83 protein-coding genes, 1 tRNA gene and 1 riboswitch (2 of these 85 cut by a window edge) are annotated in these 115,343 nt (G+C 60.0%); of the genes, 59 read left to right on the forward strand and 25 right to left on the reverse strand.

Annotated elements, in window-relative coordinates; all coding sequences use genetic code 11:
- From ISN74_RS02670 to ISN74_RS02680, 3 genes are all read right to left on the reverse strand, one after another.
- Positions 1-1,011: the 5' portion of a bifunctional aspartate transaminase/aspartate 4-decarboxylase gene (locus ISN74_RS02670; RefSeq protein WP_188797151.1), read on the reverse strand. It extends 582 nt beyond the left edge of the window; only the first 1,011 of its 1,593 coding nucleotides appear in the window; the start codon lies at positions 1,009-1,011; the stop codon falls past the left edge of the window.
- A gap of 57 nt (positions 1,012-1,068) precedes the next feature.
- Positions 1,069-2,757, reverse strand: a complete 1,689-nt coding sequence (gene aspT / locus ISN74_RS02675) for an aspartate-alanine antiporter (protein ID WP_188797153.1) — start codon at positions 2,755-2,757, stop codon at positions 1,069-1,071.
- A 680-nt stretch (positions 2,758-3,437) separates the two neighbouring features.
- On the reverse strand, positions 3,438-5,411 hold the full coding sequence (locus ISN74_RS02680; RefSeq protein WP_308420740.1) for an esterase/lipase family protein: 1,974 nt from the start codon (positions 5,409-5,411) through the stop codon (positions 3,438-3,440).
- A 133-nt stretch (positions 5,412-5,544) separates the two neighbouring features.
- On the opposite strand from ISN74_RS02680, the gene ISN74_RS02685 reads away from it, so the two are divergent.
- On the forward strand, positions 5,545-6,531 hold the full coding sequence (locus ISN74_RS02685) for an Lnb N-terminal periplasmic domain-containing protein (protein ID WP_188797155.1): 987 nt from the start codon (positions 5,545-5,547) through the stop codon (positions 6,529-6,531).
- Positions 6,532-6,604: 73 nt separating this feature from the next.
- Here the strand turns inward: ISN74_RS02685 and ISN74_RS02690 are convergent, their stop codons facing one another.
- The gene (locus ISN74_RS02690) at positions 6,605-8,584 is read right to left on the reverse strand and encodes a M1 family aminopeptidase (protein WP_188797157.1); all 1,980 of its coding nucleotides are present in this window, start codon (positions 8,582-8,584) and stop codon (positions 6,605-6,607) included.
- A 685-nt stretch (positions 8,585-9,269) separates the two neighbouring features.
- On the opposite strand from ISN74_RS02690, the gene ISN74_RS02695 reads away from it, so the two are divergent.
- The 5 genes from ISN74_RS02695 (at position 9,270) to ISN74_RS02715 (ending at position 23,596) form a co-directional block, all read left to right on the forward strand.
- Entirely contained in the window at positions 9,270-10,922 is a 1,653-nt protein-coding gene (locus ISN74_RS02695) for a ShlB/FhaC/HecB family hemolysin secretion/activation protein (protein ID WP_188797159.1), read from the forward strand.
- Between the two features lie 38 nt (positions 10,923-10,960).
- On the forward strand, positions 10,961-19,384 hold the full coding sequence (locus tag ISN74_RS02700; RefSeq protein ID WP_188797161.1) for a hemagglutinin repeat-containing protein: 8,424 nt from the start codon (positions 10,961-10,963) through the stop codon (positions 19,382-19,384).
- Positions 19,385-19,461: 77 nt separating this feature from the next.
- On the forward strand, positions 19,462-19,995 hold the full coding sequence (locus ISN74_RS02705) for a hypothetical protein (protein ID WP_188797163.1): 534 nt from the start codon (positions 19,462-19,464) through the stop codon (positions 19,993-19,995).
- 8 nt (positions 19,996-20,003) lie between these two features.
- Positions 20,004-23,384, forward strand: a complete 3,381-nt coding sequence (locus ISN74_RS02710) for a hemagglutinin repeat-containing protein (protein ID WP_188797164.1) — start codon at positions 20,004-20,006, stop codon at positions 23,382-23,384.
- Complete coding sequence (locus ISN74_RS02715; protein WP_188797166.1) at positions 23,381-23,596, forward strand: hypothetical protein; 216 nt, start codon at positions 23,381-23,383, stop codon at positions 23,594-23,596. Before ISN74_RS02710 ends, ISN74_RS02715 begins: the two co-directional genes overlap by 4 nt.
- Positions 23,597-23,987: 391 nt before the next feature.
- On the opposite strand, the gene ISN74_RS02720 is transcribed toward ISN74_RS02715, so the two are convergent.
- The 4 genes from ISN74_RS02720 to ISN74_RS02735 all read right to left on the reverse strand — a co-directional run bounded on the left by ISN74_RS02720 (position 23,988) and on the right by ISN74_RS02735 (position 28,647).
- The gene (locus tag ISN74_RS02720) at positions 23,988-25,205 is read right to left on the reverse strand and encodes an AGE family epimerase/isomerase (protein ID WP_188797168.1); all 1,218 of its coding nucleotides are present in this window, start codon (positions 25,203-25,205) and stop codon (positions 23,988-23,990) included.
- Positions 25,202-26,179, reverse strand: a complete 978-nt coding sequence (locus tag ISN74_RS02725; protein ID WP_188797170.1) for a carbohydrate kinase family protein — start codon at positions 26,177-26,179, stop codon at positions 25,202-25,204. The genes ISN74_RS02720 and ISN74_RS02725 overlap by 4 nt, the downstream gene beginning before the upstream one ends.
- A gap of 85 nt (positions 26,180-26,264) precedes the next feature.
- Positions 26,265-27,494 (reverse strand): sugar MFS transporter, encoded by a 1,230-nt coding sequence (locus tag ISN74_RS02730; protein WP_229679196.1) that lies wholly within the window; start codon positions 27,492-27,494, stop codon positions 26,265-26,267.
- 106 nt (positions 27,495-27,600) lie between these two features.
- Positions 27,601-28,647, reverse strand: a complete 1,047-nt coding sequence (locus ISN74_RS02735) for a LacI family DNA-binding transcriptional regulator (RefSeq protein ID WP_188797174.1) — start codon at positions 28,645-28,647, stop codon at positions 27,601-27,603.
- A 336-nt stretch (positions 28,648-28,983) separates the two neighbouring features.
- Here ISN74_RS02735 and ISN74_RS02740 point away from each other — a divergent pair, with 336 nt between their 5' ends.
- The 4 genes from ISN74_RS02740 to ISN74_RS02755 all read left to right on the forward strand — a co-directional run bounded on the left by ISN74_RS02740 (position 28,984) and on the right by ISN74_RS02755 (position 35,428).
- On the forward strand, positions 28,984-31,320 hold the full coding sequence (locus ISN74_RS02740; RefSeq protein ID WP_425488827.1) for a GH92 family glycosyl hydrolase: 2,337 nt from the start codon (positions 28,984-28,986) through the stop codon (positions 31,318-31,320).
- Between the two features lie 125 nt (positions 31,321-31,445).
- The gene (locus ISN74_RS02745; RefSeq protein WP_229678962.1) at positions 31,446-33,293 is read left to right on the forward strand and encodes a sensor histidine kinase; all 1,848 of its coding nucleotides are present in this window, start codon (positions 31,446-31,448) and stop codon (positions 33,291-33,293) included.
- Positions 33,290-33,736 carry a response regulator gene (locus tag ISN74_RS02750; protein WP_188797178.1) on the forward strand — a complete coding sequence of 149 codons (447 nt, stop codon included), beginning with the start codon at positions 33,290-33,292 and terminating at the stop codon, positions 33,734-33,736. Before ISN74_RS02745 ends, ISN74_RS02750 begins: the two co-directional genes overlap by 4 nt.
- Before the next feature lie 123 nt (positions 33,737-33,859).
- Positions 33,860-35,428 (forward strand): response regulator, encoded by a 1,569-nt coding sequence (locus tag ISN74_RS02755; protein WP_188797180.1) that lies wholly within the window; start codon positions 33,860-33,862, stop codon positions 35,426-35,428.
- 52 nt (positions 35,429-35,480) lie between these two features.
- Here ISN74_RS02755 and ISN74_RS02760 read toward each other — a convergent pair whose 3' ends face one another.
- The 9 genes from ISN74_RS02760 to pgmB all read right to left on the reverse strand — a co-directional run bounded on the left by ISN74_RS02760 (position 35,481) and on the right by pgmB (position 53,527).
- Entirely contained in the window at positions 35,481-36,911 is a 1,431-nt protein-coding gene (locus ISN74_RS02760; protein ID WP_188797181.1) for a sigma-54-dependent transcriptional regulator, read from the reverse strand.
- Between the two features lie 140 nt (positions 36,912-37,051).
- Complete coding sequence (locus ISN74_RS02765; protein ID WP_188797184.1) at positions 37,052-38,113, reverse strand: alpha/beta hydrolase; 1,062 nt, start codon at positions 38,111-38,113, stop codon at positions 37,052-37,054.
- 91 nt (positions 38,114-38,204) lie between these two features.
- The gene (locus tag ISN74_RS02770; protein ID WP_188797185.1) at positions 38,205-39,860 is read right to left on the reverse strand and encodes a trehalase family glycosidase; all 1,656 of its coding nucleotides are present in this window, start codon (positions 39,858-39,860) and stop codon (positions 38,205-38,207) included.
- A gap of 65 nt (positions 39,861-39,925) precedes the next feature.
- Positions 39,926-42,178, reverse strand: a complete 2,253-nt coding sequence (locus tag ISN74_RS02775) for a glycoside hydrolase family 65 protein (RefSeq protein ID WP_188797187.1) — start codon at positions 42,176-42,178, stop codon at positions 39,926-39,928.
- Positions 42,175-43,995 (reverse strand): tetratricopeptide repeat protein, encoded by a 1,821-nt coding sequence (locus tag ISN74_RS02780; protein ID WP_188797188.1) that lies wholly within the window; start codon positions 43,993-43,995, stop codon positions 42,175-42,177. Before ISN74_RS02780 ends, ISN74_RS02775 begins: the two co-directional genes overlap by 4 nt.
- Before the next feature lie 18 nt (positions 43,996-44,013).
- The gene (locus ISN74_RS02785; RefSeq protein ID WP_188797192.1) at positions 44,014-46,260 is read right to left on the reverse strand and encodes a glycoside hydrolase family 65 protein; all 2,247 of its coding nucleotides are present in this window, start codon (positions 46,258-46,260) and stop codon (positions 44,014-44,016) included.
- Positions 46,261-46,305: 45 nt separating this feature from the next.
- Positions 46,306-47,568, reverse strand: coding sequence for an MFS transporter (locus ISN74_RS02790; protein ID WP_229678964.1), 1,263 nt, complete (start codon positions 47,566-47,568; stop codon positions 46,306-46,308).
- Between the two features lie 301 nt (positions 47,569-47,869).
- On the reverse strand, positions 47,870-50,443 hold the full coding sequence (locus ISN74_RS02795; RefSeq protein ID WP_188797193.1) for a TonB-dependent receptor: 2,574 nt from the start codon (positions 50,441-50,443) through the stop codon (positions 47,870-47,872).
- Positions 50,444-50,503: 60 nt separating this feature from the next.
- Complete coding sequence (gene pgmB, locus ISN74_RS02800; protein WP_229678966.1) at positions 50,504-53,527, reverse strand: beta-phosphoglucomutase; 3,024 nt, start codon at positions 53,525-53,527, stop codon at positions 50,504-50,506.
- A 292-nt stretch (positions 53,528-53,819) separates the two neighbouring features.
- On the opposite strand from pgmB, the gene ISN74_RS02805 reads away from it, so the two are divergent.
- Positions 53,820-54,782, forward strand: a complete 963-nt coding sequence (locus ISN74_RS02805) for a LacI family DNA-binding transcriptional regulator (protein ID WP_188799472.1) — start codon at positions 53,820-53,822, stop codon at positions 54,780-54,782.
- A gap of 160 nt (positions 54,783-54,942) precedes the next feature.
- Here ISN74_RS02805 and ISN74_RS02810 read toward each other — a convergent pair whose 3' ends face one another.
- Positions 54,943-55,749 carry a class I SAM-dependent methyltransferase gene (locus ISN74_RS02810; RefSeq protein WP_188797197.1) on the reverse strand — a complete coding sequence of 269 codons (807 nt, stop codon included), beginning with the start codon at positions 55,747-55,749 and terminating at the stop codon, positions 54,943-54,945.
- 145 nt (positions 55,750-55,894) lie between these two features.
- A complete protein-coding gene (locus ISN74_RS02815) occupies positions 55,895-57,499 on the reverse strand; it encodes a sensor histidine kinase (protein ID WP_188797198.1) in 1,605 nt (534 codons plus the stop codon).
- 382 nt (positions 57,500-57,881) lie between these two features.
- Here ISN74_RS02815 and sucC point away from each other — a divergent pair, with 382 nt between their 5' ends.
- The 4 genes from sucC (at position 57,882) to ISN74_RS02835 (ending at position 63,258) form a co-directional block, all read left to right on the forward strand.
- Positions 57,882-59,042, forward strand: coding sequence for an ADP-forming succinate--CoA ligase subunit beta (sucC, locus tag ISN74_RS02820; RefSeq protein WP_188797200.1), 1,161 nt, complete (start codon positions 57,882-57,884; stop codon positions 59,040-59,042).
- Between the two features lie 14 nt (positions 59,043-59,056).
- Positions 59,057-59,932, forward strand: a complete 876-nt coding sequence (sucD, locus tag ISN74_RS02825; protein WP_188797202.1) for a succinate--CoA ligase subunit alpha — start codon at positions 59,057-59,059, stop codon at positions 59,930-59,932.
- A 180-nt stretch (positions 59,933-60,112) separates the two neighbouring features.
- Positions 60,113-61,090, forward strand: a complete 978-nt coding sequence (locus ISN74_RS02830; protein WP_203546692.1) for an acetoacetate decarboxylase family protein — start codon at positions 60,113-60,115, stop codon at positions 61,088-61,090.
- A complete protein-coding gene (locus ISN74_RS02835; protein ID WP_203546693.1) occupies positions 61,090-63,258 on the forward strand; it encodes an NAD(P)-binding protein in 2,169 nt (722 codons plus the stop codon). Before ISN74_RS02830 ends, ISN74_RS02835 begins: the two co-directional genes overlap by 1 nt.
- 4 nt (positions 63,259-63,262) lie before the next feature.
- Here ISN74_RS02835 and ISN74_RS02840 read toward each other — a convergent pair whose 3' ends face one another.
- Complete coding sequence (locus ISN74_RS02840; protein ID WP_188797204.1) at positions 63,263-65,023, reverse strand: sensor domain-containing diguanylate cyclase; 1,761 nt, start codon at positions 65,021-65,023, stop codon at positions 63,263-63,265.
- Between the two features lie 284 nt (positions 65,024-65,307).
- On the opposite strand from ISN74_RS02840, the gene ISN74_RS02845 reads away from it, so the two are divergent.
- A complete protein-coding gene (locus ISN74_RS02845) occupies positions 65,308-66,948 on the forward strand; it encodes an NAD+ synthase (protein WP_188797206.1) in 1,641 nt (546 codons plus the stop codon).
- A 215-nt stretch (positions 66,949-67,163) separates the two neighbouring features.
- On the opposite strand, the gene ISN74_RS02850 is transcribed toward ISN74_RS02845, so the two are convergent.
- A complete protein-coding gene (locus ISN74_RS02850; RefSeq protein ID WP_188797208.1) occupies positions 67,164-68,024 on the reverse strand; it encodes an outer membrane protein assembly factor BamD in 861 nt (286 codons plus the stop codon).
- A gap of 71 nt (positions 68,025-68,095) precedes the next feature.
- On the opposite strand from ISN74_RS02850, the gene rluD reads away from it, so the two are divergent.
- The 3 genes from rluD to clpB all read left to right on the forward strand — a co-directional run bounded on the left by rluD (position 68,096) and on the right by clpB (position 72,647).
- Positions 68,096-69,070 carry a 23S rRNA pseudouridine(1911/1915/1917) synthase RluD gene (gene rluD, locus ISN74_RS02855; protein WP_188797210.1) on the forward strand — a complete coding sequence of 325 codons (975 nt, stop codon included), beginning with the start codon at positions 68,096-68,098 and terminating at the stop codon, positions 69,068-69,070.
- Between the two features lie 12 nt (positions 69,071-69,082).
- On the forward strand, positions 69,083-69,829 hold the full coding sequence (gene pgeF, locus ISN74_RS02860; RefSeq protein WP_188797212.1) for a peptidoglycan editing factor PgeF: 747 nt from the start codon (positions 69,083-69,085) through the stop codon (positions 69,827-69,829).
- Positions 69,830-70,064: 235 nt separating this feature from the next.
- Positions 70,065-72,647 carry an ATP-dependent chaperone ClpB gene (gene clpB / locus ISN74_RS02865; protein ID WP_188797214.1) on the forward strand — a complete coding sequence of 861 codons (2,583 nt, stop codon included), beginning with the start codon at positions 70,065-70,067 and terminating at the stop codon, positions 72,645-72,647.
- A gap of 58 nt (positions 72,648-72,705) precedes the next feature.
- On the opposite strand, the gene ISN74_RS02870 is transcribed toward clpB, so the two are convergent.
- The 3 genes from ISN74_RS02870 to ISN74_RS02880 form a co-directional block, all read right to left on the reverse strand.
- Positions 72,706-74,856: a phosphocholine-specific phospholipase C gene (locus ISN74_RS02870; RefSeq protein ID WP_188797216.1), complete on the reverse strand. Its 2,151-nt coding sequence runs from the start codon at positions 74,854-74,856 to the stop codon at positions 72,706-72,708.
- Positions 74,857-75,158: 302 nt separating this feature from the next.
- A complete protein-coding gene (locus ISN74_RS02875) occupies positions 75,159-75,704 on the reverse strand; it encodes a cysteine peptidase family C39 domain-containing protein (protein ID WP_188797218.1) in 546 nt (181 codons plus the stop codon).
- A 129-nt stretch (positions 75,705-75,833) separates the two neighbouring features.
- Positions 75,834-78,305 (reverse strand): TonB-dependent receptor plug domain-containing protein, encoded by a 2,472-nt coding sequence (locus ISN74_RS02880; RefSeq protein WP_188797220.1) that lies wholly within the window; start codon positions 78,303-78,305, stop codon positions 75,834-75,836.
- Positions 78,306-78,597: 292 nt separating this feature from the next.
- Positions 78,598-78,826, forward strand: a riboswitch (cobalamin riboswitch).
- Positions 78,827-78,926: 100 nt separating this feature from the next.
- On the opposite strand from ISN74_RS02880, the gene ISN74_RS02885 reads away from it, so the two are divergent.
- The 28 genes from ISN74_RS02885 to ISN74_RS03020 all read left to right on the forward strand — a co-directional run bounded on the left by ISN74_RS02885 (position 78,927) and on the right by ISN74_RS03020 (position 103,297).
- Positions 78,927-79,505 (forward strand): hypothetical protein, encoded by a 579-nt coding sequence (locus ISN74_RS02885; RefSeq protein WP_188797222.1) that lies wholly within the window; start codon positions 78,927-78,929, stop codon positions 79,503-79,505.
- 23 nt (positions 79,506-79,528) lie between these two features.
- Entirely contained in the window at positions 79,529-80,131 is a 603-nt protein-coding gene (gene cobO / locus ISN74_RS02890; protein WP_203546751.1) for a cob(I)yrinic acid a,c-diamide adenosyltransferase, read from the forward strand.
- Between the two features lie 76 nt (positions 80,132-80,207).
- Positions 80,208-81,509: a cobyrinic acid a,c-diamide synthase CobB gene (locus tag ISN74_RS02895; protein WP_188797225.1), complete on the forward strand. Its 1,302-nt coding sequence runs from the start codon at positions 80,208-80,210 to the stop codon at positions 81,507-81,509.
- On the forward strand, positions 81,506-82,426 hold the full coding sequence (gene cbiB / locus ISN74_RS02900) for an adenosylcobinamide-phosphate synthase CbiB (RefSeq protein WP_188797227.1): 921 nt from the start codon (positions 81,506-81,508) through the stop codon (positions 82,424-82,426). Before ISN74_RS02895 ends, cbiB begins: the two co-directional genes overlap by 4 nt.
- Positions 82,419-83,402: a threonine-phosphate decarboxylase CobD gene (gene cobD, locus ISN74_RS02905; RefSeq protein ID WP_188797229.1), complete on the forward strand. Its 984-nt coding sequence runs from the start codon at positions 82,419-82,421 to the stop codon at positions 83,400-83,402. The genes cbiB and cobD overlap by 8 nt, the downstream gene beginning before the upstream one ends.
- Positions 83,399-84,871, forward strand: coding sequence for a cobyric acid synthase (locus ISN74_RS02910; RefSeq protein WP_188797231.1), 1,473 nt, complete (start codon positions 83,399-83,401; stop codon positions 84,869-84,871). The genes cobD and ISN74_RS02910 overlap by 4 nt, the downstream gene beginning before the upstream one ends.
- Positions 84,859-85,380: a bifunctional adenosylcobinamide kinase/adenosylcobinamide-phosphate guanylyltransferase gene (gene cobU, locus ISN74_RS02915; protein WP_188797233.1), complete on the forward strand. Its 522-nt coding sequence runs from the start codon at positions 84,859-84,861 to the stop codon at positions 85,378-85,380. The genes ISN74_RS02910 and cobU overlap by 13 nt, the downstream gene beginning before the upstream one ends.
- Positions 85,377-86,423: a nicotinate-nucleotide--dimethylbenzimidazole phosphoribosyltransferase gene (gene cobT / locus ISN74_RS02920; RefSeq protein WP_188797235.1), complete on the forward strand. Its 1,047-nt coding sequence runs from the start codon at positions 85,377-85,379 to the stop codon at positions 86,421-86,423. Before cobU ends, cobT begins: the two co-directional genes overlap by 4 nt.
- On the forward strand, positions 86,420-86,977 hold the full coding sequence (locus ISN74_RS02925; protein ID WP_188797237.1) for a histidine phosphatase family protein: 558 nt from the start codon (positions 86,420-86,422) through the stop codon (positions 86,975-86,977). Before cobT ends, ISN74_RS02925 begins: the two co-directional genes overlap by 4 nt.
- On the forward strand, positions 86,974-87,699 hold the full coding sequence (locus ISN74_RS02930; RefSeq protein ID WP_188799473.1) for an adenosylcobinamide-GDP ribazoletransferase: 726 nt from the start codon (positions 86,974-86,976) through the stop codon (positions 87,697-87,699). Before ISN74_RS02925 ends, ISN74_RS02930 begins: the two co-directional genes overlap by 4 nt.
- Before the next feature lie 97 nt (positions 87,700-87,796).
- Complete coding sequence (locus ISN74_RS02935; protein WP_188797239.1) at positions 87,797-88,093, forward strand: FmdB family zinc ribbon protein; 297 nt, start codon at positions 87,797-87,799, stop codon at positions 88,091-88,093.
- A 246-nt stretch (positions 88,094-88,339) separates the two neighbouring features.
- Positions 88,340-90,112 carry an aspartate--tRNA ligase gene (gene aspS / locus ISN74_RS02940; protein WP_188797241.1) on the forward strand — a complete coding sequence of 591 codons (1,773 nt, stop codon included), beginning with the start codon at positions 88,340-88,342 and terminating at the stop codon, positions 90,110-90,112.
- Positions 90,113-90,181: 69 nt separating this feature from the next.
- Entirely contained in the window at positions 90,182-90,814 is a 633-nt protein-coding gene (locus tag ISN74_RS02945; protein WP_188797243.1) for an esterase/lipase family protein, read from the forward strand.
- Positions 90,815-90,899: 85 nt separating this feature from the next.
- Complete coding sequence (locus ISN74_RS02950; RefSeq protein ID WP_188797245.1) at positions 90,900-91,631, forward strand: YebC/PmpR family DNA-binding transcriptional regulator; 732 nt, start codon at positions 90,900-90,902, stop codon at positions 91,629-91,631.
- 30 nt (positions 91,632-91,661) lie between these two features.
- Positions 91,662-92,183 carry a crossover junction endodeoxyribonuclease RuvC gene (gene ruvC / locus ISN74_RS02955; RefSeq protein ID WP_188797247.1) on the forward strand — a complete coding sequence of 174 codons (522 nt, stop codon included), beginning with the start codon at positions 91,662-91,664 and terminating at the stop codon, positions 92,181-92,183.
- Entirely contained in the window at positions 92,180-92,776 is a 597-nt protein-coding gene (ruvA, locus tag ISN74_RS02960; protein WP_188797249.1) for a Holliday junction branch migration protein RuvA, read from the forward strand. Before ruvC ends, ruvA begins: the two co-directional genes overlap by 4 nt.
- Before the next feature lie 54 nt (positions 92,777-92,830).
- Positions 92,831-94,681 carry a potassium transporter Kup gene (locus ISN74_RS02965; protein WP_425488844.1) on the forward strand — a complete coding sequence of 617 codons (1,851 nt, stop codon included), beginning with the start codon at positions 92,831-92,833 and terminating at the stop codon, positions 94,679-94,681.
- A gap of 113 nt (positions 94,682-94,794) precedes the next feature.
- Positions 94,795-95,844, forward strand: a complete 1,050-nt coding sequence (ruvB, locus tag ISN74_RS02970) for a Holliday junction branch migration DNA helicase RuvB (RefSeq protein WP_188797251.1) — start codon at positions 94,795-94,797, stop codon at positions 95,842-95,844.
- On the forward strand, positions 95,837-96,250 hold the full coding sequence (ybgC, locus tag ISN74_RS02975; RefSeq protein ID WP_229678967.1) for a tol-pal system-associated acyl-CoA thioesterase: 414 nt from the start codon (positions 95,837-95,839) through the stop codon (positions 96,248-96,250). The genes ruvB and ybgC overlap by 8 nt, the downstream gene beginning before the upstream one ends.
- A gap of 67 nt (positions 96,251-96,317) precedes the next feature.
- Entirely contained in the window at positions 96,318-97,004 is a 687-nt protein-coding gene (tolQ, locus tag ISN74_RS02980) for a protein TolQ (protein ID WP_188797254.1), read from the forward strand.
- Between the two features lie 14 nt (positions 97,005-97,018).
- Positions 97,019-97,465 (forward strand): protein TolR, encoded by a 447-nt coding sequence (tolR, locus tag ISN74_RS02985; RefSeq protein WP_188797256.1) that lies wholly within the window; start codon positions 97,019-97,021, stop codon positions 97,463-97,465.
- Between the two features lie 255 nt (positions 97,466-97,720).
- A complete protein-coding gene (locus ISN74_RS02990) occupies positions 97,721-98,659 on the forward strand; it encodes a cell envelope integrity TolA family protein (RefSeq protein WP_188797257.1) in 939 nt (312 codons plus the stop codon).
- A gap of 8 nt (positions 98,660-98,667) precedes the next feature.
- Positions 98,668-99,990: a Tol-Pal system beta propeller repeat protein TolB gene (tolB, locus tag ISN74_RS02995; RefSeq protein ID WP_188797259.1), complete on the forward strand. Its 1,323-nt coding sequence runs from the start codon at positions 98,668-98,670 to the stop codon at positions 99,988-99,990.
- 255 nt (positions 99,991-100,245) lie between these two features.
- A complete protein-coding gene (gene pal, locus ISN74_RS03000; RefSeq protein ID WP_188797261.1) occupies positions 100,246-100,755 on the forward strand; it encodes a peptidoglycan-associated lipoprotein Pal in 510 nt (169 codons plus the stop codon).
- Positions 100,756-100,859: 104 nt separating this feature from the next.
- Complete coding sequence (gene ybgF, locus ISN74_RS03005) at positions 100,860-101,600, forward strand: tol-pal system protein YbgF (protein ID WP_425488828.1); 741 nt, start codon at positions 100,860-100,862, stop codon at positions 101,598-101,600.
- 10 nt (positions 101,601-101,610) lie between these two features.
- A complete protein-coding gene (gene queE, locus ISN74_RS03010; RefSeq protein WP_188797265.1) occupies positions 101,611-102,306 on the forward strand; it encodes a 7-carboxy-7-deazaguanine synthase QueE in 696 nt (231 codons plus the stop codon).
- A gap of 182 nt (positions 102,307-102,488) precedes the next feature.
- Positions 102,489-103,169, forward strand: a complete 681-nt coding sequence (gene queC, locus ISN74_RS03015; RefSeq protein WP_188797267.1) for a 7-cyano-7-deazaguanine synthase QueC — start codon at positions 102,489-102,491, stop codon at positions 103,167-103,169.
- A gap of 52 nt (positions 103,170-103,221) precedes the next feature.
- A tRNA-Lys gene (locus ISN74_RS03020) sits at positions 103,222-103,297 on the forward strand.
- Between the two features lie 228 nt (positions 103,298-103,525).
- Here the strand turns inward: ISN74_RS03020 and ISN74_RS03025 are convergent.
- On the reverse strand, positions 103,526-104,530 hold the full coding sequence (locus ISN74_RS03025) for an OmpA family protein (RefSeq protein ID WP_188797269.1): 1,005 nt from the start codon (positions 104,528-104,530) through the stop codon (positions 103,526-103,528).
- A gap of 431 nt (positions 104,531-104,961) precedes the next feature.
- Here ISN74_RS03025 and ISN74_RS03030 point away from each other — a divergent pair, with 431 nt between their 5' ends.
- From ISN74_RS03030 to ISN74_RS03085, 12 genes are all read left to right on the forward strand, one after another.
- On the forward strand, positions 104,962-105,249 hold the full coding sequence (locus ISN74_RS03030) for a pilus assembly protein (RefSeq protein WP_188797272.1): 288 nt from the start codon (positions 104,962-104,964) through the stop codon (positions 105,247-105,249).
- 208 nt (positions 105,250-105,457) lie between these two features.
- Entirely contained in the window at positions 105,458-106,996 is a 1,539-nt protein-coding gene (locus ISN74_RS03035) for a pilus assembly protein TadG-related protein (RefSeq protein WP_188797274.1), read from the forward strand.
- Positions 106,997-107,055: 59 nt separating this feature from the next.
- Positions 107,056-107,577, forward strand: coding sequence for a hypothetical protein (locus ISN74_RS03040; RefSeq protein WP_188797276.1), 522 nt, complete (start codon positions 107,056-107,058; stop codon positions 107,575-107,577).
- 114 nt (positions 107,578-107,691) lie between these two features.
- Positions 107,692-108,612: a TadE/TadG family type IV pilus assembly protein gene (locus ISN74_RS03045; RefSeq protein ID WP_188797278.1), complete on the forward strand. Its 921-nt coding sequence runs from the start codon at positions 107,692-107,694 to the stop codon at positions 108,610-108,612.
- Entirely contained in the window at positions 108,602-109,288 is a 687-nt protein-coding gene (locus tag ISN74_RS03050) for a hypothetical protein (RefSeq protein ID WP_229678968.1), read from the forward strand. The genes ISN74_RS03045 and ISN74_RS03050 overlap by 11 nt, the downstream gene beginning before the upstream one ends.
- Positions 109,285-109,500, forward strand: a complete 216-nt coding sequence (locus ISN74_RS03055; RefSeq protein ID WP_188797280.1) for a hypothetical protein — start codon at positions 109,285-109,287, stop codon at positions 109,498-109,500. The genes ISN74_RS03050 and ISN74_RS03055 overlap by 4 nt, the downstream gene beginning before the upstream one ends.
- Before the next feature lie 24 nt (positions 109,501-109,524).
- The gene (cpaB, locus tag ISN74_RS03060) at positions 109,525-110,310 is read left to right on the forward strand and encodes a Flp pilus assembly protein CpaB (protein WP_188797282.1); all 786 of its coding nucleotides are present in this window, start codon (positions 109,525-109,527) and stop codon (positions 110,308-110,310) included.
- 3 nt (positions 110,311-110,313) lie between these two features.
- Positions 110,314-111,669 (forward strand): type II and III secretion system protein family protein, encoded by a 1,356-nt coding sequence (locus ISN74_RS03065; protein WP_188797284.1) that lies wholly within the window; start codon positions 110,314-110,316, stop codon positions 111,667-111,669.
- 8 nt (positions 111,670-111,677) lie between these two features.
- Positions 111,678-113,408, forward strand: a complete 1,731-nt coding sequence (locus ISN74_RS03070; protein WP_188797286.1) for a TadA family conjugal transfer-associated ATPase — start codon at positions 111,678-111,680, stop codon at positions 113,406-113,408.
- A complete protein-coding gene (locus ISN74_RS03075) occupies positions 113,401-114,255 on the forward strand; it encodes a type II secretion system F family protein (protein WP_188797295.1) in 855 nt (284 codons plus the stop codon). The genes ISN74_RS03070 and ISN74_RS03075 overlap by 8 nt, the downstream gene beginning before the upstream one ends.
- Positions 114,252-115,142, forward strand: coding sequence for a type II secretion system F family protein (locus tag ISN74_RS03080; RefSeq protein ID WP_188797297.1), 891 nt, complete (start codon positions 114,252-114,254; stop codon positions 115,140-115,142). The genes ISN74_RS03075 and ISN74_RS03080 overlap by 4 nt, the downstream gene beginning before the upstream one ends.
- Positions 115,142-115,343 carry the 5' portion of a DUF192 domain-containing protein gene (locus ISN74_RS03085; RefSeq protein WP_188797299.1) on the forward strand. Its footprint extends 152 nt past the window's final position, so the window shows 202 of its 354 coding nt (coding positions 1-202); its start codon is at positions 115,142-115,144; its stop codon lies off the right edge, out of view. The genes ISN74_RS03080 and ISN74_RS03085 overlap by 1 nt, the downstream gene beginning before the upstream one ends.

The following is a 115,343-nucleotide window of genomic DNA, read 5'->3' on the forward strand; positions in this document are numbered from 1 at the left end:
AGCCTGGTCGATAATGTTGTCGCGCGTCATGGCAATGACGCCGAGGCGCCAGCCGGTAGCGCCGAAATATTTGGAGAACGAATAGACAAGAATCGTATTCTTCGGGCAGATCGCAAAGAGCGAGCGGAAGTCGTCTGCGAAGGTGCCATATACGTCGTCGGTAAGAATGATCAGGTCCGGGCGCTTCTTGACCACCTTGGCGATGGCTTCCAGTCCTGCGTCGTCGATTTTGACCGAGGGAGGATTGCTCGGGTTGACCAGAAAGAACGCTTTGATCGCAGGATCTTCCAGCTTCTTGATCTCTGAGGCGGGATATTGCCAGCCAGCCTTGGGGTCGGCCTCGATGATCACTTTGCTGAGTTGATAGTCGTTGAGCTCGGGAATTTCCAGATAAGGTGTGAATATCGGTGAGCCGATGGCGATCTTGTCGCCAGGCGCTATGAGTTTGTTTTCCCGCATCGAATTGAAGATATAGGCCATCGCCGCGGTGCCACCTTCAACAGCGAAGAGATCGACCTCTTCGGTGGCCATGCCCTGTACGCCCATTTCGCGAACGATGTATTCACGAACGATCTTCTCGCTTATCCGCAACATGCGATCCGGTTCCGGATAATTCGCGCCGAGGGTGGCGGCGACTATCTCGAGCAGAAATTGGTCGCCGTCAAGACCTAACTGATCCCGCACATAGGAAAGGGTCTTTCCCAGGAAAACTGCACCGGGCTTGTCGCGGTTCTGACTGACAAAGGTATGGAACCGCGCGCTCAGTCCTTCATGGCGCACGAGGCCGCCGACGCCCTCCGACATGTAAGAGAAGGACAGTTCGGCCTCCGACACCGCAAACAGGCCAAGCTGGAAGAACGCTCTGCGCGGGAGTGTCGCGAGAAAGTTCGGGTTTCCGCGGCCTGCGTTGAGCATCAAGCGATCGGTATGACTCAATGCCAGCGCGATGAGATTGTCCTTCAGTTCGAACGGGCTCAGCTTGGAATATTTGGAGTGCTTCGTATCGGCCATCGGAATTCTCCTGATTCTCATGACATGCTGTGATGTGTGGCGGCGTCACGTGTAGCCTCACGCGAATGCGACGATCAATGGACCAAGCAAGGTGAGGAAGACATTTGCCAAGGCATAAGTGATCGCGAACGGCGCCGTTGGAATCGAATTGCCGGCCTTGTCGAGTACCTCGCCGAACGCCGGATTGGCACTGCGAGCGCCGGAAAGCGCGCCGGCAAATATCGCCGCGTTGTCGTAGCGCAACACGTAGCGGCCAAACAACATGGTCAACAGTAAAGGCACCACGGTAACGACCACGCCGATCAGGAATAGCGAAAGGCCGCTGCTGGCAATCGTATGAATGGCTTGTGAGCCCGACTGGAGGCCGACGGCGGCGACAAATCCGGCAAGGCCCAGATCTTTGAGAAGCTGACAGGCCGATACCGGAAGATTGCCCACGGTCTGATGTCTGCTACGCAACCATCCGAACAACAGTCCTGATAGCAGTGCACCGCCGCCCGCGCCTAGCGTCAAGGGAATGGAGCCCACGCGTAGCACCAGTAGACCAATCAGCAAGCCGACAACCAGGCCTGCACCATGAAAAACAAAGTCTGTCTTTGTGTCGCTGGTGAGCTGCGCCCCAGCTTCCTTCACAAGACGCTTCAGATCTTCATCGACCCCGTACGCAGTGATAACGTCACCGGTTTTCAATACCGTGTTATCAGCCAGAGCGAGCGGTTCACCATCGCGCTTGATATCGATAATGTAAATGCCGTGCTTGAGCGCGGTTTCGGCTGAACGTTTGATATCGCTGAAGGATTTGTTTGCATAGGCTGTGTTTTGCAGGATCACCTCCTGCGTATTCATGACGAGCTCCATGCCGGCGGAGCTCTGAATCTCTCGGCCGAGCCCGCTGGCCGTTTCGATTATGCCTGCCCGTCGTCCGACTACCAGGACGATATCGCCCTGCTCAAGCACAAGATCGGGTGTGATCGGAATGAATTGGCCGCCCCGTTTGACGCGCTCGATGGTCATGGTGGATGTTCCCGCAGATCGCTCGATCGCTGCGGTGGATTTGCCCGCACCACCATCTACTTCGTAAAGACGGCCGACAATCTCCGGCATGGCGGGTCCCTCGCCGGGTCCAAAGATGATCGCACCCTTCAGGCGTTCGGCCTCGGCCTTGAGGGCGTCGTCGTGAATGTCCCGCTTCATGATGCGTGGAAGGATGTTGATGCAAATGATGATGGCGCCGAGCGAGCCGAAGATGTAGGACACCGCATAGCCGATGGCGACGTTGGCCTGGAGTTTTTGCACGTCGGCTGGCGAGAGTCCGAGGCGGGACAGCGCATCGCCGGCTGTTCCTATGATCGCCGATTGCGTCATGCCGCCCGCGGCAAGGCCAGCGGCCATGCCCTTGTCGAGTGAAAACAGCTTGGCCATGACGACGACCGTAACGAGTCCTGAAATCGCCATGAAAACCGCAAGAAGAATTTCGCGTAGCGATTGTCGTCCCAGCGATTTGAAGAACTGTGGGCCGCTTTCAAAGCCTACTGCGTAGATAAACAGTGTGAAGAGCAGCGACTTCACCCCGTTGTCGACAGAAATGCCAACGAGGCTTAGCGCCACCGCAGCAAGCAGCGATCCGGCTACACCGCCAAGCTGGAACTTGCCGTAGCGAAATTTTCCTACCCAATAGCCGATGGCAAGTGAAAGGAACAGCAATATCTCGGGCGCATGCTTCAAGTTATCCCGTACCCACTCCATCACATTCTCCTATTGCGGCAAATCTGGATTGTCAGATCGGCAATGCGGTATCCGATGCGGTTTCAATGCCAAACAACGTGGTTCGCACTGCTTGCGAGATGGACCCTGAAAAGTAACGGCGCTACATCACGCCTGCGGGGTGATATGGATGATATGGATATGGACGATGCACGTAGTGACGTGACCGCATGCCCTCATGCGGGCTCTGGAGCGAAATGTTCGATGTGACGAGAGGCCAGCCCAATCCAGAAAGTGTTGCATTGCTCGTTCCCTTGAGGTCGTCACGTGCCTGGTCAAGGCATTCGATCAGCTACTGACGGAAACGCCATGATTTCCCCTCTACTCATGGTCGCAAGAAATAACTATCTGATGTTGACATGCATTGCAAGTGACTTTCTTATGAATCTTCGTATGTCACAAATAGTTTCCCTGGATGAACATGTTCTCCATGGCTCAAGAAATACGCCACGAACTTCGCTGCGCGATCTGTCGCTCAGGTTGTGTCGTTGAGAAAGGACTTTCTTTTTCTCGACGTGAAAATCACGATCTCTGAACAATCGTCATAGGCGAGTCGTGCACGTCGATTTCTTTCAAACTGCCAGAGAATTTCAACGTCTTACTCTGTGGACGATCGCTCAACAAATGCTCAGGAGGAGGTTGCGTCCGCGAAGATGGTGTTGTTATGGGTGGGCACAGGGGATTTGAGCGCCGCTCTCTGGTTGCAGGCAATGCAATGCAGCAGCGTGCACACGAAGGATGCGTCGCAGTTCGATAATCGCTTGCGGCGTTTCCTGGACATCGTGCCAGGAAGGCACGGCCAGCTCCGAGTCGGCGCCATCGAGATGCGAGCTGGTGTAGGGCACCACGCCATCGTCGGAATCGGACAGCGGACCCTTGGACTTATACACGCCAACGATGGTGTGGTAGCGCACCTGGGGCGAGATGGGCAGGGTGCTGGAAGCCTTGATGAAAGGATCGGTATCGCTGAGGTTATCGATGCTGTTGGGTAGCTGTGCCGGCGTACCGGGCGTGGCGCTCTTGCCCTGCATGGCATCGGTAATGTTCTTGCCTTCTTCCAGCAAGGTGAGTGGCAGACGGATCAGGCCGCCGATCCAGCGGGCCAGTTTCCAGCGTGCGACCGGTGTGCCGCGATGGGGAGCGGCGAGGAATACGGCGCGCGTGACCTGCGGCATCGGCGAGAACTGCAGATATGGCGCAAGGCGCTCACGCAACCGCAGCTTGTCGGCATCGGAAAGGCCAGGACGGGCAGGGATGACGCTCCACAGTTTGTCATCGCTGGAAGACACAAGCAGTCGGGCGATGACGCCGCCCATGCTGTGGCCAATCAGCACGATGTTGTTGGAGGCAACCGCTTTACCGGATGGATCGAAGTGCTTGAGCGTTTCATCCAGAGCCTGTCGGATCTGCCGGAGATTCACCGCTACCGGCACATTGGTCGGGTAATACACCTCCCACACCTGATAGGTGCGGCGCAGTTGTTCGTCACCCATCACTTCGTTGACGACATTGATCCATGCTTCAGGGCTGCTGGCCAATCCATGCAGCATGATCACTGTGAGGCGGTTGGGATCGTAGGGCTGCATCAGCAGCACTTCCGGCTTGCTCAGGCCGCCGCGCCCTAGCAGCGAGCGGATGGATTGCTTTGCGAATCCTGAGCGCGCCAGCCATACGCCATAGGGCGCCGTGAAGTTGGCAGCGAGCGGGATGGTTTGTCCATCGAGCTGGATGGTGCTGTCCAAATAAGGGTTCTTGGCATACAAGCGCACCTCGTCGGTCCTCAGCACGCTGGCCAAGTCGTCGCCGGGAAATTCCAGTACCGCGGTGAGCGGCACGTAATTGGATTCGCGCCATGGCTGGCCGGTATCTGCCGGCGCGGAACCTACGGCCACAAACTCCGAGCCGAAACCATCGCGCTGGTAGATGTTGCGCAAACCGCTGAAACGTAATCCCGCCGAGGGAATCAACTCCGTAGGGACATAGTTGCTCGAACCAAGATAGACATCCGTGTTCGGCCGCAGCAGGCTCCATCCGGCCACCTGTTTCCTGCTCCAGTCCGTGCCGAGTTCGGGAAGCCGCTGAAAGAAGCTGTTCACCGCCTGGCTGACGGCGTAGTTGTAGAAATCCAGCACCTGCGATTGGCGGGTTTCGAAGGCACGTTCCCCCGGATCGCGCGCTGTATAGAACAGGTATGCGTAGGCATAGCGTGCAGATTGGAGGTAATCGTTCAGTGCCTGGTCGTCGACCGTTTTATTCTGGTCCGTCTGCTGCAGGGCATAGGCCAGCCAGAGCTCGGACAGCGCCGACAAGCGTCGCTCATCGTCGAGTCCATCGGAGTAGAGCAGGGTGTTGGTGCAACGGGGAAAGTTCGCAGCGCAATCGTCACGGCTGAGCGCGATGACGTTGAGTGTCTGGACCGTGCTGTCGCTGAGCGTGCGCGTGTTCAGTACATCGCTGCGGCGTTGGTTGGCGTATTCCTTGAGCGTGATGTGCTTGACGCCCACCATGCTGCAGCCGGCGGTCAGCAGCAAGGCCGCCAGCGTAACGACGCGAATGATCCCTATTGGCTTGCGGCCCTTCATCGATTCTTCATCTGGCAGGAAAGCAGTGGCTGATGCACGCTGAGCTTCATCCATCCAGGAACCTGTTCCGCCATTCTGGACGGTCCGGGTGATGGAGTGTGAAGCACTGTGTTGAACAGGAAGCAGGATGAGCGGTCGTTACCGTTCTATTATCCATGTTGCAACGATTCTTGGGAGATGCCCGGTGATGCTGCGATGGATGCTATACGCCCTGATAGTCCTGGCCATTGTGCTGTCAGGTGGATGGGGTGCCCTGGCGCTGTGGTACCAGTTCCCGGGTGGGGCGGCGGCGCGCTGGATCGCTAGCCTGGTCTGGACGCTGGGTGTGCTGCTGGCGCTGGTATGGGCCTGGCACCGACACAGCGGTTTGCCGATCGGTGCTTATGGGCTGGCATTTCTGATTCTGCTGGCGTGGTGGAGCACCATCACGCCGTCCAATCATCGGGACTGGGCTGATGATGTGTCGCGGCAGCTGACCGGCCGTGTCGATGGCGACCTGGTCACCCTGGACAACGTGCGCAACTTCCATTGGCGCTCCAATGAGGATTACGACGCAAGTTGGGAGACGCGTCATTACGATCTGAATCAGCTTGCATCGGCCGATCTGATTCTTTCCTCGTGGGGCATGCCGGGTATTGTCCATGCGCTGATTTCGTTCGGTTTCGAGGATGGCTCGCATGTGGTGTTTTCGGTGGAGATCCGCCGACAGCGCCACCAAACCTTTTCGTCGATTGGCGGATTCTTCAAGGATTTTGAGCGCGCCATCGTGGCAGCGGACGAAAACGATATCGTTCGTTTGCGCACCAACGTGCGCGGCGAAGATGATCACCTGTACCGATTACAGATGAGCAAGCCGGCGATGCGTGCCCTATTCCTGTCTTACGTGAAGGAGGCCAATGAACTGACCGTGCAGCCTGCGTTCTACAACACGGTGACGTCGAATTGCGTAACCATCGTGTATGGCATGGCCAAACAGATCGATCCGGGCTTGCCGTATGACTATCGACTGCTGCTAACGGCGTATTTGCCTGGTTATCTCTACAAGGCTGGGGCGCTGGATACCCACTATCCGTTGGAGGTGCTAACCCAGCAGGGTGATATCACGGCGCGTGCGCGGGCGGTGAAGCCGGGTGAGGATTTTTCCAAGGCGATCCGTACGCCGCCGGAGCCGTGATGTTCGTGGCCGTCATTCCCGCGAAAGCGGGAATGACGGCGAGGCGTGATTTGTCATCACGCCAGCCCATGTTTTACCTCACCGTAAACGTATTGTTGCTCCGATCCACATCCGGAATCGCGTGCTGCGGATCAATCGTGGCCGACTTCACCGGCTTGTTGCCGTCGACGCGGATCACATAGCTACGGTGCTGCATCCAGGTTTCCACCGGCACGCGGATGTCCTGCTTGCTGCCATCGGTGTAGACGACTTCCAGCGTGGATGGCATCACCAGCTTGTCGAGGTTGGCCACCGTGACCTGTGCACCTTTGCGCCAGTCGCCATCGATGGGTGTGACGTTCTGAATGGCGAGGTCCAATTTCCAGTTGTATTCATACCATCCGCGCCAGAACCAGCTGAGGTCTTCGCCGGTTTCGCTTTCCATGAAGCGGAAGAAATCCGAGGGGCTGGGGTGCTTGTAAGCCCAAGTTTGGATGTATTTGCGGAAAGCCGGGTCGAAGCGTTCTGGTCCGATGATCTGCTCGCGCAGCAACACCAGGCCATAGGCTGATTTGAAGTACGTCACCGGATGGCGGTATTTCTCCTGGATTTCGTCCGCACGCGTGAGCAGAGGCGGCGCGTCCGGATCGGTCAGTACCTTGACGATTTCATCGGCGGGATTGCCGTGGCCCGGCGCGTATTCGGGATCGCGCTTGGGTGCGTATTCGCCGTGATTGAAGTTGTCCGCTTCGTACACGTCGATAAAGGTGTTAAAGCCTTCATCCATCCACGCGTTGCGGCGCTCGTCCGTGCCGACGATCATCGGGAACCAGGTATGTCCAATTTCATGCGCAATCAGCGCGTGCAGATCGCTGCCTTTCGCTTCCTTCGAATCGAACGTGATGCTCGGATATTCCATGCCGCCGGCCGAACCGGCTTCGTTGATCGCAACCGGATAAGGGTATGGATACCACTGCTTGGAGAAGTACTCGGTGGCCGCCTTCACGTACTCGGTGGCGCGTCCCCAGGCTTCCTTGCCGGCGCTTTCCACCGGATAGGCCGATTCAGCCAGCGCAGTCTTACCGTTGCCCAGATTGATGCGCGCGGCATCCCAGATGTAGGCCTTGGAAGCGCCGAATACCGCGTCGCGGCTGTTCTGGATACGGAAGTGCCAGGTCAGCGTGCCACTTTGTTTTGGGCGCGTGTTCGGATCATTCACTTCATCGGCCGAACGGATCATCACCGTGGTATCGCTGTGACGGGCCTGATCCAGGCGCTGCATCTCGGTCTTGGTGAGCACGTCCTGCGGATTGAGCAGTTCACCGGCGCCAACCACAATCATGTTCCACGGCACGGTGACCGAATAATCGTAGTCGCCGTATTCCAGATAGAACTCGTTATTGAGGTACGGATCGGTGGTCCAGCCACGCAGATCGTCATACACGCACATGCGCGGATACCACTGCGCAATCTCGAAAATGTCACCATTCTTGGTCGGGTTGACGTCAGTGCGGCCGCCAAACTCACCGGGAACGGTGTAGCTGTAGCTGATATGCACGCGCAATTTGCCATCGCGAGCCTTTAGCGGCTGCGGCAGGCGGATCTGCATACGGGTGTCGGAAATCACCCAGTCGGCTTTCTGCAGTTTGCCGTCAGTGCCTTCTACCGCGATGGACGTGATGTGCTCGCCGTCGGTGAATTCAGTCGGGAATTTGCCGTCGTCAAAGGCGCCGCGCGCATCCTTCAAATAACGATTTTGTTCCACTTGCAACCAAAGCACATCCAGATCGTCGGGGCTGTGGTTGGTATAAGTAATGACTTCGTCGGCTGTCAGCTTGCGCGTGTCCGGATCCAGCGCAGCCTTGATCTGATAGTCCGCGCGATTCTGCCAAAACAGCGGCCCAGGCTTTCCACTGCCGGAGCGATAGCCGTTCGAGGGTTGCGGGTAGACAAACGGTGCGAAGGTTTCGAATGGGTTGTAGCCCGATGGGGGAGCATCGGCGGCCACGACCAGGCTGGCGGAAAGGGATAGGGCGGCGAGCACAGCGCCGCAAAGCGTCGGAATGGTCTTCATGAGGGCCCTGTAGCGTTGGGGAACGCGCCGTCCTGGCACCGAACGGCTGACGATACTGCAACGCTGCAAAACGATACCAGTGCCAGAGGGCGCATAGAACATAGCAGGTGACCACCGCTCCATTTATTACGGAGAAGGGGCCGGGTAAGGGCGCGATTGGCGTGCGATATCCATCGTTGGCTCGTTTTCGCCTCGCATGTCGCCCGAGCCGCATCCTGTCGCAGTAAGAACGTCAACAAGGCGCGCATTTGGCAAGCGGGAAGCGCGCATCCTTTGCGCTGCTTCATCACACTTTCGCGTGTGCCACCTGCTGCAGTAGGTCATGAAGAAGAATTCGGGTCGATTTGTCACGTTAGCCTCGTTTGCGCAATGTCTTCTTTGCAAGGCGACATCGTGATCATCCCTGCACATGAGGTTTTAGGGGATTTCGTAATCGTCCTATATGGAGGGAAAAAAATAAGCGGCTAGCGCTATCTATTGCCTATTTTTTCCGTGTTTGTGCGTAGGTGATCACTGATTTTTGTTAAAGGAGATGAGTCGTATGGCTGGCTTGTAATCGTCTCGTTATGGTCCGCACTCGAGGGATATGCGTAAGAGTACGGAAGCTGTGAATTGCAAGAAAAATACATTCGTTCGTCGTAATGCATCGTGGAAACGCTGGCTTGCACTAGCGAGTGCGGCTGTCATGTCGCCGCTCGTCCCAGCCCAGGATCGTCTCCCTCAGTCGGCCATCACGCCTGACGAGCAACAACAACGCGAACGTACACAGCGACAGGCGCAAGAGCGTCAGGTACGTGATGGGGCGCCCGATGTTCGTCTGGATCGCGAAGTTTCCACCGCCTTCCACAACCTTGCCTTGCCTGAGGAGGCTGACTGCTTTGCTTTGCAAAGTGTTCGCCTGGTGGGCGAGCGCGTTGCCGATTTCTGGTTTGTACAGCGTTACCTCAGCCAATACGCAGCCCGTTGCGTCGGGCACGAAGGTATAAGCCTGATCGTGCGTCGCGCCGGCGACCTGATCATCGATCGCGGCTATGTCACCACGCGCGTCGGCCTGCAGGCGCAGGATCTTTCCAAAGGCGTGCTGACCATCACCTTGGTGCCTGGTGTGATTCACGGCATCTGCATGGCAGACGGCTCTTCCTCCAACGATTGGCGCTGGGCTTTGCCGATGCGACCCGGTGATCTACTCAATCTGCGTGACATTGAGCAGGGCATGGAGCAAATGAAGCGCCTGCCGTCGCAGGATGTGAAGATCGACATTGCGCCGGCGGAGGGTTCCGGTCAATCCGATCTTGTCGTCACTGTTCAACACAGTAAGCCCTGGCGCGTGGTCGCGACACTGGATGATTCCGGCGCTGCGGCAACGGGTCTGTACCAGGCCGGCCTGAATATCGGCATCGATAACCCGCTCCACGCGGCCGACATGTTGTCGCTTGGTGTCACGCACGATGTGTTCAATGGCACGGGACGCGGTACGCAGGGCTTTAACGGCAATTATTCGATCCCGCGCGGCGACTGGTTGTTCACCATCAGCATCTACGGTTACCGCTATCACCAGACGGTGGAAGGCTCAGCGCAGACCTTTGTCAGCAGTGGTACGTCCAAGGCCATCGATCTGGTGGCGCAGCGCCTTCTTTATCGCGACCAACATAGCAAGACTACGGCCGAGCTGCATGTTGGCAAGCGTTTGGCACACAGCTATATCGAAGATGTGGAGTTGGATTCACAGCGGCGCAACATGAGCACGCTGGAGGCCGCCATCGCCCAGCGTCGTTATATCGGCAACGCGCAGTTGGATCTGCGCCTGGCGGAACGCTTCGGCGTGCCGTGGTTCGGGGGAGAGCACGATCCGGCCGATCACCGGCCTGACGATCCCACCTTCCGTTATCACCTCACCACCCTGGATGCGTCACTCACTCAGCCCTTTACGCTGGGCAAGCAGCCTGTGCAATGGACCAGTGAGTTCCACGGCCAATACACCGACAACCATCTTTACGGCTCCGAATACATCGGCATCGGCGGGCGCTACACCGTGCGTGGTTTCGATGGTGACCAGACGCTTGCCGCGGCCAAAGGCTGGTATTGGCGCAACACCTTGTCCTTGCCGGTGGGCCATTGGCCATTCGTGTTCTATGCCGGTATCGATGCTGGCCGCGTGAGTGGCCCGGGTACGGACTACATCCCCGGCAACACCGCCCTGAGCGGTGGTTTCTTCGGTCTGCGCGGTATCTATCGCCAGCTCAGTTGGGATGCCTTTATCGGCAAGGCCTTGCATGGCGGTGATCTGGTGCCAAACGCACGGCCAGCGAGTGGCTTCCAGCTCGTTTACTCGTTCTGATCGCAATCACGACACGTTACCCGTCAAGGACAGACATTATGGCTTTCCGTCGTCATCTATCGGTTTCTGGAGCATCCCTTTCACGGCGTGCGTTGAGCGCGGCGGTACTCTCCGCCTTGTTGGGAACACCCGTACTGGCGACCGCTCAGGTAACGCCGGATCCGAATGCGAGTGTGCATCGTCCAGGCACCAATGCCGCGGGCAATGGCGTGCCGGTGGTAAACATCGTGGCGCCTTCGGCGGCAGGTGTGTCGCACAATCAGTACCAACAGTTCAACGTCGACAAGCAGGGTCTGATCCTCAACAACAGTGCGGGCGTTTCGCAAACCCAGTTAGGTGGCTACATCGTGGGGAACCCCAACTACCAGGCGGGGCAGTCGGCGAAACTCATCGTCAACGAAGTTACATCAACCAATCCCACGTACTTGCGCGGCTATACGGAAGTGGCTGGCAACGCAGCTGATGTGATCATCGCCAATCCGAACGGCATTTCGGTCGATGGCGCCGGCTTTATCAATACCAATCGGGCCACCTTGACCACCGGTACGCCCACCTTCGGAGCGGATGGTTCGTTGAGCGGGCTGCGCACGAGCGGCGGCGCGATCAGCGTCGATGGCGATGGTATGGATGCGTCGAACATCGATCGGCTCGACCTGATATCGCGCAGTCTCACTGTCAACGGCAAGGTGTGGGCCAATAACCTCAACGTTGTCACTGGCGCCAACCAGGTTGGCTATAGCGATCTATCCATGCAGGCCATCGCTGGCACGGGCGATACGCCGACGGTAAGTATCGACGTGGCATCGCTGGGCGGCATGTACGCCAACGCGGCGCACCTCATAGCCAGCGAGGCGGGTGTGGGTGTGCGAAATGCGGGTCAATTGGCGTCGCAAGGCGGCGACTTCACCATCGACGCCGTCGGTCAGCTGCAATTGACCGGTGCCACATCATCCGCCGCCAATCTCACCATTAGCGGAGCGTCGCTCAGCAATAGCGGCACACTGCAATCCAATGGTGCGATGAGCGTCCAGGCGACAGCTGGTGTCGACAACAGCGGTACGCTTTATAGCGGCGATGCCTTGTCAATGCAGGCTGATTCGTTGAGCAATAGCGGTGCGCTGCAATCGACTGCCGACATGAGTCTGCGGAGCGCACGGGGTATCACCAACATCGGCACCATCTACAGCGGCGGCAACCTTGCTCTCAATGCCGGCGATACGCTGATCAACAGTAATGTCATCGCAGCAGCCAGCAACACCAGCATGCGTGCGCGGCAACTCGCATCCTCCGGCACGTTGGGCGCAGGTGTGGCTAGTGATGGGAGCCTGCAGGGTAATAGCACGCTTAGCATCAGTACGACAGATGCACTCGCAGCCAACGGCGTGAATCTTGCCAGCGGCGCGATCACGATTGTGGGTAGCGCGCTGGATCTTTCCGGCGCACAAACGCGTGCGGGTGGTGACGTGTCCCTCACCAGTACCGCTGGTGATATCGACCATGCCAACGCCAGCCTGGTCACCAGCGGCACGCTTACCATTCGCAGCGCGGGCACCGTGGACAACACCAACGGCGCGATGCAGGTTGGCCAGCTCGACGCCCAGGCAGCTAACTGGCGCAACGCCTACGGCAGCGTGATGCAAACCGGCAACGGCCCGATGAGCGTGCGGATCGGCGGCTTGCTGGACAACACCCACGGTATCTGGGTAGCCAATGCCAATACCATGGCGCTAAGTGCCGATACCATCGACAACACCGGTGGTGCGATCGAGCAAGCCGGTACCGGCACACTCACCCTTAGTGCCAGTGCGCTCACCAACGATCAAGGGCAGATCCTGGGCAATGGCGATCTTGTGCTTGCTAGCCAAGTCGTCAGTAACCAGGCTGGTGCGCTGAGTGTGGCAGGCAGCGCCACACTTGCCGGCGGTGATCTCGACAATACTGATGGCACCATTGTGGCGCAGAACCTGCAGGCACAACTCGCTGGCACGCTCAGCAATCAGGGTGGTCTGTTGCTGGCCGGCAGTGCTCAGCTCGTCACCAACACGCTCAACAACGACAGCGGCCAGATCAAGGCGATCGATGGCAACCTTGATATCACTGCACAAACGCTTAGCAATAACGCGGCTGGTTTTCTCGGCAGCAATAGCGCCGTCGCGCTGAGTGTGAACACGGTCAACAACGCTGGCCAGATCTATGCCGGTATCGATCTCACGCTGACTGCACAAGGCGGCGTTACCAACAGTGGCGCACTGCAAGCCCAGGGCAACGTCAACGTGGGCATTGGCGGTGCTTTCACCAACGACAATGGCCAATTGGAAGCAGGTGCCGGACAGGGTCAGGCGCAACTGGCGCTCAACGCCGCCGCGATCAGCAACCAGGGTGGCCGCATTGCCAATGCGGATGGTGGCACCACCACGATCAACGGTGGCACGCTCGACAACACGGGCGGCACTTTGGGTGGGAATGGCGACGTCACGCTTAACGTTGCGCAGATCACTAACAACGCCGGTACCCTTGTTTCAGCTGGTTATCTTGCGCTGCAAAGCAGTGATCTCAGCAATCGGAACGGTAAGCTTTACAGCGCCGGCAATCTCGCGTGGAACAACAGCGAGGCAACGCTGGATAACACCGGTGGTTCGATCGGTTCAGGCGGCGATATCGCGCTCATGCTCGATGTGGTCCATAACGACGGGGGCAATATCGCCTCGAACAACAATGTGATTGCTCAGTTCAGCGGCTTTGATGGCGCCGGCGGTCTGCGTGCAGGCAACAACCTGACTCTGGCGCTTGCAGGCGACTATACGAATCAGGTTGGCAACAGCCTGTTCGCCAATAACGATTTCACCTTCAACCTCGGCGGTGCGTTCACCAACGCCGCGGGTGCCACTCTGCAAACCGTGGGCGCACTGACGCTGAATGCCGCCAGTCTCGACAACCAGGCTGGCGCCGATATCAACAGCGCCAACACGACGCTCAACGCTGGCACACAAACCAACGAAGGCCGTATCGAAGGCGACACGATCACCTTGAACGCCGGTGACGTGACCAACACCGGCACGGTGATCGGCAACGCCATCACCGTCAACGCGAATAACCTTATCAATGGTGCGGATCTTGGTACGGCAACGGATAATAATCCGTATCAAAGCGCGCTGATCGCCGCGGTCAACCAGCTGAACCTGTACATCACCGGCGATTTGCTCAACCGCGACGCCATGCTCTATACCCTGGGTGACCTCACCATCGCTGCCGATGCCAGCGGCGCTCGCAGCAACAGCGTCACCAACCTGTCCGGCGACATGGAAGCAGGCGGCAATATCGCTATTTCCACGCAGCAATTCACCAATCAGCGTCGTGTTTTCGAGACCGAGGTTTATAACCTCAGTGCTGCCGAGCAGGCGCAAAACACCACGACGCTGGATCCTCTGCCGATCTATCGCTACGACGATCCCAATCCGCTGCATCACCCACCTTACGTGGACGCCAGCCAAATCCTGAGTCCGGCGCAAGTGGCTGCGCTGGAGGGGTACTGCGGCACGCTAGGTACGCCCGGCAAAGACGGCGACACCTGGTGCAACGGCGTCACGATGCCGGGTCAAAGCGATGTGCACAACATTTTGCACAACGACCTGCGGGCCATCGTTACGGAAACTCTGGTATCCGTCGAGCGACTCAAGGCAGCCAGTGCCGAAAGCCGTGTGCTGGCCGGTGGCAACATCACGTTGAACGGCTCCGTGCTCAACGATAAATCCACTATCGCCGCCGGCACCAACCTCATCATCAACGGTCAGGACGGTAACGCGGGTGGTGGCAACGCCGGCGCCGATGCCGTGGAGAACATCGCCTGGACACCCACCGGCACGGTGCAGGAAACCTTCAAACAACAGACCGGCATCGATTTCGTCAACTTCAACCCGGATCGCCACGGGGATTTCCTGGGTTATCAAACCTGGGGCACGTATCAAGACACTGCATCGCTGGGCCTGGGTGCGGGGCAGCCGAGCTGGATCACCTTCAATGCAGGTCCGGGACTCTCCGCCACCATGAGTGCTGGTCAAGCGGTAGACATCACCGGCACGACCATCGATAACAACGTGGTCGGCAGCGATGGCAAGCCTGTCGCCGGCGTGAGCCTGGGCAGCAACGGCGGCAGTCAAACGTTGCGTGGTCAGGTCGGCGGCGGTGCGCAAACCATTGGCGATGGCACCAACCCGCTGGGGCCCATCCAGTTGCCCAGCAACGGCCTCTATTCCATTCATCCGGGCAGCGGCAGTCCTTATCTCGTAGAAACCGATCCACGCTTCGCCAGCTACACCGGTTTCCTCGGCAGCGATTACCTGCTCAACCAACTCGGTCTGGATGGTGATCTCACGCTCAAGCGCCTGGGCGACGCCTTCTACGAAACCCAACTGGTGATGGATCAAATCACCAGCCTCACCGGCCGTCGCTATCTGAGCAATGACACCGACGCGCTCGATCAATACAAAGCGCTGATGGACGCCGGCGCGCAAGAGGCGCAGCAGTTCAATCTTGCCGTGGGTGTGGCGCTTACGCCGGAGCAAATGGCCAGCCTTACCCAAGACATGGTGTGGCTGGTCAACGAAACCGTCGACGGCGAACAAGTGCTGGTGCCGGTGGTGTATCTGAGCCAGCAAACTGCCAACAACGTGGCGAGCGGCGCGGTGATCCAGGGCAACACCGTGACCCTCAACGCGAGCAGTAATCTCACCAACACGGGCACTATTGCGGCCAACCAGGACGCGAGTATCAAGGCTAACAACCTGCTCAACGCCGGCACGCTCAATGCCGGTGGCAACCTGAGCGTGCAAGCCGCACAAGATCTGCTCAACGTCGGCAGTATCCAGGGCGGCAACGTTGCGCTGGTCGCCGGCAACAACATCAGCAGCAACGCCGGTGCCAGTGGCGTCAGCCTCGGCAACGTCGATGTCAATCTCAGTGATCTCTCGCTCAACCAGGCACAGCGCCTGGGCGTTGCCACCGCCGGCGCGATCAGTGCTACGGGCAACCCCACCGCGCAAGCCGGCAACAACCTCACCCTTGATCACGCCACCGTCAGTGCTGGACAAAGCCTTGGCCTTGCTGCCGGTAACGATCTCAATGCCACCGCCGGCCAGATCCACGCGGGCAATGATGTACAGCTGATCGCCGGCAACAACATCAACCTCAACGCGCAAGGCAGCACTAACCAGCAAGGCACGCAGCGTAACGGCGTGGAAACCACCACCTACGCCGTCACCACCGTGCAAGCGGGTGGCAATCTTGTGGCGGTCGCCGGCAACGACCTCACCAGCCAGGGCGCGCAGCTCAGCGCCGGTGACCAGATCGCACTTGCCGCCGGCCACGACATCAACCTCAATGCCGTCACCGACGAGCGTGCTCAGAACACCATGGGCTACGTCGGCAAAACCTTTGTCAGCACGAGCCAAACCGATCAAACCTTGCGCGGCACATCCATTGATGCTGCCAACGGCGTAGCCATCAGTGCCGGCCACGACCTCACTACGGTCGCGGCCGGCGTCACTAGTGCCAACGGCGGCATCGCGTTGACTGCCGGCAACGATGTAAACCTCAACGCCGGCAACGAAAGGCACACCGCATCACGCGACACCGTTACCAAGAGCGGTGGTTTCCTCAGTAGCACTACTACCGACACCCACGATGCCGTGCAAGACAACTACGCCGTGGGCACCTTGCTCAGTGGTAACACTGTCACGGTAGCTGCCGGCCACGACATCAACACCCGAGCCGCACAAATCGTGGCAACCGATGACATAGTCATGGCTGCCGGCAACGACCTGAATATCGGCACCGCCACCAGCACGCATAGCGAGCAGCACGACACCACGACCAAGACCAATGGTGTATTCACCAGCGGCCTGAACCTGATGATTGGCACCAGCAAGACAACGCACAGCTACACCGAAACCGACACCACCCCGCAAGGTAGCCTGATCGGTAGCTTGAACGGTAGCGTCACGCTGACCGCAGGCAACACCGTGCACATCACTGGCAGTGACGTCATCAGCCAGACGGGCACGGCTATCGTCGGCAAGAACGTGACCATCGATGCAGCGGTAGGCACGCAAGACATCTCGCAGACCTATAAGCAACAGCAATCGGGTCTCACGCTTGGACTCGGCGGCGCTGTCGCCGACGCCATCAACAGCGCCTACGCCAGCGCCCAGCGCGGCAGCCAGGTGCAGGACAGCCGCCTGCAAGCGCTGTATGCCGCCCAGGCCGCGTACAGCGCCAGCGATGCCCTGGGTTTTGCGCAGGATGGATTACTCAACGGTGCCACCCAAGGCACGCCAAAATCCCAGCAAGGGGTCACCCTGCAAATCGGCCTCGGTGGCAGCAGCGCCAGCAGCACCACCACCACCCACGATGACACCACCTATGGCAGCACGATCCGCAGCGCGGGCGATGTCACCATCGCCGCCACCGGAGGCGATCTGAACCTCATCGGCAGCCAAGTGGCGGGACAGAACGTCACCCTCGCCGCAGCCGATAATCTCAGCCTCCTCAGCCAACAGGAAAACCATACTCTTCAAAGCAGCAACAAGAACGCCAGTGGCGGTGTGGGCCTCCAGATCGGCAGCGACGGCGTGGGCTTCTATGCCCAAGCCTCCGTCGGCCAGGGCAGTGCTCATGGCAACGGCACCAGCCATGCCATCAGCACAGTCGATGCCAATGGCACCCTCACCCTCATCAGCGGCAACGACACCACCCTCAAGGGCGCGCAGCTCACCGGCGACACCGTGCTCGCCGCCATTGGCGGCAACCTGCTGATCCAGAGCGAACAGGACACCGACGACTACGCCAGCAAGCAACAGCAACTCGGCGCCAAGGTCGTGATCGGCTACGGCAGCGGGGGGAGTGTCAGCTATTACCAGAGCAAGGTGAACAGCCATTATCAGAGCGTCACCGACGTCAGTGGCATCAGCGCAGGCAGCGGTGGCTTCGACATCACCGTCGGCGGCAACACGCACCTGATCGGCGGCGTGATCGCCAGCGCGGCCGACCCAGGCAAGAACGTGCTCGACACCGGCAGCCTCACGTTTGAGTCCCTGCACAACGAAGCCAACTACAGCGCCAGCGGCATCGGCGTGAGTGCAGGCTATGGCAGTGGCGGCTTCAGTGGCTCGCCCATGCTGGGTGTGCCACAGAAGGGCAACAGCAGCAGCGAGACGAATGCAGGCATCGCGCAAGGCACGATCATCGTGCGCGACAACCCCAATCAAGATCTGAGTGGTCTTGATCGGACTCCCACGCTCGACAACCAGGCGCTCGCGCCGATCTTCAACGCACAGAAGGTGCAGGAGAACATGGAGCTGGGGCAAGTGGCCGGACAAGTGGGTATGCGTGCAGCGGGTGATCTGGCCGGGCAAATGGGCTGGGCCGAAGGCAGTGCGGAGCGGACGATTCTGCACGGTGTCGTGGGTGCTGGTATCGCGGCACTTGGTGGTGGCGATGCCCTCAGCGGCGCACTCGGTGCGGCGGCGAACCAACTCGTCGTCCAGCAAATGGCCAGTTACCTGCAAAGCCAGGGCTACGAGCCGGGCACGCCGGAATTTGCCACGATGCTCAAGCTAGCCAGCACGGCCGTAGGTGCGGCCGTGGGCGGCGGCACCGGCGCGGCGACGGCACTGGATGGGACGACGTATAACTATCTAACGCATCAGCAGATGGATGCGTTCAAGAAAGCATTAAAATCATGCGGCACCCAAGACGAGTGCCAACATGTTGTCGATACATACATGGCGCTCTCAGGACAGAATGACGAGGCGTTGAAACAAGCTTGCGCCGCCGCGCCACTCGGTGGTGCTTGTCAGGATGGTATTCGTGATGCACTGAGCTATGCCAATACGCCTGTAAACAGCTATCCGATACCTGCGTACGCATCCATGATTGGTAATGTCATTGATGATGTTAACCAGTCACGTGGCAATGTGTTGAATATCGTCATGACGAATCAGCCTGCGTACGGCGCTATCAACACCATTGATGCGCGTGCTGACTTCTTTGGTTCTATGTACCAACAAACGAGTGCGCCGTGGTTTGGTGCGGCGGCGGAGACGTCAACAGAGGACTTGATGGGGGTTAAGTTCAATACAGGCAACTTCGTTACCGTTGGTGGTTTGGCTGACTGGCGGAGTCAGGCTGGTAATTTGATCATGCAGAATGGCTACAGTAGCTTCGTTAACGTCTATCAAAACTACCAAAACCCATCATTTGACCTAAATGTATGGAGCTTGAGTCAGCTCGTTAACGAGCAAAATATTTTGCAGCCGGTCTACGATGGGCAGGGTGGGTTTACGCATTTTACGATTTGGGCTGGAGGTTGGCTTGATCACTGGATTGATGCAACGGATGTAAATCAAAGAATTGAATTTGGGTGCGATCGAATGGGTCGTTTTGGTTATCAGGGTGGGTGTCAGTGATGACGAACTCTTCGTGCGCGAGAGACATTGGTTTGTTTTTTATCTATTGCCTGGCTAGCATGCCATGCGGTGTGTTTATGGCGCATTATTTGCCTCCTGTTGTGAATGCGTTTATGAATACGTGGTATGTGGTTGTGAACGCGCGGATGGAAATATTGTATGGTCTTTGTGGTTTTTTATTTTTTTCCTTGCCTTTCGTGATCATGGGTTTTTTATTGCCACTTGCCATGAAAAAAATGATTGAAAAATTCAAAATTAATAAACGTCGTATGTTGATATATATATTAATATATCTGTTGTTTCTTATGGTTTCATTCTTTTTTATACAGGTTATTCATGTGCATCCCGAGGATAGTTTTCCAGAGTGGGTTTTGATTTTAATGTCACCATTGATGCCGGCGTACACCATCGCCTTTGCCGGTAATTTGTTTTTATTTATGCGATGGAATAGGGCGCTAGGCGCGCATTTGCTTGTGTTTTTACTTTCTTTTGGGCTCCCGAGTTTAGGGCTGATGGCTCTTGTACTATGTCTGCCTATCAACATGATCTATTACGCTGCGATGATCTATTGGAGCCGAAAGTCGCTCTACCCCACTGCGGAGGGGTGGTAGCTGTTCAATTGAACGCCTTCTACGAAACTCAACTGGTGATGGACCAGATCACTGGCCTCACGGGGCTGCGTTACCTCGACGGCGCCACCGACGCGTTCGATCAATGCAAAGCCTTGATGGATGCCGGTGCGCAGGAAGTGCAGCAGTTCAGCAGCACAGCCACCACCACCCATGATGCCGTCAGCGACACCTACGCCGTGGGCACCTACCTCGGCGGCAACAATGTGAGCCTCGCCGCCGGCAACAACCTCAACGCACAAGCCGCCTACCTCAATGCCGATAACGCGTTGACACTCGCCGCCGGGCACGATATCAACCTCACCGACGCCCAGGACCTGCACACCGAACAACACGACACCGAAACCAAGAGCTTCAGCTTCTTCAGCACGAGCAGCAAGCGTTTTGGCTCAGTCGATCCGGAATGGCGCAGCAACAGCAGCAGTGTACAGATCGACCAAAGCACCAGTGTGGGCAGCTTGCTCAGTGGTGACAGCGTCACGCTGGCCGCTGGCAACAACCTCACTGCCACGAATGCACAAATCGTTGGCACCAACAACGTGCTCCTGGCCGCTGGTAACAACCTCACTCTCAATGCTGGCCAGAACACCTATGACTACGAACAAGCCAGCGGCAGCAGCCACACTGGCCTGATGAACAACGGTGGCCTGAGTGTGCTGATCGGCAATCGCAGCGCCAAGGACACCACGAGCGTGCAGGAGGTGAGCTACAGCGGCAGCACGGTGGGCAGCTTGAATGGATCGGTTACGCTCAGCGCCGGCAACGACGTCCATATCACCGGCAGCGATGTGCTGAGCAACACCGCTACCACCATCGTGGGCAAGAACGTCACCATTGATGCGGCAGTCGGCACGACGGATATCACGCAGACGCAGAAAGTAAGCCAAGGCGGTATTAATGTCGGTATCGGTGGCACCGCCGCCAGCGTCGCCAACAGCGTCTACTACAGTGCACAACGCGGCAGTCAAGTTCAGGATGATCGTCTCAAGGCACTTTACGCTGCCCAGGCTGCGCAAACCTTGTTCTCCCCTGGTGCCGGCCAAGGCATGAATCTCGACCCTGGCCAGACCGGCGCCGACGCCATTGCCGATGCCGCCCAGGGTAAGGCCGGCATCGACTTCAAGATCGGCATCGGCGGCAGCAGTGCAAGCAGCAGCACCACCAGCCACGACGACACCACCTACGGCAGCACCATCCGCAGCAACGGCAATGTCACCATCGCTGCCACCGGTGGCGACCTCAACATCATCGGTAGCCAGATCGCCGGACAGGATGTGGCCTTGGCGGCAGCCAACAACCTCAACCTCCTCAGCCAAGTCGAAAACCACACGCTCCAAAGCAATAATCAAAACGTCAGTGCCGGCGTCGGCGTACTGATCGGCAGCAGTGGCTTTGGTATCTATGCCCAAGCCGCTGGAGGTGAAGGCAACGTGCACGGCAACGGCACCACTCATGCCGACAGCGCCGTCAACGCAAGCGGTACACTCACGTTGATCAGCGGCAACGACACCACCATCCAGGGGGCGCAGCTCGCGGGCCACCAGGTGATCGCCAACATCGGCAACAACCTCTTGATCCAGAGCGAGCAAGACACCGACGACTACGCCAGCAAGCAATGGCAAGCCAGCGGGCAAGTCGTGATCGGCTTCGGCGGCATGAGCAGCGGCGGTGGCCTGAACTACAACCAAAGCAAGATCAACAGCCATTACGCCAGCGTCACCGACGTTAGCGGCATCGAAGCTGGTAATGGCGGCTTCGACATCACCGTGGGTGGCAACACGCATCTCGTGGGTGGTGTCATCGCCAGCGGCGCCGATCCTAGCAACAACGTACTCAACACCGGCAGCCTTACGTACGAGAGCATCCACAATGAAGCCAACTACAGCGCCAGCAGCGTTGGCGTCGGTGGCGGCTACAGCACAGGAGGCGGCGGATATGGAGGCAGTGGCTTCAGTGGTGCGCCGAGCCTGGGTGTGCCGCAGAAGGGAAGCGGCAGCAGCGACACTCAGTCGGGCATTGCACAAGGCACGATCATCGTGCGCGATAACCCGGATCAAGACCTGAGCGGACTCAATCGGAATCCGACACTCGATAACCAGGCACTCGCGCCGATCTTCGATGCGCAGAAGGTCCAAGAGAAACTCGAAATGGGGCAGGTCGCCGGTCAAGTCGGGATGACCGCCGCCGGTGACTTGGCGAGCAACATGGGTTGGGCCGAAGGCAGCACCGAACGCACTATTCTTCATGGTGTCGTGGGCGTAGGCATTGCGGCACTCGGTGGCGGCGACGCACTGCAAGGCGCACTCGGCGCGGCGGCCAATCAGCTGGTGATCCAGAAGATGGCCGATTACCTGGAGAGCCAGGGCTACCAAAAGGGCACGCCGGAATTTGCCACGATGCTTAAGCTCGCCAGCATCGCCGTGGGTGCAGCCGTCGGTGGTGGCGCCGGTGCGGCAACGGCGTTGGATGGGACGACGTACAACTATCTGAAGCATCAGCAGTTGGTGGATCTACAAAAGGAGATCGGCCGATGCAACGGCGATCGCGTCTGCATTGAAACCGCCAAGAGCAATGCGGAGATTCTGTCGGCCCAGCAGGACAAGCAACTCATTGATGGTTGCAACGCAAGTGGCGTTAATTGCGCTAACAACTATCGAGATGGTATCAGCGACGCACTGAATTACCTCTCTGATCCCCTGGCTGCCAAGTTGGGACTGTATGTGGATCAGACCATCACTGCGCAGAACTATCTGAATTATCGATCTCAGTGGGGATTGGTTGCAGCGGATAATGCGATCAGCAGAGACGGCAACATGTTGCTTGGTATAGCGGCGGCGGGAGCGACGTCGGGGCTATTAGCGGGGCCAGGGATGCTTGCAGCAGGAGCGTCGGGAGGTATCCAGAGCGGAACACTACTGGAAATCGTCCTCGTCTCGCGTGGAGGCGTGGCTGTTACAACAGGTGGAGTCAATCTGGGGGCGCAGCTGTTTAAGAATGGCGGCGACTTCAGTCAGGTGAACCCTATTGATGTGGGAGCCGCTGCATTGGGTGGCTATTTAGGATATGGCGGCAACATGGCTTGGAATGGCTTGGTCGGTATGGGTGTTGGTATGGTGCAAACCGAAGCGAACAACTTGTACTTAAACCAGAACAACAATCTCTTTATGGGCGGTTTGACGTCAAGTCTTACCACGATGGCGGGTTACAAGATTGGCGATGGTTATGCCAATTGGGTCGGAACGCCGGGCTATATCACCTCGCTGACTCCTGTTGTGTGGGGTAATGGAATCGGTGCGAGTGCTACAGAGTTAGGTAATTATATTATTGATAAACTGAATAGTCCCAAAGATACTCAGAAGGCCACACAATGAGAGTGATATATGCTTTGTTGGCGGGATTCATTGCTTCCTTTGCAGTTTTTGCGATGGCAATAGCAATTTCCTATGTTAAGTGTCTGGTTGCAGGTGTTAGCTATAATTTTTCAATTGCCCTGCCAATAGCAATGAAAGGTGGTGTGGTGATTGGAAGTTTTATTTTTGTCTTAGCATTGGTCGGAGGGCCTCGCCGAAGGCCTCCGTTTTGATGGCTGCTAGGATCAGCATAGGCCGGAAGAAGAAATGCTTAGGCAATCAAAAAAAATAAGGAAGCGAAGCTGGCTTTGCCTTATGAGGTAAAGCCGTTAAAACCGCGGCCCTACTTGTTGATCCTGCCGTTGTGGGGTGTGTTGTGCATTCTTGGGATTTATGTTGCGGGGTACATGCTGGCATTTCTTAACGTGTCCGCTTTGGATTATGTTTTTAGATGGTTGGGATTGAGTGGTAAGTAGACGAAAACAGGTGTTGGTCATTTATGCAGGATGACCTCCACCCCAGCTTCCAGTGACCCGGTTTTCAGCGGGCACATAAAACGAGCATATAAAAAAAGCGAAGACGATCAGTTTCGTCTTCGCCTTTTTGTTGCAGCCGTTGTCGCGTTTAAGGCGTTCCACCATCCCGAATCAGCGCCATCACTTCGTAGCACGCGCCCATGGTGTGGTAATCGACCTTGCCGGCCGGACTTTTTTCGTTGTCGTACTTCTTGTTGTCCTGGGTAAGGATGCGGTACCAGGCGCCGTACTGGTGGTCGACGAAGTGTTCCCAGGAGTAGGCCCAGAGCTTTTCGTACCACTCGTCGTATTTCGCTTGTCCGGTGCGTGCATGCAGCAGCGCGGCGGCGGCCAGGGATTCGGCCTGCACCCAGAAATATTTGTCGCCGTCGCAGACGCTGCCATCGGGTGCGAAGCCGTAGCAGATGCCGCCATGCACCGGGTCCCAGGCATGTGCCAAGGCGGTATCGAACAGATGCTGTGCGGTGGGCACCAGCCACTTTTCTTCGCGATTGCGTTCCAGCAGCAGTGATTCGAGGATCAGCAGTAGCTTGGCCCATTCGGTCTGGTGGCCGGGCTGGAAGCCCCAGGGGCGGAACAGGTGCTTGGGATTGTCGCGGTTGTAATCCCAGTCGACGCTCCAATCGATTTTGTAGTGTTCCCACACCAGGCCATCAGCGAGTTTGGCCTGGCGTTGCGTCATGGTGTGGGCGAGGGTGAGCGCGCGGTCGAGATAACGCGGCTCGTCACTGGCCTGGTATGCGGCCAGCATCGCTTCGCACATGTGCATGTTCGCGTTCTGGCCGCGATAATTGCTGAACTGCCACTGCGCATCGGCCTCGTCGCGATAGAGGCTGGCGTCCGCGTCCCAGAAGCGAAGTTCCAGCAGCTCCCAGGTTTCATCCATCCATGCTCTGGCTTCGTGGATGCCGGCTTTGAGCGCGGTGGAATAGGCGAGCAGCACGAAGGCCACGCCGTACGCGTGATTCATGCGGTCTTCCGGCTTGCCATCGCGGATGGTCCAGGCGTAACCGCCGGTGTTCGCATCGCGATGCACTTCGCGCAGGTAGCGCAGACCGTGGTGAGCTGCCTTGAGGTAATCCTCGTGGCCGAATTCGATCGCAGCCATCGCGTAGTTGAAAACAAAACGCGTGCTGCTTACCAGGTGGCGATGGCTCGTGTCGTAGATCGTGCCGTCATCGAGAAAGTAGTGGAAGAAACCACCAGCCGGATCGATGGCGCGCGGGTGATAGAACGCCATGGTCTTGGCGATGTGTTCGCGCAGGAACGGTTCGGAGCGGAAATCGGGGGATGTGGGCGTGCTCATGCATGTGTCTCCATAAACTGTTCCGCCTCGGTCGTATTCGGCATTGCGGTGAACGAGCCATGCCGAGTCACGGCGACGGCGCCGCACGCACTGGCGAAGCGCAGCGCCGCGTGCAGGTGCGGCAGGGTGCCGACCCAGGCGTCGATGTTGTTGCGGGTGACTTGCTGCTGTGCGAGTTGGTGCAGCAAGCCGCCGACGAAGGCATCACCGGCACCGGTGCTGTCGATCATCGGCACGTTGTAGCAGGGCAGTTCACCTTCGGCGTCAGGGTGATACCAGCGCAGCGGGTGTGCGCCGTCGGTCACCACGACAAGACGCGTGCTGCCGGTCCAGAAGCGCTCAAGCAACGCCTGTTCGCCGTCGGTGGCAAGCCAGTCGAATTCTTCTGCGCTGAGTTTCACCACATCGGCCAGCAAGAGTGCGGGCCATACCTGTGTGCGCGGCTCGCTGCCACGCGACCACAAGGCGGGACGCAGGTTGAGATCGAAGCTGGTCAGGGCGCCAGCGTTGCGTGCGCGCTGCATGCCTTCCAGCGTCGCTGCAGCAAGGCCATCGTCGGTGAGGCTGTTTGAGCAGATGTGGAAAATAGCCGTGTTGTCGAAGCTTTCCGCGCGGAAATGTTCGGCACGAAACAGCAGGTCGGCCGAGGGCGGACGGTAGAAGCTGAAACTGCGTTCGCCGCGTGTGTCCAGGGTCACGAAGGCCAGCGCCGTGTTTGCTTCACCGGTGCGCACGACATCGGTGGTATCCACGCCCGTTTGTTGCAGGCTGTTGAGCAGGAAATCGCCGAAACGATCGAGTCCGAGCATGCCGGCAAAGCGTGCATGACATCCCAGCTTGGCCAGCGCTACGGCCACATTGGCGGGCGCCCCGCCGGCGAAAGGAACGAAGTGTCGCGCAAAGCCGTGACCATCGTTGCCTTCGCCGTGCATGTCGATCAGAGCCTCGCCGAAGCAGAGGATGGAGCGTGTCATCAAGAAACCCCTGGATTAAATGGGAATAAAAAGAGTGTCGGGCTGTTTTCCCCTCTTGCAGTGCGGAGGGGAAAAGGGGCTTGCGTCATGCGGCGTGGACCGGCGCGCTGCGGATCCGCGATCCGCTCAAGCCGTAGAAGACGATGTACGCATAACACAGCAGCGGCAGCACGAAGGCATGTTGGATGCCGATGTTGTCCGCCAGCATGCCTTGCAGGTACGGCACCAGCGCGCCGCCGACGATCGCCATGATCAGCAGGCTTGAGGCCTTGCCCGTGAGCGGTCCCATGCGCTCGATGCCGAGCGCGAAAATGGTCGGGAACATGATCGAGTTGAACAGGCCAATGGCAACGATGCTGTACATCGCGGTCATGCCGCTGGTCGACATGGTGGTCAGCAACAGCAGCATGTTGACGGTTGCGAACAAGGCCAGCAGCTTTCGTGGCGAGAACATTGCCAGCAGCGCGGAGCCGAGGAAACGGCCCACCATTGCACCGCCCCAGTAGAGTGATACGTAATGCGCCGCCTGCTGTTCGCTCATGTGGCCGATGCTGGGCTGGGACAGGTAATTCACCATGAAGCTGCCGATCGATACCTCGGCACCCACGTAGAAGAAGATGCCCAGCACACCGAACAGCACGTGCGGATAACGGATCGCGTCGAGTAAGGTATGCGCGCTGCTGTCGGCCTTTTCGGTGCTTTCTTCCAGCGAGGGCATGCGGAACAGCCACACGAATATCGCAAGCAGCACCAGCACGACCGCCAGGCCGATATAAGGCAACTGCACAGCCTGCGCTTCCTGCGTGCGATAAAGCATTTGTTGGGTGGCGGAGAGATCCGCCACTTCCGCCGCGCTCTTCACCTGAGTGGAAAGAATCAGCAGGCTGCCGAACCACGGGGCGAGAAAGGTGCCGAACGAATTCAATGCCTGCGCCAGCGTAAGGCGGCTGGAGCTGGTTTTTTCCGGACCCAGCAAAGCAACGTACGCATTGGCGGCGACTTGCAGCAACGTGATGCCAGTGGCCAGCACAAACAGTGCGCCGAGAAACGCCGGATACAAACGCAAACCTGCGGCCGGCCAGAAACCCACCGCGCCGATGCCTGCGACGATCAATCCCGCCACGATGCTTTTCTTGTAACCGAGGTGCGCCACCACGCGTCCGGCGGGTAGCGACATCAGGAAATACGCGCCGAAGAAGGTGAACTGCACCAGCATGGCTTGCGCATAGTTCAGTTCGAACACGGCCTTCAGATGCGGAATCAGGATGTCATTCAAGCAGGTCAGAAAACCCCACATGAAGAACACCGCCGTCATCACGCTGAGTGCAAGCGGGTAATAGGTGTAGCGATGATCGGAGCTCGTCGTCGATCCTGAAGACGGCGCGGTAGGTACAGTAAAAGCCATGATGATTTCCAGTAAATCAGGCGGGCGGGCAGCTGCTTTCGCGTATCAGCAATTGCACGGGAACGATGGTTTGTCGCGGCGACGATGAAGGATCCTGCAGTCGCTGCAGAATCAATTCCGCTGCCTGGCGTCCGCGTGCGCGGGGTGTCACCGCCAGGGTGGTCAGCGGCGGTGCGCTGACGGCAGCTTCGGCGATGTCGTCAAAGCCGGTGAGGGCGAAATCGCGGCCGGGTTGCAGTCCGCGCTGATGCAGGCCGAGCATCAAGCCAAGCGCTACCGCATCGTTGTAGCAAACGGCGGCTGTCGGTGCGGCGCTGCCGTTGAACAGTTGATCGCATTGCGCCACCGCATCCAAACGGTTGGGAATGCACTCCACGATCCGCTGCGATTCCACCGATAGACCTGCCGCCTTCATCGCTTCGGCATAGCCGGCGCGGCGTTGCTTGCACGAACTGGAACTGCCGTGGCCGCCGTAGAACGCGATGCGTTGATGGCCTTGCGCAATCAGATGCTCGGTGGCGAGCCGTGCGCCGTGCTGGTTGTCCAGGAACAGGCGATCCCAGTGATCGCAGGCGCTGATATCGCCGCTGACTTCGCGGTTGAACAGCAGCAAAGGTGTTTGCGCACCGACGGCAGCAAGCACTTGTTGCGCGTCGCTGCCTTCGGCGGGCGAGAGAATAATGCCCGCCGGCCCATGCTCTATCAGCGAGCCGAGTACGGCCAGTTCCCGCTGGGTGGATTCGCTGGTGCTGCCGAGCAAGGTGACGTAGCCGGTGTTGCCCAATATTTCGTCCACGCCCGCGGCGAATTCCGCGAAGAACGGGTTGGCCAGATCGTTGAGCACCAGCGCGATGCTCGAAGACGTACGGCGGCGCAGATTGGCAGCGGCACGGTTATAGACATAGCCTTGCCTGCGCAGCTCTTCTTCGACGCGAGCGCGGGTGTGCTTGTTGACCAGCGGACTGCCCCGCAAAACAAGCGAAACAGTGGCGCGGGAAACGTCGCAGCCCGCGGCGATGTCGCTGAGTGTGACCTTGCGGCCGACCGGCGGTGTGTTCGCCATTAGGAGTCCGCCCTGAAAGAGCCCACCCTCATCGTCCACGGCGCAACAACCCTAAGGGCTGAGTTTGTTTGCCCGTATGACAGCGTCATTTTTCGCTTATGTATCGACATACACTTCGCTCGCTCTTCCTTGCCCTGCGCGCGGACGGATCCGGCGCGGGCCGCGTGGACTATGAGGACGGGCTTTTAGCCCGATCCTGGCTTTTGGAACGATCCAAATTTACCTGAATCGGCGAAAATGGGATCACGCAGTGCAACATGCCAACGGCCGCAGCCAGTGCTAGCTTGTTGGGTTTAGAACGATCCAAATCTCCACCTCCCTCCCGGATCTATGCCTATGAATCGCCGCTGCCTGCTTTTTTCCTGTCTCGCCGTGCTGATGACGACGCCACTAGGGGCGATGGCCGCGGCCCAGGCTGGGGGGCAGCATGCGGCAGAAGTTGATCCTCGCATAGGTACTGGCGGCGATGGGCACCTCTTTCCAGGCGCCACGGTGCCGTTCGGCATGATCCAGCTATCGCCTGACACGGCCATGCCGGATTTCAAGCATGCCTATAAATGGGCCGCGGGCTACCAGTACAACGACCCTACCATCATGGGTTTTTCGCACACGCACTTTTCCGGGTCCGGGCACTCCGACCTGGGCGATGTGCTGGTGATGCCTATCGCTGGCGACGTGAAGCTCGATCCGGGCGATGAGAAAGTGCCCGGCAGCGGCTACCGTTCGCGGTTCGACCATGCCACCGAAGTGGAGCAGCCGGGCTATTACGCCGTCACGCTGGCCGACTATGGCGTACGTGCCGAGCTGACCGCCAGCCAGCGTGTGGGCTGGCACCGCTACACCTTCCCGGTCGGCAAGCCGGCGCATCTGCTGCTGGACCTGCGTCCCAGCATCTATGACTACCAGGGCAAGGTGCTGTGGTCGAACCTGCAAGTGCAGGCCGACGGCACCATCACCGGCTGCCGCACCACGCGTGGCTGGGCACCCGGCCGCGAGCTGTGTTTCGCGATGCGCTTCAACCAGCCGATGACCTCGCGGGAGCTCTATAACCGCGAGACCGATCTGGTCTACAAGGGCTTCAAGGGACCCGGCAATCAGCAAGAGGATGCCAATGCGCAGAACGGCCGCGCGCTGGTGGGCGTCTTCGATTTTGGCGAACTCAAGCAGCCCTTGCTGGTGAAGGTGGCGATCTCGCCGGTGAGCGAAGCCAATGCCATCGCCAATCTGGACCAGGACGGACAGGGCTGGAACTTCGACGCCCACCGCACCGACGCAACAGCCGCCTGGAACAAGGCGCTGGCGCCGATCGATGCGGACGGCACGCCGGTGCAGCGCACCCAGTTCTATACCGCGCTGTATCACAGCATGATCGCGCCCAACCTGGCCATGGACGTCAACGGTGAATTCCGCGGGCCGGATCATCAGGTGCATAAAGCCAGCGGTTTCGATTTCTATTCGAGCTGGTCGATGTGGGATGTGTATCGTGCGCAGCAACCGCTGCTGATCCTGCTTCACCCAGATCGCACGGCTGATTTCGTGCGTTCGCTGATCGCTTCGCAGCAGGCCAGTCCGTTCGGCATGCTGCCGGTGTGGGCTTATCAGGGCCTGGAAACCTGGTGCATGACCGGCTACCACGCCGTGGCGATCATCGCCGATGCGTATATCAAGGGTGTCCGCGGCTTCGATGCCGACAAGGCGATGAAGGCGATGGTGTCCACCGCCACCTACGGCAATTACGGTGATCTGGCCGATTACATGAAGCTCGGCTACGTGCCGATCGACAAGGAAGTGGAGGGCGGTTCCAAGACGCAGGAATACGCCTATGACGACTGGGCCATCGCACAGATGGCCAAGGCGATGGGCAAGAACGACATCTACGCCACCTTCGAGAAACGCTCCACCAACTGGCGCAATGTGTGGGATCCCAAGACCGGCTTTATGCGCGCCAAGTTGAGCAACGGCCAGTTCCGCGAACCGTTCGACCCCGCCAGTGCCGGCTACGGTGACGACTACACCGAAGCGAATGCCTGGCAGTACTCCTGGTACGTGCCGCAGGACGTCGCCGGCCTGATCACCGCGTTCGGCGGCGACAAGGCATTCACGGACAAGCTCGACCAGATGTTCGATGCCAAGGTCGACCCGGCGATCTTCAAAGACGTGGAAGACATCACCGGTTTGATCGGCTGGTACGCGCATGGCAATGAGCCCAGCCATCACATCGCCTACCTCTACGACTACGCCGGCGAGCCGTGGAAGACGCAGCAGCGGCTCAAGCAGGTCATGGATAACGAATATGGCCCCGGTCCGGCCGGCCTGATCGGCAACGACGATCTTGGTCAGATGTCTGCCTGGTACATCTTCACCGCGCTCGGCTTCTATCCCGTCACACCGGCCAGTACCGAATACGCCATCGGGCGGCCGTTCCTGCCGCGGGCAGCAATCCACTTGAGCAACGGCCACACCTTCACGATCACCGCATCGCCGATGGACGATGCGCATCCCTACGTCGGCGCGGTCACGCTCAACGGCAAGCCGCTGGATCGCGTGTACTTGCGTCATGCTGACATCCTTGCGGGCGGCGAACTGCACTTCACCATGCAGGCCGAGCCGAACAAGACCTGGGGCACCGCCATTTCGGCGCGACCGACAGCGATGAGTCCGTACACGAAGTAAGGCTCTGGCGGAGCGGAATCCTTATCCGCTCCGCCGTATCGCCGTCCACGGCGATAGATATCGATATCGGCGTGTAGTCCCTTACCGATTGGACTGGTCAGGCATCGTAAACATGCGCAGAATGCATGCATCATGCCGAAGCGCGTGCCGATCAAGGGCCATCGATGATCCGTGGGAGGGTGCGACAAGTCGCTGCCTTGCGCTGGCGCACCGGCGGCCTGCTGCTCGCGGTGCTGGTGATCGTGGCCTTGCCATACATGGTCACCCGTGGCGGTGCGCAGCAAAGCCTGGAGGCAGGCGAACTGGTGACCCGTTCGGCTGAAGTGCAGGCGCTGGTCTATCGCATCGCCGACCAGACTCACGACAGCGAGTCCGCCATCCAGTATCTGCTGGCCGACAACCCCTACATCCGCGCCGAAGAAACGGCGCAGACCGCGGAAAGAATAGTGCCCAATCTGTTGGACCAGTTGCATCATCTGGTCGCAGACAATCCGGAACAAGAGCACTTGGTCGATCAGCTCAGTGCCGTGGAAAACGGCCGACTGGCGCTGCTCAATCAGGCCATGCAGCGCTACCAGGAGCACGACATCGCTGGCGCCGGGCAGGCCTTGCGGGATGCCGGCGCCTTGTTCCGCATCGACGATATCGCCAATCGCATCGTCCAGAACGCCGAACAGCAATTACTGCTGCGGCGGGAGGCGGCCAGGCAGCAATCCCACAACAGCAGCCTGGTGATGGCGCTGACCGCGGTTGCGCAGCTGGTAATGCTGACGATCGTGGTGGTCGTGTCGGAGCGCCAGATCGGCGAGCGCCTGCGCGCAGAGATCGGAGAGCGCCAGGCGGTGCAGCGTTCGCAGATGATCCTGCAGGCCGTGCGCGAGCCGATCGCCCTGCTCGACAACAGCCTGCGCACCTTGCTGGTGAATGCGGCCTTCAGCGAGCTGTATGGCGTTTCCGAAGACAGCCGAGGGGAATATCTGGATGACATCGGCCAGGGCGCATGGACCGATGAAGTCCTGCAGCAACGTCTGCGCGATGTGCTGTTGCGTGATCGCGAGCTATGGGATTACGAGCTGAACCAGCGCACGATCGACGGGGTGGAACGCCATGTGGTGGTCAATGCGCGCCGCCTGCAACAGGAAGACAGCGAGAATCCGGCTCTGCTGCTGACGGTGAGCGATATTACGGCGCGCGCCCTGGTCGAGCAGCAGGTGAAAGAACTCAATCATCAGCTCGAAAGCAAGGTGACGCAGATTTCGGATGTGAATCGCGAGCTGGAGGCCTTCAGCTATTCCGTCTCGCATGATCTTCGCGCCCCGTTGCGCCACATCACCGCCTTCGCGCAGAAACTGGAGCTGCATCTGGGCGAGGATGCGGATGCCACCACCCATCACTACCTGGGCGTCATTCGCGATGCATCCCAGCGCATGGCCCAATTGATCGAGGATCTGCTGGTGTTCTCACGGCTCGGCCGCGGTGCGCTGCGCCTGCAGGCTGTCGACATGCACGCGCTGGTGGATGAAGCACGTTCCTTTGCCGAATCCGAAGCGCCGGGACGCAACATCGAGTGGCAGATCGAACCGTTGCCGGTGGTGGTGGGCGATGAAAACATGTTGCGCACGGTATGGCAGAACCTGATCGGCAACGCGGTCAAGTACACCGGCCAATGCAGTGCTGCGCGCATTACCGTCAGTGCGCGCCGCGCGGAAGGCGGCGAGTACGAATTCACCGTCGCGGACAACGGCGCCGGTTTCGACATGCGCTATGTCGGCAAACTTTTCGGTGTCTTCCAGCGCCTGCACAAGGTCAGCGAATTTCCGGGCAACGGCATCGGACTGGCTAATGTCCAGCGCATCGTGACGCGCCATGGTGGCCGTGTGTGGGCCGAAGGTGAGCCCGGTCGCGGCGCACGCTTTCACTTCACCCTGGCGGCGGTTGAGCCGCCTGTCAACAATGGTTTGCCGCTGTCATGACACCAGGACCGTTACGCACGATATTGCTGGCCGAGGACAGCCCCGTCGATGCGGAGATGACCATCGACGCCCTGCGCGAGGCCAACCTCGCCAATCCCATCGTGCATGTCGAGGATGGCGAAGAGTGCCTGGACTGGCTGTACGCTCGCGGGGCCTTCACAGATCGTCAGGGCGACGATCCGGCTGTGGTGCTGCTCGATATCAAGATGCCGCGCATGAATGGCCTGGATGTCCTGACGCAGATGCGCGCGGATGAACGTTTTCGGCGCACACCGGTCGTGATCCTGTCGTCCTCGCGCGAAGAGAACGACCTGGTTCGCAGCTGGGATCTGGGCGTGAATGCCTACGTGATCAAGCCGGTGGATGTGTCCCAGTTTTTCCAGGCCGTGCGCACTTTGGGGCAGTTTTGGGCAGTGTTGAATCAGGCGCCGGAGCCGGAGTGAGGCGAGAAGGGGGACAGGTCGGGGCGCCCATGCGTCGGACGGCCTCCTGACCCAAGGAACGCCCTGGCTGCCTGCGGCGACACGTTGAAATATGATGAACAGATTGACCAAGAAGGCCCAGGGATGCCGGACAAGTCAAACCACCAACGATCGCTGCCCAGGATACGTGTCCTGCAGGTGGAAGACAGTCCGCTCGACGCCGAGCTGATCCTCACCGAACTGCAGGCCGACGGTATCGAATATGAAGTTCGCCTGGTCGACGACGAGCTGGCGTTCGTCGACACCTTGCAGGCGTTCAAGCCGCATATCGTGCTGTCGGACCTGAGCATGCCCGGTTTTTCCGGACAGCGTGCGCTGGAACTGTTGCGTGAGCACAGTCCGGAAACGCCCTTTATCTATGTCTCGGCTACGCTGGGCGAAGAAGCGGCGATTGCTGCATTGCGCGAAGGCGCGACCGATTACATTCTCAAGCAAAATCCGGCGCGACTGGCGAGCGCGGTGCGCAGGGCCATGCGGGAAGCCGAGGAACAGCGTGCCCGCGAACACGCCGAGGCCGAGCTGATCCGTGTGCAGCGCTTTGAAAGCCTGGCCATGCTCGCCGGTGGCCTGAGTCACGACCTGCGCAATCTGCTGCAACCGCTGCTGCTGGCTGGCGATAGCCTGCTGGATTACCAGGACGACCCACGTCTGGCCCGGCTTGGCGCATTGGTGCGCGATTGCGGACGGCGTGGATTGGAGATGGTGCAATCCATGCTCTCCTTCGCGCGGGGAGCGCGTCGTGCCGAACACGTCAGGGCGCAGGCGCTGCTCGATGCACTCGGGCTGCTCTTGCAAGGCAGCGTGCCTCGTTCGGTGCAGCTGGATATCGAGGTGGTCGATCCCGAATTGAGCTTCGAAGGCAATCACACCGAACTGCAGCAATGCCTGCTCAACCTGTGCCTCAACGCGATGCAGGCCATGCCGAACGGCGGTGTGCTGCGCGTAGTCACCAGCAAAGTGAGGCTGGAGGAGGACTTCTTCGTTGAGCACGAAGAAGCGCAAGCTGGCGACTATGTGCGCCTGTCCGTGACCGATACCGGCCAAGGCATGACGGATGAAGTGCGCAGGCGCCTGTTCGAGCCGTTCTTCACCACCAAGGAAGGCGGCACCGGACTAGGCCTGCTGTCCTGCCGTCGCATCGTCTACAGCCACGGCGGTGCCATGCGGGTCGATAGCATTCCCGATGAAGGCACCTGTTTCGATCTGTACATTCCGTTGACGCGTCCGGTGGTCGACGCATCGGCGCTGGTCGAGGGCAATACCGCGCTGCATGGCAACGCGGAACACGTACTGCTGGTGGTGGAAGAGGCCGGTCACCTGACGCTGCTGACCGACACGCTCGACACCTGGGGCTATGAAGTCCACGCGAGCCAAAGCGGTACCGCCGCGCTGCAATGGATCGAAGCCTGCGGCTTGCCCGATCTGGTGGTGATGGATGGCGACATGAGCCTGTTCACCAGCGAGCGCACACTTGCCGCGCTGAGCCAGTACGGTTATCGCAGAGGGGTGCTGGTGCTGTGCCGCGCGGATGATCCGGCCGATGCGCCGATGTTCCAGGTGCCGGGACGCTTGCAGCGCCTCAATAAGCCGGTGAGTACTCGGGATCTGCTGCAGGCTGTGCGCGAAACGCTGCAAAGAAGCGATAAGTCGTAGGTCGGGTTACTCCGGACGTGATCCGGGATAACCCAACCCACAAATGCGTGCTTCAATCGATGCCGAGCTTCTTGAGCTTGTAGCGCAACGCCCGGAACGTAATGCCCAGCTTCCGCGCCGCCGCCGTCTTGTTGTAGCGGGACTCCTCCAGCGCCTTCATGATCGCGGTGCGTTCAAGATTGCTGATGTAGTCGTCCAGTCCCAGTTCGCTCGATGGCGTTTGCGCGGGTGCGGCGGGAGCCACGGGCGCATTCGCATAAACCGGCGGGGCGTGGTGAGCGTGCGCGGCCGGCGCTTCCGTGTTGTGACGCGACGGGCGCTGCGGCAGCATCAGATCCGTGGTGTCGATGCGGTCGCCGTCGCACATGGCTACGGCGCGTTCCAGGATGTTTTCCAGCTCGCGCACATTGCCGGGGAAATCGTAATCCTCCAGCGCCTGGCGCGCTTCGGGAAGCAGGCGGGCGGGTGTTTCGCTGCGGCTTTTTGTCGCCAGCTGGCGCAACACGAAATCGGCCAGCAAGGGTACGTCGCCGCGGCGCTCGCGCAGCGGCGGCACGCGCAGTTCGATGACATTGATGCGATAGAATAAGTCTTGGCGGAACTGACCTTGTTCGACCAGCGCCGCAAGATTTTTGTGGGTAGCCGACAGGATGCGCACGTCGACCGTGACTTCCTCGCGTGCACCGATCGGGCGCACCGCCTTTTCCTGGATCGCGCGCAGCAGCTTCACCTGCATGTGCAGCGGCAACTCGGCGACTTCGTCCAGGAACAACGTGCCGCCGTGGGCAGCCTGGAACAGGCCTTCCTTGTCGGCCACGGCGCCGGTGAAGCTGCCTTTGCGATGGCCGAAGAATTCGCTTTCCATCAGTTCCGAAGGAATGGCGCCGCAGTTGACCGGCACGAACGGCCCGCTGGCGCGCGGACCTTGTTCGTGAATCAGCCGCGCGACCAGTTCCTTGCCGACGCCGGATTCACCGGCGATGTACACCGGCGCCTGGTTACGGGCCAGCTTGCCGATCGTGCTGCGCACCTGCTGCATGACCGCCGAGTCACCGATCAGGCGGTCGCTGGATGAGGTTGCTGTGCTGGCGGGAGCGGCGCCGGAACGCTTCTCCTCGGCCAGCTTCAGCGCCGTGCGGACCAGCCGCCGCAGCATCTGGATATCCACCGGCTTGGACACGAAGTCGAAGGCGCCGGCCTTCAACGCTGTCACCGCGGCGTCGACGTTGCCATAAGCGGTGATCATCGCCACCGGCGTCTCGTCGTATTCGGCGGCGATCAGCTCGATCACCTCCTGGCCGCTGCCGTCAGGCAGGCGCATATCGGTGAAGCACAGGTCGTAATGATGCTCGGCGAGCGCGTGGCGCGCTTCGGCCACAGTGCCGACGGCATCGACCTTAAGGTCCATGCGGCCAAGGGTGATAGTCAGCAGTTCGCGGATATCGCGTTCGTCGTCGATGACCAGGACGGTCTGTTGGCTCATGATTCGAAGGCGAGGGAGGGGTTGCCGTTCAGGATACTCGCCGCACGCACAAGTCGCAAAGTACGGTGTGCATATGTCGGCCATCGCCGATTCAAGGACCTGATGCGGCCAGTGTTAGGGTTGGGTGAACGCGGCACGCGCTAATGTCCCAGGCGGCGCTGGAAGAACTGCACGATCACGCGATAGGCGTCTTTCGATTCAGGCAGCTCCGGATCGGAGAAGAAGGAATGCCACATCCCTTCCCATACGTGCAACTCGGTCTGCACGCCGGCCTGGTCGAGCCGCTGCTGGCTGTCGATTACCGAGCTCATCGTCATGTCGCGGGTGCCAGTGATCAGTAGCGTGGGGGGAAATTTGGCCAGCAGTGCCGGCGACAGTCCGGGCTGAACCAGCGAATCTTTCGGATCGGCACCATGGAAATAGGGGAGTTCGGCCAGACCCAGGGGATGCGTCGGCACGCCTTGGCCATTGAGCAGAGGGGCGACATAGGCGGAGTCGCCAGTGACATCCATCAGCGAGCCGCAAAAAGTGCCGATTGCGCCAGGCACGGGCAACTTGTCGTGGATGAAGCGGGCGACGGATTCGCCCGTAAGGATGCCGCCGGCTGAGCAACCGTAGATGCCGATGTTGGCCGGTTTGTATTGCTTGAGCAGCGCGCGGTAGACCGCCTCCACATCGTCGCTGGCTGCGGGGAAGGTATGTTCCGGACCTTGCCGGTAATCGACGGTGATGACCTTGATGCGCCCGATGCTGGCGATCGGGATGGATTCCACCAGTCCGCCGCTATGCGCACCCCACAGAAAACCGCCGCCATGCAGATTGACCAGCACGCGGTCCTGGTTCTCCGGTGCGATGCCTTGCGCGGGCAGCACCACATCCGTGCCGACCCCGGCGATGGTTTCGCTGTGGATCATCACCGGATAGAGCTTTTCCATGCGTGCGGCGCGATCGCTGTTCATGCGATCGTAGAACGCGCGGCTTTGTTCGATCGGCGCGTTGATCGGTGGCGCCTTAGCGCCGGCGGCCAGCATCTTGGGAAAGAATGCCTTGGCTTCGGGTGAGGCGAAGGTGGAATAAGGCACGGTGGCGCTCGGCGACGTGACGCTACCATCTGCATCAACACCGGGCGACGAGGTTTGTGCCACGGCATTGGCGCTCAGTAAAAGTGTTGCCGCAACGCAGGGAAGATAGGCTGTACGCATTGAAGTACTTCTCCAGACGTTTGAGATGGATGGTCGATTCCTCACCACCATTCCGGCCTTCGCTGGAATGGTGGTGAGGAAAAATCAGGCGTCAGTTTTTAACCGGCGTCGCTTTACCCGCTGTGCCACGCAAGATTTCCTGCAACTTCAGATACACCCCATTCGTCCACCCAAACCCGATCACATTGGTGGTGTAACCAGCGCTTACTTTCACGTCGGCATTGCCGAGCGCCATGTTGTACTTCTCGCGAATCGTGCCGTCGGCGGCGAAGCTGCGATCGACCGTTGCGTCGAACTTGCCGGCTATGCGGCGCGCATCCTCATGGAAGCCATAAGCATCGAGGCCCGAAACGGCCAGCCAGTTGGTGGGTGCCCAACCGAAGGGATTGTTCCATTGTGTGCCGCTTGGCCGATTGTCCATGGCCAGACCACCAGCGAGTTCGAAGGTGGAAAGCTGCTGGCGCACGGCAGCGGCTTGCTGTGCAGAGGCCGCGCCGGCCCACAGCGGATAGAACGTGGTGAGGTACGGTGCATCGGAGGGCTTGCCGGCGACGAAGTCATAATCGCGGTACATGCCAAGCTCCGGGCGCCACAGGTACTTGTTCATCGCGACTTTGCGTGCAGCGGCAGCTTTCGCCCAGCGTTCGGCGTCGGCTGTCTTGCCCAGTTGCACGGCGAAGTCGTGCAGATCCAGTTCGTAGCGATAGAGCAGGCTATTGAGATCTACTGCGGCGTAATGGTGTGTGGATCCACCGAACGGGCCGAAGTGGAAGTTGGTGTCGAATCCGGACTCGCGCATCGCGCGATCGCCGTGATAGTAGTCGGCTGTCAGGCGATAACCGTCGTACCCATTGCCGGCGCAGACTTTCGATGCGTTTACATCACAGCTTTCGGTTTTCAGGCGTGCGGCTTCGGCATCATCCGGATGTTCGGCGGCTTTGATCAGATAACCGGGATTCTGCGCGGGGTGCTCCACCAACCACTTGATCACGCCCTTGTAAAATTCACTGTCTTGCGCTTCCAGCACCGGGCCGCTGCCGAGATCGTAGTAGCGGGCAAGGCCGGTGTTACCCGCCTGATGTTCCGGGCGTGTCCAGATGTCGTGGTTGCGAACGGCCAGCGGATAAGCCTGCTCAAGCCATGCACGCTTTTCTTCGGCATTCTTGAAACTGGCTGGGTCGTTGAGTACCGCAACCATCATGCCGGTAAGAAACGGTGGCTGCGAGCGGCTGAGGTAATAACTGCGGTTCGCATTGAGCACGCCGCCGTAGTACTGCACTTCGAACAGCGCGTTGTCGGTCATGTTGCGAGCCAGTTCGGTACGATGATCGGCCACCAGCCCGAGCACGATGAAATAGCTGTCCCAGCCGTACATTTCGTTGAAGAACCCGCCAGGCACCACATACGGATGCGGTAGATAAAGCAGTCCTTGTACGGGCAGCTTGGTGGCATCGACGTCACCAAGCTGGTTGATGACCTGCGGCAAGGTACGCACGTCGACGTTGCAACGTTTCGCCGTTTGCGCGAGATCGGCAGGCGCCGTGAATTGCGCAGGCACATAGATCACCGGGTGCGCCTTGATCTTGGGATCAGCGAGGGCGGCGCAGTTGTCTTGCGAGCGCGTCAGCGTGGTCCAGGCTTTGTCGATGTAGGTGCGCGTTTTGGCGGGATCGGGTTGCGCGGCCGAGGCGGTGGCAACCAGCGTTGTGGAGAGGAGTAACGCGAGGGTGCGGATTCTGTTTTTCATGGCGATTCTCCATTCGATGCACGCGGCCTTGGTGGGGCGGTAGGCCAGTCGCATGATTCAAGCCTTTAGGGGACGTGGCGGATCAGATTCACCTTGCCTTGCGCATCGCGTTGTAGCGCGATGTCGTAGTACTGGCCGCGAAAGCGGATGTGCCGGAGCGTCAGGCTCTTCCAGCCAACGGGCAGCATCGGCGGGTATACGGCGCTGAGCCCTTGCGCATCGATGCGCAGGCCGGTAAAGCCATACAGGATGTTTTGCAGGAAGCCGCCGCTGGCGGTCATGAAATAGCCGGTGTTATTGGTCGCGGTTTCGGTGCGTACATGGAACGGCGGCTTGATCACATCGGCGGTTACGTTGCCCTCGAACCACGCGCTGGCATCGGACGTGTTGCCTGCAGTGGCGGCAGCGATCGACAGCGGTTCGAAACCCATGCTGTTCATACTGTGTGGTGCGTGCCTGAGGTACTGCGTTGCGTACTGGTAATCGCGCTGGCGCGTGCCGGCATCCATGGGCATGTCCAGCGCAGGATAAGAAAGCAGAGGCAACGGACCGCCCTGGTTCTGGGCGTCGAATGGCACGGTCGGATCGAAATCGACGTAGTGGCCATGCTTGGCATCGAAGGGCACATAAAGCGCATCGGCGATTTCCCGCCAGCGCGGATCGGGCGTCGCACCCACCGCCTTCGCGGCGCTCACGGCGATCAGCAGTGCTTTGCGCGCGGAGGCATTGGTGAATGTGTCGTTCGGGATGTCGTTGTAATGCTCGTCCACCGAAGTGACGTGCTGGATTTCGTAGCGTCGATGTTCCGTTACATAGGTGGCACGGCTGACCCAGAAATCCGCCACGGCGTGGATCACCGGCCAACCGTCGCGCACCAGCCATGTACGGTCCTGGGTCGCGAGGTAGTACTGCCATTGCGCGATGGCGATGTCGGCGTCGACGTGGATTTCGCTGTCGTCGAGCACGGCGGCTGAATGCGGTGTCTGCGATGTGCCGTTGTCGGGATCGGCTTCCCACGGATACATCGCGCCACGCCAGCCGCGTTCATGTGCGCGTTGCTCGGCCGCTGACAGGGAAGCATCACGGAACATGATCAGCGATTTTGCGCGCTCGGGATGCAAGAGCAGCAATGCCGGGAATACCCACGAATCGCTGTCCCAGAACACGTGCCCGGTATAGCCGGGCGTCATGCCGCAGGCACCGATCGGCCATGCGGTGTCTGGCGTGGCATTGGACAGCAGGTAGTACAGATCGGAATGCACGATCTGCTGCGCCTTCGGATCACCGTCGATCACGATGTCCGATTGCCACAACGCATGCCACGCATCTTCATGCCGCGCACGCAGATGATCGAAACCATCCGCGCGGGCTGACGTCGCCAACGCAAGGTCGGCCTTCGCATCACCGCCCCAGCCCTCGCGCGAGAACGCCGCGAACTTGGTGAAGGTGTAGGTGTGTCCTTTGCGCACATCCACCTGCAGGTCCAGCGCAAGGCGATACGTATCCTTGTGCAACTGCACTGTGCGCACCTGCACGCCAACGGGCAAGGCAATGGCGACTGCCTCGGCCATGCGTGCACCGCGTTCGGCCTGGCCATCGAGCCACAGGGTGAGCGTATGCGTATCGCCATCACTGGCCAGTACACGCGTATCGCCCGGGTACCACAGTGCGGCACGGTCCGGTGTCGCGGGCGGGATCGGCTGCAGTGACAGCTGGTGCGCTTGGACGGCTTCCATTAGCTGTTGCCCATCCAGCTTGGCGAGCGCAAAGCGCGGCTGGTGTGGCGCCCAGGTGATCAGCGGAAACGAAAGCGTCACTTCACCATCGAAATCGGGCGTAAGCGAGATTTGCGTGGCGGCCAAATGCGGCGAAGCCTGGCTGACCAGCGTGGTCACTTCGAGCGCGGTGGTTTTATCGCCATCGATATAACGGTAGCCGGTGCTGAGCACACCGTCATACATGTCCAGGGTTTGCCGATAGTCCTGGAAGTGTTTGTCGTCGACGTCGACCTGATTGAGCCAGAACTGTCCGGCGGGCGAGCGGCCGGTGCTGTAGTCGATGCCGCTCCAGGCCGGGATGGCTGCAGGGCGCGATACATCCCCGTCGGCGTAATCCATCAAGCCGACGATGTAAGCGAGGTTACTTTCCGTGCCGCGCGGTGAAGTGAATGTGGAAACGTAGCCGTTGCCAAGCTGGCCCGGGAAATAGTTGCTCAGATCGCGCGCGGTGGCGGTCAGTAAAAAGCTGGGATCGGTTGCGCCACAGAGCCGTGCGACGCTTAGCGCCAAGCAGACCAGCAACAGGCGCGATGGTCTCACCCTTGCCGCTCCGGTACTACGTCGAAGGCTACGGTGAGCCGGGTTTGTTCGCTGTGGAAAGGCACGGTGCCATGCCAGACATACGAAGGGAACAACACTAGCCTGCCGGGCTCCGGACGGACCACGTGCTGGGCATGCAGCGCTGGTGTCGTCGCCATGCTGGGTTCGCCGAATGCGAGGCATCCATCTTGTGACGTTGCATGGGTCATGCCGTCGGGAAGGTCGACATAGAAGGCCGAGGAAATCCACCCGCGCGGGTGGACATGGTTAGCGTGATAGCCGGAGCTGCGCAGTCGTACTGACCAACCGCCGTTGTACTGATAGTTGCCGCGATTGCGACGACGCAATGGATCGATGCCTTCGCCGATATACGCAAGATAATCACGGATCGGTGTGTCGAACGCCTGGAACAGGGCCTGGATCACCGGATCTTGCTCGCGCGTCAGATCGCCGGTGGTTTCGGTGCCGTGGCGCAGCGACTGGAACAGCAGTGGATGGTCGTGCGTTTGGTGCAGGCGTTCCAGGCTGCGCTTCAGATCGGTGAGGAAGCTGGCCAAATCCGGCCACGATGATGGCGCCTGCAACAAGTACGGACGCACCAGCTGCGTATAGTCGCACCATGTGTCATAGCGCGCATCGCCGAGCAGTCGCCACGCCGTGGTCTGCAAGGCGATCAAGTATTGATCGTCAGGCGCAGCCGATAGCAGCGCCTCGCAATGCTCCAGCGCGCGACGCGCATCACCGACGCCGAGCAAAGCGGCGGCGAGCAGGTTGCGTGGTGCGGTGGCGGCTGGCGAGAGTTGCGTGGCGCGTTCGGCCAGTGTCAGCGCTGTAGCAGGATCGAATTCCAGCGCGGCAAGCCCCGCGCGCACCAGCAACGCTGGCGTGGCTTGCGCACGTGAGGTCAATGTCGCCAGGCATGTGTAGGCACCGCGCACATCGCCAACACCTTGCAGAATGGCCGCCTTCGCGGCGAGTAGCGCTTCATCGCCCTGAAATATCTGCAACGACTGGTCGAGTGCTGCGGTGGTTTGCGCACTGTCTCCTGTACGCATCCATACCAGTCGAGCAAGATGATTGTGCGCATCGATATGGCGCGGCTCCTGCCGGAGGCATTCGCGCAGGGAAGCTTCTGCGCGTTCGAAATCACTGAGCGCAATCAGGCTGTTGGCATGAGTGAAATAGACGGCTGCCGATTTGTGCCCTTGAGCGAGCGCGTGCTGTGTAGTGCGTTCGGCTTCAGCGTGTTGGGATGCCGCGGCCAAAGCAATCGCCAAGGCGTGTGCCGTGGCCGGATTGTTGGGCGACGCCTCTGCCAGCTTGCGATAGAAAGTAACGGCTTCGCCCAGGCGTCCGAGTGCAGCGAGCGCCGCGATGTGTTGTGTGACCAGATCCGCTGATGCCTGTCCAGCGCTGCACAATGGCGCAACGATGGCCAAGGCCTCGGTCGGGCGCTGGTGATCGTTGTAATGGCGCGCAAGCAACAGCGCGGCGTGCGGCAGGCGTTGGGCTGCGCGTTGCAGTAGTGGTAGCGCTTCCGCTTGACGCCCGCTGTTCAATAGCAATTCGCCGAGCGTCGCCAGCGAGGGTGCCCAGCCGGGGTCCGCGGCAACGGCTCTGCGCAGCAGCGTCTCCGCGCCGTCCTTGTCGCCCATCGCCAGCCGAACGCCGCCGAGCAGGCGCAATGCTTCGGCGTAATCCGGGTGTTGTTCGACGATGGTCTGGAGCCGCTCGTGCGCACCGCGAAAATCGCCGGTTTGCAGCAGCGCGCCAACCTGCCTCATGGTGTCGATAACAGTGGGCGGTACGGTGGACATCGGCACGTGTCAGGATGGTTATAGCGGCTGGCGAATCAATGTTGCTTTGCCCGATGCATCGCGTTGAACGGTGATGTCATACACCTTGCCTTGGAAGCTGACGTGACGGAGGGTGAGTGATTTCCATGACGGCGGAAGCTGGGGAGCATAAGCAGCGTCCAGTCCCTTGTCGTCGATTCGCAAACCGGTAAGACCATACACCATGCTTTGTACGAAGCCGGCCGATGTCGCGAGGATATAACCGGCATTGTTTGCAACGGTTTCAGTACGCACGTTGAAAGGCGCTTTCAGGAACCCGACGAGGTTGCGTTGAATCCAGTCGCCCGCCGACTTATTGTCGCCAAGTTCCGAGGCGCCGACGGCGAGCATCACCATCATCATTTCATTGGGGTCGTCGCCGTGCACTATCAGCTCGTGCAGCTGGAAATCGAAATCATTGCGACGCACCGTATCGGACATGCCCAGGTCGAGATTGGGATACATCAACCACGCCAGCGATGAACCCATCCAGGTGATCTTGTCGTGGGGGACGGACTCGTCAAAATCGAGATGACGCTGTTCCTTCTCCAGGAACGGGATGTACATCTTCGATGCAATCTCCGACCACTTTGGATTGGTGGGCTGCCCGACAAGTTTCGCTGCCTCGATGGCGATGAGGAGCGCCTTGCGCGCGGCAGCGTTGGTGAAGGAGTCGTTCGGGACGTCGTCATACGCTTCGTCAGGCGAGGTGACATGCATGATTTCGTAGCGATCTTTCGCCTGGTTGTACGTCACGCGACTCGTCCAGAATTCGGCGACATCGTGGATGACCGGCCAACCGTATTGCTTCAGCCAAGCGGTATCCCCGCTTGCCAGATAGTATTGCCATTGCGCAATGGCAATGTCAGCGTTGACGTGAATTTCGCGATAAACGCCGTAAGCAAAGTGAGGCGTGTTATCGACGCCGGTCTGCGGATCGGCTTCCCAGGGATACATCGTGCCCTTGGCGCCGTATTGCAGCGCACGTTCGCGTGCCGGCTGCATGGTGCGATTGCGGAACATCACAATCGGTTTGGCGCGTTCCGGGTGCAGCAAGAGCAACGCGGGGAATACCCAGGAATCACTGTCCCAAAACGCGTGCCCTGCGTAGTTCGGCGTAAGCGCGCAGGCGCCCATGGGCCACGCCGTACCGACAGTCGTATTGGAAAGCAGGTAATAGAGATCCGAATGCACGGCCTTCTGCACCTGCGGATCGCCATCGACCACGATGTCCGATTGCCACAATGCGTGCCAGGCGGCCTGATGTCTTGCCAGCAAGGTGGTGAAGCCGGTCTGTCGGGCTTGTGTGGCCAGCGCAATATCGTCCTTGGCTGCGCCACCCCAGTCCTGACGAGATGCGGCCAGGTATTTGGTAAAGGCGTACGTGGTGCCGCTTTTCACCTTGGCGGTAATGTGCAGCGAAAGCAGATCGCTGGTCTTGTCGAGTTTCACGCTCTGGATGTCCAGCGACGAAGGCAATTGCACCGCCGCCGCTTCGGCCATGCTCAGACCTTCTTTTGCACGGCCATCGAGCCATAGCGTAAGTTGCTTGGTGTCGCCATCACTGGACAGGACCTGGGTGTAGCCGGGATACCACACCGCCGCACGATCCGGCGTTGGGATCGGCTTGTTGTCCAGATTCTGGCCGCTGGCGATAACGGCCGCGATCATCTGGTCGCCGGTCATGCTGCCGATGGGAAAGCGAGGCTGATGTTCCGACCAAAGGCGGATCGGGAAAGTAAGTTCAACACTGCCGTCGAAGTGTGGCGTGATCGAGATTTGCGTAGCCGCCAGATGGTTATCAGCCTGGCTGACGAAGGTCACCACTTTGACGTCGGTCGATTTGTTGGCGTAGTCAAAACGGTAGCTGGTGGTGAGCGTGCCGTCGTGCATGTCCAGGGTTTGCGCGTAGTCAGCAAAGATCTTCTTGTCCAGGCGCGTGGAGTTGATCCAGCCGCCGCCAGGGTTGTAGTCGATCTCGCTCCAGCCGGGGATGGCTGCTGGGCGGGAAATATCACCCTTGCCGTAATCCATGAAGGCGACCATGTACGCGCGGCTCGGCTCGGTGCCGCGTGGCGACGTCATGGTGGAGAAGTAGCCGTTCGCCAGGTAGCTTGGAAAATAGCTGCCGAAATTGTCGGAAGAGGCTGCCAGCAGGAAGCTCGGATCCGTGGCGCCATGGGCCGTGGAAGCCACTGCGCCCGCAGCAAGGAGCAATCCGGTAATGCTGATGTTGCGAAAGCTCATGGAAACTCCAGCGATGACACATTGCGCTCTCTGTTCCGGAGCGCGCTATTTGGCGGCGAGTTTGATGCTTGCCGTGGTGTTGCCAACGCGATCGGTTTCGCGCTTGAACAAGAACAGGGTAATCAGGATCAGCGACATCGGCACCAGCGAAAAATAGAAGGCATGGATGCCGTCAAAGCGCGAAAAGACAATCGCTGTAATGCGCGAGCCAAGCGTGCCACCCAGGGCGGAAAAAATCACGATCAAGCCGGTCATCGCCGCGTGCGAAGGCTTGGGTAGCGAGCTCAGTGCGACCGAATTGATGACGGGATAAATCGGCGCCATCAGCAGGCCGATCAGCGGAATGAGATAGGCGGCGATCGGCGCATTGAACCACCCGACATTGGCATGCGCGGTCACTCCATGCGCCAGCGGCAGTGTCAACGTCACCAGCAGGCCCATGCCGACCACGCAAATATTCAGCAGTGCATACCAGGGGATGCGCCGTAGCACCTGGCCGGCGGCGATGCGGCCTGTGGCGGATGCTGCGGCGAGAATCGTTGCCATTTGGATGCTCATCGCATTGGGCAGCTTGAGGATCTCGTTATTGAACGTCGGCAGCCACGTGCTGAAACTCTGTTCGATCAGTACGTACAGAAAAGCGGAAGCCAGGAATACATAGACCAGCGGACGCAGGAACAGGTGCACCATCTCCAGCAATGAGCCGCGCATCGATTTGGTTTCATCCGTGCGCGCGGCAGATTCGTCCATTCGCGAGGTGACCAACAATACGATGACGAGCGCACAGGCGACCGCGAGCACCCAATAGACGTTCAACCAGGAAGGATTGCCCGGTGCCTGGGGATCCACGAACGCGCTGAACAACCAGCCGGCAATCAACACGCCGACCATGAACAAGCCTTCGATGGTGTTGGTCAGTCGTCCGTGTTCGGCGCGATCGCTGGTTACCAGGCCAATCGACGAGTACACCGCCACCTTGGTCAGTGCGAAGGACACGCCGACGCAAGTGAACAGCAGTTCGGTGGTGTGGAAGCTTGGGTAAAGCGGCATCAGCACGCAGGCGCAAGCCACGATGCCCAGCGCGATCATCATCGCGCGCCGATAGCCGAGCAGGGGAAGGAATGAAGCAACCAGAAAGGAGGTAATGGCGATCGGCAGATCTTTGAATAATTCCAGCAGGCTGGCCTGTGGTTTGTCGACGCCGAAGGTAGAGATCGATTGCAGGATGACCGTGCCGACGCTGTTGAGCAGGATCGCGAAGACCATATAGATCATGGCCAGCGCGGTGATCATGCGGAAACGGTTCATGGTGACCTGCTGCTGTGGGTACTGCTTTCTTGGGAGCTGAGTCTTGATCTTGCCTCACCGTCGTCCCGGCGAAGGCCGGGACCCAGCGTCTTTGCAACACACGAAGTCACTGGGTCCCGGCCTTCGCCGGGACGACGAATGACGGCATTCCTTGGCAACGTGAAAGAACTCATCGGAAGCGCCTCTGCCCCGTCGCCCATCAAACTCTACAACTCTCACACTGTGGAAAGGCCATGGCCGGGTGCATTGGCACCCGGCCATGGGTGCCCCAGGGAGGGGAGGGCGACTAACTCTTGGGGCATCAGAACTGGTACTTGATCTGACCTTGTACCTCGCGGCCCAGGATCGAGCGCGCCAGGATCACGCCGTTCTGGTTAGCAAAGCCGAACTCACGCGCGTTGCCCTCAGTCAGGCCGATCTGGTTGGTCATGTTGGTGCCGCTCACGCTGTACACCCAATGCTGCCCAACGTTGGCTTGCACGCCGAAACTCAGGTCGTAGTACGAACCCAGCGGTTGCGACTCGATCAGATCTTCGTAGCGTGGACCGATGTATTCGTAGGTGAGCCATGCGCGCAGGCTGCCCCAGCTGGTCGGCAGGGTGTAGGCGGGCCTGATGCGGAACTGCAGCTTGGGCTGACGCTGCAGCACCATGCCGTACATGCTGGCAAATGCTTCCTGGCCGGCTTCGTTGGTGTATTCCTCAAGACCGGTGTTGGTGTAGTGGCCATCCATGTAGTCGCCGCTCAGCAGCAATGAGAAATGCTCGAACGGCGTGAACGTGGTGGACAGATTCACGCCCTTGGTATTGGCGCCGTACAGCAGGTATTGGATGGAGCCCTGGGGATTGGTGAAGCTGTAGGGCACGCCGTAGAAGAGGCGATGGTAGGCGCTGGCATCCACATAGACCCAACTGTTCTGGTACTTGAAGCCGATTTCCTGGTTGTGGACTTTCTCCACCGGGGTTCCGCTCGGGTAATCGCCGCGCAGGTTGTCGAAGCTGGGGAAGATCACGCCGTCATTGAGGCGCACGTAAGCGCTCATGCTTGGGGTGAACTCGTAGTTGGCGCCGATCGTCCAGGACGGTGCCGTCTTGGAGTACTTCATGTAGGTCATGCCCGGCGCCAGATACGTCGAATTCATGTTGTACAACGTGTACGGGCTGGGATCGAGGTTACCAGTGGTTGAGTTCTGCCAGGCGCCGTTCTGCCACTCGTGCTCGTCGCGGATGCCGGCATCGATCAACCACTGGCCGATTTTCCAGGTGTCGGTGAGGAAGAACGCGGTGTTCACACCGTACCACCGCTCCCGGAGTGCATCGGTGGGGCCACTGACGAAGCCTTCGTTGCTGCTCAGCTGATAGGTGCCGGTGGGATCGGTGAGATTGACCACGATCGGACTCGGGTTGCTCTGGGCCTGCAACAGCATGTTGTTGCCCAGGTACCACTGGTCGTGATCGTCGTAGACGGCGGTGTAGTTGCCCGCGGTCAGCGTATTGCCATCGAAGATTTCATCGCTGACATGGAACTCGTTGCTGATCGAGTTGAGTTGCTTGTGCACGTACCAGAGTCCTTCGGTGAGGACATCCTGATTCAAGTTTGCCGGCTGCCCATTGGTGTAGTTGGCAGAGACAGCCATGTTGGTGGGCAGCTTGTCGGCGGTTTCCGCGGCGGAAATGTAGCTGCTCAGCGATTCCGGGTTCGCACTGGTGTTGTAGAACGCGATCTGCGTGGAGTCGCTGTTGGTGTAATTGAGCTTGTTCGAAATCGTCCAGCCGTTACCGAAATCCCAATCGAAATTGCTGCCGAACGAGTAGACCGTGGTGCCGCGTCCATCGGCGAGGTTCACCGGAATGCCACCGGGGGTGCAGCCGGTGGTGTGGCATGGCGTGGTCTGGATGGTTTCGAACTGGTCAGCCGCGCTGCCGAGGCTGCCGGTGAGTGGGTTGAAGCCGGGGTATGCGCTGAAATTCCCTCGGCTCGGGTTGTAGATGGGCGTATCGGCGATGAACTGGTTTTTGTCCGTCAGAGCGTGGGCATAGAACATCAGCTCGCCGCTATCCCAGTCGCGCGACAGCGTGGCGCTCAGCGAACCGCCGTAGTCGCCGGGTGTGGTGAAGTGCGGATCACGATAGTTGTCCGAGCGGAACCAGCCACCAAAGCTGCCGTACCAGTTGTTCGAGATCTTGAAACCGACCCAGCCATCCACGCGCTTCAAGTCATCCGTGCCATACGTGACGCCGATGTCGCCCGATGGCACATCGGTGCCTTCCTTCAGGATGAAGTTCGCGGTGACACCAGGCATGCCGGCGCCGTAAAGGACGGCTGGGCCACCTTGCACGATTTCCGCGCGGTCGATGGTGTCGTCGGGGATGCGCACCATCGAGGAGAGGTCCATGAAGGACAAGTCGCTCTGCGGATATACCGGCGAGCCGTTGAGCTGGAATGCTACGAAGGGCGCGTCACCGCCGCTCGGAAAGCCGGCCACTTCGATGTTGGCGCCGGTCTGGCCGCCGGAGGATTCGGCGAAGATGCCCGGTGATTGCTTCAGCAGGTCGGCGGCGCTGACAGGATTGGCTTCCTTGATCTGTTGCGAGGACATGGAAGTAATCGAATAAGCAGCATCGATCTTCTTCAGGCCTCCGAAGGTGGCCGTGCCGGTCACAACGACCTGTTGCAACGTCGATGCGTTCTTGGCGTTGGCAGCCTGTTGCCCGCCGGGACTCGCGGGCGCTGCTGCGCTTGCGGGGGCCGTTGTGGTGGTCGAACTTTGAGTGGGTGTCGTCTGACTGGTTTGCTGCGCGTAAGCGGTCCCGGATACTAGCGCTGCGACGATGGCTGTCGATAGCGCCAATTGCGTGAGTGGCTTGGTTTTCATCAATCGTTCTCCCCAACGGTTTGTTTGTGATCGCGTGGCTGTGCCACGTCGGTTAGCCGCTTATGTCTTTTTAAATCGGCTGATGTCGAACGCGGCTACGTCCGGCAAAAGCAGGTCTGCTCCAGCCAATGCCTGCGGCTGGCCAATTCCCACCGCTGTCATTCCCGCAGCGTGGATGCTGGCAATTCCGGCCGCGGCGTCTTCCACGCCGAGGCATTCGCTCGGTGCCAATCCGAGGCCGCGCGCGGCGACCAGGAAAATCTCCGGATCGGGCTTTGCACGGCTGATGTGGTTGGCGTCGACCACGTAGTCGAACAAATCGGCGATGCCGAGTTTTTCCAGCAAAAGAGGTGCATTGCGGCTGGCTGAGGCCAGCGCAATCTTCATGCCCGCGTGGCGCACCGATTCGATCGTGATGCGCGCGCCTGGCAACAGATTCTGTGGCCCGAAGCGTTCGATCTGTTGCCGGTAGTAGTCGTTTTTGCGTGTTGCCAGGGTCTCTTTTTCTTCTTCGGAGTAGGGCCGTGTTGCCTTTTCGAGCAGGATATCCAGCGATGCGCGGCGATCCACGCCTTTGAGCCGCTCTCCAACCGCATCGTCGAACGGAATGCCGATCTCTGCAGCGAGTTTTTTCCAGGCAGCGTGATGTACGACCGCCGTATCGGCGATGACACCGTCGAGATCGAAGATGACGCCCTTGACGTTATGCGTTGGCGAAGGCGGCGTCAGCGGCCGGTGCAAGGTTTGTCCCGCATGCAGTGTTACGGGCTCGCCGTGATGCAGAATCTGCAGCGAATCGCCTTGCGTGAGTGTGTAGGTCACGCCATCGGCTTGCACTGCCACGCGGATATGTCGGCGTTGCCAGCGCTGGCCGAACTGGTAGCTGCGCCACGCGGATGGCAGTGTTGGCGCAAAGGCGAGTACGCCATCGACCGGACGCATGCCACCGAATCCCCACGCCAATGCCAGCCAGCTGCCGGCCATGGCGGCCATGTGCAGGCCATGTGAGGTGTTGCCGTGCAGGTTGTCCAGATCCACGCGGAGCGTGTCGAGGAAGTAGCGATACGCCTTGTCGGCATAGCCCACTTCTGATGCCACGATGCTGAAGGTTGATGCCGACAGTGTGGAATCGTGCACGGTCACACCTTCGTAGTAATCGAAGTTGCGCCGCTTCATGGTTTTGTCGATGGCGTTTCCGGCCAGCACGAATGCTTGCAACACATCGGCCTGCTTGCACACCTGATGGCGATAGATCGTCAATGGATGCATTTGCAGCAGCAGCGGACGGTGTTCGTGCTCGCCATGTTGCGAGATCGGAAGACGCGGCTTGTCGAGAAAGTCGTCATCCTGCGGGAAGATGTTCAGGGCCGGATCGACGGGCAGATACATGGCGTCGGCAGCAGCTCGCCACGCAGCGATTTCCTTGTCGGACAGATCGATCGCGCTGATGACGCGTGCGTAGTCGCGCGGGCGCTCCTTCATCAATTGCGACGCGACATCGGCGGCGTAGCGAAGATGCTGCTGCGCCATGTGATTGGTGTAGTAGTTGTTGTCGACCAGCGCGGTGTATTCGTCAGGACCGGTGACCTGACAGATGCAGAATGCGTTGTTGCGGCGCGGATTGTAGTTGCCGACTTGCAGCCAGAGTCGCGCGGTTTCAAACAGGACTTCAGCGCCACCTTGCGTCAGGAAGTCGATGTCGCCGGTGGCTTGCATGTAAAGGTGAATGGCGAACGCGATGGCGGCGTTGATGTGGTATTGCGCTGAGCCCGATGGAAAGTAGGCCGAGCATTCGTCACCACTGATGGTGCGCCATGCGTACAAGGCGCCCAAAGGATGATTCATTTCACGCGCATGATGGCGAGCGCGCTCAAGCGTGCTCACACGGTATTGCAGCATGCTGCGCGCCTGATCCGGTGAGGTCAGCGCAAGCACGGGCAGGATGAAAGCCTCGGCGTCCCAGAAATAATGGCCTTCGTAGCCTTCGCCGGTCAGTCCTTTTGCGGCCGCACTACCGCTGCCGTCACGACCCGTGGATTGCAGAATGTGGAACAAGTTGAAACGCAGGGCCTGTTCGACGGCGGGATCGCCTTCGATCTTCAGGTCGGCTTCGCGCCAGAACGCGTCGCAGGCAGCGGCCTGTTCTTTGCGCAATACGTCAAAGCCCTGCTTGATGGCGTTTTCAAGCGTGGCAGCGACGGTATCGAGCAAGGATTGCTGGGTGTCGCCGCCTTCGGGACGTGTCCACGCGTAGGCAACGTATTTTTCCAGCGAGACGCTGCCGCCGGGACGCAGTTCTGCCGCGTAGTGCTGCTGTACGCCTTCTGCGTCTTCGATGATCGCGCGGGCAAACGTGAGATCGGATGACACGATGCGATGGCGCTGACCACTGGCAAGGCGGATATGGCTGTTCTGCGTGCGCTGGCAGATCGAGGCCTGCACATGATCGGCATCGGATGCCGTGATGCTGAGACCACCGGCGACGCGCGCGCCCATGCGCGGATCGTCGCCTTGTTCGGTGGCGGTGTTGCTGGCTATCAGCGCCGATTCGAGAGTGACCGGGCCGCTGTAGTCGATAGAGGTGACGCGGTAACGGATGCACAGGAGGTTAGGCGTGTGCAGGGGAACGATCCGCTCCGCGTCGATCTGCAGGGTCACACCCGTGGGGGAGCGCCAGTGCAGCGTACGTTGCAGGCCGCCGGCACGCAGGTCCAGCGTCTGCTCAAAATTCAGCCATTCGCCTTCATCCAGATCGACCAGCGTTTCACCCAGGCGCAGTCCGATGCGGGTGCCGTCCGGTACCGGAATGCGGGTGTCGCTGGTGCGGGCGAAGCCGGGGAAACGCTCGTGATACTCGATAGGCGTGCGTTCCCAGACACCGCTAAGGAAGGTGTCCTGGGTGGGGCTGCCCTGTTCTTCCAGGCCGCCGCGCACGCCCAGTGTGCCGTTGGATAAGGCAAACAGACTTTCCAGGGTGGGTTGTTCAGCGGCAGTGGCACGCCGTGCACGGGTCAGGCGCCAGGGATTGATGGATCCCTGTGATGCCTGGTCCCTGGCAGCAGCTAGCGCTTCGTGACTTTGCACGTTCTCTCCCCTTGGCATGCTTGCTCGATCTTCTCTTTTTCGGCCTTGAGGCCTGTCGCTGGGCCGAGCATAGGCGCGAATGATATCGATATCAAGATATCGATATCATTGTCGCGACGCAGCATTATGCGGAGGAGTGCATACGAATGCAGTGACTCAACGGGTTGGACGGACAGGTAGGGTCGGGCCACACTTGCCACGTCTTACGGCCATTCGCCAAACGGATTGAGAGGGGCGTCTCTTGACGGGAACCAAGAAGAAACAACCTCTTGCGCAACGGCCCAGCCTGACCATGGCTGATCTGGCCGAGCTGGCGGGGGTATCCAAGATCACCGTTTCGCGGGCACTGAGCGAAAGCCCTCTGGTCAACGCTGAGACCCGCGAGCGGGTACAGGCGCTGGCGCGCAAGCATGGTTACAAGCTCAATGTGAGCGCGCGCAATCTGCGTCTGCGGCGCAGCCATACCGTGGCGGTGATCGTGGAGATGAAGCCGTCGTCCGGGCGCACCATGTGGGATCCCTATCCGCTGTCCCTGCTGGGTGGTATCACGCAGGAGTTGACCTCGGCCGGTTACAGCGTGCTGCTGACGACCCGCCAGGATGCGGGCAATGCTTCGGTGCAGGCCGCCGATGGCCTGATCTTGCTCGGGCAGGGCGCCCGGCAGGAAGCCGTGCGCCTGTACGACAGGCTGGGCTTGCCGATGGTCGTCTGGGGCGCGGCCGGACAGGGCGGCGACAACCATATCGTCGTCGGCAGCGATAACCGTCAGGGCGGCATCAGCGCCGCTGAGCGCTTTCTGTCGATTGGGCGGCGCAATCCTGTTTTTATCGGCAACCCCGATCACCCTGAGATGGCGCAGCGTCTGTTCGGTTTTGTGGACGAACTCGCCGGCCATGGCATCAAGCCGCTGCTGTTACGTCGGGTTGATTTCACGCTCGAGTCCGGCGTGGATGCGGTGCGCTCGCTGGCGGAGCGTAAAGTCCGCTTCGATGCGATCTTCGCCTGCAGCGACTTGCTGGCGATGGGGGCGATTCGCGCGCTGGTGGAATTGGGGCAGTCCGTGCCCAACGACGTATCGGTCATCGGTTACGACGACACACCGCTTGGTGCAAGCTTCCTGCCTCCGCTCAGTACGGTGCGGCAGAACTGGCAGGAAGGTGGTGTGCTGCTGGCACGCAAGGTGTTGGCGTTGATCCAGGGGCAGGCGGTGCAATCGCAGATGATGGCGACGACGTTGGTGGTGCGGTCGACGTGAGTGGGTGCAGTTGCGATCCGATCAACACAACGCGATGAACTGAAATCATGCCTCAGCGTCATTTCGGCCTTCGCCGGAATGACGCTGAGGAGATTCAACTCGTCAGATAGATCAGCAGACCGCTAGCGCCATTCCCTCACTGGCGTCCCGCGTCGGTCAACTACTGGAATCGCACGTTCGTGGCATGCGCAGGAAACAAGTCATCGGAGGCAATGCGTAACCAAGCCGTGCTGTTTTGGCTCCTCGGTGTCTTTTCGACAAGATGCACCAACTGGAAATGGCATCTGTCGACCAGTTCGTTGAGTGCTGTCCATTGATCGCCATCGAGCCCGTGGCGCAGTGCCGCTGGAATGCGTTTTGCGTTGAGCATCTGTACCAGGTTATCGAGCATCCAATACGAAGGAAGGTAGGTGGATGCGCTATCGATATAAATGGCAGACGTGGTGTTCATGTGCGCCAAATACCCGCCAAGCAACTGGATGATCGTCTTGGGTGCGTGGTTGAAATCGGAAAACAGCAAATCGATTTTTTGCCCCTGGGCGACGGCTTCTACTGCTCGCGCATTGAAGTCGATATCGCTTTTGACGAACTGGACCCTATCGGCCACATCGACACGATTGAAGATCCACGCCATGCATGCTTCGTAAGAACCCGTTTGCGACAATCGAGCGAGGTCCTGTAGCTCGCCCGTAAGCTGCGAAAGAAATGCCTTGACGGAGGCATCCTGAAAATGACTGCCGTTATCGAAGGTATAAATGCGGCCAGCGCCGATTTCCTTCAAAGCCGAAGCTATCCATGCCGTGGTCGCGCCCAGGCCGGTGCCCAGTTCGACAACGACGAGCGGCTGTTCGCGGCGCACCAGACTGTAAAGAAGCATGCAGAGGTCTTCACTGCCATACACCGGGCCCAATTGATCGCGGATCGCGAGAAGGTCACCAATGCTTTGCCGGATGTTCCACGTCTGCACACATCTCTCCTGAGCAGGAGTTAATACAAGCATCACCGGTCCAGTGATCATCCCCTCAAGCCTACCGTGCTGCGGTTCGCAGGGCGAGCGATTTGCCGACAGTATTCGCCAAGCAAGATGATCCGCCGTTCTGCTAACTCTGCGCTTACACCGCCGGCTCAATCCTCGCCGGTGGCGTCAGAACAAGCCTGAAGCAACTGCCACCGCCCGCGACGCGGACGTATTCCAATGCTGCCTGATTGGCTTCGGCCATCTGCCGCGCGAGATAAAGCCCCAACCCCGTGCCGTACTCATGCGTGGTGTAGAAAGGCTCGAAAATCTGTGCTGCGACTTTCGGTGCGATGCCCGGACCGCGGTCGATCACTTCCAAGATCGGCACGCCATGTTCGCCATGCCGCACGACCACCATCACACGGGCAGATTCACCCGGCATGCGGCCATAGCGAAGGGCGTTCTGCACCAGATTCCACACGACTTGCTGTAACTGTTGCGGATCGGCCACGGCAATCACCGGCGCGGCGCTGTTGTCGATCACACGCAACGAATCGCTGCCAAGGTCGTTGCCCTGCTTGTATTCCTCGACAAAGCCATGCCCCCAGTCGCCGAGATTGAGCGTTTCAGGACGCGAGCGTTCACGTCGCGACAGCTGCAGGATGTTCTCGATGATTTCGTTGAGGCGACTGCAATGGTTGTTGATGATCTCCACCATGCGCAAATCGGTGGGATTCATGTCGCTGGATTCGGCCAGCAACTGCGCGGAGTAGCGGATGGCCGCGAGCGGATTGCGGATCTCGTGCGCGATCGATGCGGAGAGGCGTCCGAGCGAACTGAGCGTGAGTTCTTCCGCGCGGCGCGAAACCAGTGAGGTGTCGTCGAGAAAGATCAGCACCAGCGAGTCGTCATTCGGTGCCAGGCGACTGAAGCGCGGCACTACTTCCGGCATGCCATCGGCCAGCTGCGTCGCCGTTTCGTCCAGCTTGCCGGAGGTGATCCAGTGATACAGGCGGCGCGACAGCTCCGGCGCAACGCGCCCCAGGTCGCGCTGGTCGGAAGAGGGATTGCCCAGCAGCATCCACGCCGATTCGTTGATCTGGTGAACCCTGTTGGCATCGTCCACCAGCATCACGCCGGTTTTCATGCGCCGGATGATCAGTTCGTTGACTTGCGAAAGATTGACCAGATCGATGCTGCGCTGCTCGGCCAACGCTTCACTGGCGCGCAACTGGCGGCCAAGCACGTGGCACAGCACGACGATCGCGAAATAGGCCATGCCGAACAGGCCCGACTCAAGAAAATCCCGGTCATCCGTGGCCCCCGCGTGCGGCAGGGACAGCAAAGTGCGACCCAGCACACCTAGCGTGGCGAGCGCTGCCAGGAACAAGGCTAGCCGCAGGGGCAGCAGCAGGGCGCCTGCGGCCAGGTTCACCGCCAGCATCATCGCGATGCCGATGCGCGCGTCGTTCATGGCGGCAATGGCCAGCACAGCGGCGATGATGTCGCCCAGCAAGGTGCCCAGGATCGCCAGCCAGCCCAGTGTACGGGTCAGATGGGTGACCGAAAGGATCGCCAGCGCAAAGAGCAAGTAGGCTGCGGCAACGATGCGCGCCAGCCCTATGTTGTCCAGATGCGGCCAGCCCATGCCGGTCGGGGTGAAGGCCAGCCCGACGTAAACCAGCGCCTGGGCCAGGCGGAAATAATTCAGAAACAATAATTCGTGGCGGGTCGTCGTGCTGTTGGGCGAATCGGACATCGCGCGATTGGACACGGGGTTTTGGGCTCACGAATGGTGGTGGTTGCTCCCTCTCCACCGCGCGGAAAGGGCAGGGGCGAGGGGATAATCTTGCGACAGAACAACATCGAAGCGAACTTCGATGCACCACTTTCGCAAGATTGCCCCCTCACCTCAATCCTCTCCCCAAAGGGGTGAGGAAGCAAATACCACGGAGCCTCCCCTTTCCATTAGCTCACTCTTCCGCGAAAATACCGGGCCGTATTGCGCGGTTTTCGCCATGTTGACCCATGGCCGCGGCGCACTGCACGCCGGTAGTGCGTATCACCGCCGTCCGTTCTCCCAAGTCTGTGCTGTGGCTACCGTGCAGGCTCGATTCTTCCCCATTCACTCGAGGTATCGAATGAATTTCCACGAGTACCAGGCCAAAGAGCTGTTCGCGCACTACGGTATTGCCGTACCGCCGGGCAAAGTTGCCAATTCCCCCGACGCCGCTGTCGACGCCGCCAAGCACCTTGGTGGTTCGCAATGGATGGTCAAGGCCCAGATCCACGCAGGTGGTCGCGGCAAGGCCGGTGGCGTCAAGTTCTGCAAGAGCCTGGATGACGTCCATGCCGCCGCCAAGGGCATGCTGGGCAAGACCATGGAGACCTACCAGTCCGCCGGCCGCGCGCTGCCGGTGAACCTGGTGCTGGTCACCGATGCCACCAACATCGCCAAGGAGCTGTACCTGTCGATCCTGGTCGACCGCGACAGCAAGGCCGTCACGTTCATCGCCTCCAAGCATGGCGGCGTGGATATCGAACAGGTCGCCAAGGAAACGCCGGATGATATCCACACCATCGTGGTGGATTTCGTCGAAGGCCTGCAGCCGTACCAGTGCCGCCAGCTCGGCTTTGCGATGGATCTGAATCCGAAGCAGGTCACCCAGCTGACCAAGATCATGCTGGGCCTGTACAAGCTGTTCAACGAGAAAGACCTGTCGCTGGTCGAGCTGAACCCGCTCGCCATCCTCGAAGACGGCAACCTCGCCGCCCTCGACGGCAAGGTCAACTCCGACGACAACGCTGAGTTCCGCCATGCGGATCTGGCCAAGATGCGCGACCTCACGCAGGAAGACGCTGCGGAAGCCGCGGCCGTGCAGCACAACCTCAACTACGTGACCATGGACGGCAACATCGGCTGCATGGTGAACGGTGCGGGTCTGGCCATGGCCACCATGGACGTGATCAAGCTGGCAGGCGGCGAGCCGGCCAACTTCCTCGACGTCGGCGGCGGCGCCACTAAGGAGCGCGTCACTGAAGCGTTCAAGCTGATCCTTTCCTCCGACAAGGTGCGCGCCATCCTGGTGAACATCTTCGGCGGCATCGTGCGCTGCGACCTGATCGCCGAAGGCATCATCGCCGCGGTGAAGGAAGTGGGGCTGAAGATTCCGGTGGTGGTGCGCCTGCAGGGCACCAACGTGGAGAAGGGCCGCGAACTGCTGGCCAACTCCGGTCTGGCGATTACGCCGGCTGACGATCTCAACGACGCGGCGAAGAAAGCCGTGACTGCCGCGAAGTGAGGAGCATCTAAGTCATGAGCGTTCTCGTTAATAAAAACACCAAGGTGATCGTGCAGGGCTTCACCGGCCAGCAGGGCACCTTCCACGCCGAACAGGCGATCGACTACGGCACCAAGGTGGTCGGCGGCGTGACCCCGGGCAAGGGCGGCACCGAGCACATCGGCCTGCCGGTCTTCAACAGCGTGGCCGAAGCGGTCGACGAAACCGGCGCCGATGCGTCGGTGATCTTCGTGCCGCCGCCGTTCGCGGCCGACTCGATCCTCGAAGCGATCGACGCCGGCGTGCGCGTGATCGTCACCATCACCGAAGGCATCCCGGTGCTGGACATGCTGCGCGTGAAGAACGTGCTGGCACAGCATCCGGAAACCGTGCTGATCGGGCCGAACTGCCCCGGCATCATCACCCCGGGCGAGTGCAAGATCGGCATCATGCCGGGTCACATCCACAAGCCGGGCAAGGTCGGCATCGTGTCGCGTTCCGGCACGCTGACCTATGAAGCTGTGTTCCAGACCACCAACGAAGGCCTGGGCCAGTCCACCTGTATCGGTATCGGTGGCGACCCGATCAACGGCCTGAACTTCATCGACTGCCTGAAGCTGTTCCAGGACGATCCGCAGACCGAAGGCATCATCATGGTCGGCGAAATCGGCGGCAGCGCCGAGGAAGAAGCGGCCGAGTTCATTGGCGAATACGTCAAGAAGCCGGTGGTGTCCTTCATCGCAGGCGCGTCGGCTCCGGCCGGCAAGCGCATGGGTCATGCCGGCGCCATCATCTCCGGTGGCAAGGGCACGGCAGCTGCGAAGTTCGCCGCGCTGGAAAAGGCTGGCGTCACCACGGTGAAGTCGCCTGCTGATCTCGGCAAGACGCTGGCTGGTCTGCTGAAGAAGTAATTCGATTGCCTTCGGGTGATCCTGAAAGGGCCGCGGTGACGCGGCCCTTTCTTTTTGGCTGTATCAAACATGTAACAGTCAGGCCGCTTGCCGTCGCGCGGGCACAGAAAGTAAATCGACAACCACGCCGTTTCGTGCCAGCGTAAAGGAACCGCAGAGGGTGGCATTGGGGGTGCTTGCATGCCTGCTACACGTCCGCCGTTCCTTTATCCGTCGGGTTCGCCGTTGATGCACCCGCCATTGGCGTTGGACCAGGCGCGTCTCTATGGTTTCTGGGTCGCCGGTGATCTAGCTGCCTTGCAGGCAAGCGTGGATCGCATGCTTAATGCCTGCAGCCGCAAACAGATGCATTTCACCGTGCTGACGCATTACGTGTTGCTGAGTTTTGCGGATATCCGCCATGCACACAGCGCGTATCCGATGGATGTGGTGAAGGGCTGGGGCCGGGAGATCGACATCGTCACCTGGGTGATGGTGGGTTGCACAAAGCCCGGCGAGGAATGGCCCAGTTTCTACGCTTATCCGCTGCATATCTGGGTCGACGATTGCATGGCGCTGATCAACGGGCGCGAGTTGTACGGCTATCCCAAATACGAATGCCTGTACGCGATGCCCGGGCATGATGAGCCGCCGACGACATTCCGACTTGCCGCCAAAGGTTTCCAGCCGTATTCGCCGGAAACGGAATTGTCGATGCATCCATTGCTCGATCTCGATGCCACCGTTGGCGTCAAGGACGAACCGACCAAGGATGTCATGGCGTGGCGCGAAGGTTTGATCGCCTGCATGCACCAGACACCGGGTTTCTGGAATACGCATCCGGCGTGGCGGAAGAAGTTCGACGAATGGTTCGACTTCTTTCCCGGCGTCGACCAGATCTTCCTGAAACAATTTCCCGATGGCAGCGGACATCAAGCGGTGTATCAAGCCATCGTCGCGGCGCCGGCGAAGATCAAGACGATCCACGGATTGTCGCTATTGAGTGGCCGCTACGATCTTCGTGTGCATCCCTTCGATAGTTTTCCCTTGCATCACACGCTGGGTTGGCAGCTTGGCGTGCAGCCGGCGCATTGCGGTTTTTGCATCGATTTCGATTTTGAAGTCGGCGCCGCAGTGGAACTGGTCGACAACTCGCGCATCGACGTGGAGCAGGCCTGATGGCGACCCAACCTCAACGCATCGCCATTCTCGGTGGCGGTGTTGGCGCCATGACGGCAGCGTTCTGGCTGACCAGTACAGAAAACTGGCAGCAGCACTATCAAATCGATGTGTACCAGATGGGCTGGCGCCTTGGCGGCAAGGGTGCAAGCGGACGCAACGCGGCGATTGCACAGCGTATTGAAGAACATGGCTTGCACATCTGGTTCGGTTTCTACGACAACGCTTTCCAGTTGATGCAGCAGGCCTACGCCGAACTGGATCGTCCGGTCGGCAGTCCGCTGGCGACATGGACGGATGCGTTCAAGCCGCAGCACTATGTTTGCCTTGCCGAGTTGATCGAGGCCAGCTGGCGCGTGTGGCCGATCGAGACACCGGAACTTCCCGGCATACCGGGCACGCCGCGTGTGCAGGAGGGCGTAGAGGCAGCGATTGCCGAGCTGCTCGATTGGCAGCGTTCATGGCTGGAATCCTGGGCGAAAGCCTATTTCTTCCATGCAGGCAAGGCGTTTCGCATCGGCACGCAGCATGAAAGCCGCCTGCGGGATCTGCTGGCGGCAGCACGCGCCGGACTCACGGCATACGAGGATGTGGGCGACCCGCTAGTGGTTGCGCGCAAGGCACGTGATCTGGCGCATGCTGCAGCAAAGACGCCTGCCATGGCCGACTGGCCTTCGGTGTTGACGCTGCTGCAACACCTGCAGCAGGCCCTGCATGATGTGGCGGCTCCATTCGGCAATCCCGACGCTTGGTCGGACGACTGGCGACGGCTGTACATGGCGATGGATCTTTCGCTGGCCGTCGGCATCGGCATGTTGGTGGATGACGTAGTCAGCAAGGGTTTCGAAGTGATCAACAACGCTGAGTTCCGCGTGTGGCTGGCGCAGCACGGCGCGCAGCCGGTAAGCGTCGATGGTGCACCGGTGCGCGGTTTTTACGATCTGGTATTTGCTTATCGAAACGGCGATCCGCAACAGCCGAATATCGAAGCTGGCACCATGTTGCGCGGCATGCTCAAGGTGGGTCTGGGGTATCGCGGTGCGTTGATGTACAAGATGCAGGCCGGCATGGGGGATGTGGTTTTCGCGCCGCTGTATGACGTGCTCAAGCGGCGTGGTGTGCGTTTTCATTATTTCCACAAATTGTGCGAACTGCGGCCCGATGCCAGCAACAGCGATGTGGAAGAAATCGAACTAGAACAGCAGGTGGCGTTGACGGCAGATGCCTACGATCCGTTGATTGACGTAAACGGGTTGCCGTCTTGGCCATCGACACCGCGCTATGCGCAGATCGACCCGCAACAGGCAACGCTGCTGCAGCAAAACCAGATCAATCTGGAAAGTCATTGGTCGAACTGGCCGGAGGTCTATCGCCAGGCCATGGGTCATCCCTTGCCCAGGAAGATCCTGCAGCGTGGTGTCGATTTCGATCAGGTGGTGTTCGGATTGTCGGTGGCCAGTCTCGTGGAGGTGGCGCAACCGCTGTTGGCGATCAGCGAACCACTACGGCAATGCAACGAGAAGGTGGCGGCTGTCGCCACGCAGGCATACCAGTTATGGCTGAGCCGTGATCTGCAGAGCATGGGCTGGAGTTATCCGGGCGATCATGGCGAAGAGCCCGTGCTGTCCGGGTTCACCGAACCGTTCGATACCTGGGCATCGATGGATCAGCTGCTTTGTCGCGAAACCTGGCCGCTCGATCAAGCACCGAAAAACATCGCCTATTTCTGTAATGCGCTGGCGTTGGCATCCTATCCATCGCCGGATGATCACGACTTTCCTGCGCAATGCGCGACACTCGTGAAAACAGCGGCGATCCATCAATTGCAAACGGATATGCGCCCGCTATGGAATAACGTCGGCGCAAGCGGTTTCCCCTGGGAGTGGTTGGTCGATCCCACCAACGGCTCTGGCGAGGCGCGTTTCGATAGCCAGTTCTGGCGCGCCAATATCGACCCGTCCGAGCGTTATGTGCTATCGCTGGTCGACACCAGCCGTTATCGCCTGCGCACCGATCAATCCGGGTTCTCCAACCTGTTTCTGGCCGGTGACTGGCTGAAAACCGGACTCGATGCCGGTTGCGTGGAAGCGGCAGTGATGGGTGGCATGCAGGCGAGTCGCGCGATCTGCGGCGTGCCGCAGGCCATCCAGGGCGAGCACGGTTGGTAGCGCCTCACTCGCTGCCGAGTTCCGACACGGGCAGCTCGACGATCCGTTCGTTGCGACGCTTGGATTTGTGTGCGTACATCGTGCGATCGGCTTCGCGGATCAGCTCGGCAAAATCGGCGCTGCTCAATTGCCGCTGGTTGGCGGGCGCGCTGCATACACCGAAGCTGATACCTGCATCCGGGCTATGGCTTTCGCGCAGTGCGCGATCCAGTTCGGCCAGCGCGCGGGTCAGCCGCTGCTGGCCGAGTTCGTCGCCATAGGCGATCAGCGCGAATTCGTCACCGCCAAGGCGGAAGGCGCGAATCATATATCCCAGTCGGGCCAGACCTTCTCCCACCGCATGCAACAGTTCGTCGCCGCGTTCATGGCCCTGACTGTCATTAATCTGTTTGAGGCCATCCAGATCGATCATCGCGATCTGCCACGTACCCTGGGCCGGATCGGTGTTCTCGCGCCGGGTGATTTCTTCGATCATCACGTTGAACGCAAGGCGATTGCCGAGGCCGGTCAGCGTATCAATGGATGCTTTGGCAATGGCCTCTTGCATGCCACGCCGGAAGCGCTCGCGACCATCCTCGACCAGTTTCACGTGATCGGCTAGCGCAAAAGCCAGCAGCATGGCTTCGCAACTGTTGCCAATCAAGGTCAGCAGATCGGCGTTGTCGACAATGCTGGGCACCAGGCCGAAATTCACCGGCAGGATGATCGAACCCGGTATCAACACTGCCATGAAAGCAAGGGTAAAGAAGCGTGCGCGCCGCACGCCGTGCAGCAGGGACCATACGCCCATGCTGGCGGAAAACAGCACCACGATCGACACCGCTGCGGTGGCAAGCAGAAACGCCAGCGAGGGAATCCAAAGTGAAACCGGCAAGGCGATGATCGATGCCATCACAATGCCGAAGCCGACACGCGCCATGCGCGGCGCGTGCCGCTTCAGATCAAGAAAGCGGATGGTGAAGCGTGCATGCACGACCGGTAGCAGGATGAACCATTGCGCAAAATTCACCGGTTCCGTGTTGATGCCGAACCAGCCTTGCGGCACGCCGAAAAAGAATCCCCAGCCGAGTACCAGGATCAATGCCTGCGATCCGTAAAGCGTGTAGCTGCGATCCCTGATCCACAGACCCACGAACAGAATGAAGATGCCCAGCCCGAACAGCACCCCGAGCGAACCGAGCATCAGCGCCGATTCGCTGGTGCGGCGCTTGTGATACTGCGCACGTGTGTGCACATCGATGCGCGGCAAGGCGGTGAAGAACTTCGAGGTCACATGGATCACCACCGCGTAGTGATGACCCGGTGTAAGGGTGACCGGGGCCGTACCACGCGGGGTGTCGTTGACGCCCGTGTCCGCACCGCTTTCAAACTGCTTGCGCAGGCCATCATCGCCAAGCACCCACAGGGTGGCGTTGTCGTAATAGGTGTTGTCGAACGTCACCACCCAATCGGAAACAGGCGGGTTGGGGGTGAAGCGCGAGACCAGCCAGAAATCGCCGCCCAACATGTTGACGGAAGGTACGCGGGTACGCGAGGCAAGCCAGCTATCCAGCGCGGCATAGTCTGACGGCGCTTGTTCACCGGCAGACGCCTTGTAGGTGACGACAGCGGGCTCTTGCGGAGGTGGCCCGAATAGCGGAAAGGGGCTGCTGGCTCGGGAGATCGGCGACACGACAAGGGCAAGAAAAAGCCACAGCACCACCATCAAACCGCGGCCCAGCGACCGGGGTAACGCGCGTTCCTGTGCGTGCTGACGAGTACGCAAATCTGCCCCTTTGTCAGTCTGCGTCGGGGGATGGTACACCTGCATGCCGCGTGATGCGCGCGCTGTGCAAGGAGCCCTCCGCGCAGCAATAAACGCGCCATCGGCAATGATTGCCCGGCAGTTATGCACAGGGGCAGGAGCGCCGCGGTCTCGCCTCGGTCGATATCGCTGAGGATTGTCTTCAACGAGGAGGCTCAAAACACGCTACAAAGTTGGCCGCGTGGCTCTTGTTCTTTGCGCTTCCACTACCATTTACCGCCAATCGCCCTTGGACAAGTACAACGATGGCTGCGCTCCGCCTGGCTCTGGCCCAATACGATTTCCCCGTCGGCGCTGTGGCCGCCAATACCGCCAAGGTCCACGAGCTGATGACGCGGGCACGCGCCGGCGATGCGTCACTGGTCGTTTTCCCAGAGCTGACCATCAGCGGTTATCCGCCCGAGGATCTGCTGCTGCGTCCCAGCTTCCTCGCCGCCTGCGAGGATGCGATGCAGGAGCTGGCCGCCGAGACCAACGGCCTGACCGCTATCGTCGGTTTTCCCCATAGCCTGGGCGAGGTCTACAACGCTGCCGCCTTCCTGCGCGGTGGTCAGATCATGCAGATCACCCACAAGCAGATCCTGCCCAATTACGGCGTGTTCGACGATAAGCGCTATTTCCGCCCAGGACGCACCGGCGCCGTGGCGATCGTCGATGGCGTGCGTGTCGGGTACCTGATTTGCGAGGACATCTGGCAGGCCGAGCCCGCCGCGGCAGTGGCCGCAGCCGGTGCGGAACTGATCGTGGTGATCAATGCCTCACCCTGGGACGCCGCCAAACAGCAGGCGCGCGAAGAGGTGTTGGCAGAGCGCGCCAAGGAAACCGGATGTGCCGTGGTCTATCTCAACCTGGTCGGCGGCCAGGATGAAGTCGTCTATGACGGCGGCAGCCTGCTGGTGAATGCCGATGGCAGCATCGCGGCACGCGCGCCGTCGTTTGTCGATGCCTTGCTGTGGGCCGATTTCGATCCAACCGATCGCACCCTGCATGCGCTGGATTGGCCCACGGTGCCGGACACCTCGCACGAAGCCACGCTGTACGCCGCGTTGGTGCGTGGCATTCGCGATTACATCGACAAGAACGGTTTCGGCGGTGTGCTGCTGGGTCTGTCTGGCGGTATCGATTCCGCACTCACCCTGGCGCTGGCCGTCGATGCACTCGGCCCCGATCGCGTCACCGCGGTGATGATGCCGATGCGCTATACCTCGCAGCTTTCGCTGGAGGGCGCGCGTGGTCAGGCCGAACGCCTCGGCGTGGAGTATCACGTGCTCGGTATCGAGCCGACCTACGATGCGTTCATGACGGCGCTTACGCCGCTGTTCCAGGGCAAGAAACCCGATACCACCGAAGAGAATCTGCAGTCGCGCACGCGCGGCGTGATGCTGATGGCGCTGTCCAATAAACACGGACGCCTGCTGCTGGCCACCGGCAACAAGAGCGAGATGGCGGTAGGTTATGCCACGCTTTATGGCGACATGTGCGGGGCCTACGCGCCGCTCAAGGACGTGTACAAGACCGAGGTCTACCGTCTTTCGCGTTGGCGCAACACCTCGCAGGCACGCCACACAGGGCAAAGCGACGATTGGGTCATCCCACCTGCCGTGATCGAGCGCCCGCCGTCCGCCGAACTGCGTGACAACCAGACCGACCAGGATTCCCTGCCGCCCTACGACGAACTCGACGCGATCCTCGCCCGCTTCATCGAGGACGAACAATCGCAGGCGGAAATCATCGCGGCAGGATTCAACGAAAACACCGTGCACCGTGTCGTGCGTCTGGTGCTGGTCAACGAATTCAAGCGGCGCCAAGCCGCACCAGGACCGCGCGTCACCACCCGCGCATTTGGGCGCGAGCGGCGTTATCCGATTACGTCAGGCTGGAAATAAAAGGTGTCCTTCCTTGAACGTCCGAATCTCCATGCGCACGTCACAGGCCTGAATCGGCGTGCCGTGCGTAGGTTGGCCTAGCGCAGCGTAACCCAACATTTCTTGCTGGAACTCGTAAGGTTATTCCCGGATCAAGTCAGGGATATAACTCCGTCCACAAAAAAAGCCAGCGACCTCTCGGTGCGCCGGCTTTTTTGATGACGAAGATCGCTGGCTCAGTAATGAGCCGAGAACGGAATCATCTTACGCAGCACCGACGGCGAATGCGGCCATTTCGGATCTTTCAGGTAAGGATGATTCGGGTAGTTGAGTGCGAGCACCTGACGCACCTGCTCAGCCTGTTGCTTCTCGTTGAGGCTCAGGTAGCTTCGGCACAGGATGGCCAGCGCATCGCCTGCTTGCGGCGATTCCTGGTAATGCTCGATCACGTATTGGGCGCGATCGGCCGAGGCCACATAGGCCTTGTTGCGCATGTAGAACTTGGCCACGTTGATCTCGAACTGGGCCAGCACGTTGCGCAGGTAGATCATGCGCTGACGAGCATCCGCGGCGTAGGCGCTGTCCGGGAAGCGACGGCTGAGTTCAGAGAAATCGTCGAACGCCTTCAGGTTGTAGCCCTGGTCGCGACGCGTCTGTGCGCCGACCTGTTCGCTGGCAAAGGCGCGCTCGATCACACCGCTGGTGCGATCAAAGTTGATCAGGCCGCGCAGGTAATAGGCATAATCCACATGTGGATTGAGCGGATTGGCCTTGATGAAGCGATTGATGGTGGAATACGCATCATCCGGCTTGTTGTTCTTGTACTGCGCATACGCCAGTTCCAACTGGGACTGTTCGTTGAACGGACCGGACGGGAAGCGGGCGATAAGGCGCTGGTAGGCTTTCTCGGCCGCCGAGTAATCGGAATGGATCAGATCGTTGTGCGCCCTGGCGTAAAGCAGCGGCAACGGCAAGGTATCCAGCGGATCGCCGCTGTGCCGGAACCACGAGCAAGCGCTCATCGTCACAGCCAGAACGAGCACCATCAATACTTTAAGGGCAGATGTCGGAGCGACCGGCAGCTTGATTACGCGCATGAGTAAGGGGTTCAGATGTTTGAGCGAAAAGGGATCATAGCCGAAACCGGCCGCCAGCCGGGGGAACCGGCATGACCATCATTCGTCACGAGGCAGTGGTGCCTCTGTCGGCTGCGGGTCGGAGGTTCGACCAAGCTTTGGCCGAGATGTTCCCGGACTATTCCCGTTCCCGCCTGACCGCGTGGGTCAAGGCTGGCGCGGTGACCCTGGACGGGGCGCCAGCCGCGCCCCGATACCTGCTGCGGGGCGGTGAGCGGGTGCTTCTGGAAGCCGAACTGGAGACCGAGGTAGCCAGTGCCCCCGAGGACATCGCCCTGGACATCGTCCACGAGGACGACCACCTGCTGGTCCTGAACAAGCCCGCCGGGCTGGTGGTTCACCCGGGTGCTGGCAACCCGGCTGGCACGGTGCTCAACGCCTTGCTCCATCACGACCCGAAACTGGCCGAGCTGCCGCGTGGCGGCATCGTGCACCGCCTGGACAAGGACACCTCCGGCCTGATGGTCGTCGCCAAGACCCTGCCGACCCACACGGCACTGGTCGGGATGCTGTCCGAGCATACGGTCGAGCGGCAGTACGAAGCCGTGGTGCTGGGCCCCCTGATTGCCGGCGGCACCGTGGACGCCGCGATTGGCCGCCATATGAGCGATCGTCTGCGCCAAGCCGTGCGCGACGAGGAAGACGGCAAACACGCCGTCACCCACTACCGCCTGCGCGAACGCTTCCGTGCCCACACCCTGATCCAGTGCAATCTGGAAACCGGGCGCACGCATCAGATCCGCGTGCATTTGGCACATATTGGGCATCCGCTGATCGGCGATCCGCTGTACGGCGGTGGCCTGAAGCTGCCCAAGCGCGCCACCCCTGAATTGACGGCGGCGTTGCGTGGATTTCGGCGCCAGGCCCTGCACGCCGAGCGTTTGTCCTTCGAACACCCGGCCACCGGCGAGGTGCTGGCCTTTGAGGCAGCGCGTCCGGCAGACATGGATGACTTGGTCGCGACCTTGCGCGCCGATCTCGCTGCCAACGGTCCTGACGAGTATTGATCGATGCCGGCGATGAGCGACGCCTGGATTTTTCCTGACTGGCCCGCACCGGCCAGTGTGCATGCGGCTGTCACTACGCGTGATGGCCCAGGCGTCTCGCAACCGCCGTTCGGGCGCTTCAATCTCGGCCTGCGCAGTGGCGAAGATGCCCAGATTGTGTGCAGCAATCGCGGAGCATTGCGGCAATCGTTGGGTTTGCCCGCCGAGCCGCGCTGGTTGCGGCAAGTGCACGGCACCACCGTCGCCGACCTGGGCCCGTTGCCGAGCCCCGAAGAACCCGAGGCCGACGCTGCCGTATCGCATTTGTCGGGCACCGTGCTGGCAATCCTCACCGCTGACTGCGTGCCCGTGCTCTTCTGCACCCAGGATGGCGGCACCATCGGCGCTGCCCATGCCGGCTGGAAAGGTTTGGCGGCCGGCATCCTGGAAGAGACCATCGAACAAATGCAGCAATCAGCGGCAAGCGTGATGGCCTGGATCGGGCCATGCATCGCCAAGCCGTCCTACGAGGTGGGCGAGGAAGTGCGCAAGGCATTCCTGGCCCACGATGCCGCTTTCGAGAGCGCCTTTGAAGCCACGCGTCCGGGCCATTGGCTGTGTGATTTGGCCATGCTGGCGCGGCTGCGTTTGCAGGCCGCTGGCGTCAGGCGCATTTACGGTGGCCAATTCGATACGCGCGCCGATACGCGTTTCTATTCCTATCGCCGGGAAGGTGCCCGCAGCGGCCGTTTCGCCAGCCTGATCTGGCTGGGTGAATAGGCGGGAATGGGAAATCGGAATGGGGCAAGCGCGGTGCGCGATCCCACCTGATGCGGCAACGCAAACGGGAAAAACAAACGGCCTTTTTGCTTTCCCGATTCCCTCTGCCAGTGGCTAGCTGCTAGCTGAAGCCGCCGCCTGGTGCCATCCTTGGCCGTGCTTGAATCGCCTCGCCCTGTCCGCATCTCTCCGAGCAGTGGCGGCGTGTCCGCCAAACCTTTTTGGGGATACATCAATGCGAATGGATAAACTCACCTCGCGTTTCCAGCAAGCACTGGCCGATGCGCAGTCATTGGCAGTGGGGCGCGACAACAACATGCTCGAGCCGGTGCACGTGATGGCGGCGCTGCTCGATCAACAAGGCGGTTCGACTGGACCGCTGCTCACTCAGGCCCACGTCAATGTGCCGGCGTTTCGCCAGCGCGTGGCCGAACTGCTCGATCGGCTGCCGAAGGTCAGCGGGCAGGAAGGCAACATTCACGCCGGCAATGAGCTGACACGTCTGCTCAATCTCACCGACAAGCTGGCGCAGCAGCGTGGCGACCAATTCATCGCCAGCGAGCTGTTCGTGCTTGCCGCGCTGGACGACAAGGGCGAACTCGGCTCAGCGTTGAAAGCGGCCGGCGCCACGAAGGCAAACCTGGAAGCGGCGATCGAAAAACTGCGCGGCGGTGAAAAAGTGCAGAGCGAAAACGCCGAAGAGCAGCGTCAGGCGCTGGAAAAATACTGTGTCGATCTCACCGCGCGTGCCGAGAGCGGCAAGCTCGATCCGGTGATCGGCCGCGACGAAGAAATCCGCCGCACCATCCAGGTGCTGCAGCGTCGCACCAAGAACAATCCGGTACTGATCGGCGAGCCAGGCGTGGGCAAGACCGCCATCGTCGAAGGTCTCGCACAGCGCATTGTGAAGGGCGAAGTGCCGGAAGGTCTGCGCGATCGCCGCGTGCTGGCGCTCGACATGGGTGCGCTGATCGCCGGCGCAAAATTCCGCGGTGAATTCGAAGAGCGCCTGAAAGCCGTGCTCAACGATCTGGCCAAAAACGAAGGCCAGATCATCCTGTTCATCGACGAACTGCACACCATGGTCGGTGCCGGCAAGGCCGATGGCGCGATGGACGCAGGCAACATGCTCAAGCCCGCGCTGGCACGCGGCGAGCTGCACTGTATCGGGGCTACCACGCTCGATGAGTATCGCAAATACATTGAGAAAGACGCGGCGCTGGAACGTCGCTTCCAGAAAGTGTTCGTGGGCGAGCCGAGCGTGGAAGACACCATCGCCATCCTGCGCGGCTTGAAGGAGCGCTACGCGGTGCACCATGGCGTGGAGATCACCGATCCGGCCATCGTTGCCGCGGCGACGCTTTCCAATCGCTACATCACCGACCGTCAGTTGCCCGACAAGGCCATCGATTTGATGGACGAAGCCGCGTCGCGCATCCGCATGGAAATCGACTCCAAGCCGGAAGAAATCGACCGCCTGGAACGTCGCCTGATCCAGCTGAAAATCCAGCGCGAGATGCTGAAGAAGGAAACCGACGAAGCGTCCAAGAAGCGCCTGGCCGATCTCGAGTCGGATATCAGCAAACTGGAGCGCGAATTCTCCGATCTCAACGAAGTGTGGAAGTCCGAAAAGGCTGCGTTGCAAGGTGCGACCAAGGTCAAGGAGCAGATCGAGCAGGCGCGTCTCGAATTGGAGGCTGCGCAGCGGCGCCAGGATTACGCCAAGATGAGCGAGATCCAGTACGGCAAGCTGCCGGAACTGGAAAAGCAGCTCGCCGCTGCGCAGGCCGCCGAGAAGCAGGAATTCAAGCTGGTGCAAGATCGCGTCACCGAGGAAGAAATCGCCGAGGTGGTCTCGCGTTGGACCGGCATTCCCGTCAGCAAGATGCTCGAAGGCGAGCGTGACAAGCTGCTGCACATGGAGGAGTCTCTGCACAAGCGTGTCGTTGGTCAGGACGAAGCGGTGCGCGCGGTGTCCGATGCGATTCGCCGTGCACGCGCAGGTCTGTCTGATCCGAATCGCCCCTATGGCTCGTTCCTGTTCCTCGGCCCCACCGGTGTGGGCAAGACCGAATTGTGCAAAGCGCTGGCCGAATTCCTGTTCGATACGCAGGACGCGATGGTGCGTATCGACATGAGCGAGTTCATGGAGAAACACTCCGTGAGCCGCCTGATCGGCGCGCCTCCGGGTTATGTCGGCTACGAAGAAGGTGGTTACCTCACTGAAGCGGTGCGTCGTCGTCCTTACAGCGTGATTCTCTTGGACGAAGTCGAAAAGGCACATCCGGATGTGTTCAACATCCTGCTGCAGGTGCTGGACGACGGTCGATTGACCGATGGCCAGGGTCGCACAGTGGACTTCCGCAACACCGTGATCGTGATGACCTCCAACCTCGGTTCACAGCTGATCCAGGAGCAGGCTGGCGATTCGGAAGCCGATTATCTGCAAATGAAGGCATCGGTGCTTGGCGTGGTGCAAGCACACTTCCGTCCGGAATTTATCAATCGCCTGGATGAGTTGGTGGTATTCCGTCCGCTGGAAAAGAAGCAGATTCGCAAGATTGCGTTGATCCAATTGGTGTATCTGGAAAAACGCCTCGCCGAGCGTCAGCTCAAGCTGGAGATCGACGACAAGGCGCTGGATCTGTTGGGCAATGTCGGCTTCGACCCGGTGTACGGCGCGCGTCCGCTCAAGCGTGCGATTCAGCAACAGCTGGAAAATCCGTTGGCCAGGGAAATTCTCGAAGGCCGTTTCACCAGCGGTGACACGATTGTGGTTGGTGCCGAAAGCGGACATCTTTCGTTCCATAAGGCCTAAAGCAAAGGGCGCGGTTTACACCGCGCCCTTTTTTGTTACCGGTTTTCAAGCGCGCGCTTCAAAGCGCCGGCTGCGTGTGAGGTGGTTCGGTCGTGCTCGGCGAGCCGTTTTCCATATGGCCGCACAGGCGGCGGCCCCAGTTGCTCAGGCCGGAGACCGTGGCCTGCAGGTCATACCAGTTGTTGCTGCTGCTGAGGTTCCATGTATCGCTGACATTACCGCCGGCAGGCACGGTGTAGGTGCGTACATCCGATGAGTTGTAGCCGTTGGTGACCGTCATCGTGCAACTGCTGGTGCCTGCATTGCTCATGGTCAGCTCCACGGTGCCTGCGCTGGCGTTATAACTGATGGCCGTTTCGGGCATCACTGACGCCGATACCCCGCTGCCCATCCATTTGCGCATGAAGCCGTTCGGGCCATGGACTTCGAGCGCGTAGACGCTGTCCGTGAAAACGTCGCATGTCCAATCGTCAGAATAGCTGTCGGCTGCTCCGATGGTGTAGATCCACGGACCCTGTTCCGAAGCGTTGGTGCGATTCAAGCTGTAGGCATGGAACACGGCAGCCACGGCGGCCTGACTGCCGGAGGGGCCTACCGGGCTGCTGTTGTTGATGAAGTCGATGTAGTACTTGCCGGTCGAGACATTGAGGCTGCCCTGGGCATCGATAATGTAAGGCAGAGCCGCTGCTGGGCAGACACCCGCTGCACCTGTCGGCATGGTTTGCTTGGTCGGCACCGTCGGGGCGGGATTGTCATCACATTCCGTGGTCGATGTTGCCACGTAGGTCGAGGTCGAAGGCAGGCTTGGCCAGATGGTATTGGTGTTGCTGAAATTGAACGCGGAGAAAAGATTGCCGCAAACCGCGCGACGCCACGCGCTGATGTTAGGTTCGGTCACGCCCGTCACAAGCTCAAGGAATTGCAGCACCGAGGTGTGGTCGAACACCTGTGAGCACACCTGGGGACCCGTAGTCGGTGAGGGCGACACGGTCCACGGCGAAATAATGATCATCGGCACGCGGTAACCGAGGCCGATCGGGGAAGCGCTGATAGTGTCGCCGCTTTCGTTGACGGTGGAGATTTCTCCCGTCGTGCTGACGGTGGAATAGCCGGACACCACGACGTTGTCCGCGGTGCTGGTGGCAGGGACGGGCGGTGGCATGTGATCGAAGAAGCCGCCGTTTTCGTCGTAATTGAGAATAAAGACGGTGCTGGCGTACACGGTGGGATTGGAGGCCAGTGCCGCGAGCAGTTGCGCGGTGAGGTTTTCACCATCCGGCGGCTGATAGTCCGGATGCTCGGACAAGGTGCTCGGCGCGACGATCCACGACACAGTCGGCAACGTGTTGTTGGTGACGTCGTTCTGGAACGCGGTAACGATGCTCGAAACCGTCGCCATGCCGTTGGTATACAGCGGCGAGGTGGTTGACGCGTTCATGAAGTTGGCGAACCACTCCAACGGGTTGTCGTCGAAGTTGTCGCTCTCCTGATACACCTTCCAGCTGACGCCCGCATCTTGCAGACGTTCGGCGTAAGTGGTCCATGTCAGACCTGCGCTCGGCTGCGTATCATCGAGCTGCACCGGTGTGTAATTCACCGAAAGGCCATTGCTGCCGGTAAACAGCATGAGGCGATTGGGGTTGGTATCGGTGAGCGTGGAGCAATAGTAGTTGTCGCAGATGGTGAAGTTTTCGGCCAATGCGTAGTAGAACGGAAGGTCGCTGCTGTTGTAGAAACCCATCCCCATACCCGCCGTGCGCGACGTGTTCCAGGCGTTGAATTTCATTTGGTTGTTGATCGCCAGGTCGTCGGTATAGCCAAATGCCGACGCATTGACGCAGGTGGAGCTGGTCGTTGCCATGGGCATATGGAACGGCAGCATGTATTCGGTAGTCGGGCTGGACGTGCTGGTGGGCTGATACCACACGTTATTACCGGTCGTTGTACTGCTGGGCAGCGGATGCGGCACTGGGTCGTTGAAACCGCGCACGCCAGCCAAGCTGCCGAAGTAATGGTCGAATGAGCGATTCTCTTGCATGAAAATCACGACGTGCCGCACGTCGCTGATAGTGCCGCCCGATGTGACCGTCGATGCCGCCATGGCCTGACGGATGGTCGGTGGCAGCATCGACAGTGCCGTCAGTCCACCCGCCGCGCCTGCCGTCATCTTCAGGAATCGGCGACGCTTGATATCGTCAATCTCGCTCATACACGCTCCCCACACAATTGCCGGCCCACGCCAGCCCTGCATAGCTCAGCGCAAGGCTGTTGCAGTGCATTGCCAATAGAGGGTCAGGAGCTAGACACGAAGTGGATGGGTGTCTGGTCTTGTTGGTTGTTGTCGACAAGTGGGGGACGGGTTCACGTTGTCGTCACGACATCAGGTGGGATCCGTTCGTGACTTCTTGATGGCGAAAGGGGACGTGGCAAAAAAATCCCGGCCTGAGCCGGGATGTGCAAGGCATCGCAACATCTGCATGGAGGCGATGCAAAGATGTGCTGTGTTGGATTTCAGCGGAAACTGATCGCCGTACGGCCAGCCCAGTTGACGAAGTCGTCGTAGGCAACCCGCTGCCGTTGACCGCCGACGCCGGCAGGCCAGGGATCGCGCACCAGCAAGGTGAAGTTGTTGGTGTCGTCATAGCCATACACCACGTAATAGTGGATGGCAGAACCGATGATGACGATATTCCCGCTGTCGATATCAGCGCGAAAATTGCCAGGCGTGTAGTTGTTTTGCAGGCGGCCGTTGATGGCTGCGTGATTGACGGCACCGTAGCTATTGCGAATCAGCTGAACCTGCTCGCTATTGAGATTGGCTCCGCCGTTTTCCTGTTCGCCGCTGAGCAGGTCGTCGAAAACGGCATCGTTCCATTGGGCGAACGTCGGCGGCGCCTGGGCGGCAACCAATTGCATCAGGCTGGCGCGTGCAATGGCGTACTGGCTGGGGGCGCCCAGTCCGTAATAGTTGCGTGCCATCAGTTCTGCGGCGGCGAAGCACCAAGCCGGCGTTTCCTGAGCAATCAGGGCGGGAGGATTGGTAACAGTCTTGGGCATGGGCGTGTCTCCGTTAAGGGTGTACACGCAAGGACGCCTCGCTGCGGCAGATGTGAACGCCAAAAAAAATCCCGGCCGGAGCCGGGATGTTTCGATGCATGGCATCGCAGAGGTTGGCAGTGGGTCGAATCACCAGTGATAGATCACTTTGGTGTAATAGTAGCGCCCATTGAAGCCGTCGGGTGAAAATTCTGAATACGGAATGGTGCCGTTGTTGTTATTGGCGGCGATCACCTTGTCCGGATAACTGTTGGTGGCATTGTCCACACCGAGCGTGAAGGTCCAGTTGTCGAGGTTGTAGCTGCCAGCCACATCGAGCACCCATTGCGGGCTGAAGATCTGATTGAGCAGATACGATTCGTTGCTGTACGCGGTGAAACTGCCATAACGGGTCAGGTTGCCGTTGAAGACCCAGTGACCGATCTTGTAGTTCTCGTTGAAGATCAGCTTGCTGCGCGGCGTGGAATTGGCGAGCAGGCCACGGATATCGCGGTAGCTCACGCGCTCCAGCTCCAACCCTAGCGCCTGCAATTGTGGCGGATTGGGTGCCACGCCGGTGACCTGGGTGCGGTTGTAGTTGTAGCTGAGCGTGCTGTCGAGCACGCCGGCGTTGCCGAAGTCAGACCGGTAACTGGCCACCAGATCGCCACCCTGGGTCTTGGTATCCACCGCGTTGGTGAAGTACTGCGCCGAGCTGTAGGCCACGTTGCTGATGCCGTTGGCGGCGAGGTAATCCACCACCACCGGATCGTTCAAGCCGCTCAGCGTGCTGGAGAGCACGATGCGGTTGTAGATCTGGATCTGGTAGATATCGAAGGTCAGCGTCAGCGGGTCGATCGGATTGAAGACGGCGCCGATGGTGTAGTTATGCGATTTCTCTGGCTTCAACGCCTGTGCGCCAAGCAACTGTGCCACCGGATTGCTGACCGGCAGCAGGCCGGTCTGATAGATGCCCGGCGTAACACCCGGTCCGGCGCTGCTGGGTGTGAGGTAGAGCGAACCGATCTGCGAATAGTCTTCCTGCGCCAGCGACGGCGCGCGGAAGCCGGTCGATGCGCTGGCGCGCAGCGCGAAGCGGTCGGTAAAGTCGTAACGCGCGGCCAGAGCGCCCGAGACCGTGTTGCCGAAGTCGTTGTAGTCCTCGTGGCGCACGGAGATCGACGTACCGAGCTTGTCCGTGAGGTTGGTTTCCAGGCTCACGTACTGCGCGACATCGCTGCGACTCCATGAACCCGTATTTACCGGGCTGTAGCCGCTGAAGCCCTGCGCGCCACCGCTTACGCCCGAGGTGCCCACGTAATACGAATCCGGATCGCCTGCGCTGATGCTGTAGGTATCGCGCTGGTACTCCGCACCGAACGCCAGCGTCACTGGATTGGGCAGCCAGCTGGGCGAGAAATCTTTGGCGATGTCGACGTCCGCCACCTGTTGCGCCGCCGAGACAATGCCGTCGAAGAAGCTGCTCGGCGTATAGCCGAAGTCGTGCAGGTAGGCGTAGTTGGCGCTGTGGATGGTGTCGAGTGATACACGGTTGCCGCCGTAGTTGGCGCTCACATCCCAGCGCCAGCCGCTTTCCGTTGTACCGCGCACGCCGGCGACCAGCGCCTGGTCGGTGCTGTGGGCCTGCAGCAGCGGCTGATAGCCTTCGGGATAGATCGCGCTCAGCAGCGAATTGACCGACGACGGGTAGCCATACGGATTGCGATACAGCTCATCGGAAATCGCATCGCGCTCGTGATAGCTGCCGAAGGCATAAAACTGCACGTTCTTGGTGATGTCGTATTGCGAGTTGAGGAACAGGTTGTGCTGGCTGACGGAGGGATCGCCGAACACCTGCTTTTCACCCAATTGCGGGTAACGCACGTCGACACCGCCGTGGTTGGTTGGGTCTTGGTGTCCGTCATCCAGACTGATGCGCAACCAGCCTTTGTCGCCACTGAGCGGAATGCCAAAGTTGGCCGAGCCTTGCCATTGATTGCCGCCGCCACGCTGATAACGACCACCATCCAGCTCGACCGAACCGCCGTCGGCACCATGTTTGAGGATGATATTGATCACGCCAGCGATCGCATCGGAACCGTATTGTGCGGACGCGCCGTCGCGCAGCACTTCGATATGGTCGATCGCGGAAAGCGGGATGGTGTTCAGATCCACCGGCGCCGAGCCGCGGCCGATGGTGCCGTCGGTATTGATCAGCGCGCTGGAATGCCAGCGCTTGCCATCCACCAGAACGAGCACTTCATCCGGCGAAAGGCCGCGCAACTGCACGGGGCGCTGCGAATCCGTGGTGTCAGTGGCGGCCGGGCGCGGGAAATTCAACGACGGAATCAGGCGGGCGAGCGCAGTAGACAGTTCACTGGTACCGGTGCTCTGCAATGCTGAGGCAGGCACTACGTCAATCGGCGAGAGCGAGCTGCTGTCAGTGCGGTTCTGCGCGCGCGTACCGGTCACGATCACCGCTTGCAGATTCTTGGTATTCGAGGAGGAGGGAGGAGTCTGCGTAGCATCCTGCGCCGCCGCCGTCGTGGCGAGCGCTAACAGCAGAGCAGTAGTGAGCGATGTCTTGGTATAGGTAACGAGACGAGCCTTGCCTTTCTTCATTAGCGAATTTCCCCTAAGCACATGATTGCTGCATAGCAACAATTTCAGGTTAGTGACAATTGGATTCCGGGGCAACCGATGATTAGGCGTCTAAAAGTCCAAATGGGAATATCCATATTGAACATGCATTTACCTGCATGTTTACGATGGGCTGCGGGCTGCCCACGGCCGATCTAACGGCAAAGCGCAAGTTCGTTCGCTCAACCTCCCCGGCGCGAGCATGCGTGCTCGTCATGTGTAGGTGGTGTGTAGGAGGGGCCGCATTCGGGCTAGGCGCATGGGGAGGCAGGCACTAAGATGCCCCCGCCTAGGTGACTGCCGGCGTGGTGTCGGTGGTTGAAACGGGAATCCGGTGACAACGTGCCCACTGCACGGACATACCGGAGCTGCCCCCGCAACGGTAGGCGAGCAACGCGATCCCCACGTCGCCACTGTGCCGGGTGCACGGGAAGGCGGGGATCGGAAGGACCCTTCTTCCTTCGCTCGCAAGCCCGGAGACCGGCCCAGGCGATCACCGGACGGCGGAGGGCCAGGACGGGAACCGCTGCGCCATCAGCCGGTGCCGTTTCCTTCCGCTATCCGACCGGCCCATGGGCCGCTGCGTGAAGGAGCATTATCGTTATGAAGCCTTTGTCCCGATCGATGTCCATCGGTCTGTTTCTGCTGCTGACCTTGCTGATGGTCACCACGCGCTTCAAGCATTTCGGCGATGCCCTGCATCTGCCCGATGCGTCCATGGCGGTGTTCTTTCTGGGCGGCTTGTACTTGCGCAGGCACCTTGCCTTCGTGTGCTTCGTGCTGCTGGCCGTATTGCTGGACTACGTTTCGATCCACTACGCCGGCATCAGCGATTTCTGTGTAACCGCCGCCTACGCCTTTCTGCCGCTGGCTTATGCCGCACTCTGGTACGGCGGTCGCCTGTATGCCGGGGAACTTGGCAGTAATCTGCGTTCGTTGCTCGGCGCGTTGGTGGTCGCGCTGGCGTGTGCAGCGCTGTCCTTTGCCATCTCCAACGGTTCCTTCTACTGGCTAGGTGGCCGTTACGCGCAGCCCCACATGGCCGAATACCTCCAGCGCCTCTGGCAATGGGGTCCTTTGTTCGTGCGCACCACGTTGAGCTACGTCGCCGTAGCCTTGCTGATTCATCTTGGCTTGTCGCGGCTTGCCAATAACCAGAACGTTACGCGAGTACAAGCATGAGCGACCAGCCAACAAAAGATGCGATGACGCCGGAAGAACGGCATCGCGAGCGCATGCAGCGCAAGAAGGAGCTGGTCGATCGCAAGATCGCTCGCGCCACCATCGATCGTGGTGTGTTGGTGGTGAACACCGGTAATGGCAAGGGCAAGAGCTCATCCGGATTCGGCATGCTTGCACGCTCGCTGGGGCATGGCTTCAAGTGTGGCGTGGTGCAGTTCATCAAGGGCACGTTCTCAACCGGCGAAGAAGCCTTCTTTCGCCGCCTCGCCGGTGATCAGCTGGATTACTACGTGATGGGTGAAGGCTTTACCTGGGAAACGCAGGACAAGGCGCGCGATATCGCTGCAGCGCAGGCCGCATGGAAGATCGCTGCTGGCATGCTGGCCGATCCCGCCTATGACTTTGTACTGCTCGATGAACTCAATATCGCGCTGGTGAAGCAATACGTGCAGTTGGAACAGGTGCTGGAAGCGGTCGCTGCGCGTCCGCCGCGGCAGCATGTGGTGATTACCGGGCGTGGCGCGCCGAATGGACTGATTGCGGTGGCCGATACGGTGACCGAGATGCGGGTGGTCAAGCATGCGTTCGAAGCAGGCATCAAGGCGCAGAAGGGTGTGGAGTTGTGAGGAGAGTTGTTCTGCCTCAAAGCCATCATTCCCACTTTCGCGGGAATGACGGTTTTGCGTATAAGGGGCCTTTACTATGAGCGTGTCGTTAACGCACGACTGCCCAGCGCTATTGATCTCGGCCCCCGCGTCCGGCCAAGGCAAAACCTCAGTCACCGCCGCGCTCGCACGCTGGCATACGCAACAGGGTCGCCGCGTGCGCGTGTTCAAGACCGGACCGGATTTCCTCGATCCGATGGTGCTTGCTCGCGCCGCAGGGTCACCGGTCTACCAGCTCGATCTATGGATGTGCGGCGAGTCCGATGTGCGCCTGCGCCTGCACAAGGCCGCCGCATCGGCAGACTTGATCCTGGTGGAAGGCGTGATGGGGTTGTTCGACGGCGATCCATCAAGCGCAGATCTCGCGCAGCAACTCGGTTTGCCGGTGATGGCGGTGATTGACGGTTCCGCCATGGCTCAGACATTTGGCGCGTTGGCTTGTGGATTAGCTGCCTATCGCGAAGGATTATCTTTCTACGGCGTGGCTGCCAATCGTATTGGTAGTGCTTATCACGCGCAGTTGTTGAAGGAGAGCGTGCCATCATCGATGCATTGGCTCGGTGCGTTGCCGCGCGACGCATCGCTGGCGCTGCCGGAACGGCATCTAGGCCTGGTGGCAGCGGCAGAGCTGGCGGATATCGATCAGCGGCTCGACGTGCTGGCCGATGCTTGGGCGTTGCACGCCAGTACCGTGCTTCCACCACCGGTCGCTTTCGAAGCGTCTGCAACGTCGCCTGTTCCCGCTCTGTTGCAAGGTCAGCGTATTGCCGTTGCGCGCGATGCGGCGTTCTGTTTTCTCTATCAAGCCAATCTCGACCTGCTGGCTCAGGCAGGCGCATCGCTCCATTTCTTTTCACCACTCGCGGGCGATGCGTTGCCGGAATGCGATGCAATCTGGCTGCCAGGTGGCTATCCAGAGCTTCATCTGGAGACGCTGTCAAAACAGCAAAATCTGCATACGGCCTTGCGTGCACATCGCGATGCGGGCAAGCCGATCCTCGCCGAATGCGGAGGTCTGCTGTTTGCATTGGAGTCCCTGGCAGACCGCGACGGCCACGAAGCGCCGATGGCCGGACTGTTGCCAGGACGCGCCGCCGTGCAGCCGCGCCTGGCCGCGTTGGGTCTGCAAGGTGTCGACCTGCCCGAAGGGACTTTGCGCGGTCACACCTTCCATTACGCGCACGCTTCAATCGAGACGCAGCCGCTTGCGCATGCGGTCAATCCGAACAAAGGTCCTGGCCAGGAAGCGGTGTATCGGGACCGCCGGCTCACTGCGAGCTTCGTGCATTTTTATTTTCCATCGAACCCGCTGGCAGCGTTGCACTTGTTCCTGCCATGAGCATGGTGTTGGCCATGTGGGTGGCGGTATGTGTCGACGCATGGTTGGGAGAGCCGCGTGGTGTGCATCCACTGGTGTTGTTTGGCCGCTTGTCAGCGCTGATTGAAACTCACCTGCATGCTGACCGACGTATTGCCGGTGTGCTGGCCTGGTCATTGGCCGTGTTACCGCTGGTGTGCGTGTTGTGGATGGTGCAGCGATTCCTGCCGGCTTGGTCATCGTGGTGTGTATCGGTGCTGGTGCTTTATCTGACGATTGGTCTGCGCAGTTTGGGCGAGCATGCGACGCCGGTGGCTGATGCGCTGGCTGGCGATCGGCTGGATGATGCGCGCCGCGCCGTAGGGCACATGGTGAGTCGGGATACTGAAGCGCTGAACGCCAGCCAGGTCGCTGCAGCGGCTACCGAATCCGTGTTGGAGAATGGCAACGATGCCGTGTTCGGTGCGCTGTTCTGGTTCGTCCTATTGGGTGCGCCGGGAGCGTTGCTCTACCGGTTGGCCAATACACTGGATGCGATGTGGGGTTATCGCACACCGCGTTACGAAAACTTTGGTTGGGCGGCCGCAAGGATCGATGATGTGCTGAATTTTGTGCCAGCGCGATTGACCGCGTTCACCTATGCTTTGTGCGGACATTTCGATGCCGCCCTGCGTTGTTGGCGCACACAGGCACCGCAATGGGATAGTCCCAATGCCGGTCCCGTGATGGCGGCTGGCGCTGGCGCTTTGCGCGTGTCACTGGGTGGTGCTGCGCCCTATCATGGTGTCTGGGAAGTGCGTCCGGAACTGGGCGAGGGCGATTTGCCGGATGCTGTGTCGATTCGCCGCGCGCTCAGCCTGGTGCGTCGCGGTGTCGCGCTTTGGTTATTTGTCGCCTTGCTGCTTGCCGCTTCGATGTATGGTGGCGCGCATGCTTGAGCATGGTGGGCGTTTGCAACGTGCAGCGCACGAGTACGGCATTCCATTGGCGCAGTGGCTGGACCTTTCCACTGGCATCAGTCCGTTTGGATGGCCGATTCCTGCCATTCCTTCGTCGGCATGGCAGCGTTTGCCTGAAGACGATGATGGATTGATCGATGTCGCCCGCGCCTATTACGAAGCGCCGCACGTGTTGCCGGTGGCTGGCTCGCAAGCAGCCATCCAGGCTTTGCCATTGCTTCGTTCAAGGTCACGCGTGGGTATTATCGCGCCGGGTTATGCGGAGCATGCACATGCGTGGCGGCGAGCAGGGCATGACGTGACATGTCTTCCGGCTGATGCGTTGTTGGCAAACGCTGCGCAATGGGATGTCCTTGTATTGATCCACCCCAATAATCCAGGTGGCGAGCGTTTTCGGGCGGAAGATCTGCTGCGCATTCATGACGCATTGATGGCCCGTGGCGGTTGGCTGCTGGTGGATGAGGCCTTTATGGATGTCACGCCGCAGGACAGTCTTTGCCGCTACACGGATCGTGATGGGTTGATCGTGTTGCGTTCGGTCGGGAAATTTTTTGGCTTGGCCGGCGCGCGCGCCGGTTTTGTCTGCGCCGCGCCACAGTGGCTTGAAGCGTTGCGGGAAAAACTCGGGCCATGGACCATGAGTGGGCCAACGCGTTATGTGTTGCAGAAGGCGCTCGCTGATTGTCCTTGGCAGGCGGCCGCACGCGTACGCCTGGACACGGTCAGTCGCCGATTGTCAGCGTTGCTCGCCAAGCATGGTCTTGGACCCACGACAGGATGCGGATTGTTTCAATGGTGCTTGCGCGAAGATGCTTTGTCGCTGCATCGTGGCTTGGCCAAGCGCGGCATTCTCACTCGTCTGTTCGATACGCCACCGAGCCTGCGCTTCGGTTTGCTTCCCGATGAAGCTGCCTTTCAACGGCTGGATGTGGCGCTTGCGGAGGTGTTGCGATGAGCGCAGGAGTGCTGATGGTGCAGGGTTGCACCTCCGATGCCGGCAAAAGTGCACTTGTCACCGCGCTATGCCGATGGGCGAAGCGTCGTGGCTCGCGGGTTGCGCCATTCAAGCCACAGAACATGGCGTTGAATTCGGCAGTGACTGTCGATGGTGGCGAGATTGGCCGCGCCCAGGCCGTACAGGCGCAGGCCTGCGGGTTGGAACCGCAGGTCGATTTCAATCCGGTGCTGCTCAAACCCAATAGTGATATCGGTGCGCAGGTGATCGTGCATGGGCATGCGGTCGCGGAGATGGACGCGCGCAACTATCACGAGTACAAGCGCCGCGCCTTCGATGCGGTAATGGCTTCGCATCGGCGTCTGGTGGATGCCTATGATGCGGTGATCGTTGAGGGCGCAGGCAGCCCGGCCGAAATCAATTTGCGCGATCGCGACATTGCCAATATGGGATATGCCGAGGCGGTTGATTGTCCGGTGTTGCTGATTGCCGACATTGACCGTGGCGGCGTATTCGCGCATCTGGTCGGTACACTCGCGCTGCTGTCGGCGAGCGAGCGGGCGAGGGTGGTGGGTTTTGTCATCAACCGTTTTCGAGGTGATCTCGCTCTGCTTCAGCCAGGGCTGGATTGGCTGGAACGCGAAACCGGCAAGCCCGTGCTTGGCGTGCTGCCGTATCTGCATGGATTGCATCTGGAGGCCGAGGATGCCTTGCCGCGCGAACGCGACAGCAAACCCGATGCCTTGTTGCGCGTAGCGATACCGGCATTGCCGCGCATCAGCAATCACACCGATTTCGATGCGTTGCGCGCTCATCCGCAAGTGGATCTGCATATCGTGGGGCCGGGCGAAAAGCCGCCGGCCTGCGACCTGATCATTTTGCCGGGTTCCAAATCCACCCGTGCCGATCTCGCCTGGTTACGCGCGCAGGGTTGGGATGCGGCCATTGCACGTCATCTTCGTTATGGCGGCAAACTGATCGGCATCTGCGGCGGTTTGCAGATGCTTGGGCGTGCCGTGCACGATCCGATGGGCATCGAAAGTGAACCCGGCTCCAGCGATGGCCTGGGCTGGCTGGAACTGGAAACGACACTGGAACTGCAGAAGCAATTGCACCGCGTGCGTGGACACCTTGCTTTCAGCGATGCGCGCGTGCGTGGCTACGAAATTCATTGCGGCGTCAGTTACGGGCCGGCGCTGGCAGCGCCTTTTGCTCAGCTCGACGGCGGTCGCAGCGATGGGGCGCTATCGGCGGACGGCCAGATCATCGGTACCTACTTGCATGGCGTGTTCGACGATCCGCAGGCCCTGCACGCGCTGTTGCAATGGGCCGGTTTGCGCGACCCCACAGCCGTGGATGTGCACGCCTTACGCGAAGCGAGCATCGAGCGGCTGGCCGATGCAGTCGACACGCATCTGGATACTGTTACGCTTGCATCCTTGCTGGGAGTTCATTCATGCGCACCCTGATCCTCGGCGGCGCCCGTTCCGGAAAAAGCACGCTGGCGGAACGCTTGGCTGTCGAAAGCGGCCGGGAGCTGGTGTATGTCGCCACCGCGCAGGCGGGCGACGAGGAAATGGCGGCACGCATTGCGCATCACCGAGCGCGTCGCTCCACACAATGGTTATGTGTCGAAGAGTCGTTACAGCTCGCCACCGTATTGCGCCAGCACGCGCGTGAAGATCGCTGCCTGCTGGTCGACTGCCTGACGTTATGGTTGAGTAATCTGCTTTGCGATGCTGATCCACAACATTTCCATCGCGAGTGGGATGCGCTGCTCGACGCGCTGCCGCATTTGCCTGGCGAAGTGCTGATGGTCAGCAACGAAGTCGGCATGGGCATCATTCCCGTGGGCGCTTTATCGCGGCGCTTCGTCGATGAAGCCGGACGCTTGCATCAATCTATCGCCGCCGTGAGCGAACGCGTGTTGTTCGTTGCGGCAGGTTTGCCCTTGGTCTTGAAAGGAACTTTGTCATGAGTCTCGACTGGCTCTCTGCGCCGTGCGTCCAGCCTGATGCGGCGATGGCCGAAGCGGCGCGCGCGCATCAATTGCAACTGACCAAGCCGCCGGGCTCGCTCGGTCAGCTCGAAGTGCTGGCGATACAGCTGGCATCGTTGCAGCGCACGCCGAAGCCGTCGGTGGATCGGGTGTGGATCAGTGTCTTTGCCGGGGATCATGGCGTTGCCGATGAAGGGGTGTCCGCCTTTCCGCAAGTGGTGACCGGTGAGATGGTGCGTAACTTCGCTAGTGGCGGTGCAGCGATCAGCGTGTTGGCGCGTGCGCTGGAAGCGAATCTGGAAGTGGTGAACCTCGGTACGGTGAATGATCCTGGCGAGATTCCCGGCGTACGCCGCGCCATCATTGCCCCGTCGACGGCCAATTTTTGCCTCGCGCCGGCCATGACGCCAGCGCAGTTTGAGGCCGCGTTGACGGTGGGCGCGGAAAGCGTCCAGGCCGCAAAAGCCGCGGGTGCACAACTGTTTATCGGTGGTGAAATGGGCATCGCCAACACGACCGCTGCGGCGGCTGTGGCGAGTGCGTTGCTGGACGAACCGCCGTCGTGCCTCGCCGGTGCGGGTACCGGCCTGAATGCTGAAGGTATCCGTCACAAGGTGAGCGTGCTTGAGCGCGCGTTGGCGCTGCATGCTGGCGCAGATACCGCGCTTGAGCGGCTGCGTTGTCTGGGCGGGTTCGAGATCGCCGCGTTGGCGGGCGCTTATGTCGCCGCCGCGCAAGCGGGGCTGCCGGTGCTAGTGGATGGATTCATCACTACCACGGCCGCCATGGTTGCCGTTGCATTTCAACCCGACGTGCGTCCTTGGTTGCTGTTCGCACATCGTTCGAAGGAGCATGGACATGCACGAGTGCTGCAGGCGCTGGCTGCCGAACCGGTGATCGATCTGGGCTTGCGCCTGGGCGAAGCGAGTGGCGCGGCCGCAGCAGTGCCGCTGCTGCGTCTGGCCTGCGCTTTGCACAATGGCATGGCCACATTTGAGCAGGCGGGTGTATCGAACGCATGAGCGCTCAGATTGAACTCCTGCGCCACGGCGATACCGGCCAGCGCAGCTATCGCGGTCAGTTGGACGATGCGCTGAGCGAACAGGGCTGGGGGCAATTGCGTGCGGCCGTGGAAGGGCGATCCTGGGATCGCATCGTGTCTTCCTCGCTGCAGCGCTGCGCCGCCTTTGCGCAGGAACTCGCTCATGCGCGCGAGCTGCCATTGCGTCTGGATGCGCGGTTGGCGGAATACCATTTCGGTCACTGGCAAGGCGTGCCGATCGAGCAGATTGCGCAGGAGCAGGGCGATGCGCTGGCACGCTTCTGGGCTGATCCGGTAACGTGCCCACCACCCGGCGGGGAAACTTTCGCAGCATTTCGCGATCGGTTAACTGTCGCGCTGGATGACATCGCGGCCGAAGCGGTGGGTCAACGCGTATTGGTGATCACTCATGGAGGCGCGATTCGTTTGCTGCGCTGTCTGGTCGAACAACGGAGTTACGGTGACATGGCCGGCATCGACGTGCCGCACGCCTCGCTGCACCGTTTGCCATGGCGTGGGGTGGTAACAGCCTGATGCGCGGTTTGCTGGTCGCCCTTGGCTTTTTGACCCGCCTGCCGGTGCCGATGGGCGCGTTTGACGATACCCGCGCCCGCTCCGCTTCGCTGGTCTGGTATCCGTTGGTGGGCCTCCTGATCGGCTTGATGCTGGGGGCGCTGGCGTGGCTGTTGCGCGATACGCCCTCCTTGCTCACGGCGGCCATGGTCGTGCTGGCGTGGGTGGCATTGACCGGGGCGCTACATCTGGATGGCCTGGCCGATAGCGCCGATGCCTGGGTCGGCGGTCTCGGCGACCGTGAGAAGACGCTGGCGATCATGAAGGATCCGCGCTGCGGGCCTTTCGGTGTGTTGGCGATCGTGCTGGCGGTATTGCTGAAGTTCGCCGCTGTCGCCAGCCTGCACGCGGCGCCGTGGACGGAGCTGATCCTCGCGCCACTGCTGGCGCGGGCCAGCCTGGTTGCCCTGTTCCTCACCACGCCTTACGTACGCGGTGGCGGTCTGGGGGCGGCGTTGTCGAGTGCACCGCGTAACGCCTGCGCGGTGGCCATCGCGATCAGTGCCGGGTTCTGTCTGCTTGGCCGTTGGCACGGGGTCATTGCCCTGGCGGTGGCCGCGGTGGTGTTTGGCCTATGGCGTGCGGCATGCCTGAAACGCTTGGGTGGCATCACTGGCGATACGGCCGGGGCGCTGGCGGAGATGATCGAGGTGGCAGTGCTGGTGGCGCTGACCGTGCGGTGAGCGGCGTCTTGCGTAGAATTGATCAGAGCATCCCTAGCCCCAATAATGGTGGGCTGCCATAGGCTGAAGGCTCGTGGCGCTGTCGAGAGTGTTTGCTATGCCCATCTACGAATTTCAGTGCAACGCCTGCGGCCACCGCTTCGATCGGCTGCAGAAGATATCCGATCCCGATCCGGTCGCTTGCCCGGATTGCGGCCAGCCCCAGGTGCAGCGGCAACTGAGCGCACCACAGTTCCGGCTGTCCGGTGGCGGCTGGTACGAAACCGATTTTAAGAAGGACGGCGACAAGAAGCGCAATCTGGCCGGTGATGGCTCGGCAGCCAAGTCCGGCGATAGCGCGGCGGCGCCCGCGAAAACGGAAACCAAGCCGGCGGCGGCTTCCAGCACTGAGTGATGCAGCTAATTTCCGTTTGATGGTAGTCATTGCGGGATCTCCATCCCGTCGTCCCGGCGAAGGCCGGGACCCAGCGTCTTTGGCTCTGACCGTACACCCTGAAAGTCACTGGGTCCCGGCCTTCGCCGGGACGACGGGCGTGGGGTTTCCTACAAGCCTGAGAGAAGCCGAAGCGCCAGCAGTGTTAAGATTCCGGGCCTTTTCCACGTTCATTCGCCGCCCAGGCGGCCCGGAGTTCCCTTTCGTATGCGCACGCACTACTGCGGCCTTATCAATGAGTCGCTGGTCGGCCAGACCGTTACCCTGTGCGGTTGGGTCAATACCCTTCGCCTGCAGAGCCACGTCGCCTTCGTCGATTTGCGCGACCATGAGGGTATCGCTCAGGTGGTGGTCGAGCGGGAGAATGCAGCCGCCTTCGCCGTGGCCGGTGAGCTGGGCTATGAGTACTGCGTGCGTGTGACCGGCAGCATCCGCAAGCGTCTGTCCGCGAATGACAAGCTCAAGACCGGCACGGTCGAACTGCTGGCTGAGAAAGTGGAGATTCTCAACGCCGCGAAGGATCTACCGTTCGCGCTGCATGAGAACCCGAACGAGGACATGCGGATGACCTACCGCTACCTCGACCTGCGCCGTCCCGAGATGCAGACCATGATGCGCACGCGCATCAAGCTGGTGCAGGCGCTGCGCCGCTACCTCGATGCGCGCGGTTTCCAGGACATCGAAACGCCGATTCTCACCAAGGCCACGCCAGAAGGTGCGCGTGACTATCTGGTGCCCAGCCGCGTGCATCCGGGCCAGTTCTACGCGTTGCCGCAGTCGCCGCAGCTGTTCAAGCAAATCCTGATGATGGCCGGCTTCGATCGCTACTATCAGATCGCCCGCTGTTTCCGCGATGAAGACCTGCGCGCTGATCGCCAACCGGAATTCACCCAGCTCGACCTCGAATTTGCCTTCGTTGAAGAGAAGGACGTGCAGGATTTCGTGGAAGGTCTGATTCGCCACGTGTTCAAGGAAGTAGTGAACGTGGAGCTGGATGCCGTATTCCCACGCATGACCTGGGAAGAGGCGATGCGCCGCTTCGGCTCGGACAAGCCCGACCTGCGCATTGCGCTGGAACTGGTTGATGTGGTCGATGCGCTGAAGCACGTCGAATTCAAGGTGTTTGCCGAACCGGCCAACGATCCTGCCGGCCGCGTTGCCGCGCTACGTCTGCCGGGCGGTGCATCACTGAGTCGCAAGGAGATCGACCAGCTCACCGAGTACGTCGCCAAATATGGCGCGAAGGGCTTGGCATGGATCAAAGTGGAAGATCTCACCAAAGGCCGCGAAGGCGTCAACTCACCGGTGGCAAAGTTCCTTGATGACGCAGCACTCGATGCCGTGCTCAAGGCCACTGGCGCGCAATCGGGCGACATGATTTTCGTGGGCGCCGGCAAGTGGAAGACAGTGACCGATTTCATGGGCGCGCTGCGCTTGAAGGTCGGCAAGGATCGTGGCTTGGTCGAAAACAGCTGGAAGCCGCTGTGGGTGACCGATTTCCCGATGTTCGAATACGACGAAGAAGAAAAGCGCTTTGTCGCCTTGCACCACCCCTTTACCGCGCCCAAGGTGGACGATATCGCCGATTTGCGCGCCAACGCCGCGAACTCAGTGAGCCGCGGCTACGACATGGTGGTCAACGGTAATGAAATCGGCGGTGGTTCCATCCGTATCCATCGTCCCGACATGCAGAGCGCGGTGTTCGAGCTGCTCGGCATCGGCGCGGAAGAGGCGGAGATGAAGTTCGGCTTCCTGCTCAAGGCGCTGAAGTTCGGCGCGCCGCCGCATGGTGGCTTGGCCTTCGGTATCGACCGCATCGCGGCATTGATGGCCGGTACCGAATCGATCCGCGACGTGATTGCCTTCCCGAAGACCACCAGTGCACAGGATCTGATGACCGATGCCCCGTCGGTGGTGAGTGAAGCCCAGCTCAAGGAGCTTCACGTGGCAGTTTCCAAGACGGACACTGCCAAAGCCTGATGTACACCTCCTCTCCCTTCGGGGAGGGGATTGAGGTGACGGGGCACCTAGCGGCCAGATTGGAAATCCATGACCGAACACATCATCCTGCTGCACGGCCTGTGGATGCGCGGCTTCGCGCTGGGCCTGCTGCATCGGCGCCTGATGGAAGAAGGGTTCCGCGTCCATCGCTTCGACTACATGAGTGTTGCGGCGACGCAAGAGCGCATTCTGGCCCGCCTGCATGCGGGCATGGTGGAGTGCGCACCCGAGAACGTGCATCTGGTCGGCCACAGTCTTGGCGGCCTGTTGGCGTTGCGGGCTTGTCTGGAGCCAGGCGAGCTGCCGCCGGGACGGATCGTCTGCCTCGGCTCCCCGCTCAAGGGCAGCGCCGCTGCCCGTGCGTTTGCCAATTGGGGAGGGCGCGGTGGAGAGGTGCTGTTGGGCCATAACCGCTCGTTGCTGGAGCAGGGGCTGGAGTCGTGGTCCGGCCCTCGTGAGGTGGGCGTGATCGCTGGCCGCATGCCGATCGGCCTGGGTGCCATGCTTGGCCACATAGCCGGGGAGCACGATGGCACGGTCGCCGTGGAGGAGACCAGCCTGCCGGGCCTGACCGACCATTGCGTGGTCGAGACCAGTCATACCGGCCTGCTGCTCTCGGCCGAGGTGACCCGGCTGACCACCCGGTTCCTACGCGAGGGAAAGTTCGGTCCCGTCCCATAGCGCAAAGCGCGGGCTGCCGAGATATTTCCCGCAATGCAGTAAAATCCCCCGTTTTCCACTTTCCAGACCCCAATCAGGAATCGCCATGGGTAGAGGTCCGTCCATCGAAGGCCGCAAGAACGCCGAAGACGCCAAGCGCGCCAAGGTGTTCACCAAGCTGATCCGTGAAATCACCGTCGCTACGCGTGCCGGCGTGGCGGATCCGAACCTCAACCCGCGCCTGCGCGCGGCGGTGGACAAGGCGCTGGGCGCCAACATGTCCAAGGACACCATCGAACGCGCGATCAAGCGCGGCTCGGGCGCCGATGGTGGCGCCAAGATGGAAGAGCTGCGCTACGAGGGTTATGGCCCGGCTGGCATCGCGCTGATCATCGAATGCTTCACGGATAATCCGACCCGCACCGTCGCCGACGTACGCCACGCGCTGACCAAGCACGGCGGCAACCTCGGTACCAGTGGTTCGGTGGCGTTTCAGTTCACGCGCTGCGGTGAGCTGGTCTTCGCGACGGGTGGAAACACGGCAGCAGAAGAAAAGCTGTTCGAGGCGGCACTCGACGCGGGTGCCGATGACGTGATCAACGAAAACGGCGAGAGCGCCGTGATCTGCGCACCGGAAAATTTCGAATCAGTGCAGCAGAAGTTGATCGAAACCGGTTTGGACGCGCAGCATGCTGGCGTGGTGATGCGTCCGAACAGTCGCACCGCCGTCACCGGCGAAGCGCTCGAAACGCTCACCGATCTGCTGGAAAAGCTCGATGCGCTCGACGACGTGAGCGAGGTGTATCACAACGCCTTGCTGCCGGCCGATGCAGCGTAAGGTGACAGTGGTTGTGACAGTTACCGCGCAATGATTCGCATCATTGGCATCGACCCTGGCAGTCTGCGGACGGGCATCGGCATTGTCGACGTCGATGCGGCTGGCAAGCTGTCACATGTTTTTCATGATGCTCTGGTCGTGGCGGGTGAAGAAAACTTCCCGCTGCGGCTGAAATGCATTTTTGAAGGCCTTAGCGACATCATCGCCACCCATCGTCCAGTCGAATGTGGCATCGAGCGTGTATTCATGGCGCGCAATGCCGATTCTGCGCTTAAACTCGGGCAGGCACGCGGCGCCGCCATTTGCGCCGTGGTCAATCGGGGGATTGCCGTGCACGAATACGCAGCAACTGAAGTAAAGAAGGCCGTGGTGGGTAGCGGCCGCAGCGACAAAACGCAGGTACAGCACATGATCGGCGTATTGCTTGGACTGAAAGGGCCGATCCAGGCCGACGCGGCTGATGCACTCGCCGTCGCCGTGGCGCATGCGCATACTCGTTCCAGCCTTGAACGGGTGGGTATTCCGCGCACCGCATGGAGGCGCCGCCGATGATCGGCCGACTTAGAGGCATTCTGGTTTCAAAGCAGCCGCCTTGGCTGCTGGTAGAGGTCGGTGGTGTGGGCTATGAGCTGGAAGCGCCCATGTCCACCATCTACGACCTGCCGGCGACAGGCAAGGAAGTCATCTTGCTGACCCATTATGCCGTCAAAGAAGACAGCGTTGCGCTCTATGGTTTTCTGCATGAATCGGAGCGCACCTTGTTTCGCAATCTGCAGAAAGTAAGCGGCATCGGCGCGAAGATTTCGCTGGCCGTGCTGTCCGGTGTTTCCACCCAGGAATTCGCGAGGCTGGTGCACGCGGGTGACGTAGTGGCGCTGACTAAGATTCCAGGCATTGGCAAGAAGACGGCCGAACGCATCGTGGTGGAACTGCGCGATCGCGTGGATGGTCTTGGCGCCAGCGTGCCCGGTTTCGCGACCACGTCGGATGCACCGCTCGATCCCGCCGCTGAAGCCACCGTGGCGCTGCAACAGCTTGGGTATAAGCCGGCTGAAGTCACCCGACTGGTGCAAAAAGTCGCCGCTACCGGCGACAGCGCCGAAACCATTATCCGCAAGGCGCTGCGCGCCGCACTCGGGAGTTAATTCGTGGGTCACGACATTAATCAGGGCATGAGCGAGGGCGAACTCCGCAAGCGCATGGCCGCCTTGACGCTGGGCGCCATCGGCGTCGTGTACGGCGACATCGGCACCAGTCCCCTCTACACCCTGCAAACCACGCTCAACTATGAGGGCAAGATGCCTCAGGCGGACAGCATCTACGGTGTGCTGTCGCTGATTTTCTGGGCGCAGATCATTGTGGTGTCGCTGAAGTACGTGGTGTTCATCATGCGCGCAGACAACAAAGGCGAGGGAGGCATCATGGCCCTGATGGCATTGGCGTTGCGTGGCGTGCGCGGTAGCGCGAGGCTACGCTGGCTGCTGGCCATCATTGGCATTTTCGGCGCTGCGCTGTTCTACGGTGATGGCGTGATCACGCCCGCCATTTCCGTGTTGTCGGCGGTGGAGGGTGTAAAAGTTGCTGCGCCAGGACTGGGGCATTGGGTGATGCCAGTTAGCGCGGTCATTCTGTTCTTTCTGTTTGCACTGCAGAAGCACGGCACCGATCGCGTGGGCAAGCTGTTTGGACCGGTGATGGTGGTGTGGTTTATCGTCATCGCGGTGATCGGCGTGTACAACATTGCCCAAAACCCAGGTATTTTGCGCGCACTTTCGCCTCATTACGGCTACGAGTTTTTTGTGCATCACGGCTGGAGTGCGTTCGTTGCGCTGGGCGGCGTGGTACTCGCGCTGACTGGTGCGGAAGCGCTGTATGCGGACATGGGGCATTTCGGCAAACGGCCCATCCAGCTGGCATGGTTCAGCTTCATCCTGCCTGCGCTGGTGCTCAACTACTTTGGCCAAGGTGCGTTGCTGCTGCGTGATCCCAGCGCCATCGATAACCCGTTCTTCAAGGCGGTGCCGTCGATGTTCCTGTATCCGATGATCGGCTTGGCTACGGCGGCTACGGTGATCGCTTCGCAGGCGGTGATTTCCGGTGCGTTCTCGATGACCCGCGAGGCGATGTCGTTGGGTTACTCCTTGCGCATGCCGGTGGTGCATACCTCGCGTGAAATGTCCGGCCAGATCTTCGTTCCGTGGGTCAACAGCTTCTTGCTGGTGATGGTGCTGGTGGCGGTCGTGGGTTTCGGCAGTTCCGACGCGCTCAGCGCGGCATACGGTATCGCCGTGACCGGTACGATGAGCATCACCACGATCCTGGCACTGTTCGTGGCGCGCAATCAGTGGGGATGGCACTTACCGCTGCTGATCCTGGTGGGCACGTGCCTGTTGATCATCGACCTGTCGTTCTTCTCCGCGAACCTGCTGAAGGTCGAGGCGGGTGGCTGGTTCCCGTTAGTGCTTGGTCTGGGCATCTTCATCATCATGACCACCTGGCGCCGCGGTCGTGAACTGGTGGTGCGCGAAATCAAGCAGGGCGGCTTGTCGCTGATGCCATTCATCGAGAACATCATCGAGCATCCGCCGCTGCGCGTGCCGGGCATCGCTGTATTCCTTACCGCCAACCAGAACTCCGTGCCGCATGCGTTGTTGCACAACCTCAAGCACAACAAGGTGCTGCACGAGCGCAATGTGATGTTGACGGTGGATATTTTGGAAACCCCCGTCGCCGAAGCCGATGAGCGCATCCACCTGGTGCCCATGGACGGCAACTTCTACGGCCTGGAACTGCGTTTTGGTTTCGCCGAAGATCCGAATATACCGTTGGCGCTGTCCAAGTGTGCCAAGAGTGGTCTGCCGTTCGATCTGATGGACACGACTTTCTTCCTGTCGCGCGAGAACGTGGTGGCCGACAAACGCCGCCCGGGCATGGCGTTGTGGCGTGATCGCCTGTTTGCCTTTATGTCGCGCAATGCACTGCCGGCGACGGCGTTCTTCCAGATTCCGGGCAATCGCCTGATCGAATTGGGCACGCAGGTAGAAATCTGACCGAGGCTGACAGGTTGGGGTGAGCGTGAGCACACCCCAACGGCGCCATGTCAGGGTTTGCTGGCCCGCATTCCAACCTACCTGCGACTGCCGTACTCCGCCATAATCCCCGCATGACCGATCACCGCATCATCACCGCTAACGCCCAGATGGATGACGACGCCCTGGAAGCGTCGATCCGTCCCAAGCGGCTGGCCGAGTACCTGGGCCAACAGGCGGTGCGCGAGCAGTTGTCGATTTATATCGAAGCGGCCAAGAAGCGCGGCGGTGCGTTGGATCATGTGCTGATCTTCGGTCCGCCCGGCTTGGGTAAGACCACGCTGAGCCATGTCATCGCCAATGAGCTGGGCGTCAATGTGCGTTCCACATCCGGTCCGGTGCTGGAGCGCGCGGGTGATCTGGCGGCCCTGCTGACCAATCTCGAAGCGCACGATGTGCTGTTCGTCGACGAGATCCATCGCCTGTCGCCGGTGGTGGAAGAAGTGCTCTATCCGGCGATGGAAGATTTCCAGATCGACATCATGATCGGCGAAGGGCCGGCTGCGCGTTCGATCAAGCTCGACCTGCCGCCTTTCACCCTGATTGGCGCGACCACGCGTGCGGGCCTGCTCACCGCGCCATTGCGCGATCGCTTCGGCATCGTGCAACGCCTGGAGTTCTATTCGCCCGACGAGCTGACTGCGATCGTGCGCCGCTCAGCGCGTATTCTCGGCATTGCCTGCGAAGTCGAAGGTGCGACGGAAATTGCGCGCCGTGCGCGCGGTACGCCACGTATCGCCAACCGCCTGCTGCGCCGAGTGCGCGATTACGCCGAAGTGCGTGCGGGTGGGCGCATCACGCGTCAGGTGGCACAGTCGGCGATGGACATGCTCAAGGTCGACGCCGAAGGTTTTGACGAACTGGATCGTCGCTTGCTGACGATCATCATTGAAAATTTTGACGGCGGTCCGGTCGGCGTCGAGTCACTGGCTGCCGCGCTCAGCGAAGATCGCGGCACCCTGGAAGACGTCGTCGAACCCTATCTGATCCAGCAGGGTTTTCTGATACGAACCGCGCGCGGGCGCATGGCCAGTGCGAAGGGATGGCGGCATCTGGGCCTCACGCCCCCGCCGCGTCAGCCCCAGGCCGGAGACTTGTTCAGTGCGGATGGCCAAGATGTCTGAAGCAACGCTTTTCGACTGGCCGGTTCGCGTCTACTGGGAAGATACCGACGCCGGTGGCGTGGTTTACCATGCCAGCTACCTGCGTTTCCTGGAACGCGCCCGCACCGAGTGGTTGCGCAAGCTCGGCGTGGATCAGTTGGCCTTGAAGGAAAACACCGGACTGGGCTTCATGGTGCACCGGATGGAGATTGATTTCCTCCGGCCAGCCCTGCTGGACGATGAACTAACGGTGACCGTGGCCGTCAAAGAACGGCGTTCAGCCAGTATCCTTTTCACGCAGAGTATTACCCGGGCGGATGGAACCGCATTGATCCAGGCGCAGGTTCGAGCAGCATGCGTGGATCTGAAACGGATGCGGCCCGCCCCGATCCCGGTTGATATTGCCGACCGGATCGCTCAAGCCTGATCCCCAGCCGGTCCGACCCAAACATCAAACATATAGACATGCCCATGTGGTGGAGAACCCCCAAGCCATGAACAGTGGATTGAACATTTTCAAGCTGCTCGCAGAAGCGAGCTTGCCTGTGCAGCTGGTGATGATGGTGCTGCTGCTGTTCTCCTTCCTGTCCTGGGTGATCATCATCCGCAAGTACGCGCAGCTGAAGGCGGCGATGCAAGACGCCGAATCCTTCGAGGAGCGTTTCTGGTCCGGCGCGGACCTTGCCCAGTTGTTCCGCGAAGTCAGCAACAACGGCGGCGACAACGGCGGGATGGAAAACATCTTCGAATCGGGTTTCCGTGAGTTCGTGCGCCAGCGCCAGCGCCGCGCTACCGACATGCGCACGGTGATCGAAGGCTCCGAGCGCGCGATGCGCGTGGCAGGGACCAAGGAAATCGGTGCGCTGGAACGCAATCTGGAATTCCTGGCCAACGTCGGTTCGATCAGTCCGTATGTGGGCCTGTTCGGTACCGTGTGGGGCATCATGGGTGCCTTCCAGGGGCTGGGTGAAATGAAGGATGTGACCATTGCCGTGGTCGCGCCGCATATTTCCGAAGCACTGATCGCCACGGCGATGGGTCTGTTCGCCGCGATTCCGGCGGTGTGGGCCTACAACCGCTACGCCAACAAAGTGGAGCGCGTGGCTTCGCGCTACGAAGTGTTCCAGGAAGAATTCTCTTCTGTGCTGCAGCGGCAGATCCAGATCGACGACACGAACTGATCGAGGACGCCACCATGCGCAACGCCGCGCGTCATAAGCGCTTGAAACTGAAATCCGAGATCAACGTCGTTCCCTACATCGACGTGATGCTGGTGCTGTTGATCATCTTCATGGTGACCGCGCCCATGCTCAACGCCAACGTCGACGTGAACCTGCCGCAGGCCGATGCCAAGTCGCTGCAGGACAAGAAGGAACCGGTGATCGTCTCGGTGGACAGCCAGGGCCAGATGTATCTCACCCTGGGGACCAGCAAGAAAGAACCGATCGACGCCAATGCCTTGAAGGTCAAGGTCGGTGCTTTCGTGCAACAGAATCCGGATGTCAGTGTGCTGGTCGCGGGTGATCGCGATGGCAAGTACGACGGCGTCTACCAAGTACTGGCCTTGTTGCAGCAGGCCGGCGTCGCCAAGGTCGGCTTGATGAGTGCGCCGGAGTCGGGCAGCCCGAATGGACGACCGTAACAAGAGTCTGCTTTCATGCTCCAAGCCCCCCGCGTTGCCCCTGAGCGGTCGCCAGGTGGCAGTGCGTGGCGCAGCGCTTGACTGGCTGTCAAGCCAAGCCGCGCGCTGGCGCATGGCGGTCGCTCAGGGGCAACCCTCTGGGCCGGGTCTGTTTGCCCACAATGCTGCGTCATCACTCAGTTACGTATCGACATACGCGCCCTCGTTCTTCCTTGCCTTGCGTGCAAACAGCTTCCGGCGCGGGGTGTTTGGAGCATGAAAGCAGACTCTAAAGGAACACCGCTTGCGGTTGTTCTCTCGGCCATCCTGCATCTGGGTATTGTCGCCTTCTTGTTCCTGGCGATGCTGCCGTGCACGAGTTATGAAAAATTCCTCAGTGCGTTGGGCCTGCCCAATCCCATTACCTGTACGCCGCCGCCACTGCAGCTGTCGGGACCACCGATCGAGGCCACCTTGATCGGCAATACCGGCGCGCCGCCGCCCAAGGCCGTAAAGGTCAAGCCGATCCCAAACACCGTGCCCCCGCCGCCGGCAGTGCCGCCTCCGACCCCGCCGCAGGTGCAGCCGCCGCCGAAGCCCAGCCAATTGCCCCCGCCGCCGGAACATCCGGATACGGTGGATCAGGAGCGCGTGGTGCAAGACGCCCTGCAAAAGGCCGAGGACGCCAAGAAGGAGCAGGAAGAGAAGGAGCGTCAGCGGCAGTCTGAGCTCGACGCCCAGGCGGCCAAGAAGAAGGCGGAGCAGGAAAAGGTGGATGAGCTGTTCAAGCAGCTCAACGACGCCTCCCAGCAGACGCAAAAGGCTGACACCAAGGCCAAGCAGGCGAAGCAGCAGTTGGCGGACCTGAAGAACGCACAGGACAATAGCCAGCCTGATCTACCCAATGCGGCCCAGCGGCAGACCGGCAACAATTCCAACAGCACGCTGCTGTCGCAATATCTGGCGTCGATTCAGAACGCCGTCACACAGAATTGGTTGCGGCCGGATAACATGCCGAACGCGCCGTGCGTGGTCCACATCGTGCAGCTTCCGGGCGGTCAGGTGATAAGCGCCAAGGCATCACCCACCTGTCCTTATGATGCAGCTGGCAAGAAATCCGTCGAAGACGCCGTGCTCCGCGCGCAACCGCTGCCCTACCAGGGCTTCGAAAGCGTGTTCCAGCGCGAAATTGATTTCACCTTCACCCCGCAGTGAGCAAGCCCATGCGCAGATCATCCCGATCATTACTTACCCTCATCCTGCTGCTCGTCGCAGGCCTGATCGCCGGTCCCGCCACCGCACAGACCTTGAACGTGCAGATCGTCGGCGGCGTCAAGACCGCTACGCCGGTTGCCGTGGTGCCGTTCGCCCAGCAAGGAGGCTCACCGCTACCGACCGATGTGGCCGACGTGATTCGCAACGATCTCAACCGTTGCGGCAAATTCCGCTCGCTGGCGGTGAGTGAGATCGTCGAGCAGCCAAGCCAGGGCTCGGACATCAAATTCGCCACCTGGCGTCTGCTCAAGCAGGACTACATCGTGATCGGCCGCATCAAGGATGCGGGCAACGGCATGGTGTCCGTCGAATACGAACTGTGGGACGTGAACCGCCAGCAGCGTCTGCTGGGCGCGGCCATGCCCCCGGCTTCGGTCAGCGATCTGCGTAGCGTGGCGCACCAGATTGCCGATGCCATCTTCCAGCAGGTCACCGGCATCCCCGGCGCGTTCTGGACCCGCATCGCTTACATCACCTCGGTGGGTACTGGCGCCAACCAGAACTATTCGTTGATCGTAGCCGACTCCGATGGCTACAACCCGCAGGTAGTGGCTCGCTCGCATGAAGCACTGCTGTCGCCCAAGTGGTCGCCCGATGGCAGTCGTATTGCTTACGTTTCGTTCGAAAGCGGCAACTCGGCCATCTATATCCAGAACATTTCCACCGGTGCGCGCCAGCTCATTTCCGGTCGCGGCAAGGGCATCAACAGCGCCCCGGCCTGGTCGCCGGATGGCAGCAAGCTCGCCCTGTCGCTGTCCTATACCGGCAATCCTGAGATCTATGTGATGGATCTGGGCAGCCGCCAGGAAACCCGTCTGACGCGCAGCCTGGCGATCAATACCGAGCCGGTGTGGGCACCTGATGGCCAGAGTATCTATTTCACGTCCGATCGTTCCGGTCGTCCGCAGATCTACCAGGTGTCGGCCGCTGGCGGTACGCCGACACGGGTCACCTTCCAGGGCCAGCAGAACCTGGATGCGGCGATCAGCTATGACGGCAAGCAGATGGCAATGGTGCAGGCCAGCGGGAACGTGTATCGTATCGCCATCGTGGACCAGACCCTTGGTGGGCAGGTGCGTTTCATTTCGCCCGGTCCGATTGACGAATCACCAAGCTTTGCACCGAACGCCAGCATGCTGATCTATGCCGCCACCGATGGAGCCCGGGACGTGTTGTACGCCGTTTCGGACGATGGCATGGTCAGGCAGCGGCTGATGCTTGCCGACGGCGATGTCCGCCAGCCGGCGTGGGGACCCTATCGCAAGAATTGAATTCCATCTGGCCGTCACCCATAGGGTGGTGGCCAGATACTCCAGGAGGGGCTCGGGACGCATCGACGTGTTCCGGCCACCGTGTAGTGTGGCTTCTAGCCTCGCTCCACAGCGGCCTTAAGCAGTACAATGCGTGGCCGTAAGTTGAAAGTGTAAGAAAAATAAATAAAACAGCCGGCCTACCGGCGATGACTGTCCCGTAACCGCAATCGTCATTGACTGTCGGAAATCAAACCCGTTTGAAGGAACGTCACCATGAATAAGACCGTTCGTATCGCCCTGGTCGCCCTGCTTTGCGTTGGCGCGGCGGCCTGCTCCAAGAAACAGGAAGTTAAGCCCCAGCCGACCACCGAAGCGCCGGCCACGGAAACCGCTGCTCCCCAGGGCACCGGCAAGTACACCCCGGCTGACCTCCAGACTGACGCTTGCCTGCGTCAGCGCGTTGTCTACTTCGACTTCGATAAGGACGAAGTGAAGCCGGAATTCGCGCAGATCATGCAGTGCCACGCCAAGTACCTGCAGGATCGCCCGACCGCTCAGATGCGTCTGGAAGGCAACACCGACGAGCGCGGTACGCGTGAATACAACCTCGGCCTCGGCGAGCGCCGCGGCAACGCCGTGTCCAGCGCTCTGCAGGCCAACGGTGGTTCGGCCAGCCAGATCAGCGTGATCAGCTACGGCAAAGAAAAGCCGGTGTGCCGCGAGCACAACGAGGATTGCTGGAGCAAGAATCGTCGTGTCGAGATCGTCTACACGGCTGAGTAATGGTGTTTCGGCTGGCTAATCGTTTCACGGCCGGTCTCAGCATGGCGGGCGCCTTGGCGTCCGCCATGCTGTTTATGGCGCCTGCAAAGGCTCAGGATTCTCCCATGAGCCTGGCCGACCGGGTTGCTCGGCTTGAGCAACAACAGCAGAACCAGGATCAATATCGAACCAACCTGCTCAACCAGCTTCAGCAAATGCAGTCGCAGATGCAGAACATGCAGGGGCAGATTGAAGAACTGCAGCATCAAGTGCAGCAGTTGCAAGACCAGAACAAGGCTCAGTACACCGATCTGGACAGCCGCGTTGGCCGTCTGGAAAAAACGGCTAGCGCCAATCCGGCACCTGCCGCCAGCAGCAATGGACCGGCCTCGTCGCCCGCCGCTGCCAGCACGGCTGCTGCCAATCCGGCGGCGCCAGCTGCGCCATCGGCTCCGGCCGAATCGGCTGCGGAAAAGTCTGCTGCACTCAACGCGTACAACGTTGCCTTCAAGTCCTTGAAGGGTGGCGATTACGTATCTTCTTCGCGCGGGTTCCGGGAATTCATCCAGAAATACCCGAACGACGCGCTGACTCCGAATGCTTTCTACTGGCTTGGCGAATCGTATTACGCGACGACCAATTACCAAGTCGCCGTGGAAGCCTTCAAGCATCTGCTGAATCAGTATCCACAGAGCGACAAGGCGCCCGATGCCACGCTCAAGCTCGGCTACAGCCAGTTGGAGATGAAACAGAACGATGCTGGCGTCGCCACGCTGAAATCGGTGGTCGCCAAGTATCCCAACTCCAACGCGGCCAAGCTGGCGCAAGAACGGCTGCGCAGACTGTCGCAGCAGCCATCGCGCTGAGGCGCAGGTCATGACGATGGTCAGTCAGGCAAACGTGGATGCCACCACGTCGGCTTCATCGACAGCCGAGCGTTTGCGCATCACCGAGATCTTTCATTCGATCCAGGGTGAGGCGGACGCCATTGGCTGGCGTACTGTATTTGTACGCCTGACCGGCTGCCCCTTGCGCTGCGTGTGGTGCGACACCGAGTACTCGTTCTACGGCGGCAACTGGCGCGATATCGACGACATCCTTGCCGAAGTCGCTGCACATGGCGCGAAACATGTCTGCATTACCGGGGGCGAGCCGTTGGCTCAGAAACGCTGCCTCCTTCTGCTAGAGAAACTTTGCGACGCAGGGTACGACGTGTCGCTGGAAACCTCCGGCGCTATCGATGTATCCACGGTCGATCCGCGCGTGCGCAAAGTGATGGACCTAAAAGCGCCGGACTCCGGCGAAAGCAAGCGCAATCTTTGGTCCAACCTCGATCATCTGCTGCCGCACGATCAGGTGAAGTTCGTCATTGCCAGCCGTGCCGATTACGAATGGGCGCGTGGTGTGGTGGCCGAGCACGCGATCGATCAACGCTGCATGGCGTTGTTTTCGCCCGTGCATGGTGCGGTGGAACCGCGTGCGCTGGCGGAGTGGATCATCGAGGACAAGTTGCCGGTGCGATTCCAGCTGCAGCTGCATAAGCTGTTGTGGAACGATGCACCGGGGCACTGAGCGCCTCTGGCCTTCGCCGGGAAGACGGTGAGGCAAGATCACTGCACAGGCTGTCTTTGATCGAAGGACGTCGGCGTCTAGCGTCTTTTGCTAGCCTCTCTCTAGTTCCATGCGTCCCGGCCTGTGCTGCCGACGGCGTTCCCCGGCCGGTGATCGGCCGTTTCATCTGTTGGATTACAACCATGTCAGCAACGCATTCCCGCAAGGCCGTCATCCTCGTTTCAGGAGGTATGGATTCGGCCGTTACCATCGCCATCGCCCGCGAACAGGGTTACCAAGTGCACGCCCTGAGCGTCGCTTATGGGCAACGCCATAGTTCGGAACTTGAAGCCGCCGCACGCGTAGCCAAGATGCTTGGTGCCGTCGAGCACAAGACCGTGCACGTCGATTTGCGCAGCATCGGCGGTTCGGCGCTGACGGCCGATATCGATGTGCCGGAGGAGGGTGGCGAAGGCATTCCGGTGACCTATGTGCCGGCCCGCAACACCATCATGCTGTCGATCGCATTGGGCTGGGCCGAAGTACTGGGTTCCACGGATATCTGGTGCGGCGTGAACGCGGTGGACTACTCGGGCTATCCCGATTGCCGTCCGGCCTTTGTCGAGGCCTATGAGCACCTTGCCAACGTGGCGACCAAGGCTGGTGTGGAGGGCGCAGGCATCCGTATCCATGCGCCGCTGATGGCCATGAGCAAGGCCGATATCGCCCGGGAAGGGCAGCGCCTCGGGGTCGATTTCGCGGCCACGGTGAGCTGCTACCAAGCCGACGCCGAAGGCCGAGCCTGCGGCCATTGCGACGCCTGCCGCCTGCGCGCTGATGGATTTCACAAGGCAGGACTGCCCGATCCCACCCGATATGCCTGATTGGCTTGTGCCGCGAGCGTCCAGGTCATAAAATTGCGGGCTAACTTTTTGCGGGCCGTTAGCTCAGTCGGTAGAGCAGTAGACTTTTAATCTATTGGTCGACAGTTCGAATCTGTCACGGCCCACCAATTGCATCAGGGACTTACAGTTATGTAAGTCCCTTTTTTTGTGGGTCAGAGGTGAGCGTGGTGACTTCCGCGCCACACAAGCGGCACAGATATGCAATATCGCAGCCCAACGACAGGGTGGCAGTTCCTCTTGCCTGCGGCTTGAGTTCATTGCCCCTGGCAGCGAGCTGGATAAGGATGGTCATGGCTGGTGGCGACGCGGTTTGGCCGCCACTCGAATCCGCAGAATTATTGCTCCACGAGTTCCACACGGCGATTTTTCGTCTTGCCATCATCGGTCGTGTTGCTTGCTATGGGCGCAAAAGAAGCCAATCCTTTGGCAGACATCTGGCTTGGCGCAATGCCTAGCGCCTGCAACGCTTTGACGACCGACTCTGCGCGCTGTGTGGAAAGCGCGAGGTTGTGCTCCAGGGTGCCGGTATTGTCGGTATGGCCGACGATATACACCTTGAGAGTCGGGCGGGACTTCATCAATGCCGCCATTTGCTGCAGCGTCGGCGTGGAGTCGGCACTGAGTACGGCACTGTCCGTACCGAAATGGATGCCGTAGAGCGCGATATGCCCTTGCTGCGATAGTCCTTGTGCCATGGCCTTGGCGTCGACAGTCACCTCTCCGGCGGCCATGGCCTTGCCTTCGCAGATTTGCAGGTAGATGCCGGCCGGCTTGCCTTCATTGCCGTTGATGAAAAGGACGACATCGACGGGACCTTCCGGTCGATCAAGCCGGGCTGACTCGACAAACACGGGACCGCCATTGGACCACAGCGTGTCGATCATGGTGTTTTCGTCGGCGGTGTTTGGACTGAGGCTGTGCACCAGCGCTTCGGGCATCAAAGCCGCAGACATGGCAGCTCCATTACCACATCCGGAATTACCGGACGTGCTGTTGCACATGTAACGCTTCTGGAAACCGGCATGCTGCAGTGCTTGCTCGAAATTGCTGGCGATCTCAAACACCGACTTGCCGGCCGGCGCGGCATAAGCGATGCGGGTGATATGGCCTTGCGCAGTTTCAGATTTACCAAAAGCGCCATTATCGAAAGGCGCCAGGGGGACGGTAAGTGAATCAAAGTCGACCGCCTTGTAGCCCACGATCACCGAGCCTGCGAAGCGTGAAACGATGGGATTATCGTGTGCCCCGGCCAAATCGTGTTGCGGAGCGTCGGCGATGACAGCGAGCGAAGCGAAAGCACTAAACGCGAAACAAAGAAGTTCAAATCGGCGTCGTTTCATGATCGATCCATCGATGGGAGAACTTGCGACCATATACAAGCCGGGATGGACAGTTCAACCATCGATGTTGAAAAGCGCGACGACAAACATATTCAAATGCTTACATCGAGCTGACGGGTGTTACTCGTTGTTTCGATGGTCGGAAAGAAGAGAAATCATCTTCACATTCGTGAAATAAAACAGCAAAACCTTTCACAACGCAGAATCTTTCATGAATATGTAGACGGGGATCACAATTTTTCGCGAATAAGTCGCAAGATTTAACAACTTATTCGTACTTGACTGATAGCTTCTCCGACGCTGTCGTCACAGCGGAATTGAATGTGGCGTCGGTGCATGTGCGGTTAAAGAACAGCCCAGGGGGGCATGTGCTTCATCAACCCGACTTGTCTCGTCATGGACGAGCACTCACGAGCGTTAGGGGAAGTCCGATGAATCACCGTAGTAAGCAATCGTTTCGTATCCGTCAACGCGGGCAGGGCATGACGGAATACATCATTATTACCGCCCTGATTGCCATTGCTGCTATTGCAGCCGTCACCTATTTTGGTCACACGGTACGCGCCCAGGTTGGCGGTATGGCGCACGAATTATCTGGCACTGATGCAACGCCAGATATCAATAATGCGAAGTCGGCCGCCGGCAAGGCTTCGACGCAGGGTTCGAAAGACAAGACACTCAACAGTTACGACAACCAAGTAACTGGCACGGGCGGCTAAACCGCTCAATCCCTGAGATGTTAGCAAGTGTGCGGTACCCCGCAGGTGCCGCACATTCCAATCGATTTGCCCAAATAAGCTGATTTTTCAGCTAAACGGGCATGTTGGGGTGTGTGCCATGAACGGATGGAATCGACGTGCGCAACCATGCGCGCGAAGGGTGGCTGCATGCGTAGCTGTCCGCGCTCACGCGCGAGGGCAGCTTTTGTTGTCGCGTAAAGCTACGGGACAGGCGTTGATCCTTGTCGTCGTAAGTTTGCTGGTGCTGTGCCTTGGCCTGGTGGTGTTGTTCGACACCGGCCAAGTGGTCACCAAGAAAGTGCAATTGGTCAACACAGCCGATGCGGCTGCCTATAGCGCAGCGGTACAGGAAGCACGTGCGCTCAACGTGATTGCATACATGAATCGCGCGTCCGTCGCCAACGAAGTGGCGATGGCGCAAATGGTGAGCTGGTATTCGTGGACGAACTTCGCGATCAGCGCGACCGATCACATGAAGGATGCCTTGCAGGTCATTGCCATCGTGACCATATTCTTCGGCGTGGGCGAGGTGATTGAAGGCGCAGTGGAAGCTTTGCAGGAAGCCAAGACTGGCCTCGAAGAAGGCCGCAATGTCGAGCAAGAGTTGTTCGATGCCGCGGCTATGGCGGTCGCAGATCTCAATGGCGTCTACGCCGACATGTCTGAAGTGGTGGCCGTGGGTGCTGCCGCCGATGCCTCAAACGTGGCGCGCAATGTCGTTACGCTCAACGACTCGCAAGCGTCGATTCCCACAATGGGAATTGGCATTCTTGCGCAGGACACGCTTGCCGCGAGCGCGTATGTGACCCGCTACACGATTCCCAGCAACGGTAGTTCAGGGAACGCCGGTGCAGAGCGTCTGAAAAATGTGGTGATGGAGGCGCGCGACCCCTTTTCGCGGCAGCGCGATGGTTCCTTCCTGTTTGGATGGATCAAGAAGTATGGTGGTACCGATCTGGCCAACTATCACAGTTGGGTAGGTTTGGACACGCTCGACATCGAATTCACCTGTCCTGCGTTCATTTGTGGGCTTACCGGATTTCCGCCGCATGAGGTGAAATTCGACACGCCCATTGCGTGGGGCGGTGGCGCGGGCGTCGACAATGTTGCCGCGTCGTTCTCGTCGCTTGCGCGCCAAGATCCAGGCTGGTCCGGACCCTATCAGGGCAACGATCCGCAATACGCCACGAATCAGCGCTACGCGCCATATAGCGGTGCACTGAGCAATGGTGAGGCCAGCGGCCTGGCGCTTTCGCAACCGACGGAGGATGGCGAACCGTGGATCAAGCCTTTTTTCGAGACGCCCGGTGCAACGGTAGGGCTTCCCGACTACAACGACATCCTTGCCAACAAGGCGACCGTACCTTACGACAACGGCAAAAGTGCATCGGCCAATGGCGTGAGTGTGATGGATGAGGGACCGATATTCACCGTGCTGGTAGCGCAAGCGATGAACACCGTGCAAACCAGTAGCAACGTATCGGGCATTGGCGGTCCACCGGATTTTCAGACGACGGATCAGGCCGTTTCCAATGGCATCACCGCGATGGCCTCGGCGCAAACCTATTTCAGCCGGCCGCGCAGCCTGTTTCCTCGTTTGACGGATCCAGAGCGTGAAATCGGCAGCTTGTTCAGTCCGTATTGGCAGGCGCGCCTGATCGATACAAAGTGCACGATCCGTCAAGAAGTAGCGATAAGCAATGGCGCGGGTGCCCCGTGCATATAGCCGGTAGCTTTGCGAAAAAAAACCTATTCGAAACCATTTTGTGCCCATAGAAGAAAATCATGATGACGAAACATCCGTTCCGCGCATTCCGTAACTTTTCCGCCATGCTTGCGCTCGGTACGCTGCTGCTGACAGGTGCCAGCTGCTCGGCCAAATCACCCGATGGCCAAAGTGATGCAGGCAAGGGCCCATCCGGCACGCTTACGTATCAAGGCGTTGTTTCGGGCAATGTGGTTTTTTCGTCGGCCGATTGCGCGTTTGATGGACATCAACATCTGGTGACGTTCAACGCGCCGCATCAGGACAAGCTTCATCCCGAGCTAAAAACCCCTGGTCCGTTCATCGATGTCGCCTTCGTCGATCCGGGTGCGATGGTCCAGTTCACCACGAGCCAACAGAATCCCACGAAGCAGACTTCGCTCATGGGCATGCAGCAGAAAGACGGCATCAGCTACGCCAAGAAGGGTAATAGCTGGGTGGTCACGATCACCGGATTGCAATTGCCGAACCTGGATGTGATGAACCAGAAGACGGCAACTTTGTCTGGCACTTTCGTCTGCACTCATTTGATTAACGGCTGATCCATTTGACCCGGCGGTAGCAGCCCTGCCGCCGATGCGATCGCCGAGGGATCGGCGATCGTTGATTGACCAACCTTGTTGTCGCGTCATTGCACTACGGAGGAGGGAGTCACCATGCCAAGCTGGCAAAAACATCGGGACACGGCGCGTTGGCGGCGGAACGTTCTGGCAAGACACGCTGGCCGCCCGCGCGGACAGAGTCTTGTGGAAGTTATCGTGGCGATGCTGGTGTTGGCGCCGCTCGCAGTCGGCATCATGCTGGTTGGACAGTACATTCACATCCAGCAAACCACGCAACAAGCGGCGCGCGAGGCGGCGTGGGCGGCAACGGTGGATCCTGCCTTGCTTAGCCAAAGCCTTCCCAATACCAGTACTGAGCAGGATCGGCTGCGCGAGCATCAATTCGCGCAGGCTCAACAAGTTATTAAGAGCAACGCCACGGTTCCATCGCAGTACGTGGATCCCATGCTGACTACTTTTTCCGGCAAGACACTGCTTCAGACTACCGATCTGACGCTGAGTAGCTATTCGCAGACCTCTTCGCCCAGCATCGTCGACAAGGCAATCAGTGGCGTCGGCAGCATCGTTGGCAAGTTCGGCTTGAGCAACAGCTTGCCACCGAATAAGCAGGGACTGGTGACGGCACAAGTCACCGCCAACTCGCAGCAAGTGCTGGATAGCACCGGTAATCCAGTGTCGTTCCTGGGCACAACCGCTACCGAGCGGTTTCCATTCTCGTCCAAGACCGTGCTGTTGGCCGACAGTTGGGACGCAGGTGGTGGCGGGGAGACCCTGGGCGGCAACTCGACCAATACGTTGCGCAGCGTGCGAGGAACCATCGCACCGCTGGTGCCGTCGACGTGGCTGGGGCGGTTCACCGGCGTCATCAACGGCGCAGTGAACATTCTTGAGCACATCCCGATGCTCAACCAATTGATGGGACTGACCACGCCTGACAGCCAGTTCGAAATGGGGCGTACCGCGCCGGATGTGGTGCCCTCCGATAAATTGGTGCCGTACAAAAATGTCCCGTAACCCGGCCCGCATGAGATGGCTTGCATGGCTGGCAGCAGTGCCGTCTGTTGCGCTCGCAGCGAGCTGGCCAGAAACGCCAGTGCCCGCGGAGACGCAGGTTTCCTCAGTCGCCAAGCGCATCGTTTACAACGGCATGGACATGCACGCCAGCGTGTTCGACTCGCGTGAGCATAGCGCCGACATCCTGGCTTTTTACCGGAAGGCCTGGGGTGACAAGGTCGTGGTGAACAAGATGGGCGGAAGCCAGGTAATTGCGCATCGCGAGGGTGATTACTTCACGACGGTCGAAGTGGCGGATGTAGGTGACGGCAGCAAGGGCAAGATCGGCGTGGTCGATCTCGCCACCGCGCCCAAGCATCCGGAACTCGGCAAGGGCTTTGCGCAGCCCGAGGGCACGAAAGTGTTCAACGATATCGCCTATCCAGATGATCCAGTGCCTGCGCGCACCGTAGCAATGAGTAACGGGCTTTCGGCTGGCCAGAATGTGGAATATTTCCGCGAGCATCTGCTTGCCGATGGTTGGAAGGCCGCCGACGACAATCGCTGCGCAAGCACCAGCTGCGTGCTCAGCTATGAGCGTGGTAGCGGCAAGATGACCATGGTGGTGGTGCAAGACCGCGATGATCACTCGCAGATCGTCATCAACGTGCAGGACCCGAACGGGGTGACGCCATGACTTCACCTGCTTGGGTGTCACGTCGCGCTCGCTCGTCAGGGTTTACGCGCGCTACTCAGCGCGGTAGCGCGCTGGTCGAATACATCGCTGTCACCCTTTTTGTCGTGCTGATATTGCTGGCCGTGGGGCCTGATGGCATTCAGCAATTGATGACCAATCTCCGCCAGGCATACACGGCTTTCGTGTATGCCATTTCCGCTTCGTGGATTTGATGTGATGGTAAGGAAAGAACATACATGGCAAGGATAAATCGAAATTTCATCTTTCTCGGCATTGCAGCCGTGCTGGGTATTGGCGCGAGCTTGATGGCTGTGCACTACATCAACAGCGAGGTGGCGGCGCGGACTCAAGCCAATACGCCGCCACCGCAGGAGATGCGCACGGTCGTGGTGCCGGTCAAGGATCTTCCCCGTGGCGTTTTGCTGACGAAGGCTGATATCGCCTCACGCGATGTGCCGGCCGATTTCGTGCCGGCCGATGCGCTGACCCCGGATAACTTCGAGGCCTATCTGGGACAGACCCTCGGCGCGCCGGTAACGCACGGCACACCCATCCCCGCAAGCGCGGTGGAGTTGGTGACAGATCACTTCTCCAACATCATCGATCCGAAGGATGTGGCGTATTCCATCCAAGTCGACGATACCAATTCGGTATCGGGCCTGATCGTGCCGGGTGATCACATCGACATTCTTCTGTTGTCCACCGAAAACGATGCGGCGGACATTCGGCCTTTGCTCGGTAATGTGCTGGTGCTTGCGACCGGCAAGCGCGCGAAGGGCGTACAGGCCAACGATGACAAGCAGGGCGATTCGACCTATTCGAACATCACCCTGGAAGTGGCACCGCAGGATGCACAGCGCATCGGCATGGCTATGAAAGTGGGCGAGCTGCGCGTGCTGTTGCGGCCACCCGGAAGCAATCAGCCATTCGACCTGAATCTGCTGAGCAAACAGGATCTTCTGCGCCTTGGCCGCCGCGTCAAGCGCAGCAGCGGTATTCAATTCATTATTGGAAATGTTTAGTCCATGGATATTCGAGTAAAGGACAGCCGTTATTCACTGGGTTTCATCACGTTCGCCCTGGCAGCACTATGGCTATTCGCGCACTGCGTGCCGGTTGCCCGTGCTGACGCCGTGGTCATCCCTGATCAGATCACCATGTATGCCGGGCAGGCGCTCGTGCAGAACGCGCCCGGTTCGCTTACCCGCGTGGCAGTCGGCGACGGCAAGATGATGCAGGTGAAGGTGCTGGGCGATCGCCAGATGGTGCTGATCGCCTCCAAAGAAGGCGATACGTCGCTGCAATTGTGGATGTCCGATGGTTCGCAGCGCAGTGTGGCGGTGCACATCGTCGTCGGCAACACCGACCAGGTGGCGGATCTTGTGCGCCAGCTGCTTGGCTCCGGCGGCCCGATTTCGGTCAATGCGGTCGGCGGAAACGTGGTGCTGAGCGGCAATAACCTATCTCCCTCCGATGTTGCACATGTCACGGCGATCCGCAAGCTTTATCCGCAGGTGCTCGATTTCACCAGCGCTAACGCGGTGAACATGCAGCCGATGGTGCTGATGAAAGTACGCATCATGGAGTTCGACAAGACCTCGCTCAATCAGGTCGGCATCCAGTGGGACAGCGTGATCGCCGGTCCAAGCGGCGGCTTGGTGCACGACTGGGTGACCAACCCTTATTACCGGGTTCAGTCGAGTGGCTTCAATGGTGTCGACGGCACGGGAAGCAATGTGATCTTGCCCACGCGGGTGCCCGGCACCGCGTCGTATTTCGGTATTGCCACCTCGATCGGTTCGCAGATCAATCTGCTGGAGCAGGATGGCAAGGCGTGGGAATTGGCGGCGCCGCAGCTTTCGGCACGCAGCGGCGGAACCGCCGACTTCCTGGTCGGCGGCCAGGTGCCGATCCCGATCAGCAACGGCGTGCTGGGGCAGGTGCAGGTCGACTATAAGGATTACGGTATCAAGCTGCACATTGCTCCGGTCGTCAACAGCGATGGCGAGATCTCGACGGACCTGTCCACGGAAATCAGCCGCATTGACCCCACCGTCACGGTGCAGGGTTATCCCGGCTTCGTCACGCGCCGCACCGAAACACAGGTGAATGTGCACGAGGGCCAGACCATCGTCATCTCCGGTCTGGTGGATGCGCAAGGCTCGAAGGACTACGACAAATTCCCGGGGCTGGGCGACTTGCCGGTCCTAGGGCCGCTCTTTCGCTCGCGTAATTTCCAAGCCAAGCGGACCGAGCTGGTGGTGTTCGTCACCCCGATCGTCGTGGATGCCAACTCGCCCGATAACAAGAAGGAAATCGAGCACAGCGACCATCTGCGCGACGATTTCCGCAAGACCATCGGCAGCGACATTGTTGATTGAGGCCCGTCATGTTTGAAATATTGATCGAAACTTCGAACCGGGATAAGCGCCAGGTGCGCTGCCTGCATGACGTGTGCTTCATCGGCCGGGGCGATGACAATCTGGTGATTCTACAAGGCTGGAACATCGCCCGCGAACACGCCGCGCTGCACCTTCGACAAGGTGGTGTTTTCATTGAAGTGCTTGGTGGGCGTGCGCCGGTGGCGGTCAACGGTACGCGTGTCCAGAATCTGCATGGACCGCTGTTGCGTGATGATCTTGTCACCATCGGCGCTTATCGATTGCGTGTGTTGGTGGATCAGGCCGAGGCCGCGCCGCTCAAGGTGCCGCGCGAGGCGGCCAATGCGCCGTCGCATTTGACGGCCGTGGCACCGTCGCCGCCGCCAACACCCTCTGCGCCGGCCACCGAGGCGGCTTCTGCGCCTTATGAGGCCACGCCTCCCAATCCGGCCATGCTCGAATGGCGTACCAAGGTGCACCTTTCGCTGGTCAAGCAAATGGACTTGCGGCGCGTGGATGTGCGCGGCATGAGTGACGTCGACTTGCGTGAAAAGACGTCGGCATTGATCGAGGAGATCATCGAACGCGAATTCGACACGGAACTGCCGCCGAGTATCGACCGTATCCGCCTGGCCAAGGAAGTGCTCGATGAAGCGATCGGGCTTGGACCACTGGAAGATCTGATTGCCGACGAGTCGGTCACCGAAATCATGGTCAATCGCTCGGACGAAATCTTTATCGAGCGTGCTGGCCGGATCGAGAAGTCGGCGATCATTTTCACTGGCGACAAGGCGGTGTTGGCCGCCATCGAACGCATCGTCGCGCCGCTGGGCCGACGCATCGATGAAAGTTCACCGATGGTGGATGCACGTCTGGCCGACGGCTCCCGTGTCAACGCGGTGATCCCGCCGATTGCCTTGCGTGGACCCAGCATCAGCATCCGAAAATTCAGCAAGCGCAAGCTGATGGGTGAGGATCTGCTCAAATTCGGCTCGATCAACGAACCGATGCTCGAATTCGTGCAGATGGCCGTGCGCGAGCGCAAGAACATCGTGGTGACCGGCGGTACCGGTTCGGGTAAGACCACGCTGCTGAACATCTTGTCGAACTTCATTCCGGACGATGAGCGCATCGTCACCATCGAGGATGCTGCGGAGCTCAAGCTCAGCCAATCCAATCTGGTGTCGCTCGAGGCGCGCCCGGCCAATCTCGAGGGCAAGGGCATCATCACGATCCGCGACTTGGTCCGTAACGCCTTGCGTATGCGACCGGATCGCATCGTGGTCGGCGAGTGCCGCGGCGGCGAGGCGCTGGATATGTTGCAGGCGATGAACACCGGTCACGAAGGCTCGCTCACCACCGCGCACGCCAACTCGCCGCGCGATGCCTTGTCGCGTCTGGAGGTGATGGTGTTGATGTCCAGCATGGATTTGCCGATGACGGTGGTGCGCGAACAGATCGCCTCGGCGGTCGACTTGATCATTCATCAGCGTCGTTTCCCCTGTGGTTCGCGTAAGGTGACCCATATCTGGGAAATCACCGGGATCGAAAGCGGCACGATTCAAACGCAGGAGCTATTCGCATTCCGCGCGCGCGATCAGGGAGGGCCGGGTGGGCGAGTGCGTGGTGAGTTCGGCGCAACCGGTGCCGTGCCCGAGTTTTACGAAGAGCTGGCCGATCGCGGCGTGCCGGTCGATCTGTCGATCTTCAAGCCGGCGGGAGGGCAGGGGCATGAATAGCACCTTGCTCGGTTTGAGCGTGGTCACCTTTTTGTTGGTGGCGTGCGTCAGCTATTTACTGATCCAGAGTTCGCTGGTGTTCTGGGGGCGCTACCAGGAAGCCTTTACTGAGCAGGCACGTTTCAATCTCACCGACATGTTCATGTTCATGGATACCAAGCAATTGTTCCGCGTTAACGTGGTTGCGCTGGTAACGGTGCCGGCGCTGCTGTGGCTGGTGACGCGCAATCCGCTGCTGGCTGGTTTTGCATTGGCGTTGATCTGGCTGCTGCCCAAGAAGGTGTATCAATGGATGAGGCAGCGTCGCATCGACAAGATCCAGGCGCAGCTTCCCGATGGCCTTTTGATGGTGGCGGGCGGCATGCGTGCGGGTCTGGGTTTTACGCCGGCACTGGAAAGCCTGACGCGCGATGTGGAGCCGCCGTTGTCACAAGAATTCGCCCTGGTGCTGCGCGAGCAACGCATGGGTGTAAAGCTTGAGGAGGCGCTGGTGCACTTCAGTGATCGCGTGCCGGTGCAAGACGTCACGTTATTCGTATCGGCGGTGAACATTTCGCGTGAAGTGGGCGGCAATCTGGCGGAGAGCCTTGCGCTGCTGGCAGAAACGCTGCGTCGACGTCTGATCATGGAAGGGAAAGTGAAATCACTCACGGCGCAAGGACGCCTGCAAGGTATCGTGATGGCGATGATGCCGGTAGGTATCATCGCCTTTCTAAGTTTTGCCTATCCGGAAACGATGGGGGCGATGTATCACACGCCGCTGGGGTGGGGCGTGGTGGCGGTGGCTGCCGTGATGGAATACCTCGGCTATCGCATGTGCCGCAAGATCACGAGTATCGACATATGATCGCGCTGGTCATCTTCATTGCGTTGGCAGCGGCCGGCTGTATCGGACTTGGTTTCTGGTCGATCTATGGATTCATGCGCGAGGTGCCGCAGGCCGACCGCAATTTCCAGGATCCACTGTCCTTTGGTCTGCGCACGTTGTGGCCGTTGGTGAACCTGGCGACCTTCGTCATCGCGCCCAGCTTGCCTTCGCATAAGCTGGAAGTCACCTATAAGCAGTTGCAGGCGGCCGGCCTGGATTTCGTGCTGAGCCCTGAGCAGTTCTATGGATTGCGCGCCACCGGTGCCGCGCTCGTGGCGCTTTTTCTGTTGGTGCTGGTGAAGTTGCTGGATGTGCCAGGCTTTCCGCCGTATCTCCTGGCGATCGGCTTTGGCGCGCTGCTGGGTTGGTGGTTCCCGATGCTGTGGTTGACCGAGCGACGCAACAAACGCAGGCGCCAGGTGATCAAGGATCTGCCGATCTACCTGGACTTCATCACGATGGCGGTGGAAGCCGGCCTCAACATCACTGGCGGCATCGAACAGGCTACCCAGAAAGGACCGCCCGGTCCGATGGCGCAAGAGTTTACCCGTCTACTGCGCGATATCCGTTCGGGCCTGCCGCGTGCAGAGGCTTTGCGGCGCATGGCCGATCGCATGGACATGTCGCAGATATCAGGCTTTACCGGCACCTTGATTCAGGCCGATCGGGTCGGCGCGAGCCTGGGCGCGACGCTGCGTGCGCAAGCCTCGCAGCGTCGCGAGGAACGTTTTCTGCGCGCCGAGAAGCTCGCTTTGGAAGCGCCAGTGAAAATGATGCTACCGCTGGTGCTGTTCTTTTTCCCGCTGATCTTCCTGGTGCTGGGTTACTTTATTTTTCTGCGCATGCACCAAGAGGGCATCTTCTGATGCGGCTTGGTGCACTTTATCGTGAAGACGCCTGCCTGGTGGCGCGCACCTGGCTCGCCGACACAGCAATCTTGCGCTTGCGCGGTCTGATAGGCCGCGCCGCCCTGGCATCTGATGGGCACGAAGGTTTGTTGCTGAAACCTTGTGGTTCCGTGCATACCTTTGGCATGCGTTATCCGATCGACGTGGTGTACCTCGATG

The sequence above is a fragment of the Dyella caseinilytica genome, from assembly GCF_016865235.1.
Taxonomy (GTDB): domain Bacteria; phylum Pseudomonadota; class Gammaproteobacteria; order Xanthomonadales; family Rhodanobacteraceae; genus Dyella_B; species Dyella_B caseinilytica.

Bases quoted from the DNA above. Each gene is read 5' to 3' on its own strand.
- aspT (WP_188797153.1), bottom strand. From the start codon at position 2,757: ATGGAGTGGGTACGGGATAACTTGAAGCATGCGCCCGAGATATTGCTG.
- ISN74_RS02680 (WP_308420740.1), bottom strand. From the start codon at position 5,411: ATGGATGAAGCTCAGCGTGCATCAGCCACTGCTTTCCTGCCAGATGAA.
- ISN74_RS02685 (WP_188797155.1), top strand. From the start codon at position 5,545: ATGCTGCGATGGATGCTATACGCCCTGATAGTCCTGGCCATTGTGCTG.
- ISN74_RS02690 (WP_188797157.1), bottom strand. From the start codon at position 8,584: ATGAAGACCATTCCGACGCTTTGCGGCGCTGTGCTCGCCGCCCTATCC.
- ISN74_RS02695 (WP_188797159.1), top strand. From the start codon at position 9,270: ATGTCGCCGCTCGTCCCAGCCCAGGATCGTCTCCCTCAGTCGGCCATC.
- ISN74_RS02700 (WP_188797161.1), top strand. From the start codon at position 10,961: ATGGCTTTCCGTCGTCATCTATCGGTTTCTGGAGCATCCCTTTCACGG.
- ISN74_RS02705 (WP_188797163.1), top strand. From the start codon at position 19,462: ATGGCGCATTATTTGCCTCCTGTTGTGAATGCGTTTATGAATACGTGG.
- ISN74_RS02715 (WP_188797166.1), top strand. From the start codon at position 23,381: ATGAGAGTGATATATGCTTTGTTGGCGGGATTCATTGCTTCCTTTGCA.
- ISN74_RS02720 (WP_188797168.1), bottom strand. From the start codon at position 25,205: ATGAGCACGCCCACATCCCCCGATTTCCGCTCCGAACCGTTCCTGCGC.
- ISN74_RS02725 (WP_188797170.1), bottom strand. From the start codon at position 26,179: ATGACACGCTCCATCCTCTGCTTCGGCGAGGCTCTGATCGACATGCAC.
- ISN74_RS02730 (WP_229679196.1), bottom strand. From the start codon at position 27,494: ATGACGGCGGTGTTCTTCATGTGGGGTTTTCTGACCTGCTTGAATGAC.
- ISN74_RS02735 (WP_188797174.1), bottom strand. From the start codon at position 28,647: ATGGCGAACACACCGCCGGTCGGCCGCAAGGTCACACTCAGCGACATC.
- ISN74_RS02740 (WP_425488827.1), top strand. From the start codon at position 28,984: ATGAATCGCCGCTGCCTGCTTTTTTCCTGTCTCGCCGTGCTGATGACG.
- ISN74_RS02745 (WP_229678962.1), top strand. From the start codon at position 31,446: ATGCATCATGCCGAAGCGCGTGCCGATCAAGGGCCATCGATGATCCGT.
- ISN74_RS02750 (WP_188797178.1), top strand. From the start codon at position 33,290: ATGACACCAGGACCGTTACGCACGATATTGCTGGCCGAGGACAGCCCC.
- ISN74_RS02755 (WP_188797180.1), top strand. From the start codon at position 33,860: ATGCCGGACAAGTCAAACCACCAACGATCGCTGCCCAGGATACGTGTC.
- ISN74_RS02760 (WP_188797181.1), bottom strand. From the start codon at position 36,911: ATGAGCCAACAGACCGTCCTGGTCATCGACGACGAACGCGATATCCGC.
- ISN74_RS02765 (WP_188797184.1), bottom strand. From the start codon at position 38,113: ATGCGTACAGCCTATCTTCCCTGCGTTGCGGCAACACTTTTACTGAGC.
- ISN74_RS02770 (WP_188797185.1), bottom strand. From the start codon at position 39,860: ATGAAAAACAGAATCCGCACCCTCGCGTTACTCCTCTCCACAACGCTG.
- ISN74_RS02780 (WP_188797188.1), bottom strand. From the start codon at position 43,995: ATGTCCACCGTACCGCCCACTGTTATCGACACCATGAGGCAGGTTGGC.
- ISN74_RS02785 (WP_188797192.1), bottom strand. From the start codon at position 46,260: ATGAGCTTTCGCAACATCAGCATTACCGGATTGCTCCTTGCTGCGGGC.
- ISN74_RS02790 (WP_229678964.1), bottom strand. From the start codon at position 47,568: ATGAACCGTTTCCGCATGATCACCGCGCTGGCCATGATCTATATGGTC.
- ISN74_RS02795 (WP_188797193.1), bottom strand. From the start codon at position 50,443: ATGAAAACCAAGCCACTCACGCAATTGGCGCTATCGACAGCCATCGTC.
- ISN74_RS02805 (WP_188799472.1), top strand. From the start codon at position 53,820: ATGGCTGATCTGGCCGAGCTGGCGGGGGTATCCAAGATCACCGTTTCG.
- ISN74_RS02815 (WP_188797198.1), bottom strand. From the start codon at position 57,499: ATGTCCGATTCGCCCAACAGCACGACGACCCGCCACGAATTATTGTTT.
- sucC (WP_188797200.1), top strand. From the start codon at position 57,882: ATGAATTTCCACGAGTACCAGGCCAAAGAGCTGTTCGCGCACTACGGT.
- sucD (WP_188797202.1), top strand. From the start codon at position 59,057: ATGAGCGTTCTCGTTAATAAAAACACCAAGGTGATCGTGCAGGGCTTC.
- ISN74_RS02830 (WP_203546692.1), top strand. From the start codon at position 60,113: ATGCCTGCTACACGTCCGCCGTTCCTTTATCCGTCGGGTTCGCCGTTG.
- ISN74_RS02835 (WP_203546693.1), top strand. From the start codon at position 61,090: ATGGCGACCCAACCTCAACGCATCGCCATTCTCGGTGGCGGTGTTGGC.
- ISN74_RS02845 (WP_188797206.1), top strand. From the start codon at position 65,308: ATGGCTGCGCTCCGCCTGGCTCTGGCCCAATACGATTTCCCCGTCGGC.
- ISN74_RS02850 (WP_188797208.1), bottom strand. From the start codon at position 68,024: ATGCGCGTAATCAAGCTGCCGGTCGCTCCGACATCTGCCCTTAAAGTA.
- rluD (WP_188797210.1), top strand. From the start codon at position 68,096: ATGACCATCATTCGTCACGAGGCAGTGGTGCCTCTGTCGGCTGCGGGT.
- pgeF (WP_188797212.1), top strand. From the start codon at position 69,083: ATGAGCGACGCCTGGATTTTTCCTGACTGGCCCGCACCGGCCAGTGTG.
- clpB (WP_188797214.1), top strand. From the start codon at position 70,065: ATGCGAATGGATAAACTCACCTCGCGTTTCCAGCAAGCACTGGCCGAT.
- ISN74_RS02870 (WP_188797216.1), bottom strand. From the start codon at position 74,856: ATGAGCGAGATTGACGATATCAAGCGTCGCCGATTCCTGAAGATGACG.
- ISN74_RS02875 (WP_188797218.1), bottom strand. From the start codon at position 75,704: ATGCCCAAGACTGTTACCAATCCTCCCGCCCTGATTGCTCAGGAAACG.
- ISN74_RS02880 (WP_188797220.1), bottom strand. From the start codon at position 78,305: ATGAAGAAAGGCAAGGCTCGTCTCGTTACCTATACCAAGACATCGCTC.
- ISN74_RS02885 (WP_188797222.1), top strand. From the start codon at position 78,927: ATGAAGCCTTTGTCCCGATCGATGTCCATCGGTCTGTTTCTGCTGCTG.
- cobO (WP_203546751.1), top strand. From the start codon at position 79,529: ATGACGCCGGAAGAACGGCATCGCGAGCGCATGCAGCGCAAGAAGGAG.
- ISN74_RS02895 (WP_188797225.1), top strand. From the start codon at position 80,208: ATGAGCGTGTCGTTAACGCACGACTGCCCAGCGCTATTGATCTCGGCC.
- cbiB (WP_188797227.1), top strand. From the start codon at position 81,506: ATGAGCATGGTGTTGGCCATGTGGGTGGCGGTATGTGTCGACGCATGG.
- cobD (WP_188797229.1), top strand. From the start codon at position 82,419: ATGCTTGAGCATGGTGGGCGTTTGCAACGTGCAGCGCACGAGTACGGC.
- ISN74_RS02910 (WP_188797231.1), top strand. From the start codon at position 83,399: ATGAGCGCAGGAGTGCTGATGGTGCAGGGTTGCACCTCCGATGCCGGC.
- cobU (WP_188797233.1), top strand. From the start codon at position 84,859: ATGCGCACCCTGATCCTCGGCGGCGCCCGTTCCGGAAAAAGCACGCTG.
- cobT (WP_188797235.1), top strand. From the start codon at position 85,377: ATGAGTCTCGACTGGCTCTCTGCGCCGTGCGTCCAGCCTGATGCGGCG.
- ISN74_RS02925 (WP_188797237.1), top strand. From the start codon at position 86,420: ATGAGCGCTCAGATTGAACTCCTGCGCCACGGCGATACCGGCCAGCGC.
- ISN74_RS02935 (WP_188797239.1), top strand. From the start codon at position 87,797: ATGCCCATCTACGAATTTCAGTGCAACGCCTGCGGCCACCGCTTCGAT.
- aspS (WP_188797241.1), top strand. From the start codon at position 88,340: ATGCGCACGCACTACTGCGGCCTTATCAATGAGTCGCTGGTCGGCCAG.
- ISN74_RS02945 (WP_188797243.1), top strand. From the start codon at position 90,182: ATGACCGAACACATCATCCTGCTGCACGGCCTGTGGATGCGCGGCTTC.
- ISN74_RS02950 (WP_188797245.1), top strand. From the start codon at position 90,900: ATGGGTAGAGGTCCGTCCATCGAAGGCCGCAAGAACGCCGAAGACGCC.
- ruvC (WP_188797247.1), top strand. From the start codon at position 91,662: ATGATTCGCATCATTGGCATCGACCCTGGCAGTCTGCGGACGGGCATC.
- ruvA (WP_188797249.1), top strand. From the start codon at position 92,180: ATGATCGGCCGACTTAGAGGCATTCTGGTTTCAAAGCAGCCGCCTTGG.
- ISN74_RS02965 (WP_425488844.1), top strand. From the start codon at position 92,831: ATGGCCGCCTTGACGCTGGGCGCCATCGGCGTCGTGTACGGCGACATC.
- ruvB (WP_188797251.1), top strand. From the start codon at position 94,795: ATGACCGATCACCGCATCATCACCGCTAACGCCCAGATGGATGACGAC.
- ybgC (WP_229678967.1), top strand. From the start codon at position 95,837: ATGTCTGAAGCAACGCTTTTCGACTGGCCGGTTCGCGTCTACTGGGAA.
- tolQ (WP_188797254.1), top strand. From the start codon at position 96,318: ATGAACAGTGGATTGAACATTTTCAAGCTGCTCGCAGAAGCGAGCTTG.
- tolR (WP_188797256.1), top strand. From the start codon at position 97,019: ATGCGCAACGCCGCGCGTCATAAGCGCTTGAAACTGAAATCCGAGATC.
- ISN74_RS02990 (WP_188797257.1), top strand. From the start codon at position 97,721: ATGAAAGCAGACTCTAAAGGAACACCGCTTGCGGTTGTTCTCTCGGCC.
- tolB (WP_188797259.1), top strand. From the start codon at position 98,668: ATGCGCAGATCATCCCGATCATTACTTACCCTCATCCTGCTGCTCGTC.
- pal (WP_188797261.1), top strand. From the start codon at position 100,246: ATGAATAAGACCGTTCGTATCGCCCTGGTCGCCCTGCTTTGCGTTGGC.
- ybgF (WP_425488828.1), top strand. From the start codon at position 100,860: ATGAGCCTGGCCGACCGGGTTGCTCGGCTTGAGCAACAACAGCAGAAC.
- queE (WP_188797265.1), top strand. From the start codon at position 101,611: ATGACGATGGTCAGTCAGGCAAACGTGGATGCCACCACGTCGGCTTCA.
- queC (WP_188797267.1), top strand. From the start codon at position 102,489: ATGTCAGCAACGCATTCCCGCAAGGCCGTCATCCTCGTTTCAGGAGGT.
- ISN74_RS03025 (WP_188797269.1), bottom strand. From the start codon at position 104,530: ATGAAACGACGCCGATTTGAACTTCTTTGTTTCGCGTTTAGTGCTTTC.
- ISN74_RS03030 (WP_188797272.1), top strand. From the start codon at position 104,962: ATGAATCACCGTAGTAAGCAATCGTTTCGTATCCGTCAACGCGGGCAG.
- ISN74_RS03040 (WP_188797276.1), top strand. From the start codon at position 107,056: ATGATGACGAAACATCCGTTCCGCGCATTCCGTAACTTTTCCGCCATG.
- ISN74_RS03045 (WP_188797278.1), top strand. From the start codon at position 107,692: ATGCCAAGCTGGCAAAAACATCGGGACACGGCGCGTTGGCGGCGGAAC.
- ISN74_RS03050 (WP_229678968.1), top strand. From the start codon at position 108,602: ATGTCCCGTAACCCGGCCCGCATGAGATGGCTTGCATGGCTGGCAGCA.
- ISN74_RS03055 (WP_188797280.1), top strand. From the start codon at position 109,285: ATGACTTCACCTGCTTGGGTGTCACGTCGCGCTCGCTCGTCAGGGTTT.
- cpaB (WP_188797282.1), top strand. From the start codon at position 109,525: ATGGCAAGGATAAATCGAAATTTCATCTTTCTCGGCATTGCAGCCGTG.
- ISN74_RS03065 (WP_188797284.1), top strand. From the start codon at position 110,314: ATGGATATTCGAGTAAAGGACAGCCGTTATTCACTGGGTTTCATCACG.
- ISN74_RS03070 (WP_188797286.1), top strand. From the start codon at position 111,678: ATGTTTGAAATATTGATCGAAACTTCGAACCGGGATAAGCGCCAGGTG.
- ISN74_RS03075 (WP_188797295.1), top strand. From the start codon at position 113,401: ATGAATAGCACCTTGCTCGGTTTGAGCGTGGTCACCTTTTTGTTGGTG.
- ISN74_RS03080 (WP_188797297.1), top strand. From the start codon at position 114,252: ATGATCGCGCTGGTCATCTTCATTGCGTTGGCAGCGGCCGGCTGTATC.